Annotated in this window: 110 protein-coding genes (2 of these 110 cut by a window edge); 64 read left to right on the forward strand and 46 right to left on the reverse strand. The window is 38.3% G+C overall.

Annotated elements, in window-relative coordinates:
• Nucleotides 1-336: the 5' portion of a hypothetical protein gene (locus tag CA265_22305; GenBank protein ARS42241.1), read on the reverse strand. The gene continues 12 nt to the left of window position 1, outside the view; the window shows 336 of its 348 coding nt (coding positions 1-336); its start codon is at nt 334-336; the stop codon falls past the left edge of the window.
• A gap of 121 nt (nt 337-457) precedes the next feature.
• Here CA265_22305 and CA265_22310 point away from each other — a divergent pair, with 121 nt between their 5' ends.
• From CA265_22310 to CA265_22340, 7 genes are all read left to right on the forward strand, one after another.
• Nucleotides 458-988 carry a superoxide dismutase gene (locus CA265_22310; protein ARS42242.1) on the forward strand — a complete coding sequence of 177 codons (531 nt, stop codon included), beginning with the start codon at nt 458-460 and terminating at the stop codon, nt 986-988.
• A gap of 192 nt (nt 989-1,180) precedes the next feature.
• Nucleotides 1,181-1,714: a hypothetical protein gene (locus tag CA265_22315; protein ID ARS42243.1), complete on the forward strand. Its 534-nt coding sequence runs from the start codon at nt 1,181-1,183 to the stop codon at nt 1,712-1,714.
• A 307-nt stretch (nt 1,715-2,021) separates the two neighbouring features.
• A complete protein-coding gene (locus CA265_22320; GenBank protein ID ARS42244.1) occupies nt 2,022-2,228 on the forward strand; it encodes a hypothetical protein in 207 nt (68 codons plus the stop codon).
• A 61-nt stretch (nt 2,229-2,289) separates the two neighbouring features.
• Entirely contained in the window at nt 2,290-3,450 is a 1,161-nt protein-coding gene (locus tag CA265_22325) for a secretion protein HlyD (protein ID ARS42245.1), read from the forward strand.
• Nucleotides 3,451-3,454: 4 nt separating this feature from the next.
• Nucleotides 3,455-5,566, forward strand: a complete 2,112-nt coding sequence (locus CA265_22330; GenBank protein ARS42246.1) for a peptidase C39 — start codon at nt 3,455-3,457, stop codon at nt 5,564-5,566.
• 222 nt (nt 5,567-5,788) lie between these two features.
• Nucleotides 5,789-5,992: a hypothetical protein gene (locus tag CA265_22335; protein ID ARS42247.1), complete on the forward strand. Its 204-nt coding sequence runs from the start codon at nt 5,789-5,791 to the stop codon at nt 5,990-5,992.
• 64 nt (nt 5,993-6,056) lie between these two features.
• The gene (locus CA265_22340) at nt 6,057-7,055 is read left to right on the forward strand and encodes a hypothetical protein (GenBank protein ID ARS42248.1); all 999 of its coding nucleotides are present in this window, start codon (nt 6,057-6,059) and stop codon (nt 7,053-7,055) included.
• Nucleotides 7,056-7,432: 377 nt separating this feature from the next.
• Here CA265_22340 and CA265_22345 read toward each other — a convergent pair whose 3' ends face one another.
• Complete coding sequence (locus CA265_22345) at nt 7,433-8,683, reverse strand: methionine adenosyltransferase (GenBank protein ARS42249.1); 1,251 nt, start codon at nt 8,681-8,683, stop codon at nt 7,433-7,435.
• Nucleotides 8,684-8,887: 204 nt separating this feature from the next.
• On the opposite strand from CA265_22345, the gene CA265_22350 reads away from it, so the two are divergent.
• The 7 genes from CA265_22350 (at nt 8,888) to CA265_22380 (ending at nt 15,304) form a co-directional block, all read left to right on the forward strand.
• Nucleotides 8,888-9,790 (forward strand): diacylglycerol kinase, encoded by a 903-nt coding sequence (locus tag CA265_22350; protein ID ARS42250.1) that lies wholly within the window; start codon nt 8,888-8,890, stop codon nt 9,788-9,790.
• 111 nt (nt 9,791-9,901) lie between these two features.
• On the forward strand, nt 9,902-10,252 hold the full coding sequence (locus CA265_22355) for a translation initiation factor (protein ID ARS42251.1): 351 nt from the start codon (nt 9,902-9,904) through the stop codon (nt 10,250-10,252).
• Nucleotides 10,253-10,499: 247 nt separating this feature from the next.
• Nucleotides 10,500-12,089 carry a hypothetical protein gene (locus tag CA265_22360; GenBank protein ID ARS42252.1) on the forward strand — a complete coding sequence of 530 codons (1,590 nt, stop codon included), beginning with the start codon at nt 10,500-10,502 and terminating at the stop codon, nt 12,087-12,089.
• Nucleotide 12,090: 1 nt separating this feature from the next.
• The gene (locus CA265_22365) at nt 12,091-12,834 is read left to right on the forward strand and encodes a DNA-binding response regulator (GenBank protein ID ARS42253.1); all 744 of its coding nucleotides are present in this window, start codon (nt 12,091-12,093) and stop codon (nt 12,832-12,834) included.
• Between the two features lie 134 nt (nt 12,835-12,968).
• Nucleotides 12,969-13,169 carry a hypothetical protein gene (locus CA265_22370; protein ID ARS42254.1) on the forward strand — a complete coding sequence of 67 codons (201 nt, stop codon included), beginning with the start codon at nt 12,969-12,971 and terminating at the stop codon, nt 13,167-13,169.
• Nucleotides 13,159-13,779, forward strand: a complete 621-nt coding sequence (locus tag CA265_22375) for a hypothetical protein (GenBank protein ARS42255.1) — start codon at nt 13,159-13,161, stop codon at nt 13,777-13,779. The genes CA265_22370 and CA265_22375 overlap by 11 nt, the downstream gene beginning before the upstream one ends.
• Before the next feature lie 133 nt (nt 13,780-13,912).
• Nucleotides 13,913-15,304: a histidine--tRNA ligase gene (locus CA265_22380; protein ARS42256.1), complete on the forward strand. Its 1,392-nt coding sequence runs from the start codon at nt 13,913-13,915 to the stop codon at nt 15,302-15,304.
• 102 nt (nt 15,305-15,406) lie between these two features.
• Here the strand turns inward: CA265_22380 and CA265_22385 are convergent, their stop codons facing one another.
• Nucleotides 15,407-16,138, reverse strand: coding sequence for an SAM-dependent methyltransferase (locus CA265_22385; GenBank protein ID ARS43094.1), 732 nt, complete (start codon nt 16,136-16,138; stop codon nt 15,407-15,409).
• 169 nt (nt 16,139-16,307) lie between these two features.
• Here CA265_22385 and CA265_22390 point away from each other — a divergent pair, with 169 nt between their 5' ends.
• Nucleotides 16,308-17,594 carry an alpha-ketoglutarate transporter gene (locus CA265_22390; protein ID ARS43095.1) on the forward strand — a complete coding sequence of 429 codons (1,287 nt, stop codon included), beginning with the start codon at nt 16,308-16,310 and terminating at the stop codon, nt 17,592-17,594.
• A 630-nt stretch (nt 17,595-18,224) separates the two neighbouring features.
• Here the strand turns inward: CA265_22390 and CA265_22395 are convergent.
• A complete protein-coding gene (locus tag CA265_22395; protein ID ARS42257.1) occupies nt 18,225-18,605 on the reverse strand; it encodes a VOC family virulence protein in 381 nt (126 codons plus the stop codon).
• Nucleotides 18,606-18,726: 121 nt separating this feature from the next.
• On the opposite strand from CA265_22395, the gene CA265_22400 reads away from it, so the two are divergent.
• From CA265_22400 to CA265_22415, 4 genes are all read left to right on the forward strand, one after another.
• Entirely contained in the window at nt 18,727-20,007 is a 1,281-nt protein-coding gene (locus CA265_22400; protein ARS42258.1) for an AAA family ATPase, read from the forward strand.
• Between the two features lie 69 nt (nt 20,008-20,076).
• A complete protein-coding gene (locus tag CA265_22405) occupies nt 20,077-21,549 on the forward strand; it encodes a hypothetical protein (GenBank protein ID ARS42259.1) in 1,473 nt (490 codons plus the stop codon).
• 2 nt (nt 21,550-21,551) lie between these two features.
• Nucleotides 21,552-22,244, forward strand: coding sequence for an ATP-binding protein (locus CA265_22410; GenBank protein ID ARS42260.1), 693 nt, complete (start codon nt 21,552-21,554; stop codon nt 22,242-22,244).
• Nucleotides 22,245-22,414: 170 nt separating this feature from the next.
• Nucleotides 22,415-23,098, forward strand: coding sequence for a hypothetical protein (locus CA265_22415; GenBank protein ARS42261.1), 684 nt, complete (start codon nt 22,415-22,417; stop codon nt 23,096-23,098).
• 640 nt (nt 23,099-23,738) lie between these two features.
• On the opposite strand, the gene CA265_22420 is transcribed toward CA265_22415, so the two are convergent.
• Complete coding sequence (locus CA265_22420; GenBank protein ID ARS42262.1) at nt 23,739-24,083, reverse strand: hypothetical protein; 345 nt, start codon at nt 24,081-24,083, stop codon at nt 23,739-23,741.
• 105 nt (nt 24,084-24,188) lie between these two features.
• Between CA265_22420 and CA265_22425 the strand changes: the two genes are divergently transcribed.
• From CA265_22425 to CA265_22435, 3 genes are all read left to right on the forward strand, one after another.
• On the forward strand, nt 24,189-25,214 hold the full coding sequence (locus tag CA265_22425) for an oxidoreductase (protein ID ARS42263.1): 1,026 nt from the start codon (nt 24,189-24,191) through the stop codon (nt 25,212-25,214).
• 67 nt (nt 25,215-25,281) lie between these two features.
• On the forward strand, nt 25,282-26,055 hold the full coding sequence (locus tag CA265_22430; protein ID ARS42264.1) for a peptidase: 774 nt from the start codon (nt 25,282-25,284) through the stop codon (nt 26,053-26,055).
• Between the two features lie 15 nt (nt 26,056-26,070).
• Nucleotides 26,071-26,961: a hypothetical protein gene (locus CA265_22435; GenBank protein ARS42265.1), complete on the forward strand. Its 891-nt coding sequence runs from the start codon at nt 26,071-26,073 to the stop codon at nt 26,959-26,961.
• Nucleotides 26,962-27,015: 54 nt separating this feature from the next.
• Here CA265_22435 and CA265_22440 read toward each other — a convergent pair whose 3' ends face one another.
• From CA265_22440 to CA265_22460, 5 genes are all read right to left on the reverse strand, one after another.
• Complete coding sequence (locus CA265_22440; protein ID ARS42266.1) at nt 27,016-28,002, reverse strand: alpha/beta hydrolase; 987 nt, start codon at nt 28,000-28,002, stop codon at nt 27,016-27,018.
• Nucleotides 28,003-28,128: 126 nt separating this feature from the next.
• A complete protein-coding gene (locus tag CA265_22445) occupies nt 28,129-28,968 on the reverse strand; it encodes a hypothetical protein (GenBank protein ID ARS42267.1) in 840 nt (279 codons plus the stop codon).
• A gap of 4 nt (nt 28,969-28,972) precedes the next feature.
• Nucleotides 28,973-29,347 (reverse strand): GntR family transcriptional regulator, encoded by a 375-nt coding sequence (locus CA265_22450; protein ID ARS42268.1) that lies wholly within the window; start codon nt 29,345-29,347, stop codon nt 28,973-28,975.
• Nucleotides 29,348-29,365: 18 nt separating this feature from the next.
• Nucleotides 29,366-30,178 (reverse strand): hypothetical protein, encoded by an 813-nt coding sequence (locus tag CA265_22455; protein ARS42269.1) that lies wholly within the window; start codon nt 30,176-30,178, stop codon nt 29,366-29,368.
• 3 nt (nt 30,179-30,181) lie between these two features.
• Nucleotides 30,182-31,009 (reverse strand): ABC transporter ATP-binding protein, encoded by an 828-nt coding sequence (locus CA265_22460; protein ID ARS42270.1) that lies wholly within the window; start codon nt 31,007-31,009, stop codon nt 30,182-30,184.
• A 331-nt stretch (nt 31,010-31,340) separates the two neighbouring features.
• On the opposite strand from CA265_22460, the gene CA265_22465 reads away from it, so the two are divergent.
• Nucleotides 31,341-32,420 (forward strand): oxidoreductase, encoded by a 1,080-nt coding sequence (locus CA265_22465; GenBank protein ID ARS42271.1) that lies wholly within the window; start codon nt 31,341-31,343, stop codon nt 32,418-32,420.
• A 213-nt stretch (nt 32,421-32,633) separates the two neighbouring features.
• On the opposite strand, the gene CA265_22470 is transcribed toward CA265_22465, so the two are convergent.
• Nucleotides 32,634-34,952 (reverse strand): energy transducer TonB, encoded by a 2,319-nt coding sequence (locus CA265_22470; protein ID ARS42272.1) that lies wholly within the window; start codon nt 34,950-34,952, stop codon nt 32,634-32,636.
• A gap of 116 nt (nt 34,953-35,068) precedes the next feature.
• Nucleotides 35,069-35,401: a hypothetical protein gene (locus CA265_22475; GenBank protein ID ARS42273.1), complete on the reverse strand. Its 333-nt coding sequence runs from the start codon at nt 35,399-35,401 to the stop codon at nt 35,069-35,071.
• Nucleotides 35,402-35,568: 167 nt separating this feature from the next.
• Here CA265_22475 and CA265_22480 point away from each other — a divergent pair, with 167 nt between their 5' ends.
• The 4 genes from CA265_22480 to CA265_22495 all read left to right on the forward strand — a co-directional run bounded on the left by CA265_22480 (nt 35,569) and on the right by CA265_22495 (nt 38,365).
• Nucleotides 35,569-36,141: a thioredoxin gene (locus tag CA265_22480; protein ARS42274.1), complete on the forward strand. Its 573-nt coding sequence runs from the start codon at nt 35,569-35,571 to the stop codon at nt 36,139-36,141.
• 117 nt (nt 36,142-36,258) lie between these two features.
• A complete protein-coding gene (locus CA265_22485) occupies nt 36,259-36,762 on the forward strand; it encodes a GNAT family N-acetyltransferase (protein ID ARS42275.1) in 504 nt (167 codons plus the stop codon).
• Nucleotides 36,762-37,244 (forward strand): MarR family transcriptional regulator, encoded by a 483-nt coding sequence (locus tag CA265_22490; GenBank protein ARS42276.1) that lies wholly within the window; start codon nt 36,762-36,764, stop codon nt 37,242-37,244. The genes CA265_22485 and CA265_22490 overlap by 1 nt, the downstream gene beginning before the upstream one ends.
• Before the next feature lie 62 nt (nt 37,245-37,306).
• Entirely contained in the window at nt 37,307-38,365 is a 1,059-nt protein-coding gene (locus CA265_22495) for a hypothetical protein (GenBank protein ARS43096.1), read from the forward strand.
• 67 nt (nt 38,366-38,432) lie between these two features.
• Here the strand turns inward: CA265_22495 and CA265_22500 are convergent, their stop codons facing one another.
• From CA265_22500 to CA265_22525, 6 genes are all read right to left on the reverse strand, one after another.
• Nucleotides 38,433-39,779 carry a DUF58 domain-containing protein gene (locus CA265_22500; protein ARS42277.1) on the reverse strand — a complete coding sequence of 449 codons (1,347 nt, stop codon included), beginning with the start codon at nt 39,777-39,779 and terminating at the stop codon, nt 38,433-38,435.
• A gap of 82 nt (nt 39,780-39,861) precedes the next feature.
• Complete coding sequence (locus CA265_22505; protein ID ARS42278.1) at nt 39,862-40,839, reverse strand: magnesium chelatase; 978 nt, start codon at nt 40,837-40,839, stop codon at nt 39,862-39,864.
• A complete protein-coding gene (locus CA265_22510; protein ARS42279.1) occupies nt 40,820-42,010 on the reverse strand; it encodes a hypothetical protein in 1,191 nt (396 codons plus the stop codon). Before CA265_22510 ends, CA265_22505 begins: the two co-directional genes overlap by 20 nt.
• A complete protein-coding gene (locus CA265_22515; GenBank protein ID ARS42280.1) occupies nt 42,007-42,735 on the reverse strand; it encodes a hypothetical protein in 729 nt (242 codons plus the stop codon). The genes CA265_22510 and CA265_22515 overlap by 4 nt, the downstream gene beginning before the upstream one ends.
• A gap of 1 nt (nt 42,736) precedes the next feature.
• Nucleotides 42,737-43,621, reverse strand: a complete 885-nt coding sequence (locus tag CA265_22520) for a hypothetical protein (protein ID ARS42281.1) — start codon at nt 43,619-43,621, stop codon at nt 42,737-42,739.
• A 1-nt stretch (nt 43,622) separates the two neighbouring features.
• Nucleotides 43,623-44,576: a hypothetical protein gene (locus CA265_22525; GenBank protein ARS42282.1), complete on the reverse strand. Its 954-nt coding sequence runs from the start codon at nt 44,574-44,576 to the stop codon at nt 43,623-43,625.
• A 199-nt stretch (nt 44,577-44,775) separates the two neighbouring features.
• Here CA265_22525 and CA265_22530 point away from each other — a divergent pair, with 199 nt between their 5' ends.
• Nucleotides 44,776-45,519, forward strand: a complete 744-nt coding sequence (locus CA265_22530; protein ARS42283.1) for an RDD family protein — start codon at nt 44,776-44,778, stop codon at nt 45,517-45,519.
• Here the strand turns inward: CA265_22530 and CA265_22535 are convergent.
• The 6 genes from CA265_22535 to CA265_22560 all read right to left on the reverse strand — a co-directional run bounded on the left by CA265_22535 (nt 45,516) and on the right by CA265_22560 (nt 49,629).
• Nucleotides 45,516-45,842 carry a hypothetical protein gene (locus tag CA265_22535; protein ARS42284.1) on the reverse strand — a complete coding sequence of 109 codons (327 nt, stop codon included), beginning with the start codon at nt 45,840-45,842 and terminating at the stop codon, nt 45,516-45,518. The two genes, CA265_22530 and CA265_22535, sit on opposite strands and share 4 nt — an antisense overlap.
• Nucleotides 45,843-45,849: 7 nt before the next feature.
• Nucleotides 45,850-46,338 carry a hypothetical protein gene (locus tag CA265_22540; GenBank protein ID ARS42285.1) on the reverse strand — a complete coding sequence of 163 codons (489 nt, stop codon included), beginning with the start codon at nt 46,336-46,338 and terminating at the stop codon, nt 45,850-45,852.
• 86 nt (nt 46,339-46,424) lie between these two features.
• Nucleotides 46,425-47,150, reverse strand: coding sequence for a lysophospholipase (locus tag CA265_22545; GenBank protein ID ARS42286.1), 726 nt, complete (start codon nt 47,148-47,150; stop codon nt 46,425-46,427).
• Nucleotides 47,151-47,183: 33 nt separating this feature from the next.
• Nucleotides 47,184-48,242: a hypothetical protein gene (locus CA265_22550; GenBank protein ARS42287.1), complete on the reverse strand. Its 1,059-nt coding sequence runs from the start codon at nt 48,240-48,242 to the stop codon at nt 47,184-47,186.
• The gene (locus CA265_22555; GenBank protein ARS43097.1) at nt 48,242-48,970 is read right to left on the reverse strand and encodes a lipoyl(octanoyl) transferase; all 729 of its coding nucleotides are present in this window, start codon (nt 48,968-48,970) and stop codon (nt 48,242-48,244) included. The genes CA265_22550 and CA265_22555 overlap by 1 nt, the downstream gene beginning before the upstream one ends.
• Nucleotides 48,971-48,981: 11 nt before the next feature.
• Nucleotides 48,982-49,629 carry a 4'-phosphopantetheinyl transferase gene (locus tag CA265_22560; protein ID ARS42288.1) on the reverse strand — a complete coding sequence of 216 codons (648 nt, stop codon included), beginning with the start codon at nt 49,627-49,629 and terminating at the stop codon, nt 48,982-48,984.
• 71 nt (nt 49,630-49,700) lie between these two features.
• Between CA265_22560 and CA265_22565 the strand changes: the two genes are divergently transcribed.
• The 10 genes from CA265_22565 (at nt 49,701) to CA265_22610 (ending at nt 59,541) form a co-directional block, all read left to right on the forward strand.
• Nucleotides 49,701-50,237: a dCTP deaminase gene (locus CA265_22565; GenBank protein ARS42289.1), complete on the forward strand. Its 537-nt coding sequence runs from the start codon at nt 49,701-49,703 to the stop codon at nt 50,235-50,237.
• Nucleotides 50,238-50,970: 733 nt separating this feature from the next.
• The gene (locus CA265_22570; protein ARS43098.1) at nt 50,971-53,427 is read left to right on the forward strand and encodes a TonB-dependent receptor; all 2,457 of its coding nucleotides are present in this window, start codon (nt 50,971-50,973) and stop codon (nt 53,425-53,427) included.
• 119 nt (nt 53,428-53,546) lie between these two features.
• Entirely contained in the window at nt 53,547-54,308 is a 762-nt protein-coding gene (locus CA265_22575; GenBank protein ID ARS42290.1) for an enoyl-CoA hydratase, read from the forward strand.
• 183 nt (nt 54,309-54,491) lie between these two features.
• The gene (locus tag CA265_22580) at nt 54,492-55,367 is read left to right on the forward strand and encodes a short-chain dehydrogenase (protein ID ARS42291.1); all 876 of its coding nucleotides are present in this window, start codon (nt 54,492-54,494) and stop codon (nt 55,365-55,367) included.
• Nucleotides 55,368-55,373: 6 nt separating this feature from the next.
• Nucleotides 55,374-55,769: a hypothetical protein gene (locus CA265_22585; protein ID ARS42292.1), complete on the forward strand. Its 396-nt coding sequence runs from the start codon at nt 55,374-55,376 to the stop codon at nt 55,767-55,769.
• Nucleotides 55,770-55,782: 13 nt separating this feature from the next.
• Nucleotides 55,783-56,520 (forward strand): hypothetical protein, encoded by a 738-nt coding sequence (locus CA265_22590; protein ARS42293.1) that lies wholly within the window; start codon nt 55,783-55,785, stop codon nt 56,518-56,520.
• The gene (locus CA265_22595; protein ID ARS42294.1) at nt 56,511-57,263 is read left to right on the forward strand and encodes a methyltransferase type 11; all 753 of its coding nucleotides are present in this window, start codon (nt 56,511-56,513) and stop codon (nt 57,261-57,263) included. The genes CA265_22590 and CA265_22595 overlap by 10 nt, the downstream gene beginning before the upstream one ends.
• Nucleotides 57,264-57,268: 5 nt before the next feature.
• Nucleotides 57,269-57,676 carry a hypothetical protein gene (locus CA265_22600; GenBank protein ARS42295.1) on the forward strand — a complete coding sequence of 136 codons (408 nt, stop codon included), beginning with the start codon at nt 57,269-57,271 and terminating at the stop codon, nt 57,674-57,676.
• 75 nt (nt 57,677-57,751) lie between these two features.
• Nucleotides 57,752-59,023: a phosphoribosylamine--glycine ligase gene (locus CA265_22605; GenBank protein ID ARS42296.1), complete on the forward strand. Its 1,272-nt coding sequence runs from the start codon at nt 57,752-57,754 to the stop codon at nt 59,021-59,023.
• A gap of 11 nt (nt 59,024-59,034) precedes the next feature.
• Entirely contained in the window at nt 59,035-59,541 is a 507-nt protein-coding gene (locus CA265_22610; protein ARS42297.1) for a hypothetical protein, read from the forward strand.
• A gap of 68 nt (nt 59,542-59,609) precedes the next feature.
• Here the strand turns inward: CA265_22610 and CA265_22615 are convergent, their stop codons facing one another.
• The 3 genes from CA265_22615 to CA265_22625 form a co-directional block, all read right to left on the reverse strand.
• A complete protein-coding gene (locus CA265_22615; GenBank protein ARS42298.1) occupies nt 59,610-60,755 on the reverse strand; it encodes a hypothetical protein in 1,146 nt (381 codons plus the stop codon).
• A gap of 119 nt (nt 60,756-60,874) precedes the next feature.
• Nucleotides 60,875-61,150 (reverse strand): hypothetical protein, encoded by a 276-nt coding sequence (locus CA265_22620; protein ARS42299.1) that lies wholly within the window; start codon nt 61,148-61,150, stop codon nt 60,875-60,877.
• A gap of 79 nt (nt 61,151-61,229) precedes the next feature.
• Nucleotides 61,230-62,411, reverse strand: a complete 1,182-nt coding sequence (locus tag CA265_22625; GenBank protein ID ARS42300.1) for an arginase — start codon at nt 62,409-62,411, stop codon at nt 61,230-61,232.
• Nucleotides 62,412-62,482: 71 nt separating this feature from the next.
• Between CA265_22625 and CA265_22630 the strand changes: the two genes are divergently transcribed.
• The gene (locus CA265_22630; protein ID ARS42301.1) at nt 62,483-63,445 is read left to right on the forward strand and encodes a nucleoside-diphosphate sugar epimerase; all 963 of its coding nucleotides are present in this window, start codon (nt 62,483-62,485) and stop codon (nt 63,443-63,445) included.
• Entirely contained in the window at nt 63,445-64,746 is a 1,302-nt protein-coding gene (locus tag CA265_22635) for a phosphoserine phosphatase (protein ARS42302.1), read from the forward strand. Before CA265_22630 ends, CA265_22635 begins: the two co-directional genes overlap by 1 nt.
• 237 nt (nt 64,747-64,983) lie before the next feature.
• Here the strand turns inward: CA265_22635 and CA265_22640 are convergent, their stop codons facing one another.
• A complete protein-coding gene (locus tag CA265_22640; GenBank protein ID ARS42303.1) occupies nt 64,984-66,273 on the reverse strand; it encodes a chloride channel protein in 1,290 nt (429 codons plus the stop codon).
• Between the two features lie 146 nt (nt 66,274-66,419).
• Here CA265_22640 and CA265_22645 point away from each other — a divergent pair, with 146 nt between their 5' ends.
• Together CA265_22645 and CA265_22650 are read left to right on the forward strand one after the other, a co-directional pair.
• Nucleotides 66,420-67,385, forward strand: coding sequence for a tryptophan 2,3-dioxygenase (locus tag CA265_22645; protein ARS42304.1), 966 nt, complete (start codon nt 66,420-66,422; stop codon nt 67,383-67,385).
• Nucleotides 67,386-67,531: 146 nt separating this feature from the next.
• Nucleotides 67,532-68,596: a branched chain amino acid aminotransferase gene (locus CA265_22650; protein ID ARS42305.1), complete on the forward strand. Its 1,065-nt coding sequence runs from the start codon at nt 67,532-67,534 to the stop codon at nt 68,594-68,596.
• A gap of 134 nt (nt 68,597-68,730) precedes the next feature.
• Here the strand turns inward: CA265_22650 and CA265_22655 are convergent, their stop codons facing one another.
• The 5 genes from CA265_22655 to CA265_22675 form a co-directional block, all read right to left on the reverse strand.
• Nucleotides 68,731-69,195, reverse strand: coding sequence for a hypothetical protein (locus CA265_22655; GenBank protein ARS42306.1), 465 nt, complete (start codon nt 69,193-69,195; stop codon nt 68,731-68,733).
• Nucleotides 69,196-69,518: 323 nt separating this feature from the next.
• Nucleotides 69,519-70,895, reverse strand: coding sequence for a DNA repair protein RadA (locus CA265_22660; protein ID ARS42307.1), 1,377 nt, complete (start codon nt 70,893-70,895; stop codon nt 69,519-69,521).
• Nucleotides 70,896-71,309: 414 nt separating this feature from the next.
• The gene (locus CA265_22665) at nt 71,310-72,860 is read right to left on the reverse strand and encodes a ribonuclease E/G (protein ID ARS42308.1); all 1,551 of its coding nucleotides are present in this window, start codon (nt 72,858-72,860) and stop codon (nt 71,310-71,312) included.
• A 281-nt stretch (nt 72,861-73,141) separates the two neighbouring features.
• Nucleotides 73,142-74,020 carry a hypothetical protein gene (locus CA265_22670; protein ARS42309.1) on the reverse strand — a complete coding sequence of 293 codons (879 nt, stop codon included), beginning with the start codon at nt 74,018-74,020 and terminating at the stop codon, nt 73,142-73,144.
• Nucleotides 74,021-74,031: 11 nt separating this feature from the next.
• A complete protein-coding gene (locus tag CA265_22675) occupies nt 74,032-74,334 on the reverse strand; it encodes an integration host factor subunit beta (protein ID ARS42310.1) in 303 nt (100 codons plus the stop codon).
• A 170-nt stretch (nt 74,335-74,504) separates the two neighbouring features.
• Between CA265_22675 and CA265_22680 the strand changes: the two genes are divergently transcribed.
• Nucleotides 74,505-75,569 (forward strand): A/G-specific adenine glycosylase, encoded by a 1,065-nt coding sequence (locus CA265_22680; GenBank protein ARS42311.1) that lies wholly within the window; start codon nt 74,505-74,507, stop codon nt 75,567-75,569.
• A gap of 52 nt (nt 75,570-75,621) precedes the next feature.
• The gene (locus CA265_22685) at nt 75,622-76,059 is read left to right on the forward strand and encodes a single-stranded DNA-binding protein (GenBank protein ARS42312.1); all 438 of its coding nucleotides are present in this window, start codon (nt 75,622-75,624) and stop codon (nt 76,057-76,059) included.
• A 145-nt stretch (nt 76,060-76,204) separates the two neighbouring features.
• On the opposite strand, the gene CA265_22690 is transcribed toward CA265_22685, so the two are convergent.
• Both CA265_22690 and CA265_22695 read right to left on the reverse strand, forming a co-directional pair.
• Nucleotides 76,205-77,644, reverse strand: coding sequence for a hypothetical protein (locus CA265_22690; protein ID ARS42313.1), 1,440 nt, complete (start codon nt 77,642-77,644; stop codon nt 76,205-76,207).
• A gap of 21 nt (nt 77,645-77,665) precedes the next feature.
• The gene (locus CA265_22695; protein ARS43099.1) at nt 77,666-78,490 is read right to left on the reverse strand and encodes a starch synthase; all 825 of its coding nucleotides are present in this window, start codon (nt 78,488-78,490) and stop codon (nt 77,666-77,668) included.
• A 149-nt stretch (nt 78,491-78,639) separates the two neighbouring features.
• On the opposite strand from CA265_22695, the gene CA265_22700 reads away from it, so the two are divergent.
• The 4 genes from CA265_22700 (at nt 78,640) to CA265_22715 (ending at nt 82,535) form a co-directional block, all read left to right on the forward strand.
• Nucleotides 78,640-79,485 (forward strand): pantoate--beta-alanine ligase, encoded by an 846-nt coding sequence (locus CA265_22700; GenBank protein ARS42314.1) that lies wholly within the window; start codon nt 78,640-78,642, stop codon nt 79,483-79,485.
• A gap of 125 nt (nt 79,486-79,610) precedes the next feature.
• Nucleotides 79,611-79,961, forward strand: a complete 351-nt coding sequence (locus CA265_22705; GenBank protein ARS42315.1) for an aspartate 1-decarboxylase — start codon at nt 79,611-79,613, stop codon at nt 79,959-79,961.
• A gap of 4 nt (nt 79,962-79,965) precedes the next feature.
• Entirely contained in the window at nt 79,966-80,946 is a 981-nt protein-coding gene (locus CA265_22710) for a hypothetical protein (protein ARS42316.1), read from the forward strand.
• A gap of 449 nt (nt 80,947-81,395) precedes the next feature.
• On the forward strand, nt 81,396-82,535 hold the full coding sequence (locus tag CA265_22715) for an acyl-CoA dehydrogenase (GenBank protein ID ARS42317.1): 1,140 nt from the start codon (nt 81,396-81,398) through the stop codon (nt 82,533-82,535).
• 75 nt (nt 82,536-82,610) lie between these two features.
• Here CA265_22715 and CA265_22720 read toward each other — a convergent pair whose 3' ends face one another.
• Complete coding sequence (locus CA265_22720; GenBank protein ARS42318.1) at nt 82,611-82,955, reverse strand: hypothetical protein; 345 nt, start codon at nt 82,953-82,955, stop codon at nt 82,611-82,613.
• An 18-nt stretch (nt 82,956-82,973) separates the two neighbouring features.
• On the opposite strand from CA265_22720, the gene CA265_22725 reads away from it, so the two are divergent.
• From CA265_22725 to CA265_22740, 4 genes are all read left to right on the forward strand, one after another.
• The gene (locus CA265_22725) at nt 82,974-83,405 is read left to right on the forward strand and encodes a hypothetical protein (GenBank protein ARS42319.1); all 432 of its coding nucleotides are present in this window, start codon (nt 82,974-82,976) and stop codon (nt 83,403-83,405) included.
• Nucleotides 83,406-83,526: 121 nt separating this feature from the next.
• On the forward strand, nt 83,527-83,991 hold the full coding sequence (locus CA265_22730) for a ribosome assembly cofactor RimP (GenBank protein ID ARS42320.1): 465 nt from the start codon (nt 83,527-83,529) through the stop codon (nt 83,989-83,991).
• A 2-nt stretch (nt 83,992-83,993) separates the two neighbouring features.
• On the forward strand, nt 83,994-85,238 hold the full coding sequence (locus CA265_22735) for a transcription termination/antitermination protein NusA (protein ARS42321.1): 1,245 nt from the start codon (nt 83,994-83,996) through the stop codon (nt 85,236-85,238).
• A gap of 62 nt (nt 85,239-85,300) precedes the next feature.
• The gene (locus CA265_22740; GenBank protein ARS42322.1) at nt 85,301-88,399 is read left to right on the forward strand and encodes a translation initiation factor IF-2; all 3,099 of its coding nucleotides are present in this window, start codon (nt 85,301-85,303) and stop codon (nt 88,397-88,399) included.
• A gap of 29 nt (nt 88,400-88,428) precedes the next feature.
• On the opposite strand, the gene CA265_22745 is transcribed toward CA265_22740, so the two are convergent.
• Nucleotides 88,429-88,683 (reverse strand): hypothetical protein, encoded by a 255-nt coding sequence (locus tag CA265_22745; GenBank protein ID ARS42323.1) that lies wholly within the window; start codon nt 88,681-88,683, stop codon nt 88,429-88,431.
• Nucleotides 88,684-88,805: 122 nt separating this feature from the next.
• Between CA265_22745 and CA265_22750 the strand changes: the two genes are divergently transcribed.
• From CA265_22750 to CA265_22760, 3 genes are all read left to right on the forward strand, one after another.
• On the forward strand, nt 88,806-89,084 hold the full coding sequence (locus tag CA265_22750) for a hypothetical protein (GenBank protein ID ARS42324.1): 279 nt from the start codon (nt 88,806-88,808) through the stop codon (nt 89,082-89,084).
• Nucleotide 89,085: 1 nt separating this feature from the next.
• The gene (locus tag CA265_22755; protein ARS42325.1) at nt 89,086-90,414 is read left to right on the forward strand and encodes a hypothetical protein; all 1,329 of its coding nucleotides are present in this window, start codon (nt 89,086-89,088) and stop codon (nt 90,412-90,414) included.
• A gap of 110 nt (nt 90,415-90,524) precedes the next feature.
• Nucleotides 90,525-91,610, forward strand: coding sequence for a hypothetical protein (locus tag CA265_22760; protein ARS42326.1), 1,086 nt, complete (start codon nt 90,525-90,527; stop codon nt 91,608-91,610).
• Nucleotides 91,611-91,612: 2 nt separating this feature from the next.
• On the opposite strand, the gene CA265_22765 is transcribed toward CA265_22760, so the two are convergent.
• Nucleotides 91,613-92,617, reverse strand: coding sequence for a hypothetical protein (locus tag CA265_22765; GenBank protein ARS42327.1), 1,005 nt, complete (start codon nt 92,615-92,617; stop codon nt 91,613-91,615).
• A gap of 202 nt (nt 92,618-92,819) precedes the next feature.
• Between CA265_22765 and CA265_22770 the strand changes: the two genes are divergently transcribed.
• Nucleotides 92,820-93,929, forward strand: coding sequence for a hypothetical protein (locus CA265_22770; GenBank protein ARS42328.1), 1,110 nt, complete (start codon nt 92,820-92,822; stop codon nt 93,927-93,929).
• 51 nt (nt 93,930-93,980) lie between these two features.
• Here the strand turns inward: CA265_22770 and CA265_22775 are convergent, their stop codons facing one another.
• From CA265_22775 to CA265_22805, 7 genes are all read right to left on the reverse strand, one after another.
• A complete protein-coding gene (locus CA265_22775) occupies nt 93,981-95,096 on the reverse strand; it encodes a glycosyl hydrolase (GenBank protein ID ARS42329.1) in 1,116 nt (371 codons plus the stop codon).
• A 15-nt stretch (nt 95,097-95,111) separates the two neighbouring features.
• A complete protein-coding gene (locus tag CA265_22780; GenBank protein ARS42330.1) occupies nt 95,112-96,011 on the reverse strand; it encodes a hypothetical protein in 900 nt (299 codons plus the stop codon).
• A 15-nt stretch (nt 96,012-96,026) separates the two neighbouring features.
• Nucleotides 96,027-97,034 (reverse strand): hypothetical protein, encoded by a 1,008-nt coding sequence (locus CA265_22785; GenBank protein ID ARS42331.1) that lies wholly within the window; start codon nt 97,032-97,034, stop codon nt 96,027-96,029.
• Nucleotides 97,027-97,860 carry a hypothetical protein gene (locus CA265_22790; GenBank protein ARS42332.1) on the reverse strand — a complete coding sequence of 278 codons (834 nt, stop codon included), beginning with the start codon at nt 97,858-97,860 and terminating at the stop codon, nt 97,027-97,029. The genes CA265_22785 and CA265_22790 overlap by 8 nt, the downstream gene beginning before the upstream one ends.
• 4 nt (nt 97,861-97,864) lie before the next feature.
• Nucleotides 97,865-99,682 (reverse strand): antibiotic ABC transporter ATP-binding protein, encoded by a 1,818-nt coding sequence (locus CA265_22795; protein ID ARS42333.1) that lies wholly within the window; start codon nt 99,680-99,682, stop codon nt 97,865-97,867.
• A gap of 132 nt (nt 99,683-99,814) precedes the next feature.
• Nucleotides 99,815-100,801, reverse strand: a complete 987-nt coding sequence (locus tag CA265_22800) for a glycosyl transferase (protein ARS42334.1) — start codon at nt 100,799-100,801, stop codon at nt 99,815-99,817.
• On the reverse strand, nt 100,802-101,677 hold the full coding sequence (locus tag CA265_22805; protein ARS42335.1) for a glycosyl transferase: 876 nt from the start codon (nt 101,675-101,677) through the stop codon (nt 100,802-100,804).
• Between the two features lie 56 nt (nt 101,678-101,733).
• Here CA265_22805 and CA265_22810 point away from each other — a divergent pair, with 56 nt between their 5' ends.
• Nucleotides 101,734-102,627: a methylmalonyl Co-A mutase-associated GTPase MeaB gene (locus CA265_22810; protein ARS42336.1), complete on the forward strand. Its 894-nt coding sequence runs from the start codon at nt 101,734-101,736 to the stop codon at nt 102,625-102,627.
• Nucleotides 102,628-102,674: 47 nt separating this feature from the next.
• Here the strand turns inward: CA265_22810 and CA265_22815 are convergent, their stop codons facing one another.
• Nucleotides 102,675-103,964, reverse strand: coding sequence for an X-Pro aminopeptidase (locus tag CA265_22815; protein ID ARS42337.1), 1,290 nt, complete (start codon nt 103,962-103,964; stop codon nt 102,675-102,677).
• A gap of 171 nt (nt 103,965-104,135) precedes the next feature.
• Here CA265_22815 and CA265_22820 point away from each other — a divergent pair, with 171 nt between their 5' ends.
• The 7 genes from CA265_22820 to CA265_22850 all read left to right on the forward strand — a co-directional run.
• Nucleotides 104,136-105,479, forward strand: coding sequence for a flagellar motor protein MotB (locus tag CA265_22820; GenBank protein ID ARS42338.1), 1,344 nt, complete (start codon nt 104,136-104,138; stop codon nt 105,477-105,479).
• Between the two features lie 245 nt (nt 105,480-105,724).
• Nucleotides 105,725-106,105: a reactive intermediate/imine deaminase gene (locus CA265_22825; protein ID ARS42339.1), complete on the forward strand. Its 381-nt coding sequence runs from the start codon at nt 105,725-105,727 to the stop codon at nt 106,103-106,105.
• A gap of 65 nt (nt 106,106-106,170) precedes the next feature.
• Nucleotides 106,171-107,010, forward strand: coding sequence for a permease (locus tag CA265_22830; GenBank protein ARS43100.1), 840 nt, complete (start codon nt 106,171-106,173; stop codon nt 107,008-107,010).
• 6 nt (nt 107,011-107,016) lie between these two features.
• Nucleotides 107,017-109,122 (forward strand): ATP-dependent DNA helicase RecG, encoded by a 2,106-nt coding sequence (locus CA265_22835; GenBank protein ID ARS42340.1) that lies wholly within the window; start codon nt 107,017-107,019, stop codon nt 109,120-109,122.
• Between the two features lie 533 nt (nt 109,123-109,655).
• The gene (locus tag CA265_22840) at nt 109,656-112,841 is read left to right on the forward strand and encodes a SusC/RagA family TonB-linked outer membrane protein (protein ARS42341.1); all 3,186 of its coding nucleotides are present in this window, start codon (nt 109,656-109,658) and stop codon (nt 112,839-112,841) included.
• Between the two features lie 35 nt (nt 112,842-112,876).
• Complete coding sequence (locus CA265_22845) at nt 112,877-114,754, forward strand: RagB/SusD family nutrient uptake outer membrane protein (protein ARS43101.1); 1,878 nt, start codon at nt 112,877-112,879, stop codon at nt 114,752-114,754.
• A 162-nt stretch (nt 114,755-114,916) separates the two neighbouring features.
• Nucleotides 114,917-115,343, forward strand: the beginning of a protein-coding gene (locus tag CA265_22850; protein ID ARS42342.1) for an MFS transporter. Its footprint extends 896 nt past the window's final position; the window shows 427 of its 1,323 coding nt (coding positions 1-427); it begins with the start codon at nt 114,917-114,919; its stop codon lies off the right edge, out of view.

Consider the following 115,343-nt stretch of genomic DNA (forward strand, 5'->3'; position numbering starts at 1 on the left):
TTCCTGTTCGTCTCTGTTTTCGGTAGGAATTTTCTTTAAGAAATCATCAAATGCCGGGCCTTCATTATCAGAGTAGATGCCGTAAGCGTCTAATATGTACCCGATATTTTTATCCTGGTCTTCTACAAGATATAACACAGAATTATCGGCCGGATCTGAATCTCCTTCAAAGCGATAAGTTTTTACAATGGTTAAATCTTCAGGTTTATAAATTTTGCCGAGTGATTTACTCTGCATTTTACCGTGGTCGGATATTTTTAATTCGTTATCTTTTCCTTTCAGCCTCAATTTCTCCAAAATTTGACTCAAAGTGTTCATTGCAATTGGCTGTTCCATAGTTATACGATTTTACTTATTTATTAAACAAGTGGCATTCGAAATGGTTTTGGCCATCCTTCTTTTTAAGCAAACTAAATGATTGTCAATCTGTTTCTTATACAAACTAAATTTTTATAAAATGAAAAACTACCTTTTAAGCTTAGCTATAGCAGGCGTAGCACTGATTAGTGCTTGTGCTAAAACCGACAAAGAAATTGCCCGGGCCACATTAACAGAAACTGCTGATAACACAAAAACCATTGGAACAGCAAAGTTTTACGAATTGAGTGATGGAAAAATTAAGATGGATATCGAGATGAATTTTGCCGCACGTGCAGATAGTAATGTTGCCGTTCACTTTCACGAACATGGCGATTGCGGCAATATGGGCGAAAATACACACGGGCATTGGAATCCTACCAAAGAAGCCCATGGCAAATGGGGATCTGCTGCTTATCATAGCGGAGATATTGGCAACATCATGTTAGATAATAAAGGCCATGCTACGCTTTCGGTGACTACCGATAGATGGAGTGTGAAGGATGGAGATATCAAAAATATCATTGGCCGTGGCATTATTGTACATGGCGGTACCGACGATTATACGACACAACCAACTGGTAACTCAGGGCCACGGGTAGGTTGCGGGGTAATTGAAGCGGTGAAATAAAGTACTTATTAGCGATATTTAAATACTAAACCTGTCAGTCTGAGCCTGTCGAAGACTCTTTGTTAATGAAAAAAATGCACTTCGACAAGCTCAGTGTGACATCAGAACTATAAAAAAGCGGTTAAATTTTTAACCGCTTTTTTTATGCAATTTGATCGGGCTTGTCATCATCATTTAAAAACCTAAATTATTATGGCAACTCTAAACGAATCTCAAAACGGCAAGGCCGTAAAAGGAAGAAACAAAAAACCAACACCAAGGGTAGACCTTACCGCAATGGTCGATCTGATGTTTTTATTAACTACTTTTTTTATGCTCACCACTTCATTGGGCTCTTTAAACGCGGCAGATATCGCTAAACCCATTAAAGACGACGGCGCACATATTGAACCGTATCCCGAATCGCGCACCATGACCATCCTGCTCGGCAAAAACAACAAGGCTGTTTGCTACATGGGCACAATAGAAAAGGCAAATATGAAGGTTACTGCGGTAGCCAACATTCAAAAAGAGATCATCGCAAATGAGAAGCTGGTTGCTGAAACCCATCAGCATAACCCGGCCAAATATATGATCGTCATTATAAAACCTAGTAAAACGGCCAGGTTTCAGAATTTTGTAGATGTAATTGATGAAATGAAAATTGCCAATATTAAATCGTATGCCATTGATGATGATCATATTGCAGAAAAAGAGACTGCGTTTATGGAAATGAACGGCATCTAGACCATTGGTTTTTTTAAGATCCCAGCCCTTCATACAGCGAATAAAAAGAATATAAAACGGTTTAAGGTTAATGAATAAATTGAATATGATAAATGCCACGGTGATTAATCAATAAATATTGCGTTTTTAATGAGCTGAGGCCGTTTTATTAAACTGTATTATAGAAATGTTAGGTTTGTGTTAGGTGTTTAATACTACATCTGTATAGCTAATATTATTACATTCGTTGAAGTGTTTGGCCAAGCATCAGGCGCATCCCGAAAAGCCTTCAAAAGAGTAGGGATCTTAAAACTCAAAAAAATCTAGTATGAAAAGTTTAGAATTAAAAAATCTTGGTGTTAAAGAAATGAACACAACTGAAATGTCACAAGTTGAAGGTGGTGGTATTGTTAACAATACATTAAACGAACTTTTAGCTTCTCTTTCAGGAACTTTAAATGCAGTTGGCGCAGACACTTCAGCATTTTTAAACAAAACAGTAACCAATGTTTTGAAACTTGTTTGGAGTCTATAAGCAATTTATTGTATCCGCTGTCCCGGTTCCGGGATAGCGGATGCTTTACGATTTCAACACTATGGCGATAACCAGCTACTCGACTGAAAGAATTTCAAATACCGCTCTCGTTTACCGTTCCAGAATTAGTAAATCAAGCCAGTTAATTTATATTGTTGCCGTGGCAGCCATTTTAATTGTTTTGATTGCCCTTCCCTTTATTAAAATACCCATTAGTATAAATGGTACAGGCATTTTACAATCGACCATCGAAAAAACCGAACTTATTGTGCCGGTTAATGGCCGGTTGATACAGTACAGACTTTCGGATAATAAAAGACTTAAACAAGGTGATACGCTACTGGCCATTGATGCCGGTTTACCCAAACAGCAAGATGCGCTGGTAGAAACGCGTAAAAACCAGATCACTCAATTTTTAGAGGATATCCATACGTTGCTGTCATTTAATGGCGGTTCATCAAGCCTGCAAACCGGGCAATATGTAGCATCCTGGCAGCAGTATGTGCAAGAATTAAAAAATGCCGGTATTGCAAAAAGACAGGCTACCAGCACCTTTGCGCGTTACAGCAAACTTTATCAAAATAAAGTGTTAACGCAATCAGAATACGAAAAATACAAATACGAACTCGAGCAGGCCGAATCGGTTTACTTAATGGTGCGTACCAAATATAAAACCCAGTGGCAAACCGAAGCCAATGGTTACCGCAACGAACTGCGTCAGCTTTCCGGCCAGCAGGCAGAACTTAACGAACAGAAGAAACAATATGTATTGCGTGCCCCGATTGATGGTTCTGTACAGAGCTTAATTGGTTTGCAGAATGGCGCATACGTATTTGCCAATCAAAAAATAGGCGAAGTTTCTCCTGATGCCGGATTGGCCGCTTATTGCTACATTAATCCCTCAGATATTGGCCTGATTAGAAAAGGGCAGGAAGTGCATTTTCAGATCAATGCCTATAATTATAACCAGTGGGGTTTGGCCGTCGGTAAAGTGATCGATATTTCGGATGATATTGTTATTTTAAATGGTAACCAGCCGGCATTTAAAGTAAAGTGTTTAATGGATAAAAATTTTCTGATGCTAAAAAACGGTTACAAAGGATACCTTAAAAAAGGAATGAATTTTACGGCCCGTTTTAAAGTAACCGACCGGAGTTTATATCAATTACTTTACGATAAGGTAGATGATTGGGTTAATCCAAACTTAATCCAAAAAACATAAGGCCATGAGTACAAAGGTTAAGCAACGAGATATAACAGATTGTGGTGCGGCTTGTCTGGCTTCAATCGCGGCTCATTATAAACTGGATTTGGCTGTTGCCCGGATCAGGCAGCTTGCCGGGACCGATAAAAAAGGTACAACCGTTTTAGGACTTGTAGAAGCGGCCCAAAAACTAGGATTTGAGGCGAAGGGTGTAAAAGCACCTTTTGATAGTTTATTTAAAATACCTACACCCGCTATCGCACATATCATTGTAAATGATATCCTTCAGCATTATGTAGTGATTTACAAAGTAAACAGTAAGTTTATAGAGGTGATGGACCCTATAGATGGGAAAGTGCACCGTAAAACGCACGATGAATTCAAAAAGGAATGGACTGGTGCTTTAGTTTTATTGTTGCCATCAGAAGATTTTCAGATTGGCAATGAAAAAAAATCAATCCAAGGTAGATTCTGGAGTTTGATTAAACCGCACAAAGGCATTCTGACGCAAGTTTTATTTGGTGCTATTGTTTATACTGTGCTGGGTTTATCCACCTCTATTTTTGTTCAGAAATTAGTCGATTTTGTGCTGGTAGATGGTAACCATAATCTGCTCAACCTCATGAGTATTGCCATGATGGTTATTCTGATGGTGCAGTTGTTTATCGGCTCGGCAAAAACAATTTTTACCTTAAAAACCGGTCAGTTAATCGATTCGCAGCTTATTTTAGGCTACTACAAACACCTGCTCCGTTTACCTCAGCAGTTTTTTGATACCATGCGGGTGGGCGAAATTATTTCAAGGATTAACGACGCCGTCAAAATCAGAGCGTTTTTAAATGATGTATGCGTAAATTTTGTGGTCAACATTTTTATTGTTTTCTTCTCGTTCATCATGATGTTTACCTACTACTGGAAACTGGCACTCATCACGCTTACCGTTATCCCCTTGTACCTGGTTATATATTTTATTACCGATAAATTTAACAAACGTACGCAGCGCAGGTTAATGGAAGATGCTGCCGAGCTCGAATCGCAGTTGGTAGAAAGCTTAAATGCAGTAGGTACGATTAAACGTTTCGGGCTGGAAGATCATGCTAACGACAAAACCGAAACCCGTTTTATCAAGTTGCTCCAGGCAGGTTTTAAATCGAATATCAATGCCGTTGTATCGGGTACTTCTACCGAATTTATTTCGCGCATGATTACCATTGTATTGCTTTGGGTAGGCGCAGGTTACGTGTTAAGCAATTCGATTACGCCAGGAGAATTACTATCGTTTTATACGTTGATCGGTTATTTTACAGGGCCGGTTTCTTCATTGATCGGGATGAACAAAACCGTACAGGATGCGGTTATTGCGGCCGACCGTTTGTTCGAAATTATGGATCTGGAACGCGAAAGTGATGAAAACCAGATTGAGCTGAGTGCCGCGAAAATTGGCGATATCCATTTCGAAAATGTTTCCTTCCGCTATGGAGCAAGGCTGCCTGTTTTCGAAAACCTGAATTTAACCATTCCACAGGGCAAATTTACAGCCATTGTGGGCGAAAGTGGCTCGGGAAAATCGACTTTAATGTCTATCCTGCAGAATATTTATCCTATACAGGCGGGCAATGTGCGTATTGGAAAATATGATCTGAAATATATCACCAATTCATCGCTTCGCAGAATGGTATCGGTAGTGCCGCAACAGATCGATTTATTTGCCGGTAATGTAATTGATAACATTGCCATCGGCGAAGAAGAACCCGATATGCAAAGGATTATTGATATTGCCACTAAACTAGGTTTAATTGGCTTTATTGAGGCTTTGCCCAAAGGCTTTCAAACCTATTTAGGTGAAAACGGAACGTCATTATCTGGCGGACAAAGGCAGCGCATTGCCATTGCAAGGGCTTTATACCGCGATCCGGAAATTCTGATTTTAGATGAGGCCACCTCGTCGCTCGATTCGGTTTCTGAGCAACATGTGCAACGGATGATCGAATTTTTAAAAGCTGAACAGAAAACCGTAATTGTAATTACACACCGATCGAGCACACTGAATAATGCGGATAAAATTATTGTATTGGATAAAGGCGTAGTGGTAGAGCAGGGCAGCCATCAGGAACTGAAATACCATTTGGCCTAAACTCACGAAGTTTAGGGGGCAAGTGTAGGGAAAACTTCGTAAGTTAGGCTTACCTCCCTTTTGCGTCACCCTGAATTTATTTCAGGGTCTTTCACACAAAAGAAAGTTTTTTGCTGTAAAGGTTTCTGCTGTTAGTCTAACCAGGAAAAATAGTTGAGTAAATATTCGCTTTGTTTTTTGGAAAGCAATTGCAGAAGCATTTTTTAATGTTCGCCCTGCTTTTTGCTTATAGTCCCGATTAGAAAAAAATCGGGAGCTACCCGCGTCAATCCCTTAGGTTTGAGAAAGATTATCAAAGAATTAAATTTGACAAAGGAAACCTTAAAAGCAGAGGTGAACTATGCTGCGATCCAGACTTACGATCTAGAACCTGTAACAGACCTCTGCTTTTTAGTTGAACAAGAACCATATAGAATTTTAGTCTAGCGGACTATTAAGGGATTCAGTTTTATTCAACTTTAGGATTTCCATTTCACTTAACCGTAAAGTTATGAATTATGAACTATTTGTTGGAATAGATATTTCCAAATCAACCATCGATGTTGCTGTTGTTACACAGGCCTGTTTCGACAAGCCCCTTCACCATGTTTTTAAGAACAGCTATGATGGCTTTGGCCTAATGCTGGAATGGCTTTCCATACATGGTATCGCGCCTAAGAAGGTTCTTTTCTGTTGCGAGCATACAGGTATTTATATCTGCCCCATAACCAACTTTATGCATGCAAATGATTTATCTATATGGGTTGAAAACGGGCTGCACATTAAGCGTTCCATTGGACTTAAACGGGGGAAATCTGATAAGGCTGACGCACAGGCAATCGCAAGCTATGCTTTTTCAAATCAGCACAAAGCCCGTCCTTACCTCCTTCCTTCGGCAACAAGCTCAAAACTCAAACACCTGCTGGCACACCGCGAACAGTTGGTAAGACACCAGACCTCTTTTAAATGCACTTGCTCAGAGCTTAAAGGATTTGATAGGGAGAACGCTGGCTATTGCATAGCCGATAGCCAGGAAATGCTTGCCCTTTACGCCGAACGGATAAAAAAGGTAGATATCGAGTTGGCAGCCTTAATAACAGAGGACCAGGAACTAAACGAACAGTTCAGCCTTGTGCAGAGCGTGCATGGGATCGGAAAGCAGACGGCTATGTTTATCCTGATCCATACTGAAGCCTTCGCTGCATTTTCAGACTACAGAAAGTTTGCGAGCTATTGTGGAATAGTCCCATTTCCACATAGCTCGGGGACGAGTATACGAGGGAGAAACCGGGTAAGCAACCTCGCCAATAAAAAACTAAAGGCGTTACTGACCATGTGTGCGCTAAACACGATAAAAAAAGATAACGAATTCAAACGATACTATGATCGAAAAAAAGCTGAGGGAAAAAACGCTATGTGTGTACTGAATGTGATAAAAAATAAGCTACTGAGCAGAGCTTTTGCTGCTGTTAAAAGAGGTACGCCATACCTCCTGGAGCCTGCTGCATAAATCTAAAGTAATGCTTCTCAGAAAAAAAACTTTTTATTTGCATAAACCATAGAATACAGGTTTAGGTAGATTAGGCTTTTGCTACTATTACCGGCATTCTGCAAGGCTCCAAAATATTTATTTTAAGAATATACCTCGCCTAAGAACCACCGGCCCAGGTTAACTAAACCCGATAGCAGCGGTACGAAGTATAGCGTGTAGCGGGACTTTCGAAACCAATGTACTCAGAAACCTGCTTTTCAATAAAGTGATCAATTATTTTTCTGCGGTTTGCTAAGCCACCAAATGTGGAATCTGTCCGCATAAATTTAGCACAACAAAAAAAGGCGTTCTGCAAATCTGCAAAACGCCTTTTTCTATAAATTTATTTTGAAGAATTAAATGCCGAAAGCAGCTTTAACCTGATCTACGTAATCTAATTTCTCCCAGGTAAACAAATCAACCGTAACTGTTTTTTCTTCACCGTTTGGTGTTCTGAAAGTTTTGGTAACGGTTTCTGGTGTACGGCCCATGTGTCCGTAAGCAGCAGTTTCGCTATAAATTGGGTTTCTTAATTTTAAACGTTGCTCAATAAAGTAAGGACGCATATCGAAAATCGATTCTACAATTTTAGCAATCTCGCCATCTGTTTTACCCACTTTACCCGTGCCGTAAGTATTGATGTAAATACCCATTGGCTTTGCAACACCGATAGCGTACGATACCTGAACCAAAATTTCGTCGGCCACACCTGCAGCCACTAAGTTTTTAGCGATATGTCGTGTAGCATAAGCCGCACTTCTATCTACTTTACTTGGATCTTTACCTGAGAAAGCACCACCACCATGTGCACCTTTACCACCGTAAGTATCAACAATGATTTTTCTTCCGGTTAAACCTGTATCGCCATGCGGACCACCGATTACAAATTTACCGGTTGGGTTAATGTGGTATTCAATTTTATCGTTAAATAAATGTGCATAAGCAGGATTGGCTTTGATAATTCTTGGAATCAGGATATTCACTAAATCAGTTTTGATTTTGGCCAACATGGCTGCTTCTTCATCAAAATCATCATGCTGTGTAGAAATTACAATCGCATCGATACGAACTGGTTTGTTGTTATCGTCGTACTCTAAAGTAACCTGGCTTTTCGCATCCGGGCGTAAATAAGTAATTTCGTTATTCTCGCGACGTAAAACAGCCAGTTCCTGTAATAATTTATGAGAAAGGTTTAATGCCAAAGGCATGTAATCTTCCGTTTCGTTGGTAGCGTAACCAAACATCATCCCCTGATCGCCTGCACCTTGTTCTTCTTTGTTGCTTCTATCTACACCCTGGTTAATGTCCTGAGATTGCTCGTGTATTGCCGATAAAATTCCGCAAGAGTTAGCCTCAAACATATACTCGCTTTTGGTGTAACCAATTTTCTTGATTACATCGCGGGCAATTTGTTGTACATCTAAATATGTTTTAGATTTTACCTCACCCGCTAAAATAACCTGACCGGTAGTTACCAAAGTTTCACAAGCAACCTTTGATTCCGGATCGAAAGCTAAGAAGTTATCAATTAATGCATCCGAAATTTGATCGGCGATTTTATCTGGGTGACCCTCAGAAACAGATTCTGATGTAAATAAATACGACATTTATTAAATAAATTAATGATAAATAAACAAATTAATAATTGCCAAACCCCTTGGAAACAGGTGTTGAAATGATTGAAAGGAGGCATTAGCAATTTTTTTAAGTGGTTGCAATCCGGTCCCGTGGTATCGGGATAGCAAATCAATCCACTTTTTTACTGCTGCAAAATTAGCATATTTTCTTTATTTCAAAAATTATAGATTATTTTGTGCATTCATTCTTACACTTTGCACACAAAGATCAATATCCTCTTTATTATAAACCCTATCTCTGGTGGGAGAGGAAAGTTACGCATCCCTGATTTTATTGATCAATACCTGGATAAGGAAAAGTTTAATCCAAACTTTGTTTTTAGCGAATATGTGGGCCATGCCGGAGAACTGGCAGACGAAGCGGCAACTAAAAATTTTGATGTAATTGTTGCTGCGGGAGGCGACGGTACCATTAACGAAGTGGCCAGCAAGGTATTAAAACACAAAAAGATTTTGGGGATTTTACCACTTGGATCGGGAAACGGACTAGCCAGGTTTTTAAGGATATCGAAAAATTTAAGGTATGCACTTTCCCTGATCAATACTTTTAAGGTTGATGAGATTGATACTGCCGAGTTTAATAATAAATGTTTTTTTAATCTGGCCGGTATGGGATTCGATGCGCATTTAAGTTCGGTTTTTTCGAAAGATAAAAAACGAGGCTTATCGGGTTATGTAAAGCTGGGCTTTAAAGAAGTTTTTAACTATAAAGCACAAACTTATTTGTTAAATATTGATGGTGTTGCATACACCAGAAAAGCTTTCGCCATTAGCATTGCCAATTCTTCTCAATATGGAAACGACGTTTATATTTCGCCTAATGCTTCAGTGAAAGATGGTTTGCTGGATGTATGCATTATTAAACCTTTTCCGATTATAAAACTGCCCTTATTGGGTTATGTCATGTTAAGGGGGAAGGCCGAAACCTCAGATATGATTGAAATTATTAAAGGCAAAAACATTAAAATTACCAGGGAAAAAGCTGGCGCAGTACATGTGGACGGCGAACCCTTACAAATGGGAACAGAAATTGAGGCGGTTGTAAACCCACTTTCGTTAAAAGTGATTGTGCCCTAGTTAAGTTTGGAGTGGAGCGTTTGGAGTTTGGCGTCGATTAACCGATTTAGGCAATTAACCGGTTAACCCCAATGAACCAATGGCCAGTGAACCAATGAACTTTTATAAAACATGAAACCAAAGAAAAATAGTTTAAGCGATCTTGGCGGAATTATGTATTCTACCAATCCGGAGTTCGAATATGAAGAAGAAATTGATGATACGGTTACTTCACCAAATAACCAGCAGGATTTAAGAGTAATGCTCGATAAAAAGAATCGTGGAGGCAAAGCTGTAACCTTAATTACAGGTTTTAAAGGCCGTTCAGAAGATTTAGATGTACTGGGTAAAATGCTTAAAACCAAATGTGGTGTAGGGGGCTCGGTTAAAGATGGTGAAATCATGATTCAGGGCGATGTGCGCGATAAAGTAATGGGCATCCTGCAGAAAGATGGCTATAAAGTGAAAAAAGCCGGGGGCTAATAAAGCGATATTATCTCCAGCTAACCGTCATTTCGAGCGGAGTGCAGCGCAGCCGAGAAATCTATTAATGACAATTTTTCTTTTGAATCAGTCAATCGTAGTAAAGTGCAATATCTTCGAGAAACCTAATTCTTCCCGAATATAAATACTGTCTCAAATCCCTCTTTTACAAGGTTATTCATGCCGTATTCTGTTTTAATGTTTCCTGAGCAGATTTTTTACAAGATGTTTATGAAAAATTAAACACATGAAAAAGATATTCCTTTCTATTTACTTGCTCCTTTTTGCTTTCGGAGCAAATGCTCAGAAAAATAAATATTTGGTTGATGAGTATGGTAATCCAATGCACTATTCGATTGCGGTAAGATATTCAAAATACAACATATTTCTTGTGGTGGATAGTGGCACGAAGAAAGTTACTCCATTTGAATACTTAAATGGTTCTCATTTAGGAAATATCGTCTTGTTGCAAAAGGCGAAATCAATCGAGCTTGAAAGCCGGATACAAAAAGATAGCCTGAAATTCTATCGATATTCCATTATCGAAAACGACTCAATAATTCTTAAAAAGAATGCAATTCCGGAAAGGATAAAATATAAGTGGGGTAGTGGAAGCATACTCCCTAATTATGTTGCAGCAGATTTAGGTGCATTTAATGTAGTAGATAAGAAACTAGAAATTAAGATTTTCAGAATTAATAATGAAAAAAATACCACTTCGGTAATCATCTATAATAAACCTCTTTTAGCACCAAGTTCATTGTCCTTTAATATATTGGGTACAAATTCTACAAAGAATGTAAAAAATAATACGAATTTAATAGTTGATGAAAAAGTGAAGGGCTTGAGGATCGCTATGAAAAATACAGATATCAATGTTTTGTATGCTATAATTGTTGAGAATATTGATGCTCATTCGACGACCATGTTAGAGCCAAGATGGAAACCAATTAAAACTGGAGGTATCGTAATTGGAGATATTGATGTTTCAGAATTTACCAAACCTGGCAAGTACAAGATTTCAATATATCCGAAGACTCATCCATATGCTTATTGGAAAGATAATACATTGACTAAAGATTTTCTATTTACGGTAGAAAAGCCAAAGGAAAAATTTTTTACTGCGAAAGAGTTGCTCTCGAGTGTTATAGTGGGAGGCCTTTGTGGTCTCATATCGGTTTTGATCCTTAATAACCGCAAAAAAAAGGCTGCTAAGATACTTACTCAGAAATCTCAGGAAAAAGAAATTGCCAGACTTCAATTAGAATCTGTGCGCTCGCAGTTAAACCCACATTTTTTATTCAATGCTTTAGCAGGTATCCAAACACTAATGAATAAAAATGAAATAGACAATGCCAACCGCTACCTTGTTAAATTTGCCCGCTTAACCAGAAATGTCTTAGACCATAAAGATCTCATTAGCTTAACGTCAGAGAAAACCCTATTGGATGATTATTTACAGATGGAACAACTGCGCTTTGGTTTCCAGTACCAGATCACCGCTTCAGCTGATTTAGATGTGGAGAATATAGAAATACCAGCCATGCTTTTACAACCCTTTGTAGAAAATGCGGTGAAACATGGAATAGCGGAGAAAGGTAGTGAGGGTAAGGTCGAAATCAGTTTTACCGCGCAGTTAACCGATCTGATTTTAAGCATTAAAGATAACGGAATCGGTTTTGATGTGAACAAAGATTATACAGGCCTGGGTTTGGCGCTTAGCAAAAACAGAATATCTTTACTTAATTCTATTTACAAGGAGACGCCTTTTTTACTGGATATGAAAGCAGATAAGGACGGAACGATAATTAAAATTACACTAAGCCACTGGTTATAAGATGCGGGCAATTTTAGTAGATGATGAAACGGCCAATTTAGAAAATCTAAAGATTTTATTGGCTAAACATTGCCCGAATATTAAGGTAGTAGCCATTGCCAGTACGATTGATGATGCCTTTAGTGAGGTTAATTTACACCATCCCGATTTACTTTTTCTGGATATCCAGATGGGTAAAACCACTGGTTTCGATTTATTAAACCGGCTTACAGCAAAAACTTTTGAAGTGGTTTTTGTAACTGCCTACGATAATTATGGAATTCAGGCCGTAAAATTTGCGGCCCTGGATTACCTGCTTAAACCCGTAGATCCTGATGAACTAAAAGCCGCTGTTGAAAAAGCCGAAATCAGGACCAAAAGCAAAATACATAGCGAGCAGCTCAACTTTTTGTTGAGTCAGATTAAAAAGAAGGAGCCAGGTGTTCCGAAAATTGCCTTGCCCCAGCAGCACGAAATCCGTTATGTTTCAGTTGATGACATTGTACGCTGTGTAGCCGATAACACCTATACCTTTTTCTTTTTAGCTAATGGCGATAGAATCCTGATTTCGAAACCGCTGAAAGAATATTCAGATCTGCTTAAACCGCACGGTTTTGTGCGGGCACATCAAAGCCACCTGGTTAACCCGCGTTTTGTTAAAAGCTGGTTGAAGGAAGATGGTGGAACCTTGTTAATGGATAGTGGTGATAAAATCCCGGTAAGTAAACCGAACAGGGAAATGGTAAAAGAAATGTTGGGAAAGTAATCGGCATGATAACAGTTCTTGTAAAATTCTAAAAGTCTGGCCGTCGATTCTCAGGGTAAGCCAGCAGATTCTCATTGTTGATTTTTAGATGTATGCCAGGGAAGTACTTTCGCTAAACATTTAAATCAATCAACATGAAACAGTTATTATTTTTATTCTTCTTTATCATTTCCTTAGGCTTACAGGTGGCGCACGCAGAATTTTTGAATCTTGGTGTGGCAGAGATAATAATACTTTTGGTCGTTGGCTTTTTTACTTTGACCTTTCTTATAGGTTTTATTTTTTTATGTTTATACTTAATTAAACGTATTAAACCTGCCAAAAATGAGAAATAAGATAGTCTTCGGATTGGTTTTCATCCTTGCTTATGGTATTCAGATTGCCTATGCCGATTTTCTGAATATGGGGAGTGCAGAGATAATCATGCTTTTGGTAGCAGGCCTTGTATTTTTTGGATTTTTTGGTGGCATTTTTATGCTGATTTATTTTTTGATCAAAAGAAACAAGAATACGCCATCAAACCTGGCTCCGAATACGGTAGCCATAAATTTTGCCCCTCCGCTTGCCTATCAAAACCCTACAATTCAGGAAAAAGCCGATAAAAATGAAACGGCAAAAGTAAATACCAGAATTGCTTTGCCTCAACAGAACGAAATCAGATATGTGAATACTGAAGAAATCATCAGGTGTGAAGCAGATAACAACTATACCAATTTTTTCTTTAGTGATGGGGACCAATTGTTAATTTCAAAATCGTTAAAAGAATATGCAGACCTGCTCAAACCTCATGGTTTTGTGCGGGCACATCAAAGCCACCTGGTTAACCCGCGTTTTGTTAAAAGCTGGTTGAAGGAAGACGGCGGAACCTTATTAATGGATAGTGGCGATAAAATCCCGGTAAGTAAACCCAATAGAGAATTGGTAAAAGAGATGTTGGGAAAGTAGTTTTTTCTTTGATCGTCATTTCGAGGCGGCTTTTTCAGCCGACAGCCTGTCCGTATTTTCGAGGAAGCTGTCGTTCCTTCTCGCAATGACGAAATTTTATTTTTAAACACTACATTTTTGTACTTTTGCGGTTATGTCAGTTATTAAACCCTCATTAGCAAAAGGTACCCGCGATTTTTCTCCGGTTGAAATGGTAAAACGCAACTTTATTTACGATACCATTAAAACGGTTTTCAGAAAATACGGTTACGCAGAAATCCAAACGCCAAGTTTCGAAAACCTTTCTACTTTGACAGGAAAGTATGGCGATGAAGGTGATAAACTGATTTTTAAAATTTTAAATAGCGGCGAGTTTCTTAAAGATCCTAAAAAGAAATCCTTCGATTTTGCTGATGAGGACAATAGTAATAAACTAATCCCTTTGATCTCTGAAAAAGCCCTGCGTTACGATTTAACGGTGCCTTTTGCACGTTACGTAGTCATGCACCAGCACGAAATTACCTTGCCATTTAAACGTTTTCAGGTGCAGCCGGTTTGGCGTGCAGATCGTCCACAAAAAGGCAGATACCGTGAGTTTTACCAGTGTGATGTGGATGTGGTAGGTTCGGAAAGTTTATTGAACGAAGCCGAATTTATTTTAATCTACAATGAGGCTTTAAGCAAACTGGGTTTAAAGGATTTCAGTATAAAAATCAACAACCGGAAAATCCTGTCAGGTATTGCCGAAATTATTGGTAAACCTGATTTAATTATCGATATGACCGTAGCCATCGATAAACTGGATAAAATCGGTTTAGATGGGGTAAGTAAAGAATTGTTGGAACGTGGTTTTACAGAAGCGGATTTAGAAAAACTTCGCCCGGTAATTTTACTGGAAGGCAGCAATGAGGAAAAACTGCGCAGCCTGAAAGCAGTTTTAGCACAGTCAGAAACAGGTTTAAAAGGCATTACCGAAATAGAACAGGTTTTTGAATATGTAGAAAGCCTGATCGCTTATGGTTTACCGTTAACGGCTAAATTAGAGTTAGACATTACTTTAGCGCGTGGACTAAATTATTATACCGGCTGCATTTTCGAAGTTAAAACCAACGAAGTGGCCATGGGCAGCATTGGTGGGGGTGGCCGTTACGATGATTTGACCGGTATGTTTGGCTTGAAGGATTTAACTGGTGTGGGTGTTTCTTTCGGTGCCGACCGCATTTACGATGTACTGGAAGAATTAAACCTTTTCCCAGCCTCTGCCGAAGTGGGCACAAAAGTGTTGATCAGCAATTTCGATGCAGTAGCTGAAAAATATGCCTTGCCTATTGTTCAGCAGTTTAGAAATGCAGGTATTTCAGCCGAACTGTATCCAAGTTCAGCCAAGCTAAAGAAACAAATGGCTTATGCTGATGCCAAGAATATCCCTTATGTTATTTTAATCGGTGGCGATGAAATTGCCAGCGGCGAACTTACATTAAAAGATATGCAAAGCGGCGAGCAGAAAAAACTGACTGTTTTAGGTATTCTGGAATTGTTGAAATAGAAGTTTAATTAACCACCGAGATCACCGGTTTTCACAGAACACATAGAGGCGGGAGATGCGGTCGTCATCCTGAACTTGTTTCAGGATCTATTTGGCTTAAACCTACCGTCCAATTCGCAATAAAACCGGAAAATGAACATTTTTCTCTGCGTCATCACCCCAGGCTTCTTTTAGTTCGGTAAACATGTACTCAAGCGGATTGCGCTCATTGACCTTTTTATAATGCTGCAAAGAAGACCAGGTATTTAAATAGCCAATCAACTGGTTAAAATTCCAGGTGCTTTTAATCTGAAAATGAGGCGCAGTAATTTCTTCGAAAGGGAAAGGAATGGTTTTATAACCTTCTTCAATGTAACGGCGTTCACTGTCCCAATATTTACCCAGAATATCTTCGTAAAGTTTATGCACAGCCTTATCTACCTTTTTATCGATAAACATGAGGCCATAACCAATCACTGCGAAAAGTCCATCTGGTTTCAGTGTTCTTTTAACCTCGGCATAAAATGCTTCGAAGTTAAACCAATGGATAGCCTGTGCTACCGTAATTAAATCAAAACTATCATTACCAACCGAGCTTTGTTCTGCGGGTTCAACTTTGTAGGTGATATTCGGTAACTGTAAGGCATTTTTTAGTTGGTTCTCGCTGATATCTGTCGCATAAACCGCATTAAAATGCTGGGCCAATACGCGTGCAACTTGTCCGTTCCCTGTAGCGCAATCCCATGCTGTTTCTTTGTTTTTTATCAGTGAAAACAGATAATCGTATAATTCCTGCGGATAAGTTGGTCTGTAGATAGCGTAGTCGGCAGATTGGGTAGAAAAGTTATCTTTCATTTTATTAATGATTGAGTGCTGAATGAGAGCAGGAGCGAATGCCATCAGAATAACGCTGCGCTTTCTTTATAAAATTATTATATTTTTGATTAACAAAGGTGTTAACGTTAAGTTTCATTCACTCATTCAAAATCCACTCCATCACTCATTCTCTATTATGGAAAAAACAATACATCAGAACGAAATTAAGGATGTAGAATATCGGTTAAAATCTATTTTTGGTGGTTCGGTTGGTAATCTTGTGGAGTGGTACGATTGGTACACATATTCTGCTTTTGCGCTTTATTTTTCTCCTGCTTTTTTCCCGAATAGTAATCCCACTGCACAGCTATTAGATACTGCAGGCATTTTTGCAGTAGGCTTTTTAATGCGCCCTATTGGTGGCTGGCTGTTTGGCAGCATTGCCGATAAACTAGGGCGGAAACGTTCGATGACACTTTCTGTACTCATCATGGCGATAGGATCATTAATTATCGGATTAACGCCCGGTTACAAACAGATTGGCATAGCAGCTCCCTTATTACTAATTTTTGCAAGGCTAATCCAGGGCTTGAGTACTGGCGGCGAATATGGAACTTCTGCCACTTACCTCAGCGAAATGGCCACTAAAAAACACCGTGGATTTTATTCAAGCTTTCAATATGTAACCTTAATCGGCGGGCAGCTACTGGCGCTGGGCATTCAATTAATCTTACAAAACTGGTTGCTTACACCTGCTGAACTGCACGAATGGGGCTGGCGGATCCCATTTTTTATCGGCGCCATACTTTCTTTCATTGCTTTGTACCTGCGCAGGCATATCGACGAAACCTCGGCTTTTAAAAGCAAAAACACGGCAGACAAAAAAGGTGGCATTGCGGTACTGATGAAATATCCAAAGGAAGTTTTTACCGTAGTCGGCTTAACCTTGGGTGGAACAATTGCCTTTTATACATTTAGTACTTATATGCAGAAATTTCTGGTCAATACGGTACACCTCAGTAAAGAAACCTCCACAACTTTATCCTTCATCTCGTTATTGGTTTTTGTCGTTCTGCAGCCTTTGTTTGGCCTGTTGTCTGATAAAATCGGGCGTAAACCTTTATTAATCGGCTTTGGTGTGCTGGGTACTTTGTGTACCTATCCAATTTTAACCGGCTTAGCTGGAGAAAGCAATACGACGATCATATTCTTGCTGATGATTGGCGCCTTGATTATTGTGAGCGGTTATACGAGCATTAATGCGGTAGTAAAGGCAGAACTGTTCCCTGCCGAAATCAGGGCTTTGGGCGTAGGCTTACCTTATGCTTTAACTGTTGCCATTTTCGGTGGAACTGCAGAATATTTTGCATTATGGTTTAAAAATATCGGGCACGAAAATTATTTCTACTGGTATGTAACCGGATGCATTTTAATCTCGCTGATTTTATATACCACCATGAAAGATACCAAACACCACTCTAAAATTGAGGATTAGACTTTTTGTACCATCTGCCTTAAATAGTCCTCGTTTGTAACGAGGATTATCGAGATCTGCATTTGTAATGCGGATAAGAAAAAAATGGCGATAAAATCGCCCTTTCCCTCCATCCTCGTTGCAAACGAGGACGATATAATTTTGTATTACGCCATCTTCCGTGTCAATCCGTGTTTCCGTGGCAAAATGCTGCTGCTATAGGTGGAATAACCATGAAATAGTCCCTTTAAATAGTCCTCGTTTGTAACGAGGATTATCGAGATCTGCATTTGTAATGCAGATAAGAAAAAAATGGCGATAAAATCGCCTTTCTCCTCCGTCCTCGTTGCAAACGATGATGATATGATCTTGTATTACGCCATCTTCCATGTTAATCCGTGTTTCCGTGGCAAAATACTGCTGCTATAAGTGGAATAAACCCGACAGTAGCGAAAATCCTTTTTGTTGCTCCTTCGATAAAATCAGGAAAACAGGCACAAAAAGATTGTAGCGAATGGCGGGGCTAAAGGAACCGAAGGCACTAAGCCCTGCTTTACTTATAATAAAAAAGCATTGTCATTCTGAGTTTTAATTTACGGCATAAATCAGTAACTCAATCCGTGCTTCAGTGGCAAAAATCTTTGCGGGCGTTTACAAATAATTACTCACCTCAATTAAATTCATATCCGGATCGCGGAGATAAATTGAGCTAATTTTACCATTTGCACCACTACGCTCTACAGGTCCTTCTTCAATTTCGATGCACTTTTCTTTAAGCTCCTGCATGACTTCGTTCAGCGGGAAATCGGTAATAAAACATAGATCGGCTGTTCCGGGCATCGGTTTGAAAGCTTTTGGCTCAATCTCGCATCCATATTGGTGCAGGTTGATTTTCTGGTTTCCAAATTTCAAAGCCTTTCGGTTTTCGCCAAATTCAATAATTTCCATTCCCAGGGCAAGGCTGTAAAACCTGCAGGTGCTTTCTAAATTGGCAACCGTTAATACAAGATGATCTAAGTTTTTAATGTCCATAATAATAAATTAGAACTAAAGCATTCGTCCTTTTGTTTTAGCTATAGGGAATTTATGCTTTCCATATTTGGTTAGTAAATTATCGACCAACAAAATACTCAATTTTTATATATTTACCATTATGCAAAACCTGCCTCCTTTAGCTGAACGTATGCGCCCTCAAAATCTCGATGAATATGTTGGTCAACAGCATTTAGTTGGAGAAGGTGCCGTGTTACGCAAGGCGATTGAAAGCAGTCAGCTTCCCTCCATGATTTTTTGGGGACCTCCGGGCGTGGGTAAAACAACTCTAGCATACATTATTTCTCAGGCTTTAGACCGTCCGTTTTTTAATTTAAGTGCCATTAACAGTGGCGTGAAAGATATCCGTGAGGTAATTGATCGGGCAGCACAGTTAAAAGATAGTTTTTTGGGATTACCCATTTTGTTTATCGATGAGATTCACCGTTTTAGCAAATCGCAGCAGGATAGTTTATTGGGGGCTGTAGAAAGGGGGCTGGTGACCTTAATTGGTGCAACAACCGAAAATCCATCTTTCGAGGTAATTTCCGCTTTACTTTCCCGTTGTCAGGTTTATATTTTAAAATCGTTAACTGAAACGGAGCTGGCAGGTTTACTGGAAACGGCTATTAAAAAAGATAGTATTCTTTCAGCGAAAAACATTTCCATAAAAGAGCACGAAGCTCTGATCCGTTTATCAGGTGGTGATGCGCGGAAATTATTAAATGTGCTCGAAATTGCTATTAACGGCATTGGCGGGAATAAAATCGTCCTCACCAATGAAAACGTGCTGGCGCATGCCCAGCAAAACCTTGCCTTGTATGATAAAGCGGGTGAGCAGCATTACGACATTATTTCGGCCTTTATTAAATCAATCCGTGGCAGCGACCCCAATGCAGCGGTGTATTGGCTGGCACGGATGATAGAAGGAGGTGAAGATCCGCTGTTCATTGCCCGCAGGTTGCTGATCCTGTCTTCAGAAGATATTGGCAATGCTAATCCCAATGCACTGCTTTTGGCCAATAACTGTTTCACTGCTGTAAATGTAATTGGCTATCCGGAAGCACGGATTATTTTATCCCAATGTGTAACCTATCTGGCCAGTTCGCCTAAAAGTAACGCCTCATACGAAGCCATTAACAAAGCGCAGGCTTTGGTTAAACAAACCGGAAACCTGCCCGTACCGCTTCATATCCGCAATGCCCCAACCAAACTGATGAAAAATATCGGTTATGGCAAAGATTACCAATACTCGCACGGATATGAAGGTAATTTTTCACCACAGGAATATTTTCCCGAAGAATTAAGCGGCACCAAACTTTACGATCCGGGTAAAAATCCTGCCGAAGAGAAATTGCGTGAAAAACTTAGGCAGAACTGGAAAGACAAATACAAATATTAGTGTAACATTTTCTCCTAAACGCATACTAATAGATAAACCATTAATGATTAACTAATACCTAAACTATATATGCTGAGTACTTTTTTAAGTCATCAAAGAAAATCTTTTTGGCGTTCGCGTAACCGTGGCAGTAGCATTGCCGGACAGGTTGTTCTAGGTTTTTTTATGCTCTACTTCTTTGCTGTTGCTGTTGGAATAGGCTTTGGAATGAGTATTTTTCTTCCAAAAATTTTCCCGGATCAAAATATTCTGACAAGCTTTAACGGCATTATTCTCTATTATTTTGCATTCGATTTTATCATGCGCATGCAGTTTCAGGAATTGCCAACATTGAGTATCATTCCTTACCTGCACCTCAAAATCCAAAAGAGTAAGATCATTAAGTTTTTAAATGTTAAGGCACTGTTCTCGGCATTTAACCTTTGGCCGTTTTTTATTTTTCTGCCTTTTTGTTTTGTTAGAATTTGGGGTGAGCATGGCGCATTGGTTACCATCATGTACATTGTCTCGATATTTTCGATCATGATTTTTAACAACTATATGGTGTTGTACATCAAACGAAAATCGATCACCAATACTTTGTATACTTTTTTAGGCTTGGTGGTTATTGCGGCCTTTGCTGCTTTAGAATATTATAAGGTGATTTCAATCATGGCAGGTTCTGATGTGGTATTCAGGGCCATCGCAGCCCATCCTTTATATGGTTTTGCCTTTACAATTGCTGCAGTTGCTATCTTTTATCTCAATTCTAATTTCTTGCGTAAAAATTTATACGTAGAAGAATTAAGTGCAAAACAAGAGAAAAAAGGCAGTACCGATTATGCTTTCCTTAACCGTTTTGGTAAAGTAGGCGAACTGGCCGCTTTGGAGCTGAAGCTAATCCTTCGCCACAAACGCCCGCGTTCTTCGGTTATCCTTGGTTTCTTCTTCCTGTTTTACGGGTTTATTTTTTATAAAGAAAAAGCAATAGACCGCGATGCTTTCGGGCAAATGATGTTTGGTGCTATTTTTATGACAGGTGTTTCCATCATTATTTATGGTCAGTTTATGTTTGCATGGCAAAGTGCCCATTTTGACGGGATATTAGCCAATAAAATCAATTTTAAAGATTACATCAGGGCTAAATTTTTACTGTTTACCATTGGCTGTACCATTATTACCTTATTGGCAAGTTTTTACGGGTTTTTAAGTCCGAAGCTATTACTCTTACACCTGGCTGCCTATTTATACAATATTGGTTTTGGTACTGTAGTGGTACTTTATCTGGCTACATTAAATTATAAAAGACTGGATATTACTAAAGCGGCCAGCTTTAATTATCAGGGTACTGGAGCCACCCAATGGCTGTTAATGTTTCCATATGCACTTACGCCTATTTTAATTTATTTGCCCTTTGGTATACTCAACAAACCTTATTGGGGATTGGTTGCCGTATCGGTTTTTGGCCTGGCCATGTTATTGTTAAGGGGCTTTTGGGTAAATTATATTGCAAAAAGATTAGAACTACAACGTTATAAAATAGCCGAAGGCTTTAGAGAATAATTATGATTTTAGAAGTTAAGAATTTACAAAAAGTTTATGGCGATAAAACCGTTGTAAACATCGAAGATTTGCAGATTGCCCCAGGCGAAACGGTTGGCCTGGTGGGGAATAACGGCGCTGGTAAAACCACTTTCTTTCGGATGCTTTTAGATTTAATCCGTCCTACCAATGGTGAGGTTTTATCGAAGGGCGAAAACGTAATGAACAACGATAACTGGAAAAACTATACCGCATCGTTTTTGGACGAAGGTTTTCTGATTGATTATTTAACCCCTGAGGAGTATTTTATTTTTATCGGCAGTTTAAATAACTTAAGTGTAGCTGATGTTTCTGCTTACCTGAACCAATATGGTGAGTTCTTTAATGGAGAAATATTAAACAGTGGAAAATACATTCGCGATTTTAGTAAAGGAAACCAGAATAAAGTTGGTATTGCGGCTGCACTGATGCAAAGGCCGGAAATATTAATTTTAGACGAACCTTTTGCCAACCTCGACCCAACTACACAGATCCGTTTAAAGAAACTGTTGAAGGAGCAAACAGGCAACATGACCACCTTTATTTCCAGCCACGATTTAAATCATGTTACCGATGTGTGTAACCGGATTATCCTGGTTGAAAAAGGCAGGGTGATTAAGGATTTTAAAACAGACGAAAATACATTGAAGGAGTTAGAGAGTTATTTCTCTGCTTAGTTTTTGTACTAAGAATGATACATTATAGAAGAGTCTCCATTGATCGGGACTCTTTTTTTATGGGTATCGTTCGTGTTTGTAGTAAAATTTGGTCAAAATGGGTCGAAAATACAGTTTGCTTACTTTTTGGCATTGTGTTTGAATATAACGAGTAGAAATTATAAATCTAGATTATTATGAGTATTTCAAAAGTAAGAATAGCGACATTAAGTATAGGGTTAGCGGTAGGTTCAATGGCATTCCAAAGTTGTGATAGTTTAACTAAAACACAAAAAGGAGCTGGTATTGGTGCTGCAGCTGGTGGTGTTATTGGTGCATTAATCGGTAAAAAAGCCGGTAATACAGCAGTAGGTGCCTTAATTGGTGGTGCTATTGGCGGTACAGCGGGAGCTTTTATCGGCCGTAGAATGGACAGACAGGCAGCTGAAATCCAGAAAGCTATTCCTAATGCAGAAGTTATTCGTGAAGGAGAAGGAATTATTGTAAAATTTGATAGCGGTATTTTATTCGATTTCGATAAAACGGCTTTAAAAGATGCAGCTAAAACAAACATCCAGAGTTTAGCTTCTTCATTAAATCAATATCCTGATACTGATATCAAAATTATCGGTCATACTGATAGTCGTGGTACCGAACAATATAACATGGGCCTATCAGAAAGAAGAGCAGCAGCAGTTAAAGCTTATGCGGTTTCTCAGGGTGTACCATCTACAAGATTGGTTACCATTGGTAAAGGTTTTGCTGAGCCAATTGCAGATAACGAAACTGATGCAGGCCGTGCAGCTAACCGTCGCGTAGAGATTGTAATCGTTGCTAACGATGCCTTAAAAGCGACCGCACAAAAACAAGGATAATATTGCAAATTCCCTCTACCTATGAGGTCATTATAAATGCAGCCCTGGTGTACATCCACCGGGGTTTTTTGTTTTCATTTGAGTGTTGTAAACTTTGTCGTCAACCTGCTCTTTAAGTTGACAACGCTGTAATAGAGATACAATTGTGCTGTCTGATGTTGCCATCTGATACTGTTAGTGCATTTTCTTTAGTTTTTTGAAAAGCAGGTTCCTGTGTCTATCGGTTCCGAAAGCCCCGCCATTCGCTTTACCTCACTGCGTTCGGTGTCCGCTGCTGTCGGGTTTAGTTAACTTGGTTTTGGTGCTGGTTGGGCCAAACTTACGAAGTTTTCTAACCGCCCTGCCAACCCCAAATAGCTGCAGGAAACGAATGGTTTAAATGGGATTGAAGCGGCATTTCCGATTTTAATCGGAATAAGCGAAAAGCCCGACTAACTTAAATAGATGTGAACGGCCTTGCTTTCCAAAAAATAAAAAATCTTGTATCGGGTCTCTTTCATCATTCGTCACCCTGAACTGTAGCGCAGCGGAAAGCTACGAAGTAACCGAGCCTTGAGCGAGCTCACCGAAGGTAATTTATTTCAGGGCCTATCTGGCAGGAAAGATGATCGCGTTAGGTAAAGCGACTGAAAATTGTTCACTAAGAATAAATATCTTCAAAATAACTTACCACAAGCGATTTCATCAGCATTTCCTGCTCGAGCATGGTATAAGGTGGAATGGCTTTGATTAATGTCCAATGCGGCCAGCCATCCTGGTCTAAACCCTCAAGTTCATAAAAGCCCATTTCACTCAATAAACGGCAGGTAGCAATGTGCATCAGCTCCTCTTTTTGGCGTTTGCTGTATTTCTTTGGCCCTTTGCCCAACTCCTGAACACCGATTAAAAAAAGCATTACTTTTAAATCAGGAAAATCCGAATCAAATTCCTTTGAAATCTTTTCCTGTAAAACTTTCCACTTGGCATTAATCTCCGACGGCTTCATATCTGGCAAAGATAAGGTAAAAAGGTGTAAGGCCTAAGTAAAAGCTTTGCGGTTTTAACATTAAAGCTTGAATCGTAATTGTATTTTTAGCTACATTTATAACCTATGGATACGAATATCAATAAAACAATTAATGCGGGTTTATTAGCTTACGGCATGTCAGGGAAAGTTTTTCACGCTCCTTTTTTACAGGCACACAGCGGCTTCAATTTAAAGGCTATAGTAGAACGCAACCATAAAAATGCGGTAAATGATTACCCAAATATTACAAGTTACAACAGTGTTGATGAACTCCTGAATGATGAGGAAATAGAACTGGTGGTGATTAATACCCCCAACAACCTGCATTACGAACACTCGAAAGCAGCATTAAGCAGGCATAAACATATTCTGGTTGAAAAACCATTTACGGCAACAGCTGCACAGGCAAAAGAACTTTTCGAGCTTGCCGATAGCGTAGGGAAACAAATCTTTTTCTACCAGAACCGCCGTTGGGACAGTGATTTTACCTCTGTAAAAAAGGTGATTGAAGGCGGTAAACTGGGTAAGCTGGTTGAAGTTCATTTGCGTTACGATCGTTATCGCAACGTAATTGGGCCAAAGGCGTTTAAAGAAAACCCGGTAGAGGCGAGCGGACTTTTATACGATTTAGGTCCGCATCTTTTAGATCAGGTAATCTGTTTATTTGGCAAACCATTAAGTTTCCATAAAATTTTAGGTAAAAACAGGGCTGGTACATTGGTGGATGATTATTTTTCGATCCAGTTGAGCTATCCTGATAGTCTGAATGTTTTTGTTACTTCGAGCATGCTGGTGGTAAATCCGCAGGCCGGATTTATTTTACATGGGGTAAATGGAAGTTTTATTAAACAAAGAACGGATATTCAGGAAGAACAGTTGCTGGCAGGTATGAAATTAACCGATCCGGGCTACGGTATTGAATGTGAAAGTAAAGATGGTTTATTAACCACCATTGATGCCGAAGGCCATAAAACCGAAGAGACAATCCCATCAGAAGTAGGAAGTTATTTGCCGCTTTTCGAAGCCATTTATCAGGCGATAAATAACCATAAACCTTATCCCGTTACACGCGAGGATGTTTTAATCCAGTTAGAAATTATCGAAAGCTAATCAAAAAAATATCCAACCTGTGCCATCTGTTAAATCGATGTAATCCCCTTATCTGTGTAATCCTTATATGAACTCATTGCCATTCGCTTACTTAATTCCTATTTTTCTAATTGCCCTTTATCTTATCCTTAAAAAAAAGAAAGTGGCTATTGATCCTTTAACAGATGTAGATAAAAAGATCCTGGATGATTATGTAGGTTATTACCACAATCTCGATTCGACTGATAAACTTAAGTTTGAGCAAAAAGTAGCTGCATTTTTCAGTACGGTTAAGATAGAAGCGGTAGGTTTAGAAATGACTACCTTAGATGAACTGTTGATTGCTTCAAGTGCCGTGATCCCGATTTTTGGTTTCGACGATTGGCAATACAAAAACTTAACCAGCGTTTTGCTGTATCCAGACACTTTTAACAAAGATTTTCAGTTTGAAGGTGGCGAAAGGAATATTATGGGCATGGTAGGCACAGGTTATATGAACGGACAGATGATTTTATCGCGTTCGGCTTTACGTCATGGTTTCTCTAAAAGTGCAGGGAAAGAAAATACCGCTATACATGAATTTGTGCACCTTTTGGATAAATCTGATGGTGCAACTGATGGTATTCCGGAGAATTTAATAGCCCATGAGTATACCTTACCCTGGATTAAAATGATGCATGAGGAAATGGAAAAAATTGAGGATAACAAATCGGATATTAATCCTTATGCCATCACCAACCAGGCCGAATTTTTTGCAGTAGTTTCTGAATATTTCTTTGAAAAGCCTGAACAGCTAAGGGATAAACACCCTGAATTGTATTTTCAGTTAAGCCGCATTTTTGCGCAACAGCCTGCGGGTTAAATAACAAATTACTAAATGAAAATATTTGCAACAATTATCTGTAGTCTGATTACCATCAGTGCCTTTGCACAGAAAACCTATGTATTAAGACAAAATTATCCAACAGGTTATAAGTACGATTTTACAATCACTTCCGATCAGATTATTAATCAGAAAGTTGCTGGCCGGGATGTACATTTAACCCAAAATATCGGAACAGATTATACTTTTGATATTACCGAAGGCCATTATGGCGAAAAGGATATTAAAGTTACCTATAACAAGATTTTCATAAAATCTGTGGCGATGGGCAACACCATGACCTATAGCTCAGATGATCAGGATAGTACCCAAAAAAATCCTTTTAGCGGTTTCAAAGGTGCTTCTTTTTACATGACGGTAACTCCAAATGGTGCGATTAAAACAGTTGCGGGTATTGATAAAATGCTCGATAATATGGCGGCCAGGATGACTAAGGATACCAGTCAGGTTAAACAGATTAAAAATGCTTTAAGCAAGCAGTTTAGCAACGAGGTAATGAAACAAACCATGGAATCGTCGTTTAAAATCTATCCAGACAGAGCCGTTAAAATAGGCGACAGCTGGACCGTTGATACCAAAATGCAGATGGGTATGCCCATTGAAACGATTACGCAATACACCTTGAAGGAAGTGAAAGATGGCATCGCCACACTTGGCGTAAAAGGAACACTGCTATCGAAAGGGAATTTTGAAGTGATGGGCAACAAAATGGAAACAGATTTACAAGGAACCAATTCTGGAGAGACTTCACTTGATATGAAAACCGGAATTGTATTAAATAGCCACCTTCGTGTAGAACTGTATGGTAAAATGAAATCGATGGGGCAAGACATCGATTTCGAAATGCAGGGTATTAATAAAATTGTAGGGAAAGAGGTTAATTAGGTTTAACGTTGTAGACCTTATAGGTTTCAAGAACCTATAAGGTCTGATAGCAAATTACAAACTACCTGTTAACGCCACCAAAAACTCCGTTGGAATCTCGATATGCGGAATATGCCCGCAGGCATCAAATTCGATAATTTTAGCACCGATAATTTTGGCTGCCGTCTGTTTCCCTAAAAGTTTATATTGCCCGTGTAAAGCCTGCTGATCAGGGCTAAGTAATCCTTTACCTACAATGGTTTTGTCTTCCTTACCGATAAATAAAACAGTAGGTACCTTTAAATTTTGAAACTCGTACACTACAGGTTGTTCATAAATCATGGTATAGGTTAATGCGGCAACTTTAGCCCATCGTGGGTAATCAGAACTGTTGGTTACACCTCCGGCAATACTCACCAGGTATTCGTATTCGGGTTTCCAATAAGTAAAGTAAGAGCCCTGGTAATACTTCCGTACACTTTCAGCTGTGGTTTTAAGTTCAGTTTGGTACTGTTGTGCAGTAGTGATATAGGGGATGAAAGTTTTATAATCTTCAAGTCCGATTGGATTTTCGAGCAAGAGCTTTTCGGTTGTTTCAGGATACATCAATGCAAAACGTGTAGCCAGCATACCGCCCATGCTATGACCTAAAACTACTGTTTTCTGAACGCCCAGTGTATCTAGAAGTCTTTTATTCCAGGTGGCCATTTGATGGAAGCTGTAATGGATAAATGCTTTAGATGATTTACCAAAACCAATCTGATCAGGTACGATAACACGATAACCAATATTGGTTAAGGCTTTGATTACATTGCCCCAGTAGTAACCGCCAAAGTTTTTGCCATGGAAAAGGATCGCTGTTTTTCCATTTGCAGCTGAAGTGGGTGCAACATCCATATAGGCCATTTTAATATCTTGTCCTTCGGTATTGATTGGGAAATATTTAACCGGATATGGGTATTTAACGTTATCGAGGGTGATGGACAGGGTGTCGGTTTTTTGTGCTTGTGCCTGGCTAAAAACGAACAGGATAAACGCTAGTAGAAAGAAAAATCTCTTCATAATGGGGTATGATGTAAAACTAAAAAAACTAATTGGCCCAAGTTAAACTTTTGCCAATTAGTTAGCTTAAAAATCATGCCCTTTTTGCAAAATCACAGAGAAGATCATGCTTTAAAATAATCTGAATTAATTCTTCAGCATCTGTTTTAAATATTTTACAGGCATGGCTATCGTTGTTTCGTCTGATAAACTTCCCGAAATTTTGCTCACTATTGCGTTTTCAATCTTAACATCAGATTTTCCGAAGGTATTAATGGTTAAATTACCAATGCTAATACTTTCTTGTTCATCTGCATGAATACTTACTGATGAATTTTTGCAGGAAATATTCAAATTCTTGTAAGAGTTGATTCTTGAATAAAAAACAGCGCTATCAAGATTTACGTTCAATTGTTTGATGTCTGTTTGATTTATTATTTTTGTTGTTTTTTCATTGCTGAATGTAATGGGTGAGCCAAAGCTTAATGAACCAGATTTTTTTAAATTCACATTTAAAGTGTCAGTTTTTGCAGTTAAAACCAGATTAGAGGAATTATTGAGGTTAAGCTCATCAATATCTGGACTATATACCAGTATCACTATGCCATTGCGATGATTACCCGATCGGTTAAGCTTATCGCCAAAATTGATTTGCAGTGCACCGGTACTACTTACGCTAAAATTGATACCATTTTTCATGTCCGTCGGCACTTTTACCCCTGATTTTGCACTTTTTATAAAGTGTAATTCTAGATAAATTCTTTTTGCATCAGGAATATTAACGCTGTGAAAAGGAGTTTTGATTGGTATTGAAGTTCTGCCAGAAGATTCTGTATCAAAAGGCTCTGCATTTATTTCTTGTTCCTCTACAAAGCTATCGCCGTTTGTAGGCCTATAATTTATCTTGACATTAACTGCCACAACTATTATTGGAATAATAATTAAAAGTGCGGCGAGCGCGGTTAGTAATTTATTACTTGTTTTCATTCTATTAGGCGTTAAAGTTCTCTTTTACAAATGTTTTATATTGATTTTCCAATTCTTCAAAACCAATATTAAGCAGATAAATATTCCTGAAAACCACAGGCAGATCATCCGTAATGAATTGCTGTTTTCTGTAGTTTCTTACATTATCTATGGCCGTTTCATCTACAAAAAAACCAATTCCTCTTTTATTGTTAATGATGTTCTTGTTTTGCAGCAGCTCGTAGGTGCGCATTACCGTATTCGGATTTACTTCCATTTCTACGGCCAGTTCCCGCACCGAAGGAACTTTCTCGTCGGCCTTCCATTTTCCTAGCAGAATGTGTTCGCAAACATATTCTGCTATTTGAAGGTATATTGCCTTGTTATCTCTAAATTCCATATCTATACCTTTTAAAAATTAAACTTCTTTTTCTTTGAGACGAACGTAGACTATTAACCAAATAATAAGACTGAGTGCAATTGTTGTCCAAAAAAATGTGGTCAAAACAAAACCTTTCTCGTTGCCGCCAATAATATATTTAACACTTTTATTTTCTGTTAGCCATGTTGAGAATTTGAGTGTTATAAAAAATACCAGCGCGAAAAATACGGTAACAGATAAGGCGGTTTTGATATAGTGAAAACGATTAAAGTACACAGAACCTAAGAGAAAAATACTCGTAAAGAAAAAAGGGAGCGCGAATAAAAATTTAAACTCTCTGTCGGCCGTCAGGTCATCAAAAACGGTACTGAAAGAAATTACAGTAAGCTTACCTGTATTATAATTAATGGCTTTTTTATTTTCCCATAACTCATTAAGATAACTTACAAAAATTGCATCGATTACATAAAAAATGAGCAGATAGCTCAGAATACTAAGGATAGATGTATAAAGAAAAGCACAAAGAAATTTCTCAGTAACTGAGGCAGGGGTCATTAACTCCATAATGGCCTTAGGTTTTTGGCCTAGCGAATTAAAGTATGCACTGGCTTCTATGGTAAGAAATAGAAATCCAATCATAAGAAAAATAACTACCCGGAAGCCCAGTCGCACATGTTCATTATCATCCCATCTAAAATAAGAGCTCTTATATCGAGGGATGTTGAAAAGATAGAAACCAACAATAATTATAGTGAGTATTATTAAACTCATGAGGTAAACTTTCCCAAATTCGAGCCACCGTCTTCTAAGCAATAAGCCAAATCGATTGATATTAAAGGTGTTGTTCATGGTTTAGCTGAATAAAGGTTTAAATTTGATTTTTTCGGCAAGGATAGCGTTGAAAAGAAGTTCCATGTCCAATTTACTTTCTTCGTGGTGATAGTTCGGCATTACCGCATTATAGCCCGATAACGATGGTTCTGCATAAAAAATGCTATCGTCTATTTCTTTAACTTTTTTGAAAGTTAATTTAGCGGTAATTTCTTCTACCGATGCTTTTAGGGCAATATCGTTTTCATCAAGCATAATCACGGTATCAATCAGGTTATCCAAATCCCTTACCTGATGGGTAGAGATGATGATACAGCGATCATCTGTCATGGCAGAGGCCATAATTTTTCTGAACTGCGCTTTTGATGGAATATCTAAGCCATTCGTAGGCTCATCCATAATGATCAGCTTAGCCTGAGTAGCTAATCCGAAAGCAATGATGAATTTTTTCTTTTGTCCATAACTCATATCAACCAGGTTATTGCTTGCCGGAATATCAAATTCTTTTAAAAGTCTTGCAAAATAATCATGATCAAAATTTTTGTAAAATGGTGCATTTGCTTTTAGGTAGGCATCAATTTTTACCGATGGCAAATAAAATTCTTCTGGTATAAAACAGATTTGCGCTAAGAGTGCTGGCTGTCTTTTTGCAGGATTAAAACCCATTACATCCAATGTACCACTCTGTGCATACACCAAACCGGCCAGGTTTTTTAATAAGCTCGATTTACCGGCTCCGTTTTTTCCAAGCAAACCGTAAATATGGCCGTTGCTTAACCGCATGCTCATATTTTTAAATAATGGCTTATGCTTGCTGTAGCCAAAATTAAGATTGTTAATGTTGATCATATTGCTGTATTAGTTAAATAATACACTAATGTATGATGTTGTTTTGTGATCTCCAAATTTTTGAAGAAAAAAGTTTAGCGATAAGCGTTTGACTATGGAAAATGTAAAATGGATGATGGAATTGATTTATGCTCTAATGCCATGTGAGTTATGACTTCCGTGATTTTCTCCTAGCCAGTGTGGTTTGTATAGATATAGCCTCAATGCTATTCGCCACACTCCACGCTTTCCCCTCTCCGCCATGGAAAGGTAAAATATCAGTTTAATAATTGTTGCATTAAAACATCTTTAATTGGAGGTTGTATGTTTGTGGAAAAGCAAATCACACGATATGTCTAAATTATTTTCTCCTTTTACCATAAAGGATGTAACCTTAAAAAATAGAATTGTTATTTCGCCAATGTGCCAGTATTCTGCCGTTGATGGTTTTGCCAACGATTGGCATTTGGTGCACTTGGGTAGTCGTGCAGTTGGTGGCGCGGGATTGATTATTCAGGAAGCTTCTGCGGTAACTGCAGAAGGAAGAATTACCTATGCCGATTTGGGCATCTGGAAAGATGAACATATAGATAAACTGAAACAGATTGTTTCTTTCATTCATGATAACGGTGCGATTGCAGGGATCCAATTGGCGCATGCCGGTAGAAAAGCCAGTTGTGAGGTGCCCTGGAAAGGTGGTGAGCAGCTAGCTGCAGGCGAAAATAGCTGGACACCCGTTGCACCATCTTCAGCTCCTTTTAAGCCAGGGCAGGTTGAACCTCATGAATTAAGCATTTCAGAAATTCAGGATATTGTTTTTGCCTTCCGGGCAGCCGCTCAACGTGCATTGGCGGCGGGTTATAAGGTAGTAGAAATACATGCTGCGCACGGTTATTTATTGCATCAGTTTTTTAGTCCGCTGAGCAACAAACGAACTGATGTTTATGGCGGAAGTTTCGAAAACCGTATCCGTTTGGTAATCGATGTGGTGGAAGCCGTACAATCGGTATGGCCGGAGAATTTGCCTTTATTTGTACGTATCTCAGCAACAGACTGGACCGAAGGCGGCTGGAATGAAAATGATTCGTTACAATTGGTGGCGGTGTTAAAAGATCGTGGTGTCGATTTAATAGATACTTCATCGGGGGGAAATGTACCTGATGCTTTTATCCCTGCGGGACCAAATTACCAGGTTCCTTTTGCAGATAAAATCAGAAATGAAATTGGCATTTATACGGGGGCTGTAGGTGTGATTGTAGAAGCGGAGCAAGCAGAAGAAATTTTAGAACAGGGCAAGGCTGATTTAATTTTTATTGCCCGCGAATCCCTGCGCGATGCTTATTTTCCTACCCATGCAGCTCAGGTACTTGGCGATGATACAGAATGGCCAAACCAATATGTGAGGGCAAAAAGGGAAACGCTTAAAAAGTAACAGGTGATAATAAATCCCCATAAATCGTCACTCCAAACTCGATTGGGAACCACGATTGCTCATCGAAGATCATCCTAATGCAATTGGCTTTAAGATTCCCGCCTGCGCGGGAATGACGGCTACATTAATTGAAACTGTTGTAATTAAATAAAAAAGCGGAGTGATCTTCTAGATCAACTCCGCTTTTTTTGTTTAGCAATTTATGGATTAATTTTATTTAGCCACCGTAAAAGGAATATACAAGCCGAAAGTGATATTTCTACCAGTGTTGTAAACCCCTAAATTAAGGTTTTCTGAATCTAAACGTCCTGGTTTTAACCGGCTCAGTGCATCATAATATTTATGATCCAACAGGTTATTGGCAGAAACAGATAATTTAACAGGCTGCTTACCTAAATTAAAGGTAGCGCCGATACCTGCATTTAGTAAGGTATAACCGCTTGTTGGTGTTTCGAAAACATCATCTACCCGGGCCTGTTTAAATGCAGAGTTAATGCCAACTGATAAGTAAGCATCATTTGTGCCTTTAAGCTTAGGCTCGAAACGTAATTCGTTGCGTAATGTACCCGCTGGTATAAAGGCCAATGGCTTGTTTAAACTGTTGTTTTGTGCATGTACATAACCAAATGTATTTTCGAAATGGATAAAAGGAACCGGATGTATGGTTAAACTTGCTTCTGCGCCATACAGGTTCGCGTTTACCTGGCCATAACGGTAAACCGGATAATCATCTCCTTCGGCCATTATTCTTTCGCCATTTGTTGAGGCATAAATAAAGTTGTGGATGTAATTATTGTAAATACTTGCACTGGCGCTGATTAATTTCCCTTCATATTCCAGTGCAGCATCTACCTGGTAACTACGCTCAGGACTTAAGCTGGAATTACCAATTTCGTAACGGAAAGTTCCTTCGTGTACACCATTTGAAGCTAATTCTGCCGGGTTTGGTGCACGAAATGCAGAACCTGCATTGGCTTTAAAGTTTAACTCTTCATTAAATTGATGGGTAAAACCCAATGCACCACTTACATTCGAAAATTTGTTCTGAAATGGTGCAAATTGCTCTTCACCATCTACAAATAATTGTTTTCCATTGTTTTTCCGATAATCGTAACGGGCGCCAATGCTAAAGGTGTTGCTTTCCCAGTTCTTTTTTGCGTAGGCAAAAACACCCACGCCATAAGTATCATAATTCGGAATTAAGAATTCGTCATTTGCCTTGTTTTCGCTATGACCTGCATCGGCGCTTATGCCAAATACCGGCTGCCATCCATTCGTTTCGTGGATATAGTATTTTAAATCGGCATTATAGGTTTTAAGATCGAAGAACAAAGAAGGATTTGGTCCTTCTTCCAGCTCGCGGCGCTGGTTTTGCTGATAGCCAAAATCGGCTTTCAAATTACCATTACCGATAATGAAATTGTTATTTAATGCAATTTTGAAGTGGCGGATATCCTGACGAGGATAATCTAAATCACGGTTTTTAAAGTCTGAAGTAATAAAAGATTCACCATCCTCTTTAACGAAGTTGCCATTTTCATCTAATGTTGGCTCATAAAAACCAATATTATTGCGAAAATTCGAAACGTTTAAATGAGAATATCCCCAGCTTTTGTTTAAACCAACCATTCCACTTAAATCGGTTTCATTAAAGCCAGAGTTCGGGAAATATCCGGTAGGTGTTTTAAAAGAGTAGGCATTTTTATAGGTTCCGCGGGCCCGCCAAACAAAACCATTTTGGTTACCGGTTAACATGAGTGAATTAGCGGTAAGCCCATTATTGGTCGAATAGTTGGTAATAAATTCGCCCTTAACCTGTCCTTCTGGTGCAGTGCTTGGCTCTAATAAATTAATTACGCCACCAAGTGCATCGGAGCCGTACATTAACGAGGCTGCCCCACGTAGTACTTCAACACGGTCTGATTTGAACTGATCGATTTCTATACCATGTTCGTCACCCCATTGCTGGCCTTGTTGTTTAATCCCATCATCTAACGTTACAATTCTATTGTAGCCCAAACCCCTAATTACAGGTTTAGAAATAGATGGTCCCGTGGTGATTTGAGATACACCAGGAATTTTAGTGAGCGCATCGATTAAATTGCTGGAAGGCTGCAACAACTGATCCTTGCCAAGTACTGCCGATGAAGCGCTGTTTCTTTTACTGGTGCTGCTGATTAAACTTCCGGTAATGACAATTTCCTTTGTTTCTATCGCGGTGGGTTGTAATGAAAATTCCAATCCACTTGCTGTGGCGAGGTTTACGACCTGAGTTGCTGTTTTATAACCTACATAGTGTACTTCAACTAAATAACTTCCTTTCGATGGAAGATTGTTTATGGTAAACGCGCCGTCGTTATTGGTTACCGAGCTAACTTTTAAATCAGGGATAAAAATGGTAGCACCCGGCAATGTTTGTTTTGTACTGGCATCAATAACCTTACCTTTTATATCTTTTAGTACGGCAGCGAAAGCAGTATTGCTCAATAATGTATATAGAATTACCAAGCCAATAAGCTGTAATTTTTTCATGTGTTGTGTGTAAATAGAAATGAACGAAAAGCCAAAACAATAGCTTAATTGAAGCTGGTTTCAGTTTCCCGGATAAATAATTTGATTCAGCGCGGATGCGCTATAAGAAGAAAAAATTATGCTAAAGGAGGACCGCGTAAACAGGTGCGCTTTATTTCGGTAAAGGCATTCTTTAATGTAGGTTCTGTACGGTTGAAGATTTTAGCTGATAAGAAGATTCTGTAAATGTGGTGCGTTTGCACATAATTTTTTTCAAAACTGGCATTACAGATCAAACAGGTATCGCCATGCGCCTGCACGTGGCTTACGTGTTTACAGTGCAATTCTTTCTGTACAACAGGAACGGGATTGTGATGGTGAAGAACGCTCCACGGCGTTAAGGCAATAGCAAAAACAATCAGCATAATTGCTGATAAATATTTTTTAATGTTTTGTCTATGCTTTTTCAACAGGGCAAAAATAGTAATTCCTAGGCAATTATATATATTTACAAAGTAACATTGTATTTATGAGGGTATGACAGGCTATTTAACCAATAGTTTAACCATTAATTTAAGGCCATACCAATTGTAAAGCTATTTTCGTTATTAGATGTAATCAAAAGAATCTGTAGCTCATGAAGTTTATCCGGAAAAATATATTCAATGCGTTATTTATCATTATTCTTTTGATAATTGTTTTTGTGCCTGATGCAAAAGCATTTTTAATTAGGGGCTTAATGGAAATTGGTTTTTATACACCAAAGATCGAAATGCCTAATAATGCTTCTGCCAGCCTTAGCGGCATCCGCTTTAAAGATGTTAAAGGAAATCTGGTAGATCTTGGTGATTTAAAAGGCAAGGTTATTTTTCTTAATTTCTGGGCAACCTGGTGTCCGCCATGCAGGGCCGAAATGCCTTCAATAAACAAATTGTATACGCAGTTTAAAGGCGATAAAGATGTTGTTTTCATTTTTGCAGATGCAGATGGCGATTTTGAAAAATCGGGCAAGTTTATGCTTAGTGGTAAATACGAAATGCCAGTTTATAAAGTAGAAAGCAACATTCCTGAACAAATATTTAAAGGTGCTTTGCCTACCACTATTATTTTTGATAAGCAGGGCCGATTATCTTTTAAACACGAAGGGGTGGCCAATTATGCCGATAAAAAGATTGTGGATTTCCTCAATCAACTGAAAAACACAAATTAGTTTCCATCATTAAAAGCTATTCTTAATCCTGGTCTTAATGAAATTTGATGCTGAAATGATATTTGAATTTGCAATATATGTAGTTAGCTACATATATTTGTTGATTAATCATCAGCGATGCAAAACGACTTTAAAATTGAACGGTTAAATAATCAATTCTGCGAAGAGATTATTGGGTTGATTCTGCCCATCCAGCAAATAGAATTTAATGTAGATATCGATTTAGCTGCGCAGCCAGATCTGTTAGACATTGAAAAAAATTACGATGGATCCGGCGGTGCCTTCTGGGGAGCTAAATTAAATGGAGAATTGATTGGTACTATTGCTTTAATTGCTGTACCTGAGCATCAATCGGGGGCCATCAGGAAAATGTTTGTTAAAAAAGAATTTCGCGGTAAATATTTGGGTGTTGCGCAGGCTTTGTTGAGAACGCTTTTAGCCTATTGCGCGGATAATAAGCTGAATGAGGTATATTTGGGTACCAAAGACATATTACAGGCCGCCTGTCGCTTTTACGAACGTAACGGATTTAAGCAGGTTGAAATGAAAGATTTACCAGCTTATTTTCCGCGTATGGCTGTCGATAATGTGTTTTATGGTCTGGATTTAAAACCTGTTTAATGGAACAAAATGTAATTGATGCTTCTGGTTTACTGGCCATTTCTACGCGTTTGCAGAGGCTGAGCGATCAGATCCGTAAAGATGGCCTGTTAATTTATAAAGCCTTTGGAATCGATTTTCAACCTAAATGGTTTCCTGTGCTCTATACTTTATATAAAAAATCGACCATGAGTGTAGTTTCCCTCTCTGATGAAATTGGTTATGCACATCCATCAACCATCAGTTTATTGAAAGAGCTGGAGAAAGAGAAACTGATCCGTTCTAAAAAAGACAAGGTTGATACGCGTAAACGTTTGGTTGAGCTCACCGAAAAGGGATCTGCACTTCTTGCTACGATGGAACCCGTTTGGGAAGTGATTATTAAAGCCACAGCCGATATTACCAATACACAGAATAACTTAATGAAAGCCATAAATGAGGTTGAAGCCACATTAAAGGAAAAAAGCTTTCTGCAAAGAGCAGAGGTTTATATGAAAAAATGATTGACTGATTGAATTTTGGCTGGCAAGAAAGGTTAATCAATGATTTTGCTATTTTTGCCCCTATGATTTCATTTTTCGAGGCTTCACTTAAGCAACTTTCTATCCACCATACAGGCAATAAACTGCTTGAAGAGTATTACAAATTATCTGATGCGCCTTTAAAAATTGATGATGAAGTGTTGGGAAACCTGTTAATGCAGTATTTCTTAAAACCTTTCGAAAAAGTGAATGAAGTCTACCGTTTTTATCATCCCAACGATAATCTTGAATTGAATGAAGTATTTCATTTCGTTCATGAAATTTTCGAAAACAACGAACTTTTTCACGAAGATTCGCAACAACTCGCCAAACATTTATACGATGTAGCCAATCATCCAAAAATTAAATCGGGAGAGTTGTATGTGGCTTATTTCGAAAAAGTGCAGATAGAAGGTGAACAGCTGGATGTTGTTGGGGTTTTCAAATCTGAAACAAAAGATACCTACTTAAAAGTTTATCCTGAACAGGATGGCTTTAATGTAAGTTACGAGCAAGAAGCCATCAGCATTAACAAGCTGGATAAAGGATGTCTGATTTTTAATGTAGATCGGGAGGAAGGGTACAAAGTTGTGGTATTGGATCAATCGAAGAGCAGCAACGACTCTGCCGTTTACTGGAAAGATGAATTCTTAAAACTGAAAATCAGGAACGATAGTTATAACCAGACCAATAATGTGTTGGGGGTTTATAAAAACTTCGTCACACAAAAGCTGGATGATGATTACGAAATCAGCAAAGCCGATAAAATTGATCTGTTAAACCGTTCGATGAAATATTTCAAAGAGAAAGAAACTTTTGATATTGAAGAATTTGGTAACGAAGTAATTGGCAATGCCGAAGGAATAGAATCGTTCAAAAATTACAAAAAAAACTATGAGCAGGAGTTCGAAAGCCCGATAGCTGATCACTTTGAAATCGCCGAATCTGCCGTAAAAAAACAAGCCCGTGCTTATAAAAGCGTATTAAAACTGGATAAGAACTTCCACATCTATATCCATGGCAATAAAGATATGATCGAAAAAGGTTACGATGATGATAAATCGATGAACTTTTACAAGGTATATTTTAGGGAAGAAGAGTAGGGTTTAGTCCTCAGTCCGTAGTCTTCAGTCCAAAGTCGACTCATGACTCAAGACTACGGACTGAGGACTAAATCCTCTGCTGTGCTTTTAAGGCCAGGTACTGATTAATTACATTAACCGTAAGCTTTTGTGGCGGGGTAAGGATGGCCAATATGCCATGTTTGTTTAGCTCTTTTACCATTAGTTTTTTCTCGTAGATAAATTTTTCAGCAATGGTTTTGTGGTAAATTCCTTCTACGTCTTTAGCAGGTTCTGTGCTTAATTCTTTTAATTCGGTATTTTCGAAAAATACAACCACCAGTAAGTGATATTTGGCAATTCTTTTTAAATAAGGTAATTGCCTTTGCAGGGCAGATAAACTTTCGAAATTGGTAAAGAAAACCAAAAGACCGCGTTGCTTTACTACGGAACGTACTGCCGAATACAATGCCTCGAGATTACTCTCCAGGTATCTTGTTTTTTCTTTATAAAGTACATTCATAATGCTACCCAGCTGCGAAGCTTTACGATCTGCAGTCACAATGGATCCTATATTTTCGGAGATGGTAATTAAACCGGCTTTATCTTCCTTCAGCATGGCCACCTTCGAAAGGGCAACCGTGGCATTTATGGCATAATCGAGCAGGCTCAATCCTTCAAAAGGCATGCGCATTACGCGTGATTTATCAATAACGCAATAAATATTCTGCGATTTCTCATCCGTATAGGTATTAACCATTAAACTGCCTTTTCTGGCTGTAGCTTTCCAGTTAATGGTACGGATATCGTCGCCGCCAACATAATTTTTGATCTGGTCAAACTCGCTGCTTTGCCCAACCTTTCTGATTTTTTTAATTCCGAATTCTGTTAAATAGCGTGAAGCAGCTAGTAATTCGTACTGACCAAGATTAATAAAAGAAGGATAAACCGGTAGAATTTTAGCGCCATCAAAATTGTATCGGCGGCTAATCAAACCCAGCGGCGAACTAATATATGCCCTGATGAATCCAAAATCATACTCGCCGCGTTTAGTTGGCCTTAGATTGTAGTGGATCGACTTAACTTCAGCAGATTTTAGGTGAAGTTTAAAATCTTTATCCCGCAGTTGAAACTGAAAAGGTACCTCATCAATCACCCTGGCATTTACACCAAAACCATAACTGTTCCTGATTTCGATTTGTATCGGATTTTCATCGCCATTACTCAAACGTTTCGAGGTAATTCTTTTGGCCGCAATCCCTTGGTTGTTTCGATATAGCATAAAAATATCGATAAAAAATAAAACAAGTACAGCACCGGTGGCTATTTCAGGGATATCGCCCAACCAGGCAAAAAAGAACTTCAGCAAAAAGAGCACAATGCAGCACCCTAAGGCCGCAAATAAGCGATCGGTTAGGAATAGATTGGTGTAATATTGCTGAAAGAATTTTTTCAATGTTGTTTAATCGGTTAATTATTTAAACTGGTTAACTGTTAATTGCCAACTGTAAACTGAAAATTGGCAACTGATAACTGAACTACCTCGGTACTTCAATTTTTTTAATAATCTGGTTAACAATGTCGCTTGTGGTTAATCCCTCCATTTCCTTTTCAGGTGATAATAATATCCGGTGCGCCAATACAGGCCCTGCAACGGCAATAATATCTTCAGGTGTAACAAAATCGCGGTTTTGAATCGCAGCAAAGGCTTTTGCACTGTGTACAATGGCTAGCGATGCCCTTGGCGAAGCCCCCAGGTAAAGTGATGAATTGTTCCGGGTTTCATTTACGATTTTGGCGATAAACTCCAATAATTTTGGCTCTACAAATAAATTGCGGATGATTGCCCTGGCTCCTTGTATCTGTTGAACAGATAATACTGCTTTCACTTCGTCTAATAATGTTTTATTCACTAAAGTGTGCTGCGCCATCAAAATTGCAGTTTCCTCTTCCAATGAAGGGTATTTAACCTCTATTTTGAATAAAAACCTATCCAGTTGGGCCTCAGGCAGGCGATATGTTCCTTCCTGTTCAATCGGGTTCTGTGTGGCCAATACCATAAAAGGTTCATCCATAATATAGGTGTGGCCGTCAATAGTTACCTGGCGCTCTTCCATTACCTCGAACAAGGCCGATTGGGTTTTTGCAGGTGCACGGTTAATCTCATCAACCAGAATAATATTGCCAAAAATAGGGCCTTTCCTAAATTCGAAATCTCCTGTTTTGGTATTAAATATCGGGGTTCCTAAAACATCCGATGGCATTAAATCGGGCGTAAACTGCACCCTCGAAAATTGTGCATCTATCGATTTTGCAAGCAACTTTGCGCTAAGTGTTTTGGCTACTCCCGGTACACCCTCAATTAAGATGTGCCCATCGGCAAGCAAACCAACAATTAAGAAATCAATAACCTGTTTTTGGCCGATAATGATATTTCCAAGTACATTTCTGATCTGATTTACCGCTTCATTTAAGGCGCTTAAATCGGTACGTGGGTTAAACTGTTCTTGTTCCATTGCTTTGCGTATTTTTATAAAACTGTTCTATACTTTCGTTTAAATTAATCAATTGGGTATCGCTTAAATCGCCCATGGTTGGTGTTTGCATAAAATGTTTGGTCAGGGTTTTGGCCAAGGCTTCATTAATGCCTGTTTTCTCCATCAGTACCTGAGCAAATTTGCTGTCGATATCGTTGGTTTTTAGATAATATCGGGCCCTCAAGTACTCCATAAAGTAATTGATCTTTTTAAGGGCAATATCGAGGTTGTTGCGTTCGTGATAATAAACGCTGCCAACTACATTAACAAAAGCAAGTGAAGAATTGGTCAGCGGATCGGCTATCGGGATAATTCTTTGCCTGCGTTTAATGTCGTACAAAACAAAAATGATCAAACTAAATATGGCCAGGTAGTAGGCAAACTCCAGTTCAGGATGTTTAAAGAATACCCTGAGCATATCGGTAGTGCTGTTTTTTTGCGCAGAAAAATACTCATCAAAAATGAGCTGCTTATTTCCGTGTAAATAACTTAAGGTTTTAGCGGCGTATTCTGCACCATATTTATTGAGGAGATTGAAATTGGTGTAAAAACCAGGTTCTGCGATGAGGTAAAGATTGCCTTTTCCGTAAGCATAACGGATAAAATTGGGCTGGCCTTTCCCATTTACGCCGAGTATTGTTGTTTTACTGGTATCAACCTTACTAAAATACTGGCTGCCAATGCCTCTTTCAAAACCATAGTTGGCATCCGTTTTAAATTCTGGATTGGTAAAATTTAAGGTACTTCCTTCAGGCGACATTGCAGTAGAAGTTTGTACTTTAAGTTCCTTCCTTATTTTTCCTAAATCGTAAGTAGCAATAAATACATCATTGCCCGCCTGCATATATTTTATCAGCTGTTCAAGGTCTGTTTTACTAATGTCTGTCTTTTGCGCAACTATTATATAAGCGGTATTCCTGAATTTTTTAGATTTTAAAGTGTTGTAGACGGCAGTTTTCGACTGTTGAATACTGGCTGAGGGTAAAATATCTTTAATTCTGTTGTATAAGATATAGGTACCATAAGGGATTTTATCTTTTGTGGCATATGTTGGAGCCCAGTTTGTTGGTGTAGGCTTGTTATACTGCGCAATTAAATAACCCAGAATTAGAATGGAACCAATAATCAGATATAATTTGTAACCTTTCATTTAATCTGGTTGTTAAACTGGTTAAACGATTGGTTGATAGGGTCGAATTTTACTTCATCGATAGGGAAATCGCCATACCAGATATAATCGAACTGCAGGGTAAGCTGGCTAAAATCGTTTCTCAGCTCCGGCTTACTGATTTCCATTAAATAATTATAATTGGTTTTATCGGGCTGCCATTGGATAATTTCGGCATCGCTCAGTTTTTTAAGCGCCCTCAGGTATAAAAGCCTGACAGCTAAACGGAACTTTCTTTCGGCAACTAATCTTTGTAATTCCTGTTCATAATCTATCTCATGAATGTTTTCGGTAATCACATCGTATGGAAGGATGGTTTCTTTTGATTTTTTAGCGAAGATTTTTTCAGCACCGATAATTTTAATTACAATAAACAAGATCAGTGCAACACCAAGTCCGATAAAAATATACCTGGAAAAAATATTAGCTGCAGCGCCCTGAAACAGCTCGCCAATTACATCCCAAAACCATAACCAAAATTTATCCCAGAGTGATAACTGTTGCTGACCTATTTCGTCATATTGAAACTCTTTTTGCTCTTTGTAATTGCTTATGGCATCTTTATCGAATTTTGATACTACAACCTTACTGCTATCTGTTTTAATTATAGTAGTTACAGGCTTAGCTTTAACAGGCTGTGCTTTGCTGATTACCGGAATAAAAAACAAAAGAGAAACAAGAAGATATCGGAATAGAGCGCGCTGCATTTTAATATTCTTCAGGTCTGGTATCGATAGGTTTTTCGGTATTGCCAAAATTAGAAATCCGCTCCATTAGGCCGGTACTTTCTTTTTGTTCAACCAAACTGAAATAGGCCAATGAAATGGTAATGATGGGGATGATGGTAAACACCTGGCATAACGACTGCAAAACAGTTGTAATCATGGTTAATGTTAAAGACATGTGCGGCGTTTTATGCGTAAACATGCCAATCATATTAAATATGCTGGTAGGTAAAATGATCATGCTCATACAGGCATAAACAATAATCCATACAACGATCAGTGTACCAAAGGTAATCCAGAAATTATCTCTAATAATGCTGAAGCTCCTGTTAAATGAATAACCTAATGAACCATTTTCGATTACCATTATCGGGAACATCATGGTTATATAGGGGAATAGCCAAAAGCCAGGTACCAGGCAAAACATAAAGGCAATACATATCAGGATAATTAATAGAATAGAACTCCCAAAAATCCTGAAAAAGTAATACTTAAAGTATCCCCAAACCTCATCAGTAGTTGGTGTTTGATTGCCTTTTTGCACATATATGGCGATGTAAGAGAGGATGGCAACACTCATACTGGCATAGGTGGCCAAAGAGAATAAAATAGACAAGAAATATTCTAACCCATATATATTTGAAAAGCCTAAGCCTTTAGTGTTTCTTCCATTACCAATGGTATTGATAATGTTAACCATTTTGTATTGTTGCAATAACATGGTTAACATACTGGCCAGCACAAATAAGCCACAAAATGTGAAATATATTTTAATGAGCGGCTTTATATTTTGGCGCATGAAGGTGAAGGTATCGTTGATCACCTGTCCGAAATCCCTTCTTTTCTTAAATTCAATTTTCCCTAGCATGTTAATTTAGCGTTGCTTGTTTATTGTAGATTTTTATGGGGTAAATAAATACATACCAAATGATAAAAGCTGCAGAAGATAATAAAATGGACACACTTAACCATAAAGGCATTTCAGTATGTCGTGTAACAAAACTTTCAAAAAATGCTGCAACGATAAAAATTGGGATCAGGCCAATTACAATTTTCAATCCATCTTTGGCCCCTTTTAAAACTGAAGCCATCCTGGTGTAGGTTTTGGGGAATAAGAGGCTATTTCCTAAAATTAAACCAGCGGCGCCTGCTAAAACAATTGCCGATATTTCTAATGTTCCATGGATCCAGATCACCAGAACCGATTGAAAGCCGAGGCCTTTACTGAAAAAGAAATATTGGAAAGAGCCGAGCATCACGCCATTCCTGAATAATGAAACGATGGAACCGAAGGAAAATATAATGCCTAAAACAAAAGTATATAGTGCAACATAAATATTATTAACGCCTATCTGCATAAACATGATAAACTCATTACTCTGTTTATAAACCCCAAACGGATCACCTTTGGCAATGTTTTCATTGGTCATGTTTACATAACCATCGCCCATAATTAATCGCACAAAGGTATCATCGTACTTAGCCGATAGCGCACCAATGGCGCAGGAAACCAGGAAAAATGCCAGGGCATAAAACACCTGTTTTCGGTGTTGCAGAAATATTAAGGGGAGTTCTGTTTTCCAAAAATGGATAAACCGGTTCGACTTTTCCTTTTTGTTTTTATAAACGGATTGATGTAGTTTAGAAGCTAAGCCATTGAGATAGGCTGTTGTTTTCGAATTTGGATAAAACGTTTTGGAGTAAGCTAAATCATTAGTGATTTCGATAAACTGATTGGCCACCTCATCAGGATTTGCCTGTTGCATGGAATCATAATGTTGCCACTTCTTCGAATTCTGTTTAACAAATAATGCTTCTCTCATTTAAAGGCCTTACCAAATCTCGGGTTAAAATAGCTAATTTTTTATGGAAATGAAACCAACATTATTTTCAAATCGCCTAACCAAGCTGAACAAATATACACAGATGAACAATCTAAATATGAAAATATAAGAAAACTTTAGTTTAAAAAAATAAATACTGGTTTACCGCTATTATCTTTAAAAAAAATTATGTTTGAATATGGATAGCATCAGAATTAGCACGGCTCAAAATATTGATATTGATTACGAAATTGCCGGCCTTGGTGAGCGTATAGCCGCAAGGTGTATCGATTTGGCTGGATTTATAATTCTCGCTGTAATTACCCTTGTGGTAATGGGCGCTGCACAAATGGCCATGTCGGGAAATGCAGCCATGGTTATTTTTTTCATTTTCCTGGCTATTTTTGCTTTCTACGACCTGGTTTGCGAAATTACGATGGATGGTCAAACCCTGGGGAAGAAGGTGTTAAAGATAAAGGTAATCAGCCTTGATGGCACACAACCAACTTTTGGACAGTATATTTTTAGGTGGTTATTTCGGATGATTGATTTCGGCTTCCCTTTTGGCTGGGGCGTTGTGGCGCTGGTTTCGGTAGCGATAACCAAAAATCATCAGCGATTGGGCGATATGCTGGCTAAAACCACGCTGATTAAAACTAAACCCAGAACTGAATTTTCTAATGTGGCCTTCAGTTTTAGTTTACCTGAAGAATATGAACCACAGTTTAAGGAAGTGCTGCACTTAAATGACAGGGATATTGAACTGATTCATGAAGTGTTGACCGGTTATTACCAAACCGGAAATGTCGACCTGATTTATACTATGGCAGCCAAAACCAAAGCACATATTTTTGTAACTATTCCAGGTGGGATGAACGAGTTACAGTTTTTAGAGACGGTATTAAAGGATTATAATCACCTTACGGCTAATATGAGTGTTTAGCTAAAAAACATTTTATGTAAGTAGCTGATCATTACAAAATTACCGATTACGAGAACCAATATTCTAAAGATAAGAGGACCTTTTTTGATCTGAAGTTTATACAATAAGCCAGCTGAGATAAATAAAAACAACAGCGGGATGGTAGGTGGATAAAGCGACCAGCTTTTTGATAAATCGCCTTGAAGCAGAGCGATAAAAGATCTTTGAAAGCCACAACCCGGACAATCGATTCCTGTTAATGCTTTAAATGGGCAGGTAATTAAATGATTTTGCAGCCAATCAACCAGGTTGATCGAGCTGCAAAATATAAATATGATAAACATCCTTGAATTAAACTACCGGAGGAGGCGTATCGTTTGGATTATCTTGATTACCGAATGGTTTGTTAAACGGATTATTCGGGTTATTGAACGGGTTGTTACCAAAACCGCCATTTTGTGCTTCTGCTGCCGATGGGCCTAAATATTTAGCATCGCCAAAGCCAAGCATTGGCCAAAATACAAAAGCCAATAGAATTAGTCCTACAGTATATCCCTCTGATTTGCCAAAACTTTTGCTCATTAGATTTATAAGCCAAATCGCAAAAACAGGAGCTGAACAAGGGATTAGTAACCATAAAATCCAGATCATTGGTTTACCTACAATTTCAATCATCACAATTTCTCTGTAAATAGGTATAATACAAGCCCAACCTGGTTTACCCGCTTTTTCGAAGGTTTTCCACATTCCTGCTAGAGTAATTACAATCAGGATGAGATAAAAAATTATAGCTCCTGCACCAATACCTGCGGCTATTCCGCTTGATTCATACTCATTCATAATTTAACTGTTTTTAAGGTGATTAATTTAAATAGTTAAACTAAAATAAATTTTTTAATTTAAAAACAGCATAAACAAACGTTTAATTATTTCAACACATTGGCCACTTTTGGTAATAAAGCAGTTGCCCATTCTGTGTACATTTTTCCACTTGGATGCAATCCATCGCTTGCCACTAAAGACAGATCGGTTGCTGCATTTCGGGAAGCCGGTGTAATGTTAGTGTAGCTTACGCCAGCTGAAAGCGCGATTTCCTGGTTTGCGGCGTTAAAGCTATCAATTTCATTAGCAATGCTTTGTGTACTTCGTCCGGAGTTTTTGCCAAAAGGTGTAGCACCCCAATCTGGAATAGAAACTACAAAAACCTTACTCTTGTTGCCTCCGGCAAAAGCGATTGCGGTCTGTAACAATTCTGTGAACTCCTTTTTGTAAGTGCTGATGGGGTAAGCCCGGTATTGATTGTTTACACCAATTAAAAGTGTAACAAAGCTATAGGTGCCAGTTAAATTCTCTTTTTTTATACCGTTCTGTAGTTCATCGGTAGTCCAGCCGGTAACGGCAATAATTTTTGGATTTGCCACATTGCTGCCCTGAGCTTTTAATAAAGCCTGAAGCTGATAAGGGAAAGATTCTGTCTGTTTAACCGATTCACCAATGGTATAAGAATCGCCAAGTGCCAGATAAGTAAAACTATCTTCCCCATTTGGTGAAGTTGTTGTTCGATCGCTAACGGGTTCAATAGGCATGGGCTGTTGTTTTGTACAGCCCGAAGTTAAGAAAGAAAATAAAATGGCGCTTAATAAAATCTTCATAGTGTAATCTACGAAGTAACATTCGGCTTAGTTTTATTTTAGTGCAGTAATCAGTTTTTGTCTGAAAGTAGAATCGGTAATAATACTACCCTCAAAAATTCCAAAATCACCTTCTATCATTAATTTTTCTTTTTCAGTAAGGTTGTTAAAGAAAAATGCACAGGCTAAATTCGATCCCTTTTTTTCTGTTGCATAAAAAGCATCTGTTAAAATAAATGCTGTTGATCCGCCTTTTTGCCCTAAGTGTTTAAAAACAGCCTTGTTGCCTGGGTTCACCATAGGCCATTCCATCAGCTGGTCCAGGATATTTTGAATTTCGGGTTTGAAGTAATTCCTGCTGTTAATCTTTTGCATTATATTTCCGTAATCGGCAGTAGTTGAGGCTACCAATCTATCTGACCATATTTTTTGTATTCTGTGTGGTAAATTTATGGAGCTAAAAGTTTTGATAAATGTTGAATCTGTTTTTAATTTGATGTGATTGGTTTCGCACAGTTTCCGATATTCATCCATTGGAATGGCCTCCAATTGAGCGATCCATTTTTCTTCGTCGATGTTTGCAGGCCTAAGACAGGTCATCAGCGCCCCAGCGGTAAAATAGTAATGGGGGCTATGTTGCCGTAGTTTTAGTGTTTTGATATTACGGTTTATATTTGCTAATCCCAATAAATCTTGAAGATATTCTGTATTGGCATTCGAGCTAAACCTGATCATGCCCTGGGCAACCTGTAATAAAGAAACACTATCTCCTTTTTTCTTTTTTAACGATTTCAGCCACTGAATATGTGCCCCTCCATCAGTAAATGGAATATAGTATTTGTTGAGCTCGCTTATTGCTATATTTTGATTTGCTTTAAATTTTTTAGCCGCAACCTGATTAGAAAATTCAATGGCAATCATGGTTTTGGCAGCACTCGCCAAGGGCATCAATTGATTGCTGTTATAATTGAGTACTTCCTTGCCATTCTCAATGAGTACAATCGATGCTTTTTTTGGGTTATCCTTAATGAATTTGATTATTTCATCCAGGTTTTGTGCTGAAACATGAGTTGTAATGAGCACTAAGATGAAGATAGCAATGAGCCTGATCATTAAATAAGCTTCATTTTAAAGAGTTCGGCAATATGATTCCTTAATTTCTCTTTTACTTCTTCCATATCGAGATCGTAACCGAGTTCTTTTGCTAAAGAAGTTACGGCTTTATCATCAATGCCGCAGGGCACAATATTTTTAAAGTAATCTAAATCTACATTTACATTAAAGGCGAAACCGTGCATGGTAACCCAGCGGCTGCAACGTACGCCCATCGCGCATATTTTGCGTGCCTTTTCGTTATCGGCATCTAACCAAACACCGGTAAAACCAGGATAACGGCCCGCTGCTATCCCGTAATCCTTCAAAGTAAGGATAACGGCTTCCTCCAGGGTACGTAAATATAAATGGATATCAGTAAAGAAATTATCGAGATCGAGAATAGGGTAGCCCACTAGCTGCCCCGGACCATGATAGGTAATATCACCACCCCGGTTTATCTTGTAGTAAGTTGCCTGTTTATCTTTTAATCCCTGCTCATCTAATAATAAATTTTCGGGATGCCCGCTTTTACCTAAAGTGTACACGTGTGGGTGCTCGCAAAATACCAGATGGTTTGGGGTAGGTTTATGGGTATTGTTTACACGGTTTTCTGTTTTAATGGCTACCGTTTTATTGAGTAAATCTTCCTGTTTATCCCAGGCTTCCTGATAGTCTGTTAAGCCCCAATCTGTAAAAGTAGTTGGCACTAAACCTGTCGCAATTGCTTTTTCCACTGTCTCGTTCATCTCCATTTATGTTAAGAATTGCTGGCTACATAGCCTAACATGTAACTGTCTTTTGTTTTAAAATAATTAACGGTAAGCTCTCGTGTACCTGTTGGCAATTCTACCAACGCATTTAATGAGCCTTCGTTTTTTAGCTTAAAAGGTTTAATATGGATATGCTGTTTAAATTCCAAACCTTTTTTTCCGTGCCACTTATAAATGGCCTCTTTGGCACACCAGGCTACGTATAAGCCATCCGTATTATCTCCGATCTGTTTTTGGGCCAGCTCTACATCGCTTAAAAACTTGTGCTTAATGCTTTTTATTTTGTGCTTAATGAGTTCAATATCAACGCCAACAGGATGTTCTTTACTAATCATTACAGCAGCATAATCATAAGAATGGCTTAACGAAATATGATAGTCGAAATTAACCAGATAGGGTTTGCCATGTTCATCAAACTGACAATCGATATACTCAGTGGTATTCAGCATGGTTCTCAAGAGCAGTCTGGTGCTTAACCAATGCAGCAGGCGCTTGCCGCTGTTTAACGACGAAATAATATCATGTTCATGCTGCTTAAGCTGCAGCCCGGCCAACAACTCTTCTTCCGTTTCTTCAATTTTCCAAATTGCTAAAACAGCATCCTGATCAATATTTTTATTGTAAATTATTGGCATTGATTAAATTGGAGATTACATGCAAAATTATCTTAAATAAATGATAATTTAGGCCAAAAATACGTATAAAAATGATATTATCTGATAGCAGGATATTAGAAGAAATTGAGAAGGGAACAATCATCATTGAGCCTTTTAAACGCGAATGTTTAGGAACCAACTCGTATGATGTTCATTTGGGGAAATACCTGGCTACCTATAAAAGCCGCGTGCTTGATGCAAAGGCACACAACGAAATCGAACATTTCGAAATTCCTAAGGATGGATATATCCTTCATCCGGGTACGCTATACCTGGGTGTTACCGTAGAATATACCGAAACGCATGGGCATGTACCTTTTTTAGAAGGTAAAAGCAGTACCGGTCGTTTGGGTATTGATATTCATGCAACAGCAGGTAAAGGTGATGTTGGTTTTTGTAATACCTGGACATTAGAAATATCGGTAGCGCAACCGGTAAAAATTTATGCCGGAATGCCTATTGGCCAATTGATTTATTTTGTTGTTGAAGGTAAGATCGAAACGATGTACAATTCGAAAGGTAACGCTAAGTACAACAATAAAACCACCAGGCCGGTAGAAAGCATGATGTGGAAGAATAAGTTTTAATGATTGGTTAACTGGTTAACGGTTTTTGTAATTGTTAAATTGTTAAGATTGCTGAATTGTAAACTGCCAATTTCTCCATTTAAACACATGTTAATTTTTTTGGAAAGGGCCCCTGCAATGGACAGGGGGTATAATCGAGGATTTGTTATTCCGGGTACTAAACATTGTTCCTAAACGCGATTAAAGCGAACACTTAGTGAAACGAAGTAAAGCGGAAAGCGGGGCTGATGATGCCAGGTGATCAGAACCCCTCATTTCCAAATCACCCTGCCCTGAAAGAATGTTTTTTTGAAAATGAAAGGCAATATGTTGTGGCTGTCGGGGTTATTAACAACGGACACCAAATGCTCAGAATCCTTTCATTTCCGAACCCATATCGATTAAGCTGTATTTTGCTTTCAACTAAGGATTTAGAAGTCAGACTAAATTTCATGGTATCTTCATAAAAATATGCCTTAGGTTTTGTACCTTGACGCGTATTTATTTGTTACTTAACCACATGAAACTCAAAATTACTCTCGCAATCACTTTTTTATCTCTGCTTGTTGTTTTCGCCGCATTTAAAATGGATGATGATCCGTTTAGTCAGCTTTTACAAAAACTCGAAGATTACACCAGTAAATATCCACAGGAAAAAGTCCACCTTCATTTAGATAAGCCCTATTATGCCATCGGCGACGATATTTGGTTCAAAGCTTATGTTGTAAATACCAAAACTTCGGCGCCTTCAGGCATCAGTAAGATCCTGTATGTAGAGCTGATCAATGAAAAAGATTCGCTAAAAAAGCTGGTTAAATTACCCATTATGGGAGGGATTACCTGGGGTGATTTTAAGTTAACAGATTCACTGGGAGAGGGTAATTATAGAATTAGGGCCTATACCAATTACATGCGGAATTTTGGCACTGAATTCTTTTACGATAAGACCATTAAGATTGGAAATAGCTGGGCTAACAAAGTTTTTACAAAAACTTCTTACAGTTTTACGAAAGAGAACAATGCAGATAAAGTAACGGCAACAGTTCATTTTGAAGATAAAAATGGAGTGGCTTACAGTGAGAATGAGGTAAGTTATGAAGTTCAGTTAGATTATCGTACCGTTACCAAGGGTAAAGTTAAAACAAGTTTAACAGGTGATGCGGTAATTAGCTTCACCAATAATCAATCTTTCCAGAATAAATCGGGGAAGATTATTGCGACCATTGCGCTGGATAATAAACAAAAAGTAATCAAATCTATCCCAATCACTTCCACTTCTAATAATGTTGATGTACAGTTTATGCCGGAAGGGGGAACGCTTGTTGAAGAATTGCCTCAAAAAGTTGCCATTAAGGCCGTTAATGCTGATGGCCGTGGTGAAGATGTAGAAGGAAGCATAATTGATGACGCGGGAAATGAAGTAACCAGCTTTGCAACCAATTATTTAGGTATGGGTAACTTTGTGTTTAACAATCAGACCGGGAAATCATATTCTGCAAAAGTTAAATTCAAAGACGGATCGGAAAAAACGGTGAAATTACCTGTAGCGGTTAAAAGTGGTTATGCACTTTCTGTAAATGCCTTAGATACAGGTAAGGTGGTGGTTAAAATTATGGCCAGTACCGATCTTGTGAATAGCGATGAACTAAAAGTTGTTGCGCAGCATGGTGGCAATGTGTATTATGGTTCAAAAGCCAAAATGGATAAACAGGTATTGGTGGCTAATATTCCAAAGAAAAGCCTGCCAACCGGTATTGTGCAGTTTACTTTATTTTCGGCCAGCAATCAACCTTTGGCAGAACGTTTGGTTTTTATTCATAACAAAGCCGAGTTAATTGATGTATCGCTTAACGCATCTGGAGTTGCTACCACAAAAAGAGGAAAATCGGCTTTTACTTTCGATGCCACTAACAGTAGTAAACCCGTTTTAGGTAGTTTTTCGGTTGCGGTTACTAATACAACAAAAGTGGCACCTGATGAAAATAATGAATCGAATATTCTCACCTCGCTGTTGCTTACCTCTGATTTGACCGGGTACGTAGAGAAACCCAATCATTATTTCTTAAAGGATGATCTTCAAACACAAAGGGAACTCGATAACCTGATGCTTACCCAGGGCTGGAGAAGATTTCTCTGGAGAAATATCATCAATAATGTTGGCCCGAACATTACCTACAAGCCCGAACAATCTATTACCATTAGCGGAACAATAACAAAAGGCAATAAACCTGTGCCTGGCGGCAAAGTAATGCTTATGGCTACAAAAGGAACGGTAACGATCTTAGATACGGTAACCAATGCCGAAGGAAAATTTGTTTTTGATAATTTAAGTTTTGGCGACAGTACAAAATTTGTTGTTCAGGCTAGAACTAAAACAGAACGGAAGTTTGTAGATATTAACCTTGATATCGTTCCCGGGCAGATTGTGACCAAGAATAAAAATGGAGCCGATATCGACATCAACGTGAATAATACTTTGATGAAATATATTAAAGAAAGCGATAACTATTTTAATGAGATGACCCGTTTAGGCTTGCTTGAGCGGACCATTAAACTCGAGGAAGTAACCATTACAGAAAAGAAAAATCCGGCGAAAAATTCATCCAACTTAAACGGTGCCGGAAGGGCTGATTTTGTGATGACGGCCGATCAGTTATCTACCTGCATTACCCTGTCGCAATGTTTACAAGGTAGGTTACCCGGTGTAATATTTAGAGGAAATGTGCCCTACCTAATGCGTAGTCAGAATATACCTGTTAATATTATTGTTGATGGCATGCAAATGGAAGCCGATTTTCTGGATAATGTTAATCCTAACGATGTAGAATCTATTGAGCTTTTAAAAAGTATCGGTAATACGGCAATTTATGGTTCGCAAGGTGGCGGGGGTGTAATTATCATCACCACCAAACGTGGTGATGGCGGTAGAAGCACTGCTCGTTACGCTCCAGGTATTGTCACCTTTAATCCAAAGGGATTTACGATTTCGAGAGAGTTTTACTCACCAAAATATGATGCAGAGAGTTCAAGTAGCAGGGCTGATTTAAGAACTACTATTTATTGGAATCCACAGGTTGTTACCGATAAAGATGGAAAGGCACAGTTTGAATTTTATAATGCAGACGAGCCTGGAACTTATCGCGTAGTCGTAGAAGGAATAGATGCAGTAGGGCATTTGGCAAGAAAAGTTTACACTTATGATGTTAAATAGAGAAAAATAGATAAATTTGAAATAGTATGCATGCATAGTTTATGCTGTGGTGTATTTATCTTAACATTGGATACTTAGACCTTGATACTAAACATTCAAATCTTGATACTATTTAAAATATGAATACAATTAAAGTAAGTGTTAAAGATCGCCTGGCCACCATCACATTAGATAGAGGGAAATCGAATGCCCTAAACCGCGAGTTGATTACCGAGCTTGACGATATGCTTAAAAATATTACTGCTGATGATAACATTGGCGGTGTAATTTTAACCGGAACAGCACCTTTCTTTTCTGCAGGACTGGATTTGGTAGAACTCTACAACTATAATGAGGATGAGGCTAAATCTTTCTGGCAGTTGTTTTTGGGTTTCACCGCCAATATGGTTTCGTTTAAAAAACCGATAGTAGCCGCAATTAGCGGACATAGCCCAGCCGGTGGCTGCGTAATGGCATTGGCATGCGATTATCGTGTGATGGCAGAAGGACAATACATTATTGGACTTAATGAGGTGCCTGTAGGCATTATTGTGCCAAATAGTATTTTTCAATTATATGCTTTTTGGTTAGGTAAAGCCGAAGCCAGTCGTAGTTTGCTTTCAGGTAAACTTTATAGTCCGGAAGAAGCTTTGAAAGTGGGTTTGGTTGATGAACTGGTGAGAAATGAAAGTTTGTTAACGGCTGCCGAGCGTAAGATTAAGAAATACATGGAGCTCGAAAGCAATACCTGGTCGCAAAGCAAATTAAATATCCGCGAGGAATTAATCGCTGCGGTAACGGCAGATCAATCAGCTACTTTAGAAAAAATGTTAGCACAATGGTGGTCGCCGGCAACGCGCCACATTTTAAAAACAATTTTAGCTAACCTGCAACGGAAGTAGTTTTCAATTTACAGTTATCATTTAGCGATTTACAGTGAACAGTTATCAATTTAGATAATTAACCATTCCCAGCAATAAAACAATTAACCGATAACCGAATTTACAGTTGGTTATCGAACAACTTAGCAATTGCACAATACAATTAACCAATTTCAACAATTAACCAATTAATCCGCATAACTTATGTTCAGTTATAACGCACCAATGCTCAGAGAAGACGCTTTAAAGGGAAAAACCATTGTAATTACCGGTGGTGGAACAGGATTGGGGAAAGCGATGGGCGTATATTTCCTGAAATTAGGTGCCAACCTGGTCATCACAAGCAGGAAGCAGGATGTACTGCAAAAAACTGCCGATGAAATGGAAGAGAAAACAGGAGGCAAAGTATTGGCCGTTGCCTGTGATGTTAGGGAAGTAACACAGGTAGAAAACGTGCTGGCCAAAACCTTGGAAAGGTTTGGTTCGGTTGATGTGTTATTGAACAATGCTGCAGGTAATTTCATATCTCCAACCGAACGCTTATCGGCCAATGCATTTTCATCCATTATCGATATTGTTTTAAAAGGGACGGTTAACTGTACACTTACCTTTGGTAAACACTGGATTAAGGAGAAACAGGCTGCAACAGTTTTAAATATCATCACCACTTATGCTTTTACAGGCTCAGCCTACGTTGTGCCTTCGGCTTGTGCAAAAGGTGGTGTTTTAGCGTTAACGCGGTCTTTAGCTGTAGAATGGGGTAAATATGGTATCCGTACCAATGCGATTGCTCCAGGTCCGTTCCCAACTAAAGGCGCATGGGAGCGTTTATTGCCCGGCGATTTGGCCAAAAAGTTCGACTTTAAAAACCGTGTACCGTTAAAAAGAGTTGGCGACCATCAGGAGCTCGCTAATTTAGCTGCATTTTTAGTGAGCGATTTTTCAGGCTATATTAATGGTGAGGTAATTACCATCGATGGCGGCGAATGGTTGCAGGGTGCAGGCCAGATGAATGGCCTGGAGGCAATCCCGAACGAAATGTGGGATATGCTGGAGCAAATGACGAGAAGCGCTAAATAATGCGATATGGTAAATGTGATCAAACGCAATAATCAATTATTACCACAAAGAATACTCACTTGGTTTATTGCATTGGTTTGGCTCGCAAACGGCTTGTTTTGCAAAGTGTTAGGTCTTGTGCCCCGGCATGAACAAATTGTTGCCAGAATTTTATCGTCTAACTATAGCCATAACATTACCGTTCTTATAGGCATATCAGAGATTATTATGGCCATCTGGATTTTGAGCAATTTCAAAACCAGGCTAAATGCCATTGTTCAGATTGTCGTAGTTGCTGTAATGAATGTCATCGAATTTATGTTTGCACCAGATTTATTGCTTTGGGGAAGATTTAATTCACTTTTTGCATTTATATTTATTCTGGTTGTGTTTATCAATGGTTTTTATTTAAATAAAAAATAACACAGCAAACATCATGTTCTCATTTCTAAAAAACCATCCCTTTGCAGTCGACGCATTTTTCGAAAATTCTCTTGTATTAACATTTGCTGTCCCAAAAGAAGAGTTGGAGAGCCTTATTCCTGAATGCCTGACCTTGGATACCTTTAACGATAAATGGGCCTTCATTGCCATTGCTATGGTTCAGACTAAAAATTTGCGGCCCAAAGGCTTCCCTGAATTTATGGGCAACGATTTTTTCCTTATTGGATACCGCGTATTTGTGCGTTATACGAACAAAGCTGGTAAAAGCCTGCGTGGTCTATATATTTTAAAATCAGAAACAAATAAAAAGAAAATGGAGTTTATGGGGAATATTTTTACCCATTATAATTATAGCACAACCGATATTACGTTAATTGATAAAGAGACTATTAAAGAAATTACTTCAACGAAGTCTGGTTTTAAGATCGTAATCGAAAAAACAGACCAGGAGATCCCTTTGCCTGAACATTCGCCATTTGCCGATTGGAAAGAAGCCAGAAGATTTGCCGGACCTTTACCCTTTACCTTTACTTACAACAAAAAAAACAAGGAAGTTTTAGTTATAGAGGGTGTCAGGAAAAACTGGCAACCGGCACCGATTAAAATTGCTGATTATAACTTTGGTTTTTTAAATTCTTTGAACCTAAAAGACCCGATTTTAGCAAATGCCTTTGACATTCAAAACATTCCTTATTATTGGAAAAGCGGAAAAATTGAAAAATGGAAGTGAAAAGAAGAAAATTTCAAGGTGTGTTAAACATTTTAAGCTTTAACAGGCATTTTTACATATTTGGCCTTATTGTTTTATTGTTAGTGGTAATTAGCCAAATACTAATTCCATGGTCTGCTACCTTATTTTGGATAATCATTTTAGCTTTTCTTTATGGTCTTTTTATGCCATTAATCGTATCTGCATATGTTTACGATTTTTCGGGATATTATAATTTCGACTGGCTAAACAAAACGGGTATTACCAATTCCAATCCAGATTTAATCTTAAATATTAACGCAGGTTTCGATGAAACAAGTTTCATTCTAAAAGATCATTTTCCGCAAGCAACTTTAAAAGTTTTCGATTTTTACAATCCTGAACAACATACAGAACAAGCAATCATCAGGGCAAGAAAAGTAAGCTTACTATTTCCCGGTACAAAACAGATCACAACGGATTTGATTCCTCTGCCCGATAAATCCGTCGATATCATATTTCTATTGTCGGCTGCGCATGAAATAAGATCGCAGCACGAGAAGATCGTTTTTTTAAAAGAATGTTATAGGTTATGCAAACCTACAGGCAAGGTAATTATGGTCGAACATTTACGCGATCTGCCCAATTTTATAGCCTTTTCTATCGGTTTTACTCATTTTTTCTCAAGAGGAGTTTGGCGAAAAGCATTTAAAGCGGCGGGTTTTTCTTTATTTTCAGAAACGAAATTCACCCCGTTTATGTCTATTTTTAACTGTTGCCCTTAATTTAAATGCAAATACACTTATTAATAGTTGGTTCTCTTCTGGTGGCATTGGCACTTATCCATATTATTTTTCCAAAATATTTTAATTGGGAAACTGAACTTAAATTACTGAGTTTAATAAACAGGCAGATGATGCTGGTGCATACATTTTTTGTTGCGCTTACCGTATTTTTAATGGGGCTACTCTGTTTAACCTCATCAAACGAATTAATACATACTGATCTTGGACGAAAAATATCGCTCGGTTTGGGCCTGTTTTGGATTACGAGATTCTTTATCCAGTTTTTTGTTTATTCTAAAGATTTATGGAAAGGTAAGCTATTCGAAACCACTATGCATACCATGTTTTCTATTCTTTGGGCTTATTTTAGCTTCGTATTCCTCTTTATTTTTTTTAAATACGGAGCAGTTTAAAGCAAAAGTGCTTTATCGCAAAGTCTTACTACTTCATACTGGGCTACTTGATGGTAAAATATTATCTTTGCCGATATGAATATCTTACTTTTAGGTTCAGGCGGCAGAGAAAGCGCATTCGCTTGGAAAATGAGCCAGTCTTCGCACTGCGATAAACTAATTATTGCTCCAGGTAACGGTGGTACAGGAGCTTATGGTACAAACATCAATATCAATGTAAACGATTTTGATGCCATTAAAAAAGTAGTGCTTACCGAAAACATCGAACTCGTGGTAGTAGGCCCTGAAGAACCTTTGGTAAACGGTATTCACGATTTTTTCCTTGCTGATGAAACCATCGCACACATCCCGGTTATCGGACCTAAAAAAGAAGGTGCTATTTTAGAAGGAAGTAAAGATTTCTCTAAACAGTTTATGGAGCGTCATGGTATTCCTACTGCAGCTTCAAAATCTTTCACACCCGAAACTCTGGAAGATGGCTTGGCTTATCTGCAAAACCATGCTTTACCAGTTGTTTTAAAGGCAGATGGTTTGGCGGCAGGTAAAGGTGTATTAATCTGTACCGAAACCATCGAAGCACAGGAAGAATTAAAACTAATGCTTGGCGGTAAATTTGGATCGGCAGGGGCAACAGTAGTAATTGAAGAATTTTTAAGCGGCATCGAACTTTCGGTATTTATTTTAACCGATGGTGAAAATTATATCACACTGCCTTCAGCTAAAGATTATAAAAGGATTGGCCAGGGCGATACCGGTTTAAATACTGGTGGTATGGGCTCGGTTTCTCCGGTTCCTTTTGCCACACCCGAATTTTTGGCTAAAGTAGAAGAACGGATTATTAAACCAACGGTTGAGGGTTTAAAGAAGGATAATATCGATTATACAGGTTTTATCTTTTTCGGACTGATTAAAGTAGAAGAAGAGCCATTTGTAATTGAGTACAATGCACGTATGGGTGATCCGGAAACAGAAAGTGTAATTCCGAGGATTGAGAACGATTTGGTAGAGTTGTTTTTGGCAACAGCCAATAAGCAATTAAATCAGGTAAGTTTGGTAATTTCTGAGCAAACAGCAGCTACCGTGATGATTGTGGCCGGTGGTTACCCTGGCGATTACCTGAAAGGCAAAGCCATTACCGGAATCGAAAACTTACGCCATTCGAATGCCTTCCATGCGGGAACATTGTTAGAAAATGATGTAGTGAAAACAAATGGTGGAAGGGTAATTGCCATTACCAGTTTGCAAAAAGATTTGTTTACTGCGTTACAATCGGCAACTGCTGATGCCGGCAGAATTTATTTCGACGGAAAATATTTCAGAGAAGACATCGGGTTTGACCTGGTTTAAAAGCATATAAGTTGAAAAAAATACTGAAGAAGATTTCCGAAACGGCCATAAAACAAGGAGAGTTTAGCTTTACACCTGAGCAATCCGAGGCAAAATGGCTAGGTAATCAACCTGCTACCTTAGCCGAGATAGAAGAAGCTGAAGCAAGATTGGGGCTAACCTTGCCAGATGATTATAAAGATTTTCTATTGATCACCAACGGGTTTACTACCCCAAATGAACACGTTGATCCGTCGTTTTCAAGAATAAACGATGTAGCATTTCTAAAGGATGTTGATCCACAGCTGATCGAAATCTGGACTGAAAATATTGAATTGCTTGATGTGGCCGTTAAATTAGCCAGAAGCATTATTGTTGGAGGAAGAGATGAGGAACAGTATTTTCTTTTAATCCCGCCGGTAATCGAAAATGCAGATTGGGAATACTGGAAATTCGCCTCGTGGATTCCAGGAGAAGACCCTTACGAAGGGCTTGAAAACTATTTCATAAACGTATTGGATTTCTTAAAATCTGCCTGATGCGTTTCCGTATAAAACAAAGAAAGTCCCAATTTTTGATTGGGACTTTCTCTTTTAATGCGTATTTCTTATTTCGATTTACTGCCTAGTAATTCCTGAAGTTTATCTTGTAAAGCCTGTTCTCTTAATCCTTTAGCAATAATTTTACCTGTCGGATCAATTAAGAAATTGGCTGGAATTGAACGGATACCATACATTTGGGCTACTTCATTCTCCCAAAATTTTAAGTCAGAAACATGTGTCCATGTTAATTTGTCGTCAGCGATTGCTTTTAACCAGGCGTCTTTTTTACCCGGACGGTCTAAAGAAACGCCTAAAACAGTAAAGCCTTTATCTTTAAATTTTTCATAAGCAAGAACCACATTAGGATTCTCCTGACGGCATGGACCACACCATGAAGCCCAAAAATCGATCAGTACATATTTTCCTTTAAAATCAGATAATTTTACCGGTTTATCGTTTACATCATTTTGTGTAAAATCCATGGCCATTGCACCTACAGCTGTTTTTCTTCCAGCTTCGAATATCTGTGCAATGTTTTTACCTGTTGAACTTGCCTTAAGCTCAGGCGAAAGTCCTGCAAAAGCTTTTTCTGCTACAGCAGCCTGATCAGGATCTGAAGCCAGCTGACTAATTGAAGTTAAGCTGATAAATGATTTTGGATTGTTGTTTGCAAATTGCAATAACAGTGGGGTCATTCCTTCTGATGCTTTTTCAAATTTAGCTCTCAGTGCACCTACTAACTCTTTATTTTGTTTTTGCTCTGCTGTATAACCTCTGTATTCTGCATCGATAGCCATAAGCTGATCATTTATCGGCTTGGTTAATGCGTTTAACTTCGCTGCATCAGCATTAACGGGAGAACCTGTAATTGTTGCATTTTTTAATGAATCTGCTGCGGCCAGTTTAATGTTACCAGGCTCTACATAAAGCGATAAAGCATCTAATTTTTCGCCTTGTGCCGGACGGTTAACATAAGGATTTTTGTTTAAGAAAAGACTTCCTTGTGCCGGGCTCAACAATGTTCCTTTAAATGCAAAAGCACCATTTGTTACTGTTGCAGAATCGGTAGTATTTTTTCCGTCACCTTGATAGATTAAATAAACCTTATCTCCGGTTTTCAATCCTTTTATGTCGCCGGTAACGGTAAATGGCTTTTGGGCTAAAGCTGCAAGAGGCAATAGTGCCATTGCAGATAATAATATTTTTTTCATGTAGGGGTTAGTTAATCTTTTGCCAAATATAAAAATCTGTACCGCTAAAACGTAAATCGCTGTGTAAAATTATGATAGATTATTTATCTGAACATAATATTCATCATTACTATACCATCTTACGTCATGGATTTCCAACTTAATATTTTATGCCTGCTACGCTTTTGGTTATCCAAGCCTCCATAAATTAATGTTTTTTCCACTTTTTGCAGACTTGCATTTAACTCAAATTTATCTAGGTTTTTAAATAAATCAGAAGTGATGGTTTGTGTCGCTTTGATTTCAAATGCGGAAAAGCCGTTATCTGTTGGCAGGAGTAAATCCACCTCATTGGTGTTGCTATCTTGCCAAAAGTAATAAGCCGATTTTTTAATTAAAAATACAACAAAAGACATTGATATACAACATCAACTTTTAAATTACATAGCTTTAACTTTGAAATTACATAGCTTCAACTTTGAAATTACATAGTTTTTAATTTAATTTTTGGTAGGTTCTCCACCACAAATCGGGCATTTCGCCATTAACGGCAGTCTGGTAATCATCATATCTGCAAGGTACCAGATGGTAGCGTTCATTTTTAGATTGACCAGATGGGTAAGGAACCTGCATCCACCAGCGGTCTGATTTTTTGCTTTTTACAAACATCATTTCCCCCGAACCATCTTTTAAACTGGTTCGATAGATCATAAACTGCGATTTAGGGGTAAGCGGGAAATCCTTTTTGCGGGCGTAATACCCATCCACAAAGTACCATACCATTTGAGCAAGTAAGAAGGCTGTTTGTCCGTTATTGTCGTAGGCAGGATTAAACTCGTAAAAGCCAATTGAGGTTAATTTATCATTCATGCCTGCATAACGGGCAATGCGACAGGCTTCTTCGCCATCAAAACCATTTGGCGTGGTGTTCGCATTAGCAGCAGCATCGGCAGAGCGGATAGCACCTATATCGAAGCTAATCATGTTTGCATTGCGGATTATCGGCTCCGTTAAGGTAATGTCCTGGGCAAATTCGCCCAAACGGTGTACGTCGAAATATAATTTATCCATTACGCTCAAACTTTCCTGATTTACAAAATAAGTTTGATACCCAACATTGCTAAAATTGAAAAGGTAATTGGGTTGGTGTAAGAAAATCTTGTTCAGGTAACAATCCGATCGCGTAGCAATTCCCTCATGGTCATCATCGCCAATATCAAATTGGTTATCAATAATAACCAGATCTACTTTTTGCTCTAAATCTTCGTAACCCAGGTATTGGCCATAAGTTAAGTCTTGTCCGCCACCAATAATAATCGGAATAATGTCTTTTTTAATCAGCTCCGAAACCACCATCTTGATGGCGATGTAGGTATCGGCAATGGTTGCGCCATGTTTAATGTTGCCTAAATCGACAATCCTGCTGTTAAAAGCACCTTCATTGAGTTTGTAAAATTTCTCTCTAAAATAATCGGGCGCCAGGGCAGCACCTTCATTATTCACAGCACCTCTTCCATCAAGTACCCCAAAAATTGCCAAATCGTAGGTATGCTCCTCAAAATCGGGAAACGATTTGGTGTAAATCTGCGCTTTTAACCCCAGCTGACTTGTAAAAAATCCTTGCGTGGGTGTAAAACTATCGGGGTTTATTGGGGAAAAGAAATCCGTTAATGACATATATTTAAAACTCTCGGCTCAAATATCTATTTTTGAATGCGTATTTCCACATATAGCTCGAAAAAAATAAAATGATACTGGTAACCGGAGGAACTGGATTTTTAGGATCTGAATTAATTAAGCAGTTAACCGATAAGGGTTTAGCTGTTCGGGCCTTGAGGCGGGAGAAATCTAAAATTCCGTCGCTAATCCAGAATAACCCACTTATTGAATGGTTTGAGGCTGATATTAATGAGCCATCTGCACTGGAAGATGCCTTTATTGGGATGACCAGAGTTTACCACTGCGCTGCATTTGTATCTTTTAACCCGAAAGATAAAAAGCAACTTTTTCATGTCAACATAGAAGGAACTTCGAACATTGTAAATCTTTGTGCAGAAAATAATTGCCGCTTGTTGCACGTCAGCTCGGTAGCGGCACTGGGTAATGCTAAAAAAGGCAATAAAATTACCGAAAAGGACTTTTGGGAATACGATGCCAAAGCACATGCCTATGGTTTGTCTAAATACGAAGGCGAGATGGAGGTTTGGCGGGGCATTACTGAGGGTTTAGATGCCATTATTGTTAATCCATCGGTCATTATAGGTAAAAATGCCGGCTTTGAAGGGAGTGGCGCTATTTTTAAACTGGTAAAAGGTGGTTTTCCGTTTTATACCGATGGGGCATCGGGTTTTGTTGATGTGGAGGATGTGGCCAAAGCAATGATCCTGTTAATGGATGCCGAAGTTTCGGGAGAGCGGTATATCATTTCTGCCGACGATTATCATTATAAAGCGCTGTTCAGCGAAATTGCACAGGGTTTTGGCGTTAAAGCACCAACAAAAGAAGCAAAGCCATGGATGCTCGGAATAGCCTGGAGGGCACTAAAATTTGCATCCATATTTACGGGCAATCAGCCTTCCATCACTAAAGATGCGGCAAAGAGCAGTGTAACCTTAAGTTATTACAATAACCATAAAGTAAAAACGGAAACAGGCATTACCTTTAAGCCGGTTGCCGAAAGCATAAAAGAAATTACCCAACATTTAAGATAATGCCCAAACAGAAAGCCTATTACATCATCGATTTTGATAGTACCTTTACACAGGTAGAAGCACTTGATGAACTTGCCCGAATTTCGCTAAAGAACCACCCCGATAAAGAGGCGATTTTTCAAAAAATTGAAGATTATACCAATTTTGCCATGGAAGGGAAACTTTCCTTCTCCGAAAGTTTAGCGCAACGTGTTAAACTTCTTGAGGCAAATGAAGATCATTTAAAACAACTCATCAAACATTTAAAAAAGAAGGTATCTACTTCTTTTTCGCGTAATGCCGAGTTTTTTAAAAAACATGCCGATGAGGTGTTAATTGTTTCTGGCGGATTTAAAGAATTTATCACCCCAGTAGTAAGCCAGTACCACATTAAAAAGGAAAATATTTATGCCAATACTTTTGTAACCACTGGTGATGGTAAAATTATAGATTACGATCATGCCAATCCTTTAAGTGAAGAAGGTGGTAAAGTAAAATTACTTCAGCATTTAAAACTCGAAGGCGAGTTATTCGGCATTGGAGATGGCTATTCTGATTTTCAACTGCGTGAAAGCGGGATCATCAATAAGTTTTTTGCATTTACTGAGAATATTGCCCGTGAAAGCATTGTTTCAAAAGCCGATCACGTAACCCCAAGTTTCGACGAATTTTTATACGTAAACGATCTGCCGCGTGCCATTTCTTATCCTAAAAACAGAATCCTTTGTCTGGTTATTGGTGACGTTGATCCCTTAACGATTGCAATTCTTAAAAATGATGGTTTATCGATTAGGCATAAAACCTCTTTTGAAGATAAGTACGTAAAAGATGTGGGCATTATCCTTTTGGCTGATGGTGAAAAGATTAATAAGGAACAGTTAAAAAATGCAGCTAAGCTAAAAACCATTGGTTATTTAGGTAATGCAAAAAATAAAATAGACCTTGATTTATGTACCAAACAGGGCATTGTTGTTTTTGATGACCCTAAAAATAATCCACGTAATATCGATTTTATCCCGAAACGGGTTGCCGATTTTATGAATACCGGAGCAACTTATTTAAGTAGTAATTTCCCAAATCTGCAATTGCCGAAAATTGAGAAATCGCACCGTTTAATTCACATTCACAAAAACGTTCCGGGTATTATGGCGAAAATCAACACTGTTTTTGCCAAACACGATATCAATATTGTGAGCCAGTTTTTAATGACCAATCCTGAGATTGGCTACGCCATTACCGATATCAATGCTGAGTACGATAAACAATTGTTTAAATCGCTCAAAAAGATCGAGCATACAATAAAGTTTAGGGTGCTGTATTAATCAGTATCGTCATTTCGAGCGGAGTGCAGCGCAGTCGAGAAATCTATTTTAAAAGATCTCTCTCGAAAATTCGGGACTGTGCTTCGGTCGAGATGACGACCTTCCTGTTAAAATCTGTCATTCTGAGTGCAACGAAGAATCTTTTTTAGAGTGCTGCCTTTTAGTGCTTCATTTGTTGTAGATTCTTCACTGCGTTCAGAATGACAATAACACTTTTCTCTGTACGCCTCACGCGCTCTACCTCAAAAACTGATGCCTCTTCAATAGCAAATGTTTAGGTGCACCGATGCTTTGTGACCGGTAAATTCCCGTATGGCCTGAAAACAGATAAGCAGTAACACAGGCTAAGGCGATATAGATTCCCGATGCTGTACCAAATAACTCTACACCCATAAAAATACAGGCCAAAGGTGTGTTCGCAGCCCCTGCAAAAACCGCCACAAAGCCCATTCCTGCCAATAACCCCAAGGGTAAGGGGATGAAGAAACTCAAAAAGCTACCCAGTGTGGCGCCCATAAAGAAAAGTGGGGTTACCTCGCCACCCTTAAACCCTGCACTAAGGGTAAATGCAGTTAAAAATAACTTGATCGCAAATGTATAATACGCTTCTTGTTGTACAAAGGATGCTGAAATAACCGGAATGCCTAAACCAATGTATCGGGTATTTCCGATCAGGTAAATAATGCCGATTAAAACTATTCCACCTATAAACGGCCTTAATGGCGGGTATTTAATTTTGCTGAAAAGGTTTGATAAACCGTGATTTAAGGCCGAGAAAGACCTGGCCACTAGTCCGAATAATATTCCGGCCCCTAAGGATAATAATAAATTAACCGAATTCATCTCCGGTACCAGGGATATGGAATAATGCGTATGACCAACCCCCCATGCCTTACAAATATAATCGGCAATAATTGCCGTGATAAATGAAGGGAGAATAGCGCCGTAGGTTAAACTTCCAATAACAAAAACCTCCAATCCGAATACAGCTCCTGCCAATGGTGTGCCGAAAACAGAAGCAAAACCAGCGCTGATCCCACAGATGAGGATCACTTTTCTATCTCTGGCTTTAAGTTTAAACAGTTTGGTAAACTGATCTGCAAAGGCTCCGCCAATTTGCACCGCTGTGCCTTCTCTTCCTGCCGATCCACCAAATAAGTGGGTAATAATTGTGCCTGCAAAAATGAGTGGTGCCATGATTAGCGGAATCACATTTTTGGGTGATTGCAATTCTTCAATCAAGAGGTTGTTGCCTTTTACAACGCTTGCACCCCAGTAATGGTAAGCCAGGCCGATGAGTAGCCCTGCGATTGGTAAAAAGGCGATTATCCAGAGGTGCTGCTCTCGGTAATGGGTTGCCCAGTTTAAAGTTTCTAAAAATAAAGCAGAAGCTGAACCAATAATCCCACCCAGGATTGCAGAGATAAACAGCCACTTTAAAGTGCTAATGAAGAGTAATCCGAAGTCGCGTTTAATAAAATGTTTGATAGACAGAAGAAATCCTTCTGTTAGTTTTTTAACAGGCATTTGAATTCAATTTTAAATAAAAATCGTAGGAGTCATCAGCCTGTTTGGGCGGTTTTGGCGGTACTCCATCGCCATCGTTTCAAATGTATAAAATTTAGTTATTTGTTGCAAAATCTTTATCACCTTTGTGCAGCTAACTTTAAACAATGGATTTCACACCCGAAATAAAAGACAAACTACACCAACTACAGGAAAAGTACACCGCAATGGGGCAAGATATGGCATCATACCTTGATGGACTTTTATATGCCGATTTCTTAACCTATTGGGACTACATTCATTTGGATACTTTGCTGAGCTTGCAGAATCCTAAAACACCCATCCCTGATGAAGAGATTTTTATCATGTACCACCAAATCACCGAGCTTTATTTTAAGCTTGCGCTGCACGAATGCAGGCAGATTGCGGAGCATGAAAATTTAACTGTCGAATTTTTTACTGCACGTGTAAAACGGATTAATGCTTATTTCAATGCTTTAACTACTTCTTTCGAGGTGATGGTTGATGGTATGGAAAAAGAACAGTTCCTGAAATTCCGCATGTCGTTATTGCCTGCCAGTGGGTTCCAGTCGGGTCAGTACCGAATGATCGAGATCTGCGCTACGGATTTTATCCGATTAGTAGATAAAACCAAACGTGAAGAACTAAGTACGGCAAGCATAGAAGAACAATTCGAAAATATTTACTGGAAATTTGGTGCAACCGAACTGGCTTCAGGTAAGCAAACTTTAACTTTAAAGCAATTTATTAAAAAGTATGCGGCACAGTTTTTACAGCTGGCCAAAGATCGTACTTTAACCAATTTCTCCGCTTTATACCATCAGTTGCAAGCAAATGGTGCCGATGTTACTGCACTTGCAGAAGAATTACGTAAGCTTGATTTGTACGTAAATGTTGAGTGGCCATTATCGCACTATAAATCGGCCGTACGTTATTTGGAAAAAGATCCCGTTGATATTGCTGCAACAGGCGGAACCAACTGGCAAAAGTACCTGCCTCCGCGTTTTCAAAAAAGAATTTTTTATCCGTTCTTATGGACCGGTGAGCAAATGGAAGAGTGGGGTAAAGGCTGGGTGCTTAGTGTACTTAAAACACTCAAAAACAAAGATTAATATTGTAAAAAGCTATTAAAAAAGCCTGTTTTTTCTTAATTTGCGCGAAATAATTAATGACAGAATGAGTGAATTACTGAATTAGAGAATTGAGGCGCAAAACACGCCATCATTTCAATCAATTACTCATTCAAAAAAATAAAAGTATGACCGAGACATTAGATATAAAAATCACAAAAGCAGACCAAACACGTTTGACTGTTACTGATTTTTCGCAATTACCGTTCGGTAAGGTTTTTACCGATCACATGTTTACTGCCGACTACGAAGATGGCGAATGGAAAAATTTACAGATTCTTCCTTATGGCCCGATTCCGATGAGTCCGGCAATTTCTGCACTTCATTATGGACAGGCAATTTTCGAGGGATTAAAAGCTTATCGTCAGCCAGATGGAAAGATTAGTGTGTTCCGTGCAGATAAAAATTTCGAACGTTTTAACAAGTCGGCGGCAAGAATGTCGATGCCAGGCATACCTGAAGAAATTTTTATGCAAGGTTTGGCGGCATTGATCAACGTTGATGAGAAATGGGTGCCTAATCAGGAAGATTATGCATTATATATCCGTCCGGTAATGTTTGCAATGGATCCTTATTTAGGTGTTAAAGCATCTGATACCTATAAGTTTGCTTTATTAACCACCCCAACTGGTCCATATTACAGCAGTGCATTAAAGGTTAAAATCGAAACTGAATTTACACGTGCAGATGAGGGTGGAGTAGGCTTTGCCAAAACTGCAGGTAATTACGCGCGTTCGTTATATCCTTTCGAGCAAGCTAAAAAAGAAGGTTATGATCAATTGATCTGGACAGACTCTGTAACACATGAGTTTATTGAAGAAGCTGGAACAGCGAACTTACTTTTTGTAATTAATGGTAAATTGGTTACGCCATCAGTACGCAGTACCGTTTTGGATGGTGTAACACGTGATACCATTATCAAACTGGCTAAAGATGCAGGAGTAGAAGTTGAAGAACGTAGGGTTTCCGTTAAAGAAGTGATCGAAGGAATCGAAAACGGAAGCTTAACCGAGGCTTTTGCCGCAGGAACTGCAGCTACCGTAACGCATGTAGGCGAAATGGGCTATAATGGTCAGATCTATAAATTGACCGATCCATCAACCAGACATATTTCTAACGGCATTGCTAAAAAACTGAACGATATCCGTTATGGTTTAGCACCTGACGAATTTGGTTGGAACTGGGTGATATAAAGATCATCAGCCATAAAAAATAAACCCCGATGCAATAGCTGTATCGGGGTTTATTTTTTTTTATCGTCATGCTGAATTTATTTCAGCATCTTTAAGACCCGGAAATAAATTCAAGCTGGCGACCACTAAGTTTGTTATTTATCTAAAATCACCACGCCTTTAGCTTCGAATGCGAGTTCCTTTTTAGGATCGGTAATTTTAGCGACTTCTTCAGGAGATTTTTTAGCGTCTTCTGCATAATGGCGTAAAGTTTCTACCGAGATGCTTTGTTTCTTCGCTATGCCATCCAAAACTACTTTTTTGCCAACTATATCCATTGGCATAAAGAATGCATAATCTTTAAAAGTTACCCGCATTGGATCGCCGTTAGGCATTTCTAACGTCATCCAGCAGCCTTTTTTCTTACACACATCCACTACTTTGCCTTCGATTTTCATATCGGCGGTTTTTTTATCCCCCATAGCAGCTTCCATTTTTGCAGCTGGTTTTACATCACCTGGTTTAACTTCTTCGCCAAATTTTTGACCAGTATATGCGGTTTGAGCAAATGACAATGCCGTAAACAGGCAAAAGCTCAAGCTTAAAATGATTTTTTTCATGATTTTATTATTATCCGGTTATAATCTAATCAAAGTTATTTAAATTTTTTCTAAATAATGGAAACAAAAAATCCTCGTTAACATCCATTAACGAGGAAAATCATCCCTATAATCGTGTAGATCACTTTCTATGATTTACATCTCAATTTTTATAGGCAAACCAGAATCCAAAATTTTAATTTTTGTTTTCATTGGATTTAATATTCTTGTATTCAGATAGTTGTTGTTTTTTGCCAGGTTTATTAATGCTCGATGATGTTGTAGAAATGTGGAATATTCTCTGCTTTGTGAGGAATGTTGTTGAGCGGTTTCCCCAACTTTATCTATCCAAAAACAAGACTGAACACTTCTTCTATTTTACTTACTGCTTTAATCTCAAGGTTGTATTTTTCTGTAGCAATTCCTTTCAGGTTGTATTTAGAGATATAAATGGTTTCGAAACCCAATTTGTCAGCTTCGGCAATGCGTTGTTCGATTCTGTTTACTGCCCTGATTTCTCCTGACAGACCTACTTCTGCAGCAAAACAATTTTTTGAAGACACCGCGATATCTTGGTGCGATGAGATGATGGCAATCAATATGGCCAGGTCAATTGCAGGGTCTTCTACTCTGATTCCGCCGGCGATATTTAAGAAAACATCTTGCGTACTTAACCTGAAACCACAGCGTTTTTCTAGAACAGCCAGGAGCATATTCATCCTTTTGGTATCAAAGCCTGTTGCCGAACGCTGAGGAGTTCCATATGCTGCCGAACTTACCAGGGCCTGTGTCTCAATCAACATGGGTCTGGCGCCTTCTAAGGTTGCAGCTATGGCAATTCCGCTCAGCTCTTCGTCGCGCTGTGATAACAAAATTTCTGATGGATTGGAAACTTCCCTTAAGCCACTGCCTTGCATTTCGTAGATCCCCAATTCTGCTGCCGCACCAAAACGGTTTTTAATCGATCTTAAAATGCGGTAAACGTGGTGCCTGTCGCCCTCAAACTGCAAAACGGTGTCGACCATGTGTTCGAGGATTTTAGGCCCTGCAATGGCGCCATCTTTAGTGATGTGGCCGATAAGGAATACCGGTACACCGGTTTCTTTTGCAAAACGCAAAAGTTCGGCGGTACATTCCCTTACCTGCGATACGCTGCCCGGGGTTGAATCGATATGAGCTGAATGTAAAGTCTGGATAGAATCTACCACTAAAATTTCGGGCTCCAGAATTTCGATCTGTTTAAATATATTTTGTGTAGAGGTTTCGGTTAAAATGTAACAGTTGGATGATGGGCTTTCCTGGATCCTTTCTGCCCGCATTTTAATCTGCTGCTCGCTTTCTTCGCCAGAAATATAGAGGAGTTTCTTTCCTTTTAGGTTTAACGCAAGCTGAAGCATCAAGGTTGATTTTCCGATACCCGGTTCGCCACCAATTAATACCAGCGATCCTTCTACCAATCCACCACCCAATACGCGGTCTAATTCTTTATCTCCAGTTAATATTCTACGTTCTGTTGATGATTGTATTTCATCAACTTTACTTGGTTTGCTTAATTTACGACTAGATGTATCGCTTTTCCAGGTGGGAACAGCAGCTGAGCTTTTTTCTACTATTTCTTCTACAAAGGTGTTCCATTGGTTACATGATGGACATTTACCCAACCATTTTGCCGATTCGTAGCCACAGCTCTGACAGAAAAATGCACTTTTTGATTTTGCCAATTGATTAAAATTTTAGATTACGAATTTAACCTTTCTCCTTGATAAACCCCGCAAATTTGTGAAAGCTGTGGGGTTTGAGTTACTTAGATGAACCATTCGGTTCTAAACCCGACAGACGTGGCAGCCCCCGATTCTTTATCGGGGTTATAACAAATGGCGGGGCTGCTATAACCCAATGGCTTCTGTATTTGCTTTTCTAATCAATAGATGATTTTTAGAGAATACAATTGTTGTTTTTTTGGAAAGCAGGTTTCTCTGTTTATCGGTTCCGGAAGCCCTGCCATTCGCTTTATCCCGATGGAAAATCGGGATGCCCGCTGCTGTCAGGTTTAAATTACTTAGGTTAATCTCCTTTTTTCTAAAACAAAAAAGCCCGGATTTTAAAAATCCAGGCTTTCTGTAATGTGTTTTGAGTTATAATTTAATCTCTTCATCTTTTGCGGAGATGAAGTGAAACTCAGTTAAGTAATATGATGATTGTGCCTTAACTTTAATCCATTGGCCATATTTAAAGAACCAGCGGCGTTGAAGGTTGAAAATGCCTTTTGTAATATAAGCTTCGATGTATGGGTGTACGCAAAGTGTTACACCTTTTTCATTCTGCTCTCTTAAAATATAATTAAGGTTGTTCTCAATATCATCCATTAAAACGATACTCGCTTTAATTTCTCCGGTCCCATCGCAGGCCGGACATTTTTCTACCGTAACAATATTCATTTCCGGACGAACACGTTGTCTGGTAATTTGTACCAAACCAAATTTGCTTGGAGGCAAAATAGTGTGTTTGGCTCTATCCAATAACATCAGCTCACGCAAATAATCGAATAGCATTTTACGGTTTGTTGGTTTGTGCATATCGATAAAATCGATTACCACAATACCGCCCATATCGCGCAGGCGCAATTGACGGGCAATTTCTTTAGCCGCCTCTTTGTTTACCTGTAAAGCATTTTCCTCCTGGTTTTCTTTACTGGCAGTACGGTTTCCACTATTCACGTCTATGACGTGGAGTGCTTCAGTGTGCTCTACTACAAGGTAAGCACCACCTGGTAAGTTTACTGTTTTTCCAAAAGCATTTTTAATCTGCTTTTCTACACCGAAATGATCGAAGATAGGTTCTTTCTGTTTGTACAGTTTAACGATCTTTTCCATTTCAGGAGAAATATCGTGAACATAAGAACGAATATCATCGTACAGCTCTGGTGTACTTACGTAAACGTTTGTAAAATCAGGGTTCAGAATATCACGGATTAACGTTGATGATCTGTCCATTTCTCCCCAAACTCTTTTTGAAGGTTCGGTAGATGGCATTTTTTTAATGAAGTTTTCCCATTTAGCAATTAAATCTAAAAGATCTTTTTGCATTTCGGCAACCCCTCTGCCTTCAGAAACGGTTCTGATAATAACCCCAAAATTTTGAGGTTTAATACTTTCAATAATCTTTTTTAAACGATTACGTTCGGTATTACTTTTAATTTTTTTTGATACAGATATGGTATTGGAGAATGGCACCAGTACCACATACCTGCCGGCAATCGAAATGTCGGAACTTAAACGCGGACCTTTTGTAGAAATTGGCTCTTTGGCAATTTGTACAGGGAGGAGCATGTTTTTACTGAGCACATCAGAAATTTTGCCTGCCTTATTAATATCGGCTTCTAGCTTTAAATTATCTAATAATGTGCCTGTAACCGAGCCATTACGCTTGATCTTCGTTAGCTTAATTAAAGATTGCACCTGAGGGCCCAAATCAAAGTAATGCAAAAAAGCATCTTTTTCATAACCAACATCCACGAAAGCAGCATTCAGGCCGGGCATAATTTTTTTAATGCGGCCTAAATAAATATCGCCTACAGCGTAGTTATTATTGATTTGTTCTTTGTGAAGCTCAACAAGTTGTTTGTCTTCAATCAACGCTATGGTAACTCCGGCAGGAGTCGAATTGATAATTAATTCTTTTACCAACAGCTACAGATTTAAGGCTTTCGCCTATTAACAAATGGATAGTAAATAAAAACAGTGATGTAGCCAAAAAGATATACAATAAAAAAAATCATATAAATTGTTTAAACCTCATAGTGTTTACTATGAGGTTTAACTGGCTTTATCAAAATAAGAAACTATTTTTTCTTATGTCTGTTTTTTCTTAAACGTTTTTTACGTTTGTGGGTAGCCATTTTATGTCTCTTTCTTTTTTTACCGCTTGGCATAGTTTTAAGTTTTAAATGTTTTTATTAATCTGTTAATTAATTTTTATTCTTTAGTTCAGCCACCTTCTTATCAATGAATGAAGATAAGGTTGGGTTAGCCGCTAATTTTTTGCTTGATAGGTAAGCATTTACTGCTTCTTTATTTCTGCCTAAATTTTCTAAAGCTGTTCCTAAATAAAAATAGGCTTCAGGGGTTGGAGCAGTGGCAATTACGGTGTTAAAACGAGGAATTGCTTTGTCAAACTGACCTGATTTTATCGAGAACAATCCTAAATTCATATTTGCCTTTACATTTTTAGGTTCTTTAGCCACAACTTCTAACAACATGGCAATACCTTGCATTGGTGCGCCTAAGCCGTTTACTATGGTTACACCTAAGCCTGTTTTAGCTTCAATGTTTGTAGAGTCTTTCTCTAGTGCATTTTTGTAAGATGCATTGGCTTTCTGCAATAAAACAGGCTGCGCTATGCTATCTTGTGTGCTTTCAAAAGCTTTTATAAACTGATTACCTGCAGCTAACCACGATTTTGATGACGGTTCGCCTTGGGCTACAACTTCTAAATACAGTGCAGATGGAGTAATTTGTTCAACATCATCCCATTTCTGGGCCAGTTGTTTAGCAAGTTCAATCTTTTCTGCGCCATTTGCGCCTTTGTAGCTATTTTCTAAAGCTGTAATGTCTGTAGCCAAATTTTTATTGATCACATTTTTTGCAGCAGTAGACGAAGTTTCGAGGTTTAGTACCGATGTTGTTGATGGAGAAGCTGCTCCGGCCATTTGGCCACTTGAAGGCATTTTTCCATTTTCTTCCGTTGGTTTAACCAAACCCTTAATGTCTCTTGTAAATAAGAATGCAACAAGCAATACAATCGCTCCAATAACAATGGTTTGTTTAGATCTGATGTTGCTATTCATATATTAAAGACTTAGGCTTCTACGTTAATTTTTTTTGAATTACTTTTCACTTTATCAACAAATACTTTTGCTGGTTTAAAGCTAGGAACGAAGTGTTCAGGGATAATTATTGCAGTGTTTTTTGAGATATTTCTCGCAGTTTTTTGCGCTCTCTTTTTAACAACAAAGCTTCCGAAGCCTCTAACGTATACATTTTCACCGCCAATCATGCTGGTTTTGATAACCTTGAAAAATGCCTCAACTGTTTCCTGTACATCAACCTTCTCAATTCCGGTTTTTGTTGATATTTCTGAAATAATATCTGCCTTAGTCATATTTTATTATTTATTATATTATTATGTTTTAATATTACTACTGTTTTGGGGTTGCAAAAGTATTGCTTTTTAATGAGATAGGGAAATAAAAGATGATTTTTTTATTGCCAGACTTATCAGGCAATTGCAAGTTTTTTTTTAATCGGATAAATAGACCGTAATTTGCACCAATGACTTTTCAAAATGAACTCATCAATTGGTACCTAATAAACAAGAGAGATTTGCCCTGGAGGCATACCCGGGATGCCTATACCATCTGGTTATCAGAGGTTATTTTACAACAAACACGGGTAGAACAGGGGCTTCCATACTTTAACAGGTTTTTAGAAAATTTCCCCACAGTAGCCGATTTTGCCAGTGCTACCGAAGCTAAAGTTTTAAAGCTTTGGCAAGGTCTGGGTTATTACTCAAGGGGGAGGAATATGCATGCCACTGCTCAAATTGTGGTGAAAGATTACCATGGAATCTTCCCAAATCTGCATGATGAGCTTATAAAATTGAAAGGAATTGGTGAATATACCGCTGCTGCCATCTCCTCATTTTCGTCGGGTGAAGCACGGGCTGTGGTTGATGGAAACGTCTTTCGGGTACTCTCCAGGTTCTATGGTTTAGCTACCCCAATTAATAGCCCGGCCGGCAAAAAAGAGTTTTATGCGCTTGCAAATGATTTGCTGTACAAAGAAGACCCGGCCTTATATAATCAGGCGATTATGGAATTTGGGGCCATGCAGTGCAAGCCAAAATCGCCCAATTGTGGTATTTGTCCGCTTAACCAGAACTGTTATGCATTTAACCAGGGTCAGGTAAATGTGCTTCCGGTTAAAATCCGTAAAGCCGAACAAAAACATCGCTATATCAATTATTTTGTTTGTTTTGAAGGTGAAAAAGTATTAATCAGGGAACGGCAGGCAGGAGACATATGGCAGCATTTATATGATTTTCCTGGTATGGAAACAAAGGAAGCCTACGAATGGAGCGATCCATTATTCGTCGGTCAGGTAAAATCTGCATTCGGAGATGAGGCCAGTTTTACTTTTATAAGCGCCAAAAAACACATATTAACTCACCAAATAATCCATGTGCAATTTTTTGCATTAAAAAATTATATATTTAACTTTAGTAAACAAAAGGAACTTAATTGGGTTTCTTTAAGTAAATTAGATGAGTTACCGCAACCAAAAGTAATCCATGATTTTGTTCAGGAATATTTTTATAAGAACATATGGAGTAACTAACCATCTTATTCGGTGCGCATTTAGAAAACGAAACAACTAACCAAAAATATTTATGTCTGGGATTAACAAAGTTATTTTAGTAGGCCACTTAGGCAAAGACCCTGAAGTGCGACATTTAGACGGTGGCGTAACAGTAGCCAGTTTTCCATTAGCTACATCGGAAACATACAACAAAGACGGTAAGAGAGTAGAGCAAACGGAGTGGCACAATATTGTGTTATGGCGTGGCCTGGCCGAAGTAGCTTCGAAATACCTGCAGAAAGGCAAACTGGTTTATATAGAGGGTAAGCTAAGAACAAGATCCTTTGAAGATAAAGAAAAGGTTAAAAAATATGTAACAGAAATTGTGGCCGAAAACTTTACGATGTTAGGCAGAAAAAGTGATTTTGAGCAAAGCCCGACTACACCAACGCATCAAAGCTCTGAAGCAAAAATTGAAGATGAATTTACCATTGGTCCATCAGATGAAAATGGAGACCTTCCGTTTTAATTAGGCGTTTAAATACATAAAATAAGCTACCTGATGAGGGGTAGCTTTTTTTATGCCCTTTTATTTCATGAAGCTAAAATCATGAGGCAAAAAAAACTCCTGCCAGCAAGACTGGCAGGAGTTTTTTGTGATCGCACTAAAACCGTTAATTAATTTTAGTGTAGTAAATATTTAACTTGATCTTACTTGCAGTTGCATTGCTGGCACCAATAATCGATCTTTCAGCAGAAGTGGCGCTAGGTGCTTTCTGAAAATCGGTATAAGATGTAGGGGCCAGGAATGTGCCATAATCTTCCACGTCTTTATCAATTAAGCTTTGCACATAACTGGTTACAATAAAGATGTAGCGTTTCTTTAACGAATCAAAATAACCGCCAAAAAGTGATGCACCACCAGAAGCGCTGCTTGAAAACGTTGCATAATCAGGTATATCAGCAGCTTGCTGTGCAATATCCCAGCGGTATAAAGAAAGTCGTTGAGCAGCATTAAAAGGATATGCTGGCGCACTTTCGCCAAGCTCAACCACTAATTCTGCCTTGTTGATAATTGCTTTTCCATAAGTGCTTGTAAAGCTTGTCAATTGTGGGAAAGTGAGTTTGGTTTTTACACCAGCCAAGCCTTGTAAATACGTTACATTATATTGTGGCGCTGGATCTATTGGAACTGCAACATCAATTTGTTTTTGCACTTCTGTGCCTGTGTAATCGTGTTTAATGTTTGCCGCTACTCCTGAAATTAAAGTTGCACTTCCGCTGGAGTTTGAAACTAACCTGCCTACAGGGAAATTTACACTTGTTGTATCTATCCCGTTTGATGAGTTCGTTTTTTTCCAAACCAACTGCAGGTAAGAGTCAGTTCCCGAAAAGTTAAGGAATGCAATCCCGCCAACACCTGTAGAAGATGTTTTATTGATCTGTGCATATAAACCTTTAAACGATTCTATAAACTTCGCATCTGTGGCTGTTCCTGTGGTACCTAAGTTTAATATGGCGTTTTGTATAAATGCCTTGTTTAAAGGGATTCTGATTTGCGCAGGTACCGTTTTTAAAGTATCGGCTTTACCAGTAACAATATCAAATACCTTTCTTTTGGTATTTGGTGCTAGTTTACCTGTAAAGTTACCTAAGAGTGTATTGTTGATGGCCTGTACATCAGAACTTTTATAAGTTGTAACCTTATTGGCTAACTGATAAACATCAATACTGTATTTAGAATTGGTGGTATCGCCGTAAAATTTGGTTAATGTAGAGGTTGTATCAATTTTTAATACCAAAACTGCAGAGTCTAATACCGGAGAAGTACCGAAATCGTAACTCGTACTCACCGGGTAAACCGTTAAGGCTAAAGCAGCTTCCGTTTTTCCAAAAGTAGGGTCTACCATATATCCCAATGGATAACGGTTTAATCCGTAGGTATTGGCGGCGTCTTCTTTTACAAGTTGAGACTTCACCTGAGATACCACCAGCGTTCCGGTAATGGCTGTAGCTGGATCAACATCTAAACCCACACCATCAGGGTTTTTGCATGATGCAAAAAGAAAAAGACCTATCAACAGGGTTAATAAGTCTTGTTTTGTAAATTTCATATTTAAAATAATAATACCTAATTAAGCAAGTGAAACCAATTCGTCATTCGAAATTTCTTCATAAAAAGTATAGAAGTTTTCAAAATTCTCGGTTAAGTTAAAAGCTAATGTTGGCTTATTGGAATCTTTAACAAATTTTAACACATCTTTATTTAGGTTTTCATCTGCTAAAACAACTGCGTCTGAGTGTGTTATGGCACCAATGTGCATGCTGTCGCAATCAGAAGGCAAGAATGCTTTCGTATCATCTTCAGTCATATTGGCCATCACTGCTTTCTTAGAAAAATTAGGATTTAATTTCTCTGTAAAGCCATCCTCATAAACAGAATATACTACTTTCGAATTTTTAAAAGTAGGATCGTTTTTATAAGTCGTTTTAATGTAAGCAGGTACTAGTGCACTCATCCAGCCATGACAGTGAACGATATCTGGTGCCCAGCCTAATTTTTTAACCGTTTCCAATGCGCCTTTACAGAAGAAAACTGTACGTTCGTCATTGTCGTCGAAGAATTTTCCGCTCGCATCTCTAAATACTTGTTTGCGTTGGAAATATTCTTCATTGTCTAAGAAATAAACTTGCATGCGCGCAGCTGGGATGGAGGCTACTTTAATGATTAAAGGATTATCGTTGTCATCGATAATGATGTTCATTCCTGATAAGCGGATTACTTCGTGTAAACGATTTCTTCTTTCGTTGATGTTACCAAATTTAGGCATCAAGATGCGGATTTCGAATCCTTTTTCTTGCATGGCTTGTGGTAATTGGCGCGTGATTTCAGAAATTTTAGTAAGCTCGAGGAAAGGCGACATCTCGTGTGTAACAATCAGCAGCTTCGTTTTTGCCATCTCCATATTCTAAGAAAATATTAAGTTAAATAAAAGATAATGAGCTGCAAAGGTAAGCATAATAATACTATTTATCAATATAGCAAGCATTTGTTTGGTTTCGTTTAGATTAATTTACACCTTTACGGCTTTAATTTAGTTTGTCCAAATTGGAAATATTTAAAACCAAAGCAGCACTTAAGGCTTTTTTAAAACCCTTAAAAGCATCAGGTAAAAAAATAGCACTTGTGCCTACTATGGGTGCCTTGCACAATGGCCATATATCGTTGATAAAACTGGCACAGCAAAATGCCGATATCATTATCTGTAGCATTTTCGTAAATCCAACACAGTTTACTGATCCTAAAGATTTAGAGAAATACCCGCGCCCAATCGAACACGATTTGGCCATGTTGGCCGATGCCGGTTGTAACGGGGTGTTTATGCCTAATGTAGAGGAGATGTATCCTGCAGGGGCCGACGAAGCCTGGCACATTGATTTGGGTAATGCCGAATTCCTATTGGAAGGCGAATTTAGAAAAGGCCATTATCAGGGCGTAACGCAGATTGTAAAAAAACTGTTTGATGCCGTTGAGCCCGATGTGGCCATGTTCGGACAGAAAGATTTCCAGCAGGTATTAATGATTAAGAATATGCTGGCTTATTTTAAGCTGCCCATCACCATTATTACCTGTCCGATTATCCGCGAAGATGATGGTTTAGCCATGAGTAGCCGGAATATCCATTTATCAGCCGATGACCGCACACATTCGCTCGTGCTGAGTAAATCGCTGCAATTCGTTACCGATCATTTTAATGAATATTCACTTGCAGAACTGGTAGATAAGGCAAAAGCCTTCTATCAGGATATTGATGGTGTAGAACTCGATTATTTTACAATTGCCAACGGGAATACACTCGAGCCTGCCAAATCAACAGACGAAAATAACTTAGTTGCCCTGGTTGCTGCGAAAGTAGGATCGACCAGGCTAATTGATAATATGATTATAAAATAAGGTAAAATGGGAGCGGTAAGATGGATGAGGTAGTTATGATCCTTTTTCCATCATCCATTTTCCATATTACATCACTCTTACATCTTCTGTTAGTGAAACTCCAAACTGATTACTAACTTTGCCGAATGGTTATCACAATATTAAAATCGAAAATACACCGTGTTAGGGTAACACAGGCCGAGTTAAACTACGTTGGCAGTATTACGATAGATGAAGATTTGATGGATGCAGCTAACATTATCGCTAATGAAAAGGTGCAGATTGTAAATAATAATAATGGTGCACGTTTCGAAACCTATGTAATTAAAGGCGAACGCGGTACCGGAACCATTTGTTTAAATGGTGCTACAGCCCGTTTGGCACAGCTTGGCGATATTCTGATCATTATGTCTTACGGCTCATTGCCGATAGAAGAAGCTAAAAAATATAACCCAATATTGGTTTTTCCTGACGATAACAATCATTTGCTAAAATAACCTTGTGATATTCGACCTCAAAACAGCGCTAAAGTATATCATCCTGTTTTTAATAGGAGTAGGGGTTTTATATTTAGCTTTTCGGGGTCAGGATTTAGAAAAGATTTGGCAGGAAATTAAAACAGCCAATTACTTTTGGGTGTTTATTTCTGCTGTTGCTGTTTTAATTGCCCATGTATTGAGGGCTTTGCGCTGGCAGATGCTCTATCAGTCTATCCATTACAAAGTAAGTTTCTGGAATGCCTACCACGCCGTCATGATCGGTTACTTGGCCAATCTTGCATTACCCCGTTTTGGTGAGATTGGCCGCTGTTCTGTTATTCATAAAGCAGAAAAGGTACCTATGTTTGCCTCCATTGGCACTGTAATTACCGAACGGCTTTTTGATGTACTGGTGCTTTTTCTCACCAGTGTAGCCATGGTGACCTTTCAATATGATATCGTTTCCGACTTTTTGTACAATGTCATTTATCTTAACCTCGTTAAAAAATTAGGTGCCATTAATTATTTATGGCTGCTTGGAATTGGCCTTGTTTTGCTTTCCCTTATTGTCGTCGCAATCTATTTTCTCCGTCAAAAATTCAGTAATAAATTCCTGCGGATTTTTGTAAACCTTCGTCAGGGCTTTGGCTCTTACAGTAAACTAAAGCAAAAAGGTTTGTTCTTAACCTATACCCTGGGTATTTGGCTATTCTACTCACTTTCCATGTATTTTGCTTTTTCTGCTATCCAAGCTACCGCGGGCTTACACTTTAATGCCGCATTTACAGCCATTGTTTTTTCTGGTTTTGCCATGGCAGCACCAGTTCAGGGCGGTATTGGTGTTTTCCATTGGATGGTTGCCCAATCCTTGGTATTATATGGCATATCTTTTAAAGATGGGTTGGCTTACTCAACCATTATCCATTCTTCGCAGGTTTTGTTGATTTTAGTTTTAGGGAGTTTGAGTTTGTTCCTGATCTTGACTAAGAAGGAAACAAAGTAATTCTTTACAGGGCTATCGAAACCGAATATGGCTGCTTTTGCTTTCCAAAAAAAAGCAAACAATTAAATAGTCGTTTCAGGAAAGCTGGTTAGTGGTTTTTAGGTCGATTCCTGTCCCGTCATTCGCTATAGTCCAGATGAAGGATCTGGAGCTGCCGCTACTGCCGGGTTTAGGTGGCTAAATGGTGTTACTATTCTTGGTTAAATAAACCTGACCGACAGCGTTATCCAGATTCTTCATCTGGATTAAGCCAAGGGCAGGGCTATCGGAACCGAAGTTTTACTGCTTCTGCTTTTCAAATAATAAACCAGATCGATTTTATAGCAGTGACAAACCATGCCTATTACAGCTGACAACAAAATCAATTTAAAAATAAATTACTATGCAGCCATAGTAATTCGGATCATAAATGCTACATTTGATTTACTAACCTTTTATACATAAATGTTATGCATTTTGAATTAAGTGAAGAACAATTAATGATCCGGCAGGCTGCACGCGATTTTGCGCAGCAAGAACTAAAACCTGGCGTAATCGAAAGAGACGAACATCAGAAATTTCCGGCCGAGCAGGTAAAAAAACTGGGAGAACTTGGTTTTTTGGGGATGATGGTGAGCGAAAAATATAACGGGAGCGGACTCGATGCCATTTCATATGTGCTGGTTATGGAAGAGCTTTCTAAAATAGATGCCTCTGCATCAGTAGTGGTTTCGGTAAATAACTCATTGGTTTGCTACGGATTAGAAGCCTACGGCAGCGAAGCTCAAAAAGAAAAATATTTAAAGCCGTTGGCGGCTGGAGAAAAAATAGGGGCTTTTTGTTTATCAGAGCCCGAAGCCGGATCTGATGCTACCTCGCAACGCACCACTGCTGAGGATAAAGGTGATTATTATCTGTTAAATGGTACAAAAAACTGGATCACCAACGGAAGTACCGCATCAACTTATCTGGTTATTGCACAAACCCATCCTGAGTTAAGGCATAAAGGTATTAATGCTTTTATTGTAGAAAAGGGAATGGAAGGTTTTACGGTTGGACCAAAAGAAAATAAACTCGGTATCCGCGGATCTGATACCCATTCTTTAATGTTTAACGATGTTAAAGTGCCAAAAGAAAATAGGATTGGCGAAGATGGCTTCGGTTTTAAATTTGCCATGAAAACTTTAGAGGGTGGAAGGATCGGTATTGCGGCCCAGGCTTTAGGTATTGCACAGGGTGCTTTCGAGTTAGCCACACAGTATGCTAAAGAACGTAAATCATTCGGAAAACCAATTTCAGAACATCAGGCCATCGCTTTTAAACTGGCCGATATGGCTACACAGATTGAAGCCGCCAGGTTATTGGTTTATAAAGCGGCCTGGTTAAAAGATCAGGGTTTGCCTTATACACAAGCGGGTTCTATGGCCAAGCTGTATGCCTCGAAAGTGGCAATGGATGTAACCATCGAAGCGGTACAGGTACATGGTGGTTATGGTTTTGTGAAAGAATATCATGTAGAACGCTTAATGCGCGATGCGAAAATTACTCAGATTTACGAAGGTACATCTGAAATACAGAAGATGGTGATCTCAAGAGAAGTGATAAGGTAATCGATTAGTCCAGAGTCGGTAGTCCTTAGTCTGATACGACTCAAGACTATAGACTCTGGACTCTGGACTCCAGACTTATTCTTTCTCCCCAGCTACAGCGCTAAATACCGCTTTAATCAGGGCTACAACAATTGCTAAAAATGCCGCAGAAATAAAGCCTGAAGTACTAAAAGAGGTCATCATGTTATCAACCAGTAAAATCATTAATACAGTAATGATAAATGATACCAATCCGAGCGTTAAGAAATTAATAGGGAATGTGAATAGCCTTAAAATAAACCCGATGGTTGCATTTGCCAGTGCAATGAGCACGGCGGCAATAATTGCGTTTCCATAACCATCAACGTTTACGCCCGGAACTAGTTTTGCGCCTATAAAAAACGCCAGTCCTGTTAAAAGGATTTCGATAATAAATCTCATAATTGTTTATTTTTGTAAATGTTTAAATGCTTTTTTAAATACCAGGCCGCAATTGTTATTGCCCTATTTGCACTTTCATGTTCGAATACAAACAACAGGCCAATAATTAAGTTTTCTGAGGATAGTTCATCAATAATAATTAAAAATATTGATGAGGCGAGTCTGTTACAGGTTAAAAACGCCTATCAGGCTAATGCAGATACACTTAATCTGGTTTCTGTTTTGATAAAACCAGGCGATCTGGACAGTATACAGGATGAGCTGGAAGTACCTGGTAAGGTTAAAGTACTTGGCGATTCGCTTGTATTTAATCCCGATCAGCCTTTTCTTAAGGGTAAAGAATACCTGGTTGAGAGTTACATCGGAATAAAATTTGCAACCGCAGGCGATCTGATTATGGGGAAGGGTAAGCAGAACTTAAAAGCGCAGCGACAAACACTTAAGCGGTAATAATCAGCATAATAATTAGCGCAGGTGTTTGATTTTTTCTAAAAAATTACTACATTTGCATCGTAATCGAAGAAAAGAGAAGGGGACAGTGTCCCCTTTTTCTATGAAATCAGGTTAAAATATGCAGGTAGAAAAGAGAGTTGCAGCCCTCGTTGAGGAAAAAATAGCAGATCGGCCAGAACTGTTTTTGGTTGAAGTAAAAATGTTGCCAAACAATAAATTAATTATTCATGTTGATGGCGACGAAGGCATTAGCATACAGGATTGTGTGGCCATAAGCAGGCATGTTGGTTTTCATCTCGAAGAAGAAAACGCAATAGAACAGGCTTATAATTTAGAAGTTTCTTCTCCGGGTGTTGGTGAGCCTTTAAAATTAATCCGTCAATACAATAAAAATATTGGCCGTACGGTAAGCGTTAAGCTGAAAGAAGGATTAAAAAAGGAAGGAAAACTGCTTGCAGTTACAGAAAATAACCTGCTGATTGAAGAATCGGTTAAAGAAAAAGGGAAAAAGGCAGTAGCAATTGAAACAGCTATTCCGTTTAATGATATATTAGAAACAAGTGTGTTAATTTCATTTAAGTAAAAATGAGTACTACAACAATTAATTTGATCGACTCTTTTCAAGAGTTTAAAGATTTCAAAAATATAGATCGCCCAACAGTGATCAGTGTGCTGGAAGAAGTTTTTCGTAGCATGTTGCGTAAGAAATACGGAACAGACGAAAACTGTGATGTTATCGTAAATCCGGATAACGGGGATTTGGAGATCTGGAGAACGAGAAAAGTAATGGAAGATGGATTTTCTGAGGATGATGATTTAGAGATCGAGCTTGCTGAAGTTTCTAAATTAGACAGCACTTTAGAAGTTGGCGATGATTATATCGAGCAGATTACTTTAGAAAGCTTTGGCCGTAGAGCAATTTTAGCTGCACGCCAAACTTTGGTATCTAAAGTATTGGAATTAGAGAAAGACGAAATCTTCAAAAAATATAAAGATAGAGTAGGTGAAATTGTAACAGGTGAGGTTTATCAGGTTTGGAAGAAAGAAACTTTGGTTTTAGATGATGAAGGTAACGAACTTTTAATGCCTAAAACAGAGCAGATTCCAGCTGATTATTTCAAAAAAGGCGATTCTGTAAGAGCAGTAATCTCTAAAGTAGAAATGATTAATGCCAATCCGAAAATTATCATTTCGAGAACAGCACCAGAATTTTTGCAACGCCTGTTCGAACAGGAAGTTCCTGAAATTTTCGATGGTTTAATTACCGTTAAGAAAATTGTTCGCGAACCAGGAGAACGTGCTAAAGTTGCTGTTGAATCGTACGACGATCGTATCGATCCGGTTGGCGCATGTGTGGGTATGAAAGGATCACGTATCCACGGTATCGTTCGCGAGTTGAAAAACGAAAACATTGATGTGATTAACTTCACCAATAATATTTCATTATACATTACCCGTGCTTTAAGCCCGGCAAAAATCACCTCTATTAAATTGGATGATGAGACCAAACATGCATCGGTTTACTTAAAACCAGATCAGGTTTCATTAGCAATCGGACGTGGCGGACACAATATTAAGTTAGCTGGTAAATTAACCGGTTATGAAATTGATGTGTATCGTGAAGCTGGAGAAGAGAGCGATGAGGATGTTGATTTAGAAGAATTCTCAGATGAGATTGATAGCTGGATCATTGATGAATTAAAGGCTATCGGTTGCGATACTGCTAAGAGTGTATTAGCACTTACAGTAGAAGATTTGGTAAAACGCACCGACCTTGAAGAGGAAACCATTAAAGAAGTGGTTCAAATTTTGAAGTCAGAATTTGAATAAGTGGTGTAATTGCCAAATAAACACTACTTTTGTATTAAATAAAAAACAATAACAGGAGCTAAATGTCAGACGACAAACCAATCATTTTAATTAAAGCTATTAAAGAACTTAATATAGGCATGGGTACGGCCGTTGAGTTTTTAAACAAAAAGGGATTCTCTGCCGAGAAAAGCCCTATGTTTAAACTTACGGGAGACATGTATAATGCCTTATTGAAAGAGTATCAGGGAGATAAGATCGTAAGAGAAGAAGCCAAACAAATAGTGATTGGTAAAATACGTCGTGACGAGCCTGAGACTGAAAAGCCAGTAGAAGCGCCGAAGAAGAATACCGATTTTGAGAAAAATGAAGAGATTTTAATTAAAAATGCTCAATCATTTACCCCTCCGGTAGAAAAACCAAAGGTTGTAGAAACACCTAAGGTAGAAACGCCAACACCAGCACCTGCGGCAGCAGTAGAGCCAGTAAAAGAAACTAAGGCAGAAGATAAGGTTGAAGAAACTGGATTACCAGGAGTTAAAATTGTAGGAAAGATCGATTTAAACGACCTTAACTCAAAAACACGCCCGGCTAAAAAAGAAGAAACACCTGCTGCACCAGCACCTGTTGTAGAACCACCAGTGGTTAAAGCACCAGAACCTGTAAAACCAGTTGAGCAACCTAAAGCGGAAGAAAAACCGGTTGAGGTTAAAAAGGAAGAAGCGCCTGCTGCACCAGCACCAGCTGCAGAACCGCCAGTGGTTAAAGCACCTGAGCCTGTAAAACCAGTGGAACAACCTAAAGTGGAAGAAAAACCAGCTGAAGCAAAACCGGTAAGCAACGAGCCTGAGGTAATTAAAGCACGTACCGTTAAATTAACCGGTCCGAATATTATTGGTAAAATTGTTTTACCAACAACACCGGATAGAAGAAACGGCCCTGTAGCATCATCTAGCGATAGTGAAGCCGCTAAACGTAAGCGTAAACGCAAAAAAACTCCGGGAGCTCCAGGTCAACCAGGCCAACACGGTGGTCAGGGCCAGCAAGGACAGAATAATCCTGCAGGTCAAGGTCAAGGCCAGGGTGGTGCGCCAGGACAACCTCGTCAACCTTATCAAGGTAACAGACCAGGTGGCGGTACACCATACCAGGGTAACAGACCAGCCGGGCAAGGTGGAACACCTTATCAGGGAAATAGAAATAACAACAATAACAGACCAGGTTTCCAAAATAGAAATGCTACACCAAGCGGACCTAAAGAAGAACCTACTGAGAAAGAAATTCAAGATCAGATCAAAGCAACACTTGCCCGTTTAAGTGGAGCTGGTAAATCAGGTAAATTTGCACAACGTGCTAAATTGCGTCGTCAGAAACGTGATGATGTAGCATCGAATGCAGAAGAGGCTGCAAATGAGCTTGAATCGCAATCGAAAATATTAAAAGTAACAGAATTTGTTACGGCTAATGAGTTAGCGAGCATGATGGATGTACCGGTTACCAAAATTATTGGTACTTGTATGAGCCTTGGTATGTTCGTTTCCATTAACCAACGTTTAGATGCTGAAACCTTAACCATCGTTGCAGACGAGTTTGGTTACGAAATTCAATTCGTTAAACCAGATGAGGATGAAGAAAATGTAATTGAGGAAGAAGATAACGAGGCAGATTTAATCGAAAGAGCTCCGGTTGTGACGATTATGGGTCACGTCGATCACGGTAAAACCTCATTGCTGGATTATATCCGTAAAGCAAATGTGGTAGCTGGTGAGGCAGGTGGTATTACCCAGCACATTGGTGCTTATATGGTAACTACGCCAACCGGTAAAAAAGTAACTTTCTTAGATACCCCAGGTCACGAAGCCTTTACAGCGATGCGTGCACGTGGTGCTAAGGCAGCAGATATTGCCATTATTGTTATTGCTGCAGACGATGCAGTGATGCCTCAAACAAAAGAGGCGATTAACCACGCACAAGCGGCAGGTGTACCATTGGTATTTGCTTTCACTAAGGTAGATAAACCAGGTGCAAATGCAGATAAAGTACGTGAGCAATTATCGGTAATGAATATTTTGGTTGAAGATTGGGGTGGTAAATATCAATCACAGGAAATCTCAAGCAAAAGCGGCTTAAATGTTGATTTACTTTTAGATAAAGTATTATTAGAAGCTGAATTATTAGAACTGAAAGCGAATCCGAATAAGAGAGCTACAGGTACTGTAATTGAGTCGGCATTAGATAAAGGACGTGGTATTGTAACTACAGTATTGGTTCAGGCTGGTACATTAAGAGTTGGAGATCCAATCTTAGCAGGTAGTTACAGCGGACGTGTAAAAGCATTAACCAACGAGCGTGGTGCTAAAGTAGATTCTGCAGGTCCATCACAACCGGTACAGGTTTTGGGTATGCAGGGTGCGCCTACAGCAGGTGATCGATTTAATGCTTTAGAAAGTGAAACCGAAGCACGTGATATTGCAAACAAACGGATGCAGTTACAACGTGAACAAGGATTACGTACACAGAAACATATTACTTTAGATGAGATCGGTCGTCGTTTGGCTATCGGTAACTTTAAAGAGCTTAATATTATCGTTAAAGGTGATGTGGATGGTTCAATCGAGGCATTAGCCGATTCATTGTTAAAACTATCAACTGAGCAGATCCAGATCAATATCATCAGTAAAGGTGTTGGTCAGATTTCAGAATCTGATGTATTGTTAGCTTCAGCTTCAGATGCGATTATTATTGGTTTCCAGGTTCGTCCATCAACAGGTGCACGTAAACTTGCAGAAGCTGAGCAGATCGATATCCGTTTATATTCTATCATCTACGATGCAATCAACGAGATTAAATCGGCGATGGAAGGTATGTTGGATCCGGAATTTGAAGAGAAAATTGTGGCGAATGTTGAGATTCGCGAGACTTTCAAAATTACTAAAGTGGGTACCATTGCAGGTTGTATGGTATTAGATGGTAAGATTACCCGTAACAGTAAAATCCGTATCGTTAGAGATGGTGTTGTAGTGTACACAGGTGAACTGGCCTCGTTAAAACGCTTTAAAGATGATGTGAAAGAAGTGAATAAAGGTTACGAGTGTGGTTTAAACATTCAGAACTTCAACAACATCGAAGTTGGCGATATCGTAGAAGCTTACGAACAGGTAGAAGTAGCTAGAAAACTGTAATCAGTTTCAGATAAAATAAAGTAAGGGCATCAATAATATTGATGCCCTTTTTGTTTGAGAGAAATTATTTTATGCTTTTTAAAATCTGATTGTATGATGATCTCATGGATAGGTACCTCATATAGTTCGGCGATTTTGACCAGTTGCGACACCGCAAAATCTACCTCATTATTTTCCCACTTTCGATAAGCAACCCTGCTTATGCCAATTACATCAGCAACATACTGCTGTGTATAATGATATCTATCCCTGTACCTTCTTAAAGTAATCCCTATATCTAACATGTTGAGAAACGTTAACGATTATGTAATTGTATTATTTACTTGCTATGTGTTTAATAAGTAAATAATGATAATAAGGGATTGTCAAAATTAATATTTTTTCTCAGTTTCTTTGCAAGAAAAAAATGAAAAAATATATCAAATTAGGTGCTCTGATATTATTATTTGGGACCGTTACTGCATCGTTTCATGGATGTAAAAAGAAAGATTTGCCAGTAGTTGTAGAGTCTGTAAATGAAAAGGTTAGTGTTGGTCAGTTGAAAGTCTATTTAGGAGAATTAATAACTATAGACACTTCGAAAATTAAGTATAATGAAGAGAATGAAAAATTTTCTGTTTATGGAATTGAGCAGATTGGTAGGGAAGAATTAATTGCTATGTATATCAAAAAGAATAATAAGTAATATGAAAATATTTAAATTAATTTGTGCTATTCTATTTATATTCTCAATTAATTATGCTAAAGCACAGAAGAACTACGGCGTGATAGCTGATTTTGAAATTCTTCCCTCATATTTGCAAAACGGAAAAATTATTATTAATTATAATCAGGAAACCACGCTGGTTAAATATTCTGTATCCTATAGTAGGCCATCAGTTTTTCCTGTTACAGGCCCTTATAAGCCAGTGGATTTTAAAATTGCAATAGGAACACGAAACTCTGATAATGAAATTTCACCTTTTTCAGAGTTTATACAGATTACAAACTCTAATTTTAAATCTGGTGTTTTTATAAAGAAGGATACATTTTCGGTTAATATTAAGAAATCGAAGCTAGTGGAAGGTAAAAAAATATATTTATTTTATCAAACCGCTGATCAGGCGCAAGTTGTCGCCTATGATAAAGTTTATGATTTTCAAACAAACACAACAACACCTGGGAATGGAAACCCAGGGACAATTACGCCTCCAACCTACACAGTTCCTACTATTGGGGCTGTGCCGTTTTATGAGTATTACGATTCCTCTAGAGGAACTCATTTTTACTCAACGGAATGGCTTGGAGTAAACTATTCTACGATTTTAGGTTATGTTTTTAAAAATCAAGAACCTGGAACAGTTCCTTTATATGTTTATTATAGTGAGACTAAACTAAAATATCATTATAGTACTCAATTAGCAAGTAATTTCGGGGATTATGTATCTCGGGGTATTGCATGTTATGTTTATCCTGCTCCCGTAACTAAAACAAGAGCAGTTATAAGATATTTTAATCAAGATAATGGCGATAATTATCTTTTTGACGGCCCTGGGACTTTTGCGGGATACAGCTTAGAGGGTATCAAGTTTTATATTCTTCAGAATCCTCAAGCTACAACTTACCCATTACCTGAAGAGGATACAATGGAGCTATACGAATATTATAGTACCAGTAAAGGGGAGCATTTTTATACTACATTAAAGAAGGATAGGCCTGATTATTACTATTCAAAGGTATTAGGTTATGTTTATTCCATACAAAAACCAGGTTCTGTGCCCTTATATAGATACGTTAATTTAAATATTCCTTCCGGAAACCATTATTATACCATTAATCAACAAAATTATGCTGGTTATACCTATGAGGGTATTGTAGGTTATGTTTATAATAATAGCAATACCTCTGGTACAACTCCAGTTTACGAATATTATAATTCAAGTGTGGTAAACCATTATTACAACACAATCAATTCGTCTTTTGCAGGTTATTCGAACGAAGGAATCAAATTTTATATGCTTCCTTATAATAATTAATAACATTTAAAACTGTAATATTTTACGTACATAAATGTTAAAAGAGCTTCAATAATAAATTGAGGCTCTTTTTTTGTAGATATTTGTCAGTTCAACTACCAAACTACTTAATGATTGAATTAACCAAAGAAACATTACCTGTAAAAAAGAATTTCGATTTTGTTAACACCATTCGTTGTATCTCAATGATGGGTATTGTATTTGAGCATAGCCACATTGTTCAGGCGCCGATGTATAACACAGCCAGTGCTACAATAACCGAAGCAGGAGTGATACAGTTTTTTAAATTCTCTACCGTAGCATTTTTCTTAATAGGTGGGTTTTTAATAAACCATAAATTCCAAGAATATTCGGCTGGTCAATATTTAAAAAATAGGTTTAAGAATACCGTAAGTCCATGGCTTTTCTGGATGGTTGTTTTTATTGCAATTACCATGTTGGATAGATGGATAGCACACAGTAAGGGAAGCGATGGTGGATTAATGTTTACAGATTTCGGAGCCTATATTTCCGATTTTGTTTTTAGGGTATTATTCTTCAGCCCTTACTGGTTTATCCTTAATTTTTTGATCTGTATTACCCTGTTATTAATATTTAAAAAATACCTCTATAATTATTGGTTAGGCATATTTTTTGGACTTATTTCACTTGTATATAGTGTAAATCTATATTTTAACTGGTTCGAAACTACACATACTTCTGCCTTATTCGGTTTTGTTTTTTACTTGTGGCTTGGTGTATATTTAAACAGATATTATGCTGCAGTAATGAAGTTTGTAAAAGATACACGATGGATAACATGGATCTTTTTTCTGATTTTGACCTTTGCCTTAGGAATTTTTGAATCGGTACACCTGATTGAGTTAGGAAGTAAAGATGCATATAATACGCTGAGAATATCGAATATCATCTATTCGTTTGTGGCGTTTGGCGTGCTGTTAAAGATTGGAAGTATTCAAATTCTTGATCGCCTCAAGCCACGTGAAACCACTTTCGGGATTTATTTGTTGCACAGTATTGTAATAGAACGGTTTTTGCCATTGATTTTTCAGCCATTGAAATTAGATGTTCTACATTATAATGTGTGGGAGAACACTGCTTTGTTAATCGTAAGGTTTATAATAGCATATTCAATTAGTTACCTGCTGTCAGCATTAATTATCAAAACCAGGATGAAATGGACTGTTGGCCAGTAATTTTAGCTTAGCAATTGTTTCATGCTGTTTTTGAAGGCTTTTCTAAATTTTTTAAAGTTGAAATAAGCACTTTTAAATATTTCATTTTTAAGGTACCATTTTAGGGTAAGTTCATTAATTTGATCAGATATTAGGACATCCATCCATTTATTGAACAAAAATCGGTTAAGTGTTTCTTGATCATATCTTTTAGAAATATTATTGGCTGATTTAAGTTCGTGGAGCAAAAGCAAATAATCGTTTAAATGTGTTCTAAGGAGGGTCCAGTTAAATAATTCGATATGTGGGCTTAACCATCTTTCATGATTAGGTAAGCCTATACGCTCTTGCAAATGACTAATGATTTTTCTTTCGTTTGCCAGCCTTGTACCGAGATTTAGCGCAGACGTGTTATGGCTGTGAACGCGGTAATTGACAAAGGTTTCGTTAAGGTTTGTCACTTTGTATTTTTCCGCCATCCTTATAAAAAGATCAAAATCTTCTGAGATACTATAGTTTTGATAACCATTTAGTTCATTAAAAACACTGGTTTTAAACATGGTTGTTGAATTTACAAATGGGTTACCAAATAACATAAATAAGTCAACATTATCTACAGGTACCATCAGCTGGTCGCCCGTTTTATCACCATTCTCGTCGATAATGGTAGCATGGCCTCCGCATAGTGCAATTTCTGGGTTAGCCGAAAGAAAGTTGTACTGAAGTTTAAGCCGATCAGGCTGAGCAATATCATCACCGTCTAATATCGCAATATACTCGCCCCTTGCAAGTGTTAATAAACGGTTTCTTGTATAAATCAGGCCTTTGTTACCGTCGTTGTTCACCAATCTGATTCTATTGTCGGTGAAAGATTCAACAATGATAGCAGTATCATCTGTCGAACCGTCATTGACAACGATCAATTCAAAATCTGAAAAACTTTGGGTTAAAATACTATCTATGGATTGTTTGATGAAATCTGCCTGGTTATAAGCAGCCATAAAAACAGTTATTTGTGGTTGTCCCATTATTGTGCGCTGGTTTTTAAAGTATTTAGCTTTATTATACTGAAGACATATAAAATGCGAGCTAAAGTGATAATTTCAAATATACCAACAAACTAAATATGGAAGCCTAAATGCAATTAAATAAAAGTTAATACATTATTTATTCTTTAATTTGCAGCCAATTTAAACAGAAAATAGCAGTTGTTATTATATCAGAGATTAGATGAAGAAAATATTGTTTATAAGCCATAACTTAGGTAGAACAGGCTCGGAAATGCTACTTTGGTATTCTTTAACCAACTTAAACAAGGATAAGTTTTTACCACTTTTATTTACGAAAGATAAGGGCGCCTTAATTGATGATCTGCCGGCTGAAATTAAACATTTCTTGCCTTATAAAAAAAATCCAAAAAAATCTTTAAGGCTTTTGAGGTCTTTTTTAAAGATCTTTAAGATCGATTCATTAGAATATCAGTTAAGCCAGATCCATAAAAAAAATAAAGTCGATTTTTGGTATGTAAATACCATTGTAATACCTGAAGTTTATCCCATTGCTAAGAAATTGGGGGTGAAGATTATTACGCATGCACACGAATTGCCACTGGCATATAATTTTGTTTCTTATACCGGTTTAGAAACAATTGTTTCATCATCAGCAGCGCTGATCGGCTGTTCTGAAGCAGTGTGCGATAAGATTAGCGGTATGGGCCGACCTGATGTGAAGTTGTTATATGGCTTTATCGATATTAATAAAATAATCTGTACTAAATCAGCAGCGGAAGTAAAGGCGAATACTGGATTTGCTAAAGACGATTTTGTTTGGGCAATTTCCGGTAAAACTTCGTTAATAAAAGGGGTAGATTTTTTAGTTTCGCTGCTTAAAGACTTGCCTGGGAATATTAAAATTATCTGGATTGGAGGCGAGGAAGATACAGGAATTTATTATTATACCAAGAAGACGGTTGAGCATAAATTTCCTGGGCGGGTTAAATTTTTAGGGGCACAAAGTGATGAGTACTACAACTATCTTAACTCCGCTGATGCTTTCTTATTATTGTCTAGAGAAGATTCATTCCCCTTGGTAATGCTAGAGGCCGCTGCATTGGGGAAACCAATTGTAGGCTTCAATTCGGGTGGGATTAGTGAGTTTGTGAAGGGCGGCACAGGCATAGTTGTAGACTCTTGGAGGACAAAAGATCTGGCTACTGCAATGATGGAAGTCAAAAATAACCCAGAAAGGTTTAATGTAGACGAAATTAAGATTCAAGCAGCCCGTTATGAAGTAAAAAAGCAAGTTTCAATACTGGAAAATATATTGGAAAGCATAAACTGATTTTATAAATCGTTTTCTTACTCTTTTACATCATTGGGGTTTTATTAGTTATTAAGATTCGAGCCCGTCTTTTAATGCCTGTAAATAGTGGTGGCCATATTTTTGATCTGGCTCTAAATGGCATCCTTCTGCCCATTCGTTCCAGGCGTTTACAAACATTAGTCGCTCTTCTCCTTGAAAATTCTCTTTGGTGTATGCCGCGGTTTTTGCAACCCATTCCTTAAATTTTTCTGGGCTTGAGTTCACAAATACAGTGGCATCTTTAGCCCTTCGAGCAGAGTTGTCCCAGCTAGGGAAAACGGATCGGAAGTATTTATAATTTTTAGGCTCCTTTTTGGCCATTTTCTCAACCATTTCCTCGTAGTCGAATACTTTATTCGCCAGTAACCCACTTTGTTTTAAGGAGCTGTTGTGTAAGATCTTTCTGAATAAATGACTAAGTGGTTGTTTTTTGCTGTATTTCTGAAGCTCGATCGAAAAATCTGGAGCAAACTCCATGCTCGCATCGAAATCATGGTATTTAGGATCAAAATCTCTTTTAAAGTTTTCAACCCTAATGAGATAAATGTCATCAAATCCAGCTTTTTTAGCTTCCTCCCGCCAAATCTTTACAGCCTCGTTGATGTTTGGATGGAGCTCAGATCTGTACATTAAATAAACAGGTTTTCCATCTATTTTTATGTATCTTTCATCCTTAAAAAAGGGCATCAGATATCGGATGTGATCAAGATCATCATTTAAATCATACTCTTGCTTAATTAAAACATCAGCTTCTAGTCCATCCCATCGCCTCGTCCAGTTTTCATTGGCCCAGCATAAGCAGAAAGGGAAATCGGGTTTACTAGATTTTAACATTTGCTCTATCGGTGTCTCCATTAAAAGTTTTCCATTAAACCAATAGTGATAGAAACAAAAGCCATAAATGCCATATTCTTTGGCAAGGGTAGCTTGCTCAACCATAGTATCTAATAATCTCAGGTCGTAAAAACCCAAATCTGCTGGTAGATGTGGCTGATAGTGGCCCTTAAATTTTGGCCTTGATTTGGTGACATTTGTCCATTCTGTAAATCCTTTTCCCCACCAATTATCATTTTCTTTAAAAGGATGAAATTGAGGTAGATAAAGTGCAATGGCCTTAAGCTCGTTTTTGCTGTTAGAATTGTGCATAAAACTGTTTTTATATTAGTAGCCCATTTTTAAAGCGAAATTAAATCTACTGATGAGATTCCTCTTTTTTAAATCTGGGAAAAAGTGCTGATAATTTTCGATCATTTTTACGATCAGAAATAGATTGTATTTTTTCTTTTTTGAGTAAGCTTCAAACAAATCAGAGATCAGCTGTTTATCTTGATGACTTAGGTTTGGGTAATTTTTTAAGATTTCCAAATTCTTCGTTTTTTCTAAAAACCTGGCCACTTTTTGGTTGCTGGAATTAGCTTGTTCTTCTTTATTCATTACAGAACTACCGTGTATGCGGTGTCTGGTTAAATTCATGTTCAAATACGCAATTTTCTTATGGTAAAGTGCAATAAATCCCATCCACCAATCGTAATAACCCGAACTTGGAATGGGGAAAATATAAGGAATAAATATTCGTGAAAGTAGGGTAGTATGCCCCGTTACGAAATTATAAAAAAGCAAACTTCTGAAATCTCTTTCCCTAAGTTTAAATGATGGGTGAAGGAGCGTTTTGCCTAAATCGTTATTATGTTCATCAACAAATATTGAGTTTGAGAATATGAGCCAGTTATCATCTATATGATTTAATAAAAGTTCGAGTTTGTTTAACTCCCAGATATCATCCTGGTCACTAATAGCGATATAATCTCCGGTAGTAAGTTCTATTGCTTTTTCGAAATTCTTATTAAAACCCAGATTCTTTTCATTTTGATACAATTTGATCCGGGGAAAACTTTTTTCAAGACTTTTTACAATATCTACCGTATTATCAGTCGAACAGTCATCAACAATAACAACTTCAATATTTTTATAGGTTTGGTTAACAATACTCATTAACTGTTCCTGCAAATACTTTGCTCCATTGTATGTACACAGTGCTATAGAAATTAGAGGTTGCATCATCAGCAGAAAAAAGATTTATGCATTTACAAAAACGACCTTAACTGCATCTTCAAATTTTTGCTCTTCCTGGTAAAGTGCATCGCGGTAAGAGGTGAAATTTTTAATCTCCTCCTCGTAATGATCTAAACAAGTATGAATCACTTCAACAATTGCACTAATATTATCGTCAGTTTTGTCAAAGCGATATTTGTCAAGGATTGGCATATCTTCATCAAATGCAGCCGATCCTTCTCTACCGATAATCATACAGCAGCGCATAATGCAGGCTTCTCTTGGCATTCGCTCCTTACCCGGATGGTAACCGAAATCTACGTAAAGCTTAGCTCTGTTCATTCTGTCGGCTACCTCTTCCGGTGTTAAGCCTTTTAGTGCTACCCAGTTTAGTGATGGCGTTTTTGCAATTATTTTTTGTAGATACTCGCCATTTTTTACAGGATTATAAATGATGATATTTTCTTTCTCAATCTGATTATTTACACGGTTGAAAAACTGATGATTCATGTAATCTGATATCTGGCCGATCGGTTTTATACCGGCTTTAGCCAGATGATCCATTGAGAAATAAGAATGGCCAATATTTGCAACGTCCATTTGCCTGATTTTTTCTAATGTTGCAAACTGAATGGGATTGTATAATTTCCTGATCCAGTAGGATGGTTTACGCTTAGTCCGTCTGATAACAGGCGCTAACATTTTGTAATAATTGGTTACGCTTAACCACCAGATTATTTTTTTGATTTTACTAAATTCCTTTTTAAATATAATTTCAGGAGAAGTTTCCGGTATAATTAAGAAGTTAGATGTTGAATTCTCCAACGCAGTTACGTAAGGAACATGATAGCTTTTATAAAATGGATGTACAGGGTCAATATTACTGTCTTTAATCGGAAAATAATACATCTTAGCATCCATACCCATGCTGATCAGCTGGTGTGCCAACTGGTGTAATGCTTCGGGCCCACCGGTTGCAAAATTTGGGGCACAGAAAATATAGATGGTAGAATCTTTCTTTATCTTAAGCATCCTGTTTAATATCTAATACATATAATTTTTTAGGCTTAAAAGCTTTGTAATATTGCCTAACTATGAACTTAATGGGTTGAAGGTTGCAAAACCATGCTGAAAACCAATTGCCGGAGATATAATAGCGGGTAATGGTGGTTGTCATAAAACGACTTCTAAATGCATGATTATATTTTTCAATAAATTCTTTTCTTAATCTATAAAAAGATGCATCTGGATTGCCATTGCTTTTATGAATAATATTAAAGTCGATTACATAGGCACTGAAACCTAGCACATCGGCAATTAGGCATAAATCAGGCCCGTAAAGATGAAATCCTGATAAATTGTGCGATAGTGCCAAATTCGCACTGTTTTTAACAACCATGAAGTTTTCATCAACGGTTCTTGTCCTTAATGGCAATCTTTTTTCTTTAATGATATGGCCTGATCCTTGCGTTAAATTAGTGGCAATCCATTTAAAGTTTACTCCTCCAGCATTGGCTAAAATAGCCCAGTTGGGATCATTCTTCTCGATCTCTGAAATCCTTTCCGATAAATGGTTCTGATCGTGATCGTGTATGATAATATCCTGATGGCACAAGATGATATATTTCCCCTTTGCCTGTTGAAGAAATTGATTTAACCCCTTAAAGGCTTCAAAATTACAGGATTCGGAATTATCAATAAACAAATATTCACAGCTTTTTTCATCAAATCCTTTGTTAAGAAATGAGTTTAACATTTCTTCGTATTCTGCTTTTCTGGTTACGAGTGTACATATAGAATACTCGTATGCATAAACGGGTGAAGAAATTGATCTGGCTAAATTTAAAACTGTACTCATAAATTTACTCTGTAAAAGCCTGCATATCAATTAAACGCTTGTATAAGCCATTTTTTGCCATTAATTCGCTATGGCTTCCGGTTTCTACCACACTGCCTTTATCAATCACAACAATTTTATCCGCATGTTGTATTGTACTTAAACGGTGCGCAATTACAATCGATGTGCGATTTTTCATTAAATTATTTAATGCATCCTGTACTAGTTTTTCTGATTCAGTATCCAGTGCAGATGTTGCCTCATCTAAAAGCATGATCGGCGGATTTGCCAATACTGCGCGCGCAATACAAACGCGTTGTTTCTGTCCGCCAGAAAGTTTATTCCCCCTATCGCCAACCAAAGATTGATAACCGTTCTCTGCATTCTCGATAAAATCGTGCGCATTGGCAATTTTTGCTGCTGCCACCACTTCTTCCATGCTTGCATCTGGTTTTGCAAAGGCAATATTGTTAAAAATAGTATCATTAAAAAGAAAAGACTCCTGGTTAACGGTTCCCATTTGCGCCCTGATACTCTCTACAGTAAGTTCTTTATAATCGTGGCCATCAATTTTAATTACCCCTGACTTTGGATCATGAAAACGCGGAAGCAGATCCATCAATGTGCTTTTTCCACCACCTGACGGACCAACCAGGGCAACAGTTTTTCCTTTTTCAATCTCGAAGGTTATCGAGTTAAGTATTTGTTTTTCGCCATAACTGAATGATACATCCTGAAGGCTGATTGCGCTGTTAAAACCATCGAGCACTTTGGCATCTGGCGCATTCACCAATAATGGTTTGGTATCCATTAAGTCCAAAACCCGTTCCCCTGCCGCAATACCCGAATGGATTCCGCTAAACGAATCGGTAAGTGCCTTTACTGGCTGCATTACCTGCGAGAAGGTAGCAATATAAACCAGGAATTTTGCAGGTGTAAGATCTCCCTGACCAGTTAAAATCATTGTTCCACCATAAAGCACAATAAAAACGACAACAAATACCCCTAATGTTTGTGATACGGGTGAGGCAAGCTGCTGCCTTCTTGCCATTTTTCTATTCAGGTAAGAATAGAACTTATTCTCCTGGTCAAACTTATCTTTAATCCTTGGTGTAGCATTAAAGGCTTTTATGATTTTAATGCCGCTTAAAGATTCATCTAAGAAACCTATCATTTTTGCGAAAGATTCATGAGATTCTTTAGCCTGGTGTTTTAAGCGTTTAACGATTTTACTAATGATAAAACCTGATACAGGGATAACCAGTAGAGAGAATAATGTAAGCTTAACCGAGATCGAAATGAGTACACCAACGTAGAATAATAATTGTAATGGCTCCTTAAAAATCACTTGTAAGGTGTTGGTAACGGTAAATTGCACCACCTGAACATCTGATGCAACTTTAGAAATGATATCTCCCTTACGTTCATTGTTAAAGAAACCAACATGCAAATTCATTACATTGTTGAAAACTGTTCTACGAAGATTAAGTAAAGTGTGCACCCTTAAATCTTCCATGAATCTCTGTGAGAGATAACGGAAAAGATTTGCTAATATCACGGTAACCACTATAACAATACATACCAATTTTAAGGTTTCAGTTTTACCGTACGCATCAATAGCGTGTTGTATATATTGGCTAAATTTGCCCATAAAATCGATTGATGAGCTAACTTTTGATAATGTAGTGGGTGCGTCTTTTATAAAAAGAGTTTCTAATAAAGGCCCTAGCAGGGTAAACAAGAAGGTGTTAAAAATTATGGCGAATAATGTTGCAATAATATAAGGTATGGCAAATTTTTCGATTGGCTTGGCAAATGATAATAAACGAAAATATGTTTTCATTTTGATATAAAATGGAATATGTAAAATGGAGAAATGTAATGAAACAGCTCCAAAAAAAATCTAATTAAAACTTGGCAAATGTACGGTTTTCAAATATACCTTGCCGGTTTTCAAAACCCAATGGGTTTAAAATTACAATCGGTTAATTTTTTTGGTGCTAATTGATTGATTGATAATGGTCATTATATCCGAAACGTTTAGGTTTGAATGATATTTCTGTTTCAGTGTATCAAGCCTTGTTCTACTGGCATTAATGTGGATCTGATGGGCTAAATAGTCTTTGTAGCTTTCCAGTACCCAGGTTTTGCCCGTAAGCAATTTTGGAATCAGTTCGGTAAAAACCTGTTGGAGTGGGTAAAGAACCTTTCTTAGCCCGTGTAGATGGATACCCTGGAGGATGTAACGGTTTCGATAATAAATCTTTTTAATAAAATTAGATTTAATCTGTGTTTTGGTGCTGCCACTTACATGGTGAAAACAAAACGATTGGTGTTCGTAATAACATTTCCAGCCCAATTGCCAGGCACGTAAGCTCAGATCGAAGTCTTCTGATGAGAAAGGAGAGTAGATTTCATCAAAACCACCTAGTTCTTTGAGCTTTTTTGCATCAACCAAAGCGTTGGCGCCAGATAGGTAGGCTGTATAAACATTTCCATCTGCTGAATTTTCGCTGTAATAGAATTTATTTGCTTTAATCCGGCAGCCACCATAGTATAAAAAACGGGCAGCATCCTCAATCCTGCTTTCGTCGAAACTCATGATGCGGGCCATCACGCCAAACGTATCAGGTTTGTTAAAATATTTCCACTGGTGCTCAAAATAATCTGGCGTAAGCTTTACATCAGAGTTTAAGAGTAAGATTAATTCGTGTTTGGCTTCCCGGATACCATGATTGCAGGTATAAGAAAAACCTCGGTTCTGATCATTGATCAGTAGTTTTACCTCCTTGTAATTTTCTTTGATAAAAGAGATGCTGTCGTCCTTTGAGCCATCATCTATAACAATAATTTCAAATTCTGTACCCGCATTTTGAGCCGCGGTAAAAACAGAAGGCAGGTATTGTTCGAGCAGATGCTTGCCGTTATAATTAGGGATGATGATCGAAACACTTTTCTGCATCTACTTTACAATTTTATAATTCCGGTATTCAAACAAGCGCATACCAGTTAAATCTTCAATTTTTTGCAAAACCCGCCTGCGAAAATTCATTTTTGGGGTTTCCTTGGTTAAATCTTTATCAAATTTCCAGTTTGCAGCCTCAATTCTTGCCTGCATTACTTTTGGGTGAGTGCCTTTAAAATGAACCAAACGATCGGCATTGTGCATATCATAAGTTTCCTGCACGGGATAATTCTCTTCAATCCATTCTTCTGTTTGATAAAACTGATTAAAGTTTCGCACTTTACCTTGTAATCCTTTTGGTGGTTTAACCCAGCCATAATGATAAATGTAGGCATCGATTAACTTAACCTTAAGTTTTCTGTCGTTAATTCTGAAGCCCTGTGCATCACGGTAAGATTTTACACCGGGTAAATTTTTTATCACCCGAACTTCTCTTCTATACCAGCGTCTGGATTCAGCCAGATAGTCATAAGAAGCATAAAAATGTTTATATTTTAAAAGTAAGGCCTCAACATTATTGTTGTGAAGCTCTAGCTCCATTTCTTTTTTAATCAGGGAAAGATAATCTTCATGTATGGCCTCATCCCCTTGAATATAGATCATCCAATCGGTATCCTTACTGATTTCTGCTAAAGCCTTATTGGTTTCGTCGGCAAAAACCCGGCCGCCCTCTCTGATGCTGTCATCCCAAACGGTATCAATAGTCCTGATTTTAGGATCGATGCTTTTAACCATTTCAGAAGTTTCGTCTGAAGAGTTCCCCAGGGCAACAATAAAATCATCACATAAAGGTAATATGGAAAGTATGGCTTCTTTTGCCGGATAATCGTTTACAATTGCATTTCTTAAAAAGGTAAAACCGGTAACTTTCATTATAGGTGCTTTGTAGCTGATAATTTTTGTTTATTTGTACAAAGATAGTTTTATTGATGAATACGCATCTATCCATTTTAAGAGAAGTAAAGGCTGGAAATTACAGGGTTTTGGCAAGGACATTAACCCTTGTCGAAAATAACATTACACCGGCTGATGCGATTTTAAGAGATTTAGATAGTTGGGCTAATGTTCCGGTTTTAGGTATTACAGGGCCTCCAGGTGCAGGTAAAAGTACCCTGGTAAATGCAGTAACCAGCCATTTTGTGGCGAAAGGAATGCACATTGCTATATTGGCCATAGATCCTACCTCTCCATTTAATTTTGGGGCATTGTTAGGCGACCGTATTCGTATGGCTGGGCAATTTAATAATCCAAATGTTTTTATTCGCTCGCTGGCTACGCGTGGCGCTTTAGGGGGTATTTCGGCAAAAACTATCGAAATGGTTGATGTTTTAAAAGCAGCTAATTTTGACCTGATTATTGTAGAAACTGTTGGCGTAGGACAATCGGAAGTCGAAATTGCCGGACTGGCTGATAAAACTGTTGTTGTTTTGGTGCCCGAATCTGGCGATGAGGTACAGAATATCAAATCTGGTTTGATGGAGATTGCCGATTGTTTTGTGATAAATAAGGCTGACAGGGAAGGCGCAGCTATTTTTGCCAATAATTTAAAGAAAATCGTACACCAGGGTATGAAGACTATCCCAATATTAAAAACAGTGGCCGATAAAAATACCGGTATTGATGAACTATGTGCATGGATAATCAAACCCCTGACTTCTGATCATAACCGAAGGGCTTTTCTGTTTGCAGAGAAAGCCTGGAGACTCATTCAACATGAGAAAATGAGGGGTATAGATAAAAAAAGGCTGCTAGAAAAAGTTCAGGCAGCCTTGAAAGAAGATGATTTTAATATTTATCGTTTTGCTGATGAATTTAAAGGTTAATCGATTAGTTATTATCAATTAACTGTAAACTACCAACTGAGAATTGATTAACTGTTCATGATATCCTCAATTTCTTCAGCTTCTAGTGGGATATCGGCCATTAAATCTATATTTCCATTTCCGGTGATCAGAATATTATTTTCTAAACGGATACCCAAACCTTCCTCCGGAATATAAATGCCTGGTTCAACTGTAAGGATGTTGCCATTAGCAAATGGCGTATATCTTCCAGCAAAGTCATGTACATCGATGCCTAGGTGATGCGAATTGCCGTGCATAAAATATTTTTTATAAGCTGGCCAGGCTGCGGTTTGATTCTTCACGTCTGCTGTAGAAATAAGTCCAAGATTAACCAGTTGCTCCGTCATAATTTCACCAACCTGCTCGTGGTAAGTATTCCATATGGTCCCTTCGCCAATTAATTTAATCGACTCCTTCATCACGTGCAATACGGCATTGTAAACATCCTTTTGTCTTTGCGTAAAACGGCCATTAACAGGGATAGAACGACTCATATCTGCATTGTAATTGGCATATTCAGCGCCAAAATCGAAAAGTATCACGTCGCCATCTTTACATTCCTGATTATTATCGTTGTAATGAAGGATATTAGCATTGTGGCCAGAAGCAATAATAGGGGTATAGGCATGGCCTGTTCCACCCTGGCGGATAAACTCGTGTATAATCTCCGCTTCAATTTCATATTCTTTAACACCGGGCTTTGTAAATTTTAATACCCTGATAAAAGCATCACGGGTTATTGCCGAAGCCTTTTTTGTTAATTCGATTTCAACATCTGATTTAACTGCGCGTAAATTTCGCATGATAGGTGCCGAACGTTCATAATGATGTAAGGGGTACTTTGCCCTCATTTTCTCAATGAAACGAATGTCACGATAAGGAACTTCGTGAGCATACCGGTCATTTTCATTCGTATTTAAATAAATATGTTCAGCATAGTTTACAATACTATGGAGTATGTTGTCAAAATCTTCTAACCAGTATACCGCTTGAATACCTGATGCCGCTTTTGCTTGCTCTTTGGTATACTTGTATCCTTCCCAAACTTTAATGTAATCGTTAGTCTGTCTTAAAAACAGGACTTCTCTGTACAATGGATTAGGACAATCGGGGAATAATAGCAAAATTGTTTGTTCCTGATCAATTCCGGATAAATAAAATAAATCAGGATTTTGCTTAAAAATAAAGTTCTGATCGCCACTTCTAGGGAATTCATCACTTGAATTGAATATAGCTAATGAGTTGTTTTTTAGGTGTTTAGTGAAATTATTTCGATTTAAAATAAATAATGACTGATTGATGGTAGGATATTTCATGAAAATGGTATTTTTATATGGGTAATGGCCAAATGTAATAAAATGATTAATTACTGTGAAGTTTGGAACGGAGTTTGTATAAAAGTTTGAAAATTTAAAATTTTGTTTAATTTTGCGATTACTAAAAAATTAATCAATTAAATTGTTTAACCCTTAAAAAAGAAAAAGATTATGAATTATTCTACTTTAAAGAAAAGTGTTGCACTTTCTTTAGTGGCATTAACAGGAGTAGCTTCTCTTGCTGTCGCTCAAGATGCACCTGCAACAACTTCTGCTACCAAGGTATTTGGTGGTAGAGGACAGTACAGAACTTGGTCTATCGGTGTACATGGTGGTGTTTTAATGCCAGTTGTTGCTATCGGTGGTTCAAATGACTTTAACAGATGGGATGCTAACTTAGGCTACGGCTTAAACATCCGTAAACAATTAGGTCACTCTTTCGGTTTAGAATTAAACGGAACACGTGGTAAACTTTCAGGTACTAATGAAGGAATCACTTCAGCTGTAAAAGATTTCGAAACTGAATTGCAATATGCAGTAGATTTACGTGGTGTTGTAAATGTAGGTTCAATCGATTTCTTACGTCGTGAGAATTCAGTAGGTTTCTTCTTAACAGCTGGTGCTGGTATGTTAGCTTATGCTCCAAAAATCACTACCGCATCTGGTGGAGTTATTGACTGGAAAGGTAAAGCTATTGGTCCTATTGATGACAGACATGACGCTAAAGATTACGTAAAAGGTTTCTATATTCCAGTTGGTGCTGGTGTTAAATTCAAAGTTTCTGAGCGTGTTAACTTTAACTTAGGTTACACCATGAACTTTGTTGACGCTGATAACGTTGATGGAGTTTATGCAAAAGGCGAAAGTAAAGATAAATTCTCTTACGGTTATGCTGGTTTAGAATTCTCTTTAGGTTCTTCTGCTAAACCAAGTTTAGAGTGGACTAACCCATTAGCTACTATGTACGATGAGTTAAAAGATCCAACTTTACGTCAAGAAGTTGAAGCATTGAAAAACCGTGTTTCTGCTGTTGAAAAATCTGTTGAAGATTTGAAAAAAGATACTGACGGTGACGGTGTTGCTGATCAATTCGATAAATGCCCAGGAACTCCTGCTGGTACTGCTGTTGATGGTTCAGGTTGTCCTCTTCCAAAACCAGCTCCAGTTGATTCAGTTGCTTCTAATGTAACTGGTTTCGAAAAAATTGGTTTTGATTTCAACTCTTCAGTTTTAAAAACTGAGTCTTACCCTACTTTAGATAAATTATCTTCAGTGTTACGTGAAAACGGTGGTAAAGTAACTGTAAACGGTTACGCTTCAAGCGAAGGTACTGCTGCATATAACTTGAAATTATCTAAAGACAGAGCTAACTCTGTTAAAACTTACTTAGTAAACTCTGGCGTTAACGCTAGTCAAGTTGCTACTAAAGGTAATGGTGAAGCTAATCCAATTGCTTCTAACGATACTGAAGAAGGTCGTATCCAAAACCGTCGTGTTGAAACTGCTAGAAACTAGTATTTCAATATAAGATTTAGAAAAGTCCCGATGAAAATCGGGACTTTTTTTATGCCTTTTAATTTTCTGTGTTAAGCTTTTTAGCTAAGTTTGCATGATGTACTTCTTTAGAAAAAAGGATCCTAAAAGGCCAAATAATATCAATCTGAGAATCATGCATTTTATTAATGCATTGGCTATCTTAATTTTTCTTGCAGGTATCATCTATAAGCTTATTCAGTGGCTTGCCAAATAACCCAAATTGTATGAAACAAATTATTAAAACAACGAATGCTCCAGCTCCAATTGGACCATATAGCCAGGCTGTACAAGCTGGAAACTTTTTATTCGTATCAGGCCAGGTGGCCATTAATCCCGAAAGTGGAGAACTAAACATTGGTAATATTGAAGAAGAAACACATCAGGTCATGCGTAACCTTAAAGCCGTTTTGCTTGAGGCGGGCCTAACTTTCGATAACGTAGTAAAGTCTACCATCTTCTTAAGCGATATGGGTACCTTTGCGCAGGTAAACGAAGTTTACGGACAATACTTTACAGCTGATTTTCCAGCCCGCGAAACGGTTCAGGTTTCGGTATTGCCTAAAAATGTTAATGTAGAAATCTCTGTAATTGCCATTGTAGGCTAATTTTGACGGAAAGCAAAAGCAAATATTTTATAGCGGGCATTGTTCCTTACATAATCTGGGGAACAATGTCTGTGCCTTTGCGTAACATAAAAGGTTTTCCGCCACACGAAATTTTATACTACAGGATATTTATTTCCATTATCGTGGTTTGGGCTACCATTCTTTTATTCAGAAGGAAAGCCTTACAAAATGATTTGAATTTATTAAAATCATTAAACACCCGCCAGAAAACCAGACTATTGCTGCTTACCATCGTGTCATCATTTCTGATAACCGGAAACTGGTTCACCTACATTTATGCGGTAAATAGTGTGAGTTTAAAGGCCGCAGCCTTTGCCTATATGGTGTGCCCGCTATTAACTGCGCTCTGTGGATTTATCATTCTAAAAGAACAATTAACCAAGGCTAAAATTATTGCCCTGATTATTGCATTTATAAGCATCATCCTATTGGCAACAGGCTCTTTACACGAAGTCATGTGGGCCATTATCATCGCCTCTTTTTATGCGCTATATGTTATTGTGCTAAAAGTGATTAAAGATGTAGATAAGTTTAACTTTTTAGGCGTTCAGTTAATTTTATCAGGGTTAATGATGCTGCCTTTGTATTTTTTAAACGCTGCACCTTTTCCTACTGAAACCTTCTTTTGGGCACATATATTTTTGATTGCCATTGTGTTTACCATTATTCCGCTCTTCTTAAATTCCTATGCCCTGTTGGGCATGCCTTCGTCTGCCCTGGGTATTTTAATCTATCTCAATCCTATAGTTGCTTTTACAGTAGCATTTTTTTACTTTAAGGAAAAAATAGATCTGCACCAACTTTTCGCCTATTTGCTTTTGCTGTTATCGATCGTTATTTTTAATGCGGCTTTGCTAAAGAGTGTTGTTTACAAGAAACAGTAAAATATTTTGTTTAATTCGGTATTAGATACACCTGTTGAGTTTTTGAAAGGCGTTGGGCCAAGTCGTGCCGATGTTTTAAAAAAGGATCTCGGCCTGTTCACTTATCAGGATATGCTGGCACATTATCCGTTCAGGTATATCGACCGTACAAAATATTTCAAGATTAACCAGATCAATCCTGATTCGCAGTATATTCAGATTATCGGGCGGGTAATCAGTAAAAAAGTAATCGGCGATAAAAGAGCAAAGCGCATTATTGCTGTTTTTAAAGATGAGACCGGAATCATGGAACTGGTTTGGTTCCAGAGTTTAAAATGGGTTGATGATAATATCACCGTTGGCACTGCTTATGTAGCTTTTGGTAAACCTAGCATCTTTAACGGAACATTCAGCATCTCACATCCTGAAATGGAGCTGTATCAGCGCAAACAGGTGGGAAGAGGTAATTTAACCTTGCAGCCGGTTTATAACTCAACAGAGAAGCTTAAAAAGTTTAATCTCGATTCAAAAGGCTTACAACGTTTAATCGCCGGCCTGTTGGATCAGATTATTCCTCAGGTTCCAGAAAATTTACCTCCATACATTATTGATAAGTATCAGCTGCCAGATAAAAGACTGGCCTTGCTGAATATTCATTTTCCTAAAAATCAGCAGGATTTAAGCGCTGCGGAAAGACGCCTTAAATTTGAGGAATTGTTCTTCATCCAATTGCAGCTTTTACACAATAAACATTTGCGCCAGTTAAAGTTTAAAGGCGTAACTTTTGAAAAAGTTGGCGAAAAAGTAAACCGTTTTTATAACGAGTTTTTGCCCTTTGAATTAACGAATGCCCAAAAACGGGTAGTTAAGGAAATCAGAATTGATACCCAACGGGGCGTACAAATGAACCGGCTTGTTCAAGGCGACGTAGGGAGTGGTAAAACTGCTGTTGCACTAATGAGTATGCTTTTGGCAAATGACAACGGCTATCAGGCTTGTATGATGGCGCCTACGGAGATTTTAGCCCGTCAGCACTATGCATCTATCACATCGCTGGTAACTGACGACCTGGTGCGTGTTGCCATCCTTACAGGAAACACTAAAAAGAAGGAGCGCACGATTTTGCATGAGCAATTGGAGAGTGGGGAAATCGATATTCTGATCGGAACACATGCCCTGATTGAGGATAAGGTTCAGTTTAGGAATCTGGGGCTGGTTGTAATTGATGAACAACACCGTTTTGGTGTGGAGCAACGCGCTAAACTTTGGCGGAAAAATATCATTCCACCACATATTCTCGTGATGACCGCTACACCCATTCCGCGCACTTTGGCCATGACCTTATATGGTGATCTTGATGTTTCGATCATCGACGAATTACCTGCGGGTAGAAAACCCATAGAAACCAAACACCTTTTTGAAGGCCAACGTCTCAGGATGTTTGGTTTTATGAAGCAGGAAATTGCCAAAGGCAGGCAGGTTTATATTGTTTATCCTTTAATTAAAGAAAGCGAGAAATTAGATCTTTTACATCTCGAAGCGGGCATTGAGCAGCTGAGTTATCAGTTTCCTAGACCGGATTACCAAATGAGTATTGTTCATGGACAAATGCCCAATGCGGATAAACAGTTCGAAATGCAGCAGTTTATTGATGGTAAAAGCCAGATTATGGTGGCTACAACCGTAATAGAGGTGGGCGTAAATGTGCCTAATGCTTCGGTTATGGTCATCGAAAATGCCGAAAGGTTTGGGCTTTCACAGCTCCATCAGTTGCGCGGTAGAGTAGGCCGTGGGGCAGAACAGTCTTTCTGTATATTAATGAGTGGGAATAAACTGAGTAAAGAGGGCAAGATCCGCTTAGAAACAATGGTAAGGACCAACAATGGTTTCGAAATATCAGAAATAGATTTACAGCTCCGTGGTCCTGGCGATATTACCGGAACACAACAAAGCGGTGTTTTAGATCTGAAGCTTGCCGACCTGGCCAAAGACCAGATTATTTTATCTGAAGCACGGAACACCGTAATTGCTCTTTTTGAAGACGATCCGCAACTGGCAAAACCCGAAAACGCAATCTTAAAAGCCTACCTGCAAAAGTTAGAAAGAGGTATTTCTTTCGACAAGATCAGTTAACGCGCCAAATCCACAAATTTTCTCCTTATTTGCAATAACATTTAGTAGTGTATTATTTGTACTACTTTGCGTAGTTGTGTAATTGTTTTTTTACGATTCAGCCCCTTATAATTATTATTCTACCCCCTTTTTTAATTTTCTAATATTCCTATCTTGCGTGTAACCAAATATGAAATGTTGAGCCGGCAAGTCCAAAACTGGGTATGTCGTACACAGTGATTTTCATTCCCTGAAAATTGTTTTTAAGTAGTTATGAGGGATTTCATATGGTTAATGATGATTTGTTGATATAATCGGAAAGGGCCTTAATTTTTTGATGTTAATGTGGTGTAAATGATTATATCAATAAGTCATGTTTAAATGATTTGTTTAAAGACAATTCAATATTACTGAAGTGTATTAAATTATCATACAACTATTATCTAACCAAAATAAATTGAAAAACTATGAAAAAAAATCTATTGAGGACTTTTGCCAGAAGTAGCATGTTTCTTGTTTGCGGTGGTTGTCTCGTTTTTTCTCCACCTTTCAGCATGTCTGCCAAAGCATCATTGCATGAAAAAGAACCTTTTGATTTTTACAGACCCCCACTTCAGGACATTATTGTGAAAGGACAGGTTACTGACGCCAAGGGTCCTATTCCGGGCGTGAGTGTGAAGTTAAAAGGAGGGGCTGCAACGACAGTAACAGATGGTTCAGGTAAATTTAGTATCAAGGTACCTGAAGATGCAACCCTGGTATTTACCTATGTAGGCTACGTTGATCAGGAGATTCAGGTAAAAAACCAAACCAGCATTAACGTACGTTTGGTAGAAAACAACCAAAACCTTACTGAAGTAGTTGTAGTAGGTTACGGAACGCAAAAGAAAGCGGTTGTATCTGGTGCGGTTGCCGCGGTTAAAGGCTCGGAGCTGGCCAAATCTTCTTCTGTGAACTTAACCAATTCGTTAGCCGGCCGTTTACCAGGCGTAACTGCATTACAGGGAAGTGGTGAGCCTGGTTACGATGGTTCTACCATCCGGATCAGGGGTATAAACTCACTCGGGAATAACAATGCTTTAATCGTAATTGATGGAATTCCTAACCGGGCCGGTGGAATTGAAAGGTTAAACCCGAACGATATCGAAAGTGTATCCGTTTTAAAAGATGCTTCTGCAGCCATTTACGGTTCGCAAGCTGCAAATGGGGTAATCCTGATTACCACCAAATTAGGTAAATCGGGCAAACCACAATTTTCTTACGATTTTAGTTATGGTTTGCAACAACCAACACGTATACCAAAAATGGCCAATTCGACTCAATATGCTGAGATTTTAAATGAACTGAATATTTTCGGCTCTGATCTTAATCCGAATGAATGGTCAGCAGCGTGGAACAGTTTCAAAACAACAGGTACTTATTTATCTACTGGCGGTAAAACGATTAATGCCGCTTACAAACCAGACGAAATCAGGAAATTTGGTGATGGCTCAGATCCGCTAAGGTATCCCAATACTGATTGGTTTAAAACTACTTTCCAAAATTGGTCTCCTCAGCAAAGACACAACGTTCAGATTAATGGAGGGAGTGAAAATGTTAAATATTTGCTTTCATTAGGCTATCTAAATCAGGATGGCTATTATAAAAATTCTGCCACAGGTTATCAGCAGTATGATATGCGTTTTAACCTGGAAGCAAAATTAAGCAAGTATATTACTACAACATTGGGAGTAAGTGCAAGAGAGGAAGACCGTAATTTTCCAACTGTTTCAGCGGGTGATATCTTTAGATTCTTAATGCGGGGGAGACCTAACGAGATAGCCATATGGCCTAACGGGTTGCCTGGTAGGGATATTGAATATGGTTATAATCCGGTGGTTTCTACTACAGATTTAACAGGAACTAATAAGGATGTTAGAGATTACTTTCAAACTACAGGTAAAGCAGAAATTAAAATTCCTGGTGTTGATGGATTAAAGGTAACCGGTACAGCTGCAATAGACAAATATTCTGGCAGACAAAAAAACTGGCAATTGCCCTGGACACTTTACGATTGGGACAAGAAAACGTTTGCAGCCGATGGTGTAACACCTGTGCTTGCAGGTACGGTACGTTCTCAATATACCGATCCAAGGCTTAGGGAAACTGCAGGTGGACAATTAGCCATAAACTTAACCGGAATGGTTAACTATGATAAGAAGATTAGCGACCATACTATTGGCTTAATGGCCGGCGTAACACGCGAAACAGTTAACAACGACGGTTTTACTGCGTTTAGAAGATACTTTATATCTTCATCTGTTCAAGAGTTGCTTGCAGGTGATGAAAGGGAGCAATCATTAGGCAATAATCCTGGTGACCCGAATAATCTATTTAAAAGAGCAAGGTTAAGCTATTTTGGAAGGGTGGGCTATAACTATAAAGAAAAATACCTTGCTGAATTTTTGTGGCGGGTAGATGGATCTTATATCTTTCCAACAGATAGACGTTTCGGTTTCTTCCCAGGGGTATCAGTAGGTTGGCGTTTATCTGAAGAGCCGTTTTTCAAAGACAATGTTAAATTCGTCAACAATTTGAAATTAAGGGCCTCATGGGGGCAAATGGGGGCTGAAGCCTATTTTGGCGATGCCCTGCAGGAATATCAATACCTCAGTTTGATGAACTTTGGTACCTATACCTTTAATGATCTGGTAACTAAAACCTTAACTGAAGGTAAGGTGCCCAATTTTGATTTTGGATGGGAAGTGGCAAATAATACAAATATTGGTTTAGATGCATCATTTTTAAATAATAAATTGTCGTTAGAGTTCGATTACTTCTATAATAAGCGTACAAACATTCTGATCAGCAGAGGTAGTTCGGTGCCTGAAAGTTCGGGCATTACCGATCGTTTACCTCCTGTTAACTTAGGAAAGGTAAACAACAAAGGTTTCGAATTTAAATTAAGCTACAATGACCAGGTTGGTGATTTAAATTTTGGCGTGAGTGTAAATGGTGGCTATGCTAAAAACAAGATCGTTTTTTGGGATGAAACCCCTGGTGCCCCAGAATGGCAGCGTTCTACTGGCAGGGTAACCAGTTCGTGGTTGGTGTACGATTATGATGGTGTTTTTAAAGATCAGGCAGAAGCTGATGCCAATAAACAAAAGTATAGTGCATTAACGAGTAATCTTCGCGCAGGCGACATGAAATTTAAGGACAGGAATGAGGATGGTAAAATTAATGCAGATGATAAGATCCGTTTGGATAAAAATGGAACTCCAACTTTTACGGGCGGTGTAAATTTTAATGTTCAGTACAAAGGATTTGACTTATCAGTGCTTATTCAAGGAGCAACGGGTGGAATGCAGATTGTTGGTTTAACAGAATCGGGAGATATTGGTAACTTCCTGGAGTGGTCGTACCTGAACCGCTGGAGCATTGATAATCCAAGTTCGGTAAACCCGCGCTTATCAAATAGGGGTGCTACCTATTATACCGATAGCAATAATGCCTTAAACAATACCTATTGGTTAAGGAGCAATAACTACATCAGACTTAAGAATGTAGAGCTAGGATATACATTGCCAACCACCTGGGTTGAAAAAGTTGGATTAAATAGTGTAAGGGTATATGCAAATGGCCTCAATTTGGCTACGCTTGATAAAATCAAGATATGGGATCCCGAATCTACCAATACAAGTGGACAATACTATCCACAAGCTAGGGTAATTAATATGGGTATTAAAGCCACTTTTTAACAATGTATAGCTGTTTATCAATTACAAAGAAGAATATGAAAACAATAATTCAAAATAGAAATTTATATCTATTGGTTCTTATTACCTTTTTTGCATTTGCGTGTAAAAAGGATTTTTTGAACGTAGAATCACCTGGCCAGGTGCCTGCCGAGTCGGTATGGAAAGATCCTGCAACTGCGCAGGCATTTGTGAACGATATCTATAACGGACTGGGTAACGGCGGCTTTTCTGAACAGATGTTAGCATCAGTTTCTGACGAAGCCTTGTTTACACACCCTACCCGTGGTATCGATCTGGTTAATAGTGCTACCATTAACCCATCTACATTGGGATGGGTGGATGATACATGGGCTTATAAACAAATGTATAACCGCATCCGGGCCTGCAACATTACCATCGAGAAAATTACCGGTGGAGATAATGCACTAACCAGCCAAACATTAAAAGACCAGCTGGCGGGCGAAGCATATTTTTTACGTGCTTATTTTTATCAGCAGTTATTACGCTTTTATGGAGCAGTACCTATTATTACAAAAACTTACGTACTCAACGATAATTATAATGTAAAGCGTAATACCTATGAAGAATGTGTAAACTTCATTATTAAAGATTGCGATGAGGCGAATAAACTTTTAACAGGCAAAACGATGGAAAAAGGGCGTACCACTGCTACCGCTGCTTTGGCACTTAAATCAAGGGTATTGATTTATGCGGCGAGCGATTTGCATGACAGGGCAAAGCTTACAAATAAAGTTAGTGGAATTGCCGCTCAAAAATTAGATTTCTTAAGTTATGCAAGTGGGGATCAAGCCGATCGTTATAAATTGGCTCAAACGGCTGCAAAAGCAGTAATGGATGCCACAAAAGGCTATTTGTTAGATTTATCTGCGCCAGTATCGGTAACGGAAGGAAGCAGGAATTATAAAAGTATAGCGATGGGTGGTGCCAGTAAAGCGCCCAATATAGATGCTGCGGCAGCTGCCGAATTAATTTTTGCACGTTATTTCATCGTTCAGAATAATATTAAGCATGCGCAACAAAATGGCCCTAACGGTTACCATAACTGGGCAGGTAATACACCAATTGGCTTATTGGTTGATGATTATGAAATGAAAGACGGTTCTAAATTTAGTTGGACAAACCCAGCACAAAAAGCTGAGCCTTATCAAAATAGAGATCCACGCTTTTACGCTACTGTTTTATATGATGGTGCCGGTTGGAAACCCCGTGATAAAGCTTCTGGCAATGTAGATCCAGCCAGTCAAATCCAGACAGGGGTATATGATCTGTTGGATGACAAAAACAATAAGTTCGATTTTAAAGGTCTGGATACCAGAGCAAGTTCTATCGAAAACTGGAACGGTAGCTGGACAGGTTATTACTATCATAAATTTATTGATCCGGATCCAACTATTGTTGATGCCTCTATGTCGCAAAATGTGCCCTGGCCTTTCTTTAGGTATACAGAAGCGGTATTCAATTACATCGAAGCCAGTATTGAGCTTGGCGAATTGGGTAATGCGACCAATTGGTTAAATAAAATCCGTTTCAGAGCAGGTATGCCAGCGGTTACGGCAACAGACCAGGCCGGACTTCGGGAGGTTTATCGTCACGAGCGCCGCATCGAAATGGCCTATGAGGAACAACGTTATCACGATACACGCAGGTGGTTAATTGCCGGCGAAACATTAGGTAGAAAAGTTACCTATATTAAAGTTACCGGTAAATTTAAGCCGGGTAAAACCATGTCTGCGCCTTACCATTATGACCCTACTGTATACGATTATACTTATAGTCCGGTTGTAGAAAATGCACAGGAAAACAGAAGCTGGGACAATAAACTTTATTTCAGGCCATTTAGCCGTGATGAAGTAAACAAGAATAATTTGCTCGAGCAAAACCCGGGATACTAAAAAATGCACTTGATTACCCGATGGATATGTACAATCATATTCATCGGGTTTTTTATGCAATAACATATTTTTACTTTTTAATAGAGAAATAAGCAATCTAAAACCTTTGTCTATTCCTGTATTTAATTTTCAAAGCTTAGTTTTGCATATAATTTTTTTCCTGTGGCAGATTCAGACCCCAATTCGGTTATTTCAAAACCAGATCCTTACGCCGCATTGCGCTTTAGGGAGTTCCGCTCTTACCTAGGCATGCGTTTTTTCTTCACTTTTGCCTATCAAATGCAGGCGGTAGTGCTTGGAATTTATATTTATCATGTAACCAAAGATCCATTGGCTTTAGGATTTGTAGGCCTGTGCGAGGCTATTCCTGCAATAGGAATTGCGTTGTATGGAGGTTATGTTGCAGATAAGAGTGAAAAAAGAGGTTTATTACTCAAAATATTTGGAGGCGTATTTCTTTGTACCCTCATTATGCTGCTGGTAACATTGCCGCAGTTCAACCTTCGGCAGATCGATATCATTTTTACCCTGTTTAATTTTAAGGTTAATCTGATCGCATTGATTATGTATGTACTCGTGTTTGGAATGG

Source organism: Sphingobacteriaceae bacterium GW460-11-11-14-LB5, from assembly GCA_002151545.1.
Classification (GTDB): Bacteria; Bacteroidota; Bacteroidia; order Sphingobacteriales; family Sphingobacteriaceae; genus Pedobacter.

Excerpts from the sequence above, each read along its gene's own strand:
- CA265_22310 (ARS42242.1), top strand. The coding sequence starts at position 458 with ATGAAAAACTACCTTTTAAGCTTAGCTATAGCAGGCGTAGCACTGATT.
- CA265_22315 (ARS42243.1), top strand. The coding sequence starts at position 1,181 with ATGGCAACTCTAAACGAATCTCAAAACGGCAAGGCCGTAAAAGGAAGA.
- CA265_22320 (ARS42244.1), top strand. The coding sequence starts at position 2,022 with ATGAAAAGTTTAGAATTAAAAAATCTTGGTGTTAAAGAAATGAACACA.
- CA265_22325 (ARS42245.1), top strand. The coding sequence starts at position 2,290 with ATGGCGATAACCAGCTACTCGACTGAAAGAATTTCAAATACCGCTCTC.
- CA265_22330 (ARS42246.1), top strand. The coding sequence starts at position 3,455 with ATGAGTACAAAGGTTAAGCAACGAGATATAACAGATTGTGGTGCGGCT.
- CA265_22340 (ARS42248.1), top strand. The coding sequence starts at position 6,057 with ATGAATTATGAACTATTTGTTGGAATAGATATTTCCAAATCAACCATC.
- CA265_22345 (ARS42249.1), bottom strand. The coding sequence starts at position 8,683 with ATGTCGTATTTATTTACATCAGAATCTGTTTCTGAGGGTCACCCAGAT.
- CA265_22355 (ARS42251.1), top strand. The coding sequence starts at position 9,902 with ATGAAACCAAAGAAAAATAGTTTAAGCGATCTTGGCGGAATTATGTAT.
- CA265_22360 (ARS42252.1), top strand. The coding sequence starts at position 10,500 with ATGAAAAAGATATTCCTTTCTATTTACTTGCTCCTTTTTGCTTTCGGA.
- CA265_22365 (ARS42253.1), top strand. The coding sequence starts at position 12,091 with ATGCGGGCAATTTTAGTAGATGATGAAACGGCCAATTTAGAAAATCTA.
- CA265_22370 (ARS42254.1), top strand. The coding sequence starts at position 12,969 with ATGAAACAGTTATTATTTTTATTCTTCTTTATCATTTCCTTAGGCTTA.
- CA265_22375 (ARS42255.1), top strand. The coding sequence starts at position 13,159 with ATGAGAAATAAGATAGTCTTCGGATTGGTTTTCATCCTTGCTTATGGT.
- CA265_22380 (ARS42256.1), top strand. The coding sequence starts at position 13,913 with ATGTCAGTTATTAAACCCTCATTAGCAAAAGGTACCCGCGATTTTTCT.
- CA265_22385 (ARS43094.1), bottom strand. The coding sequence starts at position 16,138 with ATGAAAGATAACTTTTCTACCCAATCTGCCGACTACGCTATCTACAGA.
- CA265_22395 (ARS42257.1), bottom strand. The coding sequence starts at position 18,605 with ATGGACATTAAAAACTTAGATCATCTTGTATTAACGGTTGCCAATTTA.
- CA265_22400 (ARS42258.1), top strand. The coding sequence starts at position 18,727 with ATGCAAAACCTGCCTCCTTTAGCTGAACGTATGCGCCCTCAAAATCTC.
- CA265_22405 (ARS42259.1), top strand. The coding sequence starts at position 20,077 with ATGCTGAGTACTTTTTTAAGTCATCAAAGAAAATCTTTTTGGCGTTCG.
- CA265_22410 (ARS42260.1), top strand. The coding sequence starts at position 21,552 with ATGATTTTAGAAGTTAAGAATTTACAAAAAGTTTATGGCGATAAAACC.
- CA265_22420 (ARS42262.1), bottom strand. The coding sequence starts at position 24,083 with ATGAAGCCGTCGGAGATTAATGCCAAGTGGAAAGTTTTACAGGAAAAG.
- CA265_22425 (ARS42263.1), top strand. The coding sequence starts at position 24,189 with ATGGATACGAATATCAATAAAACAATTAATGCGGGTTTATTAGCTTAC.
- CA265_22430 (ARS42264.1), top strand. The coding sequence starts at position 25,282 with ATGAACTCATTGCCATTCGCTTACTTAATTCCTATTTTTCTAATTGCC.
- CA265_22435 (ARS42265.1), top strand. The coding sequence starts at position 26,071 with ATGAAAATATTTGCAACAATTATCTGTAGTCTGATTACCATCAGTGCC.
- CA265_22440 (ARS42266.1), bottom strand. The coding sequence starts at position 28,002 with ATGAAGAGATTTTTCTTTCTACTAGCGTTTATCCTGTTCGTTTTTAGC.
- CA265_22445 (ARS42267.1), bottom strand. The coding sequence starts at position 28,968 with ATGAAAACAAGTAATAAATTACTAACCGCGCTCGCCGCACTTTTAATT.
- CA265_22450 (ARS42268.1), bottom strand. The coding sequence starts at position 29,347 with ATGGAATTTAGAGATAACAAGGCAATATACCTTCAAATAGCAGAATAT.
- CA265_22455 (ARS42269.1), bottom strand. The coding sequence starts at position 30,178 with ATGAACAACACCTTTAATATCAATCGATTTGGCTTATTGCTTAGAAGA.
- CA265_22460 (ARS42270.1), bottom strand. The coding sequence starts at position 31,009 with ATGATCAACATTAACAATCTTAATTTTGGCTACAGCAAGCATAAGCCA.
- CA265_22465 (ARS42271.1), top strand. The coding sequence starts at position 31,341 with ATGTCTAAATTATTTTCTCCTTTTACCATAAAGGATGTAACCTTAAAA.
- CA265_22470 (ARS42272.1), bottom strand. The coding sequence starts at position 34,952 with ATGAAAAAATTACAGCTTATTGGCTTGGTAATTCTATATACATTATTG.
- CA265_22480 (ARS42274.1), top strand. The coding sequence starts at position 35,569 with ATGAAGTTTATCCGGAAAAATATATTCAATGCGTTATTTATCATTATT.
- CA265_22485 (ARS42275.1), top strand. The coding sequence starts at position 36,259 with ATGCAAAACGACTTTAAAATTGAACGGTTAAATAATCAATTCTGCGAA.
- CA265_22490 (ARS42276.1), top strand. The coding sequence starts at position 36,762 with ATGGAACAAAATGTAATTGATGCTTCTGGTTTACTGGCCATTTCTACG.
- CA265_22495 (ARS43096.1), top strand. The coding sequence starts at position 37,307 with ATGATTTCATTTTTCGAGGCTTCACTTAAGCAACTTTCTATCCACCAT.
- CA265_22505 (ARS42278.1), bottom strand. The coding sequence starts at position 40,839 with ATGGAACAAGAACAGTTTAACCCACGTACCGATTTAAGCGCCTTAAAT.
- CA265_22510 (ARS42279.1), bottom strand. The coding sequence starts at position 42,010 with ATGAAAGGTTACAAATTATATCTGATTATTGGTTCCATTCTAATTCTG.
- CA265_22515 (ARS42280.1), bottom strand. The coding sequence starts at position 42,735 with ATGCAGCGCGCTCTATTCCGATATCTTCTTGTTTCTCTTTTGTTTTTT.
- CA265_22520 (ARS42281.1), bottom strand. The coding sequence starts at position 43,621 with ATGCTAGGGAAAATTGAATTTAAGAAAAGAAGGGATTTCGGACAGGTG.
- CA265_22525 (ARS42282.1), bottom strand. The coding sequence starts at position 44,576 with ATGAGAGAAGCATTATTTGTTAAACAGAATTCGAAGAAGTGGCAACAT.
- CA265_22530 (ARS42283.1), top strand. The coding sequence starts at position 44,776 with ATGGATAGCATCAGAATTAGCACGGCTCAAAATATTGATATTGATTAC.
- CA265_22535 (ARS42284.1), bottom strand. The coding sequence starts at position 45,842 with ATGTTTATCATATTTATATTTTGCAGCTCGATCAACCTGGTTGATTGG.
- CA265_22540 (ARS42285.1), bottom strand. The coding sequence starts at position 46,338 with ATGAATGAGTATGAATCAAGCGGAATAGCCGCAGGTATTGGTGCAGGA.
- CA265_22545 (ARS42286.1), bottom strand. The coding sequence starts at position 47,150 with ATGAAGATTTTATTAAGCGCCATTTTATTTTCTTTCTTAACTTCGGGC.
- CA265_22550 (ARS42287.1), bottom strand. The coding sequence starts at position 48,242 with ATGATCAGGCTCATTGCTATCTTCATCTTAGTGCTCATTACAACTCAT.
- CA265_22555 (ARS43097.1), bottom strand. The coding sequence starts at position 48,970 with ATGAACGAGACAGTGGAAAAAGCAATTGCGACAGGTTTAGTGCCAACT.
- CA265_22560 (ARS42288.1), bottom strand. The coding sequence starts at position 49,629 with ATGCCAATAATTTACAATAAAAATATTGATCAGGATGCTGTTTTAGCA.
- CA265_22565 (ARS42289.1), top strand. The coding sequence starts at position 49,701 with ATGATATTATCTGATAGCAGGATATTAGAAGAAATTGAGAAGGGAACA.
- CA265_22575 (ARS42290.1), top strand. The coding sequence starts at position 53,547 with ATGAATACAATTAAAGTAAGTGTTAAAGATCGCCTGGCCACCATCACA.
- CA265_22580 (ARS42291.1), top strand. The coding sequence starts at position 54,492 with ATGTTCAGTTATAACGCACCAATGCTCAGAGAAGACGCTTTAAAGGGA.
- CA265_22585 (ARS42292.1), top strand. The coding sequence starts at position 55,374 with ATGGTAAATGTGATCAAACGCAATAATCAATTATTACCACAAAGAATA.
- CA265_22590 (ARS42293.1), top strand. The coding sequence starts at position 55,783 with ATGTTCTCATTTCTAAAAAACCATCCCTTTGCAGTCGACGCATTTTTC.
- CA265_22595 (ARS42294.1), top strand. The coding sequence starts at position 56,511 with ATGGAAGTGAAAAGAAGAAAATTTCAAGGTGTGTTAAACATTTTAAGC.
- CA265_22600 (ARS42295.1), top strand. The coding sequence starts at position 57,269 with ATGCAAATACACTTATTAATAGTTGGTTCTCTTCTGGTGGCATTGGCA.
- CA265_22605 (ARS42296.1), top strand. The coding sequence starts at position 57,752 with ATGAATATCTTACTTTTAGGTTCAGGCGGCAGAGAAAGCGCATTCGCT.
- CA265_22615 (ARS42298.1), bottom strand. The coding sequence starts at position 60,755 with ATGAAAAAAATATTATTATCTGCAATGGCACTATTGCCTCTTGCAGCT.
- CA265_22620 (ARS42299.1), bottom strand. The coding sequence starts at position 61,150 with ATGTCTTTTGTTGTATTTTTAATTAAAAAATCGGCTTATTACTTTTGG.
- CA265_22625 (ARS42300.1), bottom strand. The coding sequence starts at position 62,411 with ATGTCATTAACGGATTTCTTTTCCCCAATAAACCCCGATAGTTTTACA.
- CA265_22630 (ARS42301.1), top strand. The coding sequence starts at position 62,483 with ATGATACTGGTAACCGGAGGAACTGGATTTTTAGGATCTGAATTAATT.
- CA265_22635 (ARS42302.1), top strand. The coding sequence starts at position 63,445 with ATGCCCAAACAGAAAGCCTATTACATCATCGATTTTGATAGTACCTTT.
- CA265_22640 (ARS42303.1), bottom strand. The coding sequence starts at position 66,273 with ATGCCTGTTAAAAAACTAACAGAAGGATTTCTTCTGTCTATCAAACAT.
- CA265_22645 (ARS42304.1), top strand. The coding sequence starts at position 66,420 with ATGGATTTCACACCCGAAATAAAAGACAAACTACACCAACTACAGGAA.
- CA265_22650 (ARS42305.1), top strand. The coding sequence starts at position 67,532 with ATGACCGAGACATTAGATATAAAAATCACAAAAGCAGACCAAACACGT.
- CA265_22655 (ARS42306.1), bottom strand. The coding sequence starts at position 69,195 with ATGAAAAAAATCATTTTAAGCTTGAGCTTTTGCCTGTTTACGGCATTG.
- CA265_22670 (ARS42309.1), bottom strand. The coding sequence starts at position 74,020 with ATGAATAGCAACATCAGATCTAAACAAACCATTGTTATTGGAGCGATT.
- CA265_22675 (ARS42310.1), bottom strand. The coding sequence starts at position 74,334 with ATGACTAAGGCAGATATTATTTCAGAAATATCAACAAAAACCGGAATT.
- CA265_22680 (ARS42311.1), top strand. The coding sequence starts at position 74,505 with ATGACTTTTCAAAATGAACTCATCAATTGGTACCTAATAAACAAGAGA.
- CA265_22685 (ARS42312.1), top strand. The coding sequence starts at position 75,622 with ATGTCTGGGATTAACAAAGTTATTTTAGTAGGCCACTTAGGCAAAGAC.
- CA265_22690 (ARS42313.1), bottom strand. The coding sequence starts at position 77,644 with ATGAAATTTACAAAACAAGACTTATTAACCCTGTTGATAGGTCTTTTT.
- CA265_22695 (ARS43099.1), bottom strand. The coding sequence starts at position 78,490 with ATGGCAAAAACGAAGCTGCTGATTGTTACACACGAGATGTCGCCTTTC.
- CA265_22705 (ARS42315.1), top strand. The coding sequence starts at position 79,611 with ATGGTTATCACAATATTAAAATCGAAAATACACCGTGTTAGGGTAACA.
- CA265_22715 (ARS42317.1), top strand. The coding sequence starts at position 81,396 with ATGCATTTTGAATTAAGTGAAGAACAATTAATGATCCGGCAGGCTGCA.
- CA265_22720 (ARS42318.1), bottom strand. The coding sequence starts at position 82,955 with ATGAGATTTATTATCGAAATCCTTTTAACAGGACTGGCGTTTTTTATA.
- CA265_22725 (ARS42319.1), top strand. The coding sequence starts at position 82,974 with ATGTTTAAATGCTTTTTTAAATACCAGGCCGCAATTGTTATTGCCCTA.
- CA265_22730 (ARS42320.1), top strand. The coding sequence starts at position 83,527 with ATGCAGGTAGAAAAGAGAGTTGCAGCCCTCGTTGAGGAAAAAATAGCA.
- CA265_22735 (ARS42321.1), top strand. The coding sequence starts at position 83,994 with ATGAGTACTACAACAATTAATTTGATCGACTCTTTTCAAGAGTTTAAA.
- CA265_22740 (ARS42322.1), top strand. The coding sequence starts at position 85,301 with ATGTCAGACGACAAACCAATCATTTTAATTAAAGCTATTAAAGAACTT.
- CA265_22745 (ARS42323.1), bottom strand. The coding sequence starts at position 88,683 with ATGTTAGATATAGGGATTACTTTAAGAAGGTACAGGGATAGATATCAT.
- CA265_22750 (ARS42324.1), top strand. The coding sequence starts at position 88,806 with ATGAAAAAATATATCAAATTAGGTGCTCTGATATTATTATTTGGGACC.
- CA265_22755 (ARS42325.1), top strand. The coding sequence starts at position 89,086 with ATGAAAATATTTAAATTAATTTGTGCTATTCTATTTATATTCTCAATT.
- CA265_22760 (ARS42326.1), top strand. The coding sequence starts at position 90,525 with ATGATTGAATTAACCAAAGAAACATTACCTGTAAAAAAGAATTTCGAT.
- CA265_22765 (ARS42327.1), bottom strand. The coding sequence starts at position 92,617 with ATGGGACAACCACAAATAACTGTTTTTATGGCTGCTTATAACCAGGCA.
- CA265_22770 (ARS42328.1), top strand. The coding sequence starts at position 92,820 with ATGAAGAAAATATTGTTTATAAGCCATAACTTAGGTAGAACAGGCTCG.
- CA265_22775 (ARS42329.1), bottom strand. The coding sequence starts at position 95,096 with ATGCACAATTCTAACAGCAAAAACGAGCTTAAGGCCATTGCACTTTAT.
- CA265_22780 (ARS42330.1), bottom strand. The coding sequence starts at position 96,011 with ATGATGCAACCTCTAATTTCTATAGCACTGTGTACATACAATGGAGCA.
- CA265_22785 (ARS42331.1), bottom strand. The coding sequence starts at position 97,034 with ATGCTTAAGATAAAGAAAGATTCTACCATCTATATTTTCTGTGCCCCA.
- CA265_22790 (ARS42332.1), bottom strand. The coding sequence starts at position 97,860 with ATGAGTACAGTTTTAAATTTAGCCAGATCAATTTCTTCACCCGTTTAT.
- CA265_22795 (ARS42333.1), bottom strand. The coding sequence starts at position 99,682 with ATGAAAACATATTTTCGTTTATTATCATTTGCCAAGCCAATCGAAAAA.
- CA265_22800 (ARS42334.1), bottom strand. The coding sequence starts at position 100,801 with ATGCAGAAAAGTGTTTCGATCATCATCCCTAATTATAACGGCAAGCAT.
- CA265_22805 (ARS42335.1), bottom strand. The coding sequence starts at position 101,677 with ATGAAAGTTACCGGTTTTACCTTTTTAAGAAATGCAATTGTAAACGAT.
- CA265_22810 (ARS42336.1), top strand. The coding sequence starts at position 101,734 with ATGAATACGCATCTATCCATTTTAAGAGAAGTAAAGGCTGGAAATTAC.
- CA265_22815 (ARS42337.1), bottom strand. The coding sequence starts at position 103,964 with ATGAAATATCCTACCATCAATCAGTCATTATTTATTTTAAATCGAAAT.
- CA265_22820 (ARS42338.1), top strand. The coding sequence starts at position 104,136 with ATGAATTATTCTACTTTAAAGAAAAGTGTTGCACTTTCTTTAGTGGCA.
- CA265_22825 (ARS42339.1), top strand. The coding sequence starts at position 105,725 with ATGAAACAAATTATTAAAACAACGAATGCTCCAGCTCCAATTGGACCA.
- CA265_22830 (ARS43100.1), top strand. The coding sequence starts at position 106,171 with ATGTCTGTGCCTTTGCGTAACATAAAAGGTTTTCCGCCACACGAAATT.
- CA265_22840 (ARS42341.1), top strand. The coding sequence starts at position 109,656 with ATGTCTGCCAAAGCATCATTGCATGAAAAAGAACCTTTTGATTTTTAC.
- CA265_22845 (ARS43101.1), top strand. The coding sequence starts at position 112,877 with ATGAAAACAATAATTCAAAATAGAAATTTATATCTATTGGTTCTTATT.